This is a genomic window from Catellatospora coxensis, assembly GCF_016862635.1.
GTDB lineage: Bacteria > Actinomycetota > Actinomycetes > Mycobacteriales > Micromonosporaceae > Catellatospora > Catellatospora coxensis.
Genome location: NZ_BONI01000022.1, coordinates 1 through 110,884 on the forward strand (window position 1 = coordinate 1; position 110,884 = coordinate 110,884).

Genomic DNA, 110,884 nt, shown 5'->3' on the forward strand with positions numbered 1-110,884 from the left:
AGCCGGCCGCCGCCTACCCGGCGACCGCGCCGCAGCCCGTCGCCGCCTACCCGGCCGCGACCCCGCAGCCGGCCGCCGCGTACCCGGCCACCGCGCCGCAGCCGGTCGCCGCCGGTTACCCCGCCGCGACCCCGCAGCCCGCCGGCTACCCGGCCGGTTACGCCCCGATCCCGGCGCAGCCGGAGGGCTACCCGGTGTCGGCCGTGCCGGTGTCGGCGTACCCGACCTCGGGCTACGGCTACCCGGCCGCCGCCCCGGCGCCGGTCAAGAAGTCCAAGGCGCCCCTGGTGCTGGGCATCGCCACCGGCCTGCTGGTGCTGGCCACCGGCGTGATGACGACGCTGTTCGTGCTCAAGTCCGGCGAGCTCGCCGACACCAAGACCACGCTGACCCAGCAGGTCGAGGAGCGCGACAAGTCCATCAAGTCCAAGGACAGCGAGATCGCCTCGGGCAAGTCGCAGCTGGAGACCACCAAGGACGAGCTGGCGAAGTCCAAGCAGGACCTCGAGGGCGTGCAGAACGAGAACAAGGCGATGGTGGTCTGCCTCGACAAGCTCGACGCGTTCTTCAGCGCGCCGTCCGAGGCCCGGGCGAAGGCCCTGGACAAGGCCTGCAAGGCCTACCTCTGACGGGACGGTGCGGGTGCGGCGCGTACGCGCGTGAACCGCTGACAGGGGCGGCCGGTGTTCCGGCCGCCCTTCGTCGTCGACGGGGTCAGCGCTGCTCGGCGCGGCGCAGCGGCAGCGCGGACACCCCGACCGGCGGCAGGCCCGCGGTCGAGGCGAGCAGCGCGCACCAGGCCGCCACGTGGCCCTCCAGGTTCAGGTCCAGCGGGGTCCAGGAGGCGCGCAGCTCCAGGTCCGTGGTGGGCGGGCCGTCGGCGGCCAGCGCGCCGAAGCGGCTGGAGATGGTCTGCGTCACCGTGCCGCCGATCGCGGCGTATCCGGAGCTGTGCGCGTCGAGCGCGTCCACCAGCCAGCTCCAGCCCACCTGGGGCAGCAGCGGGTCGGTGGCCAGCTCGGGCTCGAGTTCCGCGGTGACGTACGTGACGAGCCGGGTGTCGCCCTCCCACGCCTCGTGCCCCGCCGGGTCGTGCAGCAGGATGAGCCGCCCGGTGGTGACCTCCTCGCCACGGCGCAGCACGGTCGCGCCGAGGGCGAAGGCGTGCGGGGCGAGCCGGCTCGGAGCCGGCACCTCCTCCAGCGCTATCTCGCTCCGGGGGTGGGCGGCACGCAGCGCGGTGACGGCGCGCGTGAACGTCTCGGGGAGTGCCGTCGTGAGCGCCATAGCCGTACCCTAGGGGGCTTCGGGACCGTTGTCGTGGTTCGGCGCGCCGATACGGCTCACATCCGCGCCACCCGTTCGGAGATCGTTATCTGGCCGGTGGCACGATGGCCGTGATGAGCAGTGCAACTGACACCAGTCCCGCGGACCGCACGGCGGGCTCCGCATTCGTCCGGGCGTGCCGCGGTCAGTCCGTGCCGCATACGCCGGTGTGGTTCATGCGGCAGGCGGGGCGCTCCCTGCCGGAGTACCGCTCGCTGCGGGCCGGGGTCCGCATGCTGGAGTCCTGCCGGCAGCCCGACCTGGTCACCGAGATCACCCTGCAGCCGGTACGCCGCCACGGCGTGGACGCCGCCATCTTCTTCAGCGACATCATGGTGCCGCTCGACGCGGCCGGGGTCGAGCTGGACATCGTGGCCGGCACCGGCCCGGTCGTCGCCGAGCCGGTCCGCACGCTCGCCGACCTGGACCGGGTGCGCCCGCTCGACCCGGCCGCCGTGTCCTACGTGGACGAGGCGGTCCGGATGCTCACGGCGGAGCTGCTCGACAAGCCGCTGATCGGCTTCGCGGGCGCGCCGTTCACGCTCGCCAGCTACCTGGTCGAGGGCGGCCCGTCGCGCAACCACACCCAGACCAAGGCCCTGATGTACGGCGACCCGCAGCTCTGGCACGCGCTGCTGGACCGGCTGGCCGACATCACGCTGACCTTCCTCCAGGTGCAGATCGGCGCGGGCGTCAGCGCCGTGCAGCTGTTCGACTCGTGGGTCGGCGCGCTGTCCGAAGCGGACTACCGCCAGTACGTGCTGCCGCACTCGCGCAAGGTGCTGGACGGGCTGGCCGACGCCGGGCTGCCGCGCATCCACTTCGGCGTCGGCACCGGCCTGCTGCTGCCCGCGATGGCGCAGGCGGGCGCGGACGTGGTCGGCGTCGACTGGCGCACCCCGCTCGACCAGGCCGCCAAGCAGGTGCCGGGGCATCCCGTGCAGGGCAACCTCGACCCGGCGGTGCTGTTCGCGCCATGGGAGGTCGTCGAGCGCGAGGTGCGGCGGGTGCTGGCCGAGGGCCGCGCGGCCCCCGGGCACGTGTTCAACCTCGGGCACGGCGTGCTTCCCGAGACCGACCCCACCGTGCTCACCCGCGTAGTGGAGCTGGTGCACACGCTCAGCGCGCGGTGACGGGCCGGCATGAGTAGGCATACGGTCGTCGTCGGCGGTGGGGTCGCGGGGCTCGCGGCGGCGCTGCGGCTGTCCGGGGCGGGGCACCGGGTCACCGTGGTGGAGCAGTCCGCGCGGCTGGGCGGGCGGATCAGCACCCGCCCCGACGGCGTGGACACCGGGGCCGAGCAGTTCCTGATGCGCGACCAGGCCGGCGGCCCGAGCGGCGCGAAGCGGCTCGTCGACGAGCTGGGCCTGGGGGACCGGCTGGTCCACCCGGCGGTCTCCCGGGCCGGGCTGTGGCTGGGCGGCGAGCTGCGGCCGCTGCCCGGCGGCACCGTCATGGGTGTGCCGGGCCCGCAGGCCGCGCTCGACGGCATCGCCCGCCTCGACGACCACGACGCGGACCGCGGTGTCCCGGTGCTGCCCGCGGGCGAGGACCGCTCGGTCGGCGCGCTGGTGCGCGAGCGGCTCGGCGGCGAGATCGTCACGCACCTGGTCGACCCCCTGCTCGGCGGCGTGTACGCGGGCAGCGCCGACGGCCTCTCGCTGGCGGCCACGGTGCCCGCGCTGCACCGGCTGCTCGGCACGGAGCACACGCTGCGCGGCGCGGTGGCGCTGACCGCGGCCGCGAGCCGGGCGCACCAGCCGGGCAGCCCCGTCTTCGGCACCTTGCGCGGCGGCCTGGGCGGCCTCGTCGACGCCGCCGCCGCGGAACTGGCCCGCCGCGGCGTCGACGTGCTGACCGGCGTGCCGGTGCGGATGCTGGCCCGGCACGGGGACGGCTGGACGCTGTCGGTCGGTGCGGCGGCCCCCGACGCCCCGGACAGCGTGCGCGCTCGGCAGATCGAGTGCGACGCGGTGGTGCTGGCCGTCCCGGCCCGTCCCGCGTCGCGGCTGCTGCGCGACGTGTCGCCGGACGCCGCCGCGCTGGTCGGCGTGCTCGACTACGCCAGCGTCGGGCTGGTGACGCTGGCGCTGGCGGGCGTCGAGCTGCCGCCGCTGACCGGCTTCCTGGTCCCCGCCGACCAGGGCCTGACCATCAAGGCGGCCACCTTCTTCAGCACCAAGTGGGCGCACCACGCCCGCCCGGACGGCCGGGTGCTGCTGCGCGCGAGCGTCGGCCGGTACGGCGAGCAGGCGGTGCTCCAGCGCCCGGACGCGGAGCTGGTGCGGGCGGTGCTCGCCGATCTGGGCACGGTGCTCGGCACGGCGCTGCCCGCGCCTGTCGCGGCGGAGGTGACCCGCTGGGGCGGCGGGCTGCCGCAGTACGCCCCGGGGCACGTCGACCGGGTCGGGCAGGCCCGGACGCTGCTGGCCGGCCTGCCGCTGGCGCTGGCCGGCGCGGCCTTCGACGGGGTCGGCATCCCCGCCTGCGTCGCCTCCGCGGAGCAGGCCGCCGACCGGATTCTGGAAGGATCGAGGACATGACCGAACAGACCAACGCGGCCCGGCTACGGGAGCTGAACGACACCATCCGGTACACGATGTGGTCGGTGTTCCGGGTCAAGGGCCCGCTGCCCTCGATCCGGTCGGAGGTGTCCGGTGAGGTCGACGCGCTGTTCCACCAGCTCGCCGAGAAGGACGTCACCGTGCGCGGCGTCTACGACGTGGCGGGCCTGCGCGCCGACGCGGACGTGATGATCTGGTGGCACTCCGGCTCCTCCGACGCGCTGCAGGACGCGTACGGCCTGTTCCGGCGGACCGCGCTGGGCAAGTGCCTGACCCCGGTCTGGTCGCAGGCGGCGCTGCACCGCCCGGCCGAGTTCAACAAGAGCCACATCCCGGCGTTCCTGGCCGGCGAGGAGGCCCGCGCGTACGTCTGCGTGTACCCGTTCGTGCGGTCGTACGAGTGGTACCTGCTGCCGGACGAGGAGCGCCGGGAGATGCTGGCCGAGCACGGCAAGATGGCGCGCGGCTACCCGGACGTGCGGGCGAACACGGTGGCCTCGTTCGCGCTGGGCGACTACGAGTGGATGCTGGCGTTCGAGGCGGACGAGCTGCACCGGATCGTGGACCTGATGCGCGACCTGCGCGCCTCGTCGGCCCGCCGGCACGTGCGCGAGGAGGTCCCGTTCTACACGGGCCGCCGCCGCTCCGTGGAGGAGATCGTCGCCGCCCTGCCGTAGGGGAGCGCTCCCGGCTCCAGCAGGGCCGGAGAAGGTTTTGCAAACTGTAGGGCAACCCGTGCAACTGATTTGCACGATCGTGCCCTACACTTGCGTACCATGACGCGCAGACTCGCCGAAGTGGCGAAGTACGTGGGAGTGAGCACGGCCACCGTGAGCAGGGTGCTCAACGGTCGCCCCGGCATCTCCGAGGCCACCCGTACGGCCGTGCTCACCGCGCTGGACGTGCTCGGCTACGAGCGCCCCACCAAGCTGCGCGGCGAACGGGCCCGGCTGGTCGGCCTGGTGCTGCCGGAACTCCAGAACCCGATCTTCCCGGCGTTCGCCGAGGTGGTGGCCGGCGCCCTGGCCAAGCGCGGGTTCACCCCCGTGCTGTGCACCCGCACCGCCGACGGCGTCGCCGAGTCCGACTACGTGGACATGCTGCTGGAGCAGCAGGTGTCCGGCGTGATCTTCGCGGGCGGCAACTACGCCCAGGCCGACGCCGACCACGAGCACTACCGCCGGCTGCTCGACCGCGGGCTGCCCGCGATACTGGTCAACGCGGGCATCGACGACCTGGGCTTCCCCCGGGTGTCGGCCGACGACGCGGTGGCCACCGAGCAGGCGTACAACCACCTGGTGTCGCTGGGCCACGACCGGATCGGCCTCATCCTGGGCCCGCCCGACCACATGCCGTCCTCGCGCAAGCGCCAGGCCTTCCCCGGGGCCGACGACATGGTCGAGCGCACCATCTTCTCGATGGAGGGCGGCCACGCCGCGGCGGCGCGGCTGATCGCGCGGGGCGTCACCGGCCTGATCTGCGCCTCCGACGTGCTGGCGCTCGGCGCGGTGCGCGGCGTACGCCGGCTGGGCCTGTCCGTGCCCGGTGACGTGTCCCTGGTCGGGTACGACGACTCGGCCGTGATGACCTGCACCGACCCGCCGCTGACCACGGTGCGCCAGCCGATCGAGGCGATGGGCCAGGCCGCGGTGGCGCTGCTGGTCAGCGAGATCGCCGGCAACGTCGTCCCCGCAGACGAGCTCCTGTTCGAGACCGAACTCGTGGTACGCGGCTCCACCGCCGCCGTCCCCGCCAACGCCCGCCTCGTCCCCGCCCAGTCCCGCCCCACCGACTGACTCTCCTTCCCCGAACGGCTCCGCGCACCCGTGCAAACGGCGTGCACGGAGCCGTTCGTGTTTCCGCCCCGCCCCGCCGCGCGCCCGCCCGCCCGCGGCTAGCGCCGTCGCCCGCTCAAGATCGCCCGACTTGCCAGGCAGATGGGCGAATCCGCGGTCAAGATACGCACAGGTGCCAGGCAAGTCGAGCGATCTTGGGTGGCTGGGCCGGTGGGTGTGGGTGGCCGGCCGTCTCGGGCGCGGTTCCGGGCGACGAAACGTTGCGTAAACGTGACCGCGGTCGGCCGTGGTCGATGTCCCGCGCCTGCCGACGCATCGTGCGGCATGCCCGGCCGCGCCGATCAGCCGACCCGCTGCCAATTTTGCAGGGCTGAGCTGCATGTTTCCTATCCAGCTCTGATCATCGCGCACAAGCGAGCGCAAAGACGTGACCGTATGCAAACCAGATTGCGAAACGGTATCGACACATGTCCTGTGAACCAAGCCACAGGCATTCCTTGCAGCGCAGACGTTGGCCCGCCTGCGACAGCGTTACGTCAAAAAATTGCGTAACTATCTCGACACCTTGCGGACATGAGTCGCCAACGCTACAGTGACTTCACCTAAGCCTGACCTTGGAAAATGCGAGGCAGGTCACACGGAAGTCAGCGCACAACAAGACGCCGCCGCGGCGACCCGTCCTCGCGGCTCCGTAGATCAAGAACTGTTTCCCGAAGGGATGGACAGATGTCCGTACCGCACTTCCGGAAGGTCGCGGCGGTCGCGCTCGCGACCGGCCTGGGACTGGGCCTCGCGGCCTGCTCCACCAAGAGCGACGACTCCACGGATGCTGCCGGCAAGACCATCATCACGGTCGACTGCCAGCCGGTCGGCGCGCAGAAGAACCTGCTGCAGGCGTGGAACGACGACGTCAAGGCGTTCGAGGCGGCCAACCCCACCATCAAGATCAAGAGTGTTTCGGTCGGCACCCAGTGCGCCAACCCGCCGGACTTCACCGCCCGCCTGCAGGGCGGCTCGATGACCGACGTGTTCTACGGCTACATGACCGACGTGCAGCAGGTCATCGACTCCGGCCAGGCGATGGACATCACCGCGTTCGCCACCAAGGAGAACCTCCCGACCTGGGACGACGTGCTCGGCGACGCCAAGAACACGTTCACCCGCGACGGCAAGGTCTGGGGCATCCCGACCAAGAACTACTCGATGGGCCTGGTCTACAACAAGACCCTGTTCACCAAGGCCGGTCTGGACCCGAAGAGCCCGCCGAAGACCTGGGCCGAGGTGCGCGAAGCCGCCAAGAAGATCTCGGCGCTCGGTGACGGCATCGCCGGCTTCGGCGAGTACAGCTCCGGCAACACCGGCGGCTGGCACTTCACCGCCGAGCTGTACTCGCAGGGCGGCGCCCTGGTGACGGCCGACGGCAAGAAGGCCGACTTCAACAACGACATGGGCAAGAAGGTTCTGCAGAACCTCAAGGACATGCGGTACGGCGACAACAGCATGGGCGCCCGCCAGCTGCTCGGCTGGGGCGACCTGCTGACCATCGCGGGCGCGGGCAAGGTCGGCATGTTCGTCGGCGCGCCCGACGCGACCACCGCGATCGTCACCCAGTTCCAGGGCAAGTACGAGGACTGGGCGATGGGCCCGATGCCGGGCCAGGACGGCGCCGCCAAGGGCACCCTGGGTGGCGGTGAGGGCTACTTCTTCAAGAAGGGCCTGACCGACGACCAGGTCAAGGCCGGTCTGAAGTGGCTCGCCTTCGAGAAGCTCACCCCGGGCAAGGGCCAGTTCGACTACGCCCGCGCCAAGGCCCAGGGCGAGCAGGTCGGTCTGCCGCAGCCGCAGCTGTTCACCCCGGCCAGCGCGTCGCAGAAGTCCGAGTTCGACCTGCGCAAGGCGAACGGCAACATCGCGCCGGACGACTTCGCCGCCTTCGAGAACAACCCGGTGGCGATCAAGTTCGAGCCGGCCAACGCGCAGGGCATCTACGCGATCCTCGACGGTGCCATGTCGGCGATCCTGACGAACCCGAACGCGAGCGTCGACGCCGAGCTCAAGAAGGCCGAGGACAAGGTCAACCAGCTCCTCGCTCAGGCCGCCAAGTGATCCAGGGACGGGGAGCCGGGCACCACGCCGGCTCCCCGTCCTCGCGCGGACCTGATCCCGCACCTTCCCTCAGGAGTGATGACATGGCGATCGCCACCGTTCCTGGCGCCGGCATCGACGTCGGCAGCCCAGCGCCAGCACCCGTCGATGCGCGGCGCGCCCGGCGCAACCGCCGGCTCAAGGACAACCTGACCGGCTACGCGTTCCTGATCGGCGCGGTCGTCTGCTTCGCGTTCTTCTCCTGGTACCCGATGATCCGCGGCGTGGTGATGAGCTTCCAGCGCACCCGCGCGGGCGAGACCACCTGGGTCGGCTGGGACAACTACGAGCGGATCATCAACGACCCGAGCTTCTGGACGGCCTGGCAGAACACCCTGTACTTCACGGTGCTCGCCCTGGTCGCCGGCTACGCGGTCCCCTTCTTCCTGGCGGTGCTGCTCAACGAGTTCCGGCACGCCAAGGGTTACCTGCGCATCCTGGTCTACCTGCCGGTGATGCTGCCCCCGGCCTCGGCCCTGTTCCTGTTCAAGTACCTCGCCTACGACCCCAGCGACGCGGGCCTGTTCAACTCGATCCTCAAGGGGCTCGGGCTGCCGACCTCGCAGTGGATGCAGTCGACGGACATGACGATGCCCGCCATGGTGCTCGCCTCGACCTGGATGAACATGGGCGGCGCGGTGCTGATCTACCTGGCCGCGCTGCAGAACATCCCGGGCGAGCTGTACGAGGCCGCCGAGCTCGACGGCGCCGGCCTGTGGCGGCGCATCACCAACGTGACCATCCCGCAGACCAGGCTGATCCTGTCGCTGATGGCCATGCTCCAGGTCGTCGCGACCATGCAGCTGTTCATCGAGCCGCTGATCCTGGCCAACGGCGCGGGCTCGGAGGACTCGGCCACCTCGGTCGTGTACCTCATCTACCAGCACGGCTTCTTCCAGAACGACCTCAACGGCGCGGCGGCGCTCGGCGTGATCATGCTCGTGGCGCTGATCGGCTTCTCCGCCGTCTACGCCCGACTGAACGCGCAACAGGACTAGGGGAACGAGTCATGGCGCAGCAATCCGAGACGCGGTCACTGGTCTCCTTCGCGCAGCTCCAGCGGGGCCGCGGCAAGGTGATCTACTGGACCCTCCTCACCGTCGTGCTCATCCTGTTCACGCTCGTGTTCATCGGGCCGCTGTACTGGATGGTCACCGGCGCGCTGAAGTCCAGCCCCGAGCTGGCGCAGACCCCGCCGACACTGTGGCCGGCGGATCCGCAGCCGGAGAACTACTCCGAGGCGTGGAACCGGCTGGACCTGGCAAAGCTGCTGTTCAACACCTTCTACTACGCGATCGGCGCGCTGGTGTTCCAGCTCGTGCTGGACACCGCGGCGGCGTACGCGCTGTCGAAGCTGCGGCCGAAGCTGGGCAACCTCATCCTCGGCCTGATGCTGGCGACGCTGATGATCCCGGCGATGGTGCTGATCATCCCGCAATACGTGACGGTGATCGACCTGCCGATCCTGAACATCAGCCTGATCGACTCCCCGTTCTCGATCTGGCTGCCGGCGGTGGCCAACGCGTTCAACATCTTCCTGCTGAAGCGGTTCTTCGACTCCATCCCCGAGGACCTGATGTCCGCGGCGACGATGGACGGCGCGGGGCCGATGCGCACACTCTGGTCGATCGTGCTGCCGATCTCCCGGCCCATCCTCGGCGTGGTCTCCATCTTCGCGGTGACCGCGGTGTGGAAGGACTTCCTCTGGCCGAAGCTGGTCATGCCCTCGCCGGAGACCCGCACCATCAGCGTCGGCATCTACGCCTTCTCCGGCGGCACGCCGCAGAACGTGGTCGTCGCCGCGGCCGTCATCGCCGCGATCCCGACCATCGTGTTCTTCCTGATCTTCCAGCGCAGCATCATGTCCGGCCTGACCGCCGGCGGTCTCAAGGAGTAGCCGGCCGCGGGCCCGCAGCGCGGGCCCGCCCGCCGTGCCCCACCGTCCAGTTCGTGTTCCGTAACAGGAAGCAGGTATCTCGTGGTTGACATCGGAGCCCCCGCGCCGCAGGGGGTGCGCTCGGCGACCGACGCCTGGTGGCGCGATGCCGCCATCTACCAGGTGTACGTCCGCAGCTTCGCCGACGGCAACGGCGACGGCGTCGGCGACCTGGCCGGTGTCCGGGCGCATCTGCCGTACCTGAGGGACCTGGGCATCGACGCCATCTGGTTCAACCCCTTCTACGTCTCGCCCCAGGCGGACGGCGGGTACGACGTCAGCGACTACCGCAACATCGACCCGATCTTCGGCGACCTGGCCGAGTGCGAGGAGATGATCCGCGAGGCGCACGCGCTGGGCATCCGCGTCATCGTCGACGTGGTCCCCAACCACTGCTCGGACCAGCACCCCTGGTTCCAGGCGGCGCTGGCGGCGGGCCCCGGCTCGCCCGAGCGGGAGCTGTTCTGGTTCCGCCCCGGCAAGGGCGAGCACGGCGAGCTGCCGCCGACCGACTGGACCTCGAACTTCGGCGGCGGCACCTGGACCCGGGTCGCCGACGGCGAGTGGTACCTGCACCTGTTCGACGGCGCGCAGCCCGACTGGAACTGGGACCACCCGGCGGTGCGCGAGGAGCACGAGAACGTGCTGCGCTTCTGGTTCGACCTCGGCGCCGACGGCATCCGCATCGACTCCGCCGGTCTGCTGATCAAGGACCCGAACCTGCCCGAGGTCGGCACCACCGAGCGGCACCCGTTCGAGGACCTCGACGAGGTGCACGACGTGTACCGGGCCTGGCGGCGCATCGCCGACGAGTACGGCGGCCGCGCGCTGATCGGCGAGGTGTGGATGCCCGACGTGCAGCGCTTCACCAACTACCTGCGCCCGGACGAGATGCACACCGCGTTCAACATGAACTTCCTGTGCTCGGCCTGGGACGCGACGCTGCTGCGCGACGTCATCGACGACACGCTGCGCTCGCACGCGCCCGTCGACGCGCCCGCCACCTGGGTGCTGTCCAACCACGACGTCACCCGCCACGTCAGCCGGTACGGCCGCGCCGACACCTCGTTCAGCTTCAAGGGGCGCACCCACGACACCCCGGTGGACCTGGAGCTGGGCACCCGCCGGGCGCGCGCCGCGATCATGCTGGCGCTGGCGCTGCCCGGTTCGGCGTACCTGTACCAGGGCGAGGAGCTGGGCCTGTGGGAGGTCGAGGACATCCCGGCCGAGCTGATGCAGGACCCGATGTGGCACCGCACCGCCGGCGTCGACCCGGGCCGTGACGGCTGCCGGGTGCCGCTGCCCTGGTCGGGTGCGCAGGCGCCGTTCGGGTTCAGCCCCGACGGCGCGACGGCCAAGCCGTGGCTGCCCCAGCCGGCGGCGTGGAAGGCGTACACCGCCGAGGCGCAGACCGGTGACCCGGGCTCGATGCTGGAGCTGTACCGCCGCTGCCTGAGCCTGCGCCACAGCGAGCCCGCGCTCGGCGACGGCCCGATGTCGTGGCTCGACAGCTCCGCCCAGGTGCTGTCGTTCCGCCGTCCCGCCCCGGACGGCCTCGACCTGATCTGCGTGGTCAACCTCGCCGACCACGCCGTGGACCTGCCCGCGTACGCGCAGGTGCTCGTCGCCAGCGGCCCGCTGGACGGCAACCGCCTGCCCGCCGACACCGCGGTCTGGATCCGCCCCGCCTGACCGAGATCCGCCCAGCGGGTTCGAAAGGAGCCCGACGCTCAGCATCGCCAAGGCCGCGGCGGCGCGGTCCCCCCACCGCGCCGCCCCCTCCGCTCCGGTCACCCCGTCCCACACCGGAAGGCATCACAGGCAATGAACGAGCACAGCAGCCCTCCCACACGCCTGACGAGCCCGGCCTCGCGCCGGCGCGGGCTGGCCGCCGCGGCGGCCGGCGCCATGCTGGCCGGCGTCGCGCTGGTGGCGGTCACCGCCGCCGGCGCCCTCATCCCGTCCGCGGCGCAGGCCGCCCTGTCGCCGCTGGCCGTGCCCGGCCGGGGCGCGACCGTCGCGTTCACCGAGTTCGAGGCCGAGGAGCAGCCGACCAACGGCACGATCCTGGCGCACACCCGCTACTACGGCCAGCTCGCCTCGGAGGCCTCGGGCCGCCAGGCGGTCACCCTGGACGCGGTGGGGGAGTACGTCGAGTTCACCCTCACCAAGCCCGCCGACTCGATCAACTTCCGGTACAGCCTGCCGGACAACGCCGCGGGCACCGGCCGCGACGCCACCATCGACCTGCGGGTCAACGGGAACTTCCTGAAGAGCGTCCCGGTGACCTCGAAGTACGGCTGGTTCTACGGCGGTTACCCGTTCAACAACAACCCGGGTGACACCAACCCGCACCACTTCTACGACGAGCAGCGCAGCCTGCTCGGCGGCACGTACCCGATCGGCACGAAGATCCGGCTGCAGGTGAACTCGACCGCGCAGTCGCCGAGCTTCACCATCGACCTGGCCGACTTCGAGCAGGTCGGCGGCCCGAAGAGCAAGCCCGCCAACGCGATCGACGTGGTGGCCGACTTCGGCGCCGACCCCACCGGCGGCACCGCCGACAACACGGCGAAGTTCCAGGCCGCCGTGGACGCGGGCAGGGCGCAGGGCCGGGTCGTCTGGATCCCCGCGGGCACGTACACCGTCTGGGACCACATCGTGGTCGACGGGGTGACCCTGCAGGGCGCGGGCATGTGGCACAGCGTGCTCACCGGCCGCCACCCCACCAACCGCAACCGCGCGGTCGGCGTCTACGGCAAGTACGTCGCCGGCGGCGGCTACGGCGGCGAGATCCGCGCCCACGAGGCGGGCGGCCCGAGCCGCAACGTCACCCTCAAGGACTTCGCGATCATCGGCGACGTCCGCGAGCGGGTGGACAACGACCAGGTCAACGCCATGGGCGGGGCCATGACCAACTCGGTGGTCGACAGCGTGTGGATGCAGCACACGAAGGTCGGCGCCTGGATGGACGGCCCGATGGACAACTTCACCATCAAGAACAGCGTGATCCTGGACCAGACCGCCGACGGCGTGAACTTCCACACCGGCGTCACCAACTCGACGGTCACCAACACGTTCGTGCGCAACACCGGTGACGACGGCCTGGCCATGTGGCCCGAGCGCATCCCGAACGTCAACAACACGTTCTCGTTCAACACGGTCGGCGTGACGATCCTGGCGAACAACATCGTGTCGTACGGCGGCCGCGACATAAAGATCACCGACAACGTGGTCGCGGACACCATCACCAACGGCGGCGGCATCCACATCGGCAACCGCTACCCGGGGGTCAACTCGGGCCAGGGCACGGCCGTGGCGGGCACCTTCACCGTCGCCCGCAACACCCTGATCCGCACCGGCAACTCCGACTACAACTGGAACTTCGGCGTCGGCGCGATCTGGTTCTCCGGCCTCAACGAGCCGATCAACGGCGCGACCATCAACATCACCGACACCGACATCCTGGACAGCTCGTACGCGGCGCTGCACTGGATCGAGGGCGGGGCGACCGGCATCCACTTCAAGAACGTGCGCATCATCGGCGCGGGCACGTACGCGCTGCAGGTGCAGTCGCAGGGTCAGGCCACGTTCGAGAACGTGACCGCCTCCGGCATCGCGCAGAGCAACCCGATCCACAACTGCGTGGGCCCGTCGTTCCAGATCACCCAGGTGGGCACGAATTCCGGCTGGTACGCCAACCCGCCGGCCTGCACCGGCATCTGGCCGACCCCGGTCTGGACCGGCGGCCCGACCACCCCGCCGAGCAACAGCCCGCCGCCGCCCAGCTCGCCCCCGCCGCCCTCGGCGCAGCTGAGCCTGAGCACGTCGAACCTGGTCTTCGGCACGCAGAACGTGGGCACCACCAGCTCCGCGCAGACGGTCACGGTGAGCAACCCGGGTTCGGTCGCGGTCAGCCTGAGCGGCGTCGCCGTCAGCGGTGACTTCGCCCGGACCACGAACTGCGGCTCGTCGCTGGCCCCCGGCGCGAGCTGCACCGCCTCGGTGACGTTCACGCCGACCGCGACCGGCACCCGCAACGGGCAGCTTTCCGTGGGCAGCAACGCGCAGGGCAACCCGCACGTGGTGAACCTGACCGGCTCGGGCTTCAACCCCAACGGCAACCTGGCCGCGGGCCGCCCGACCACGCAGACCAGCCAGACCCAGTCGTACGGGTCGGGCAACGCGGTCGACGGCGACGTGAACACGTACTGGGAGAGCAGCAACAACGCCTTCCCGCAGTCGATCACCGTGGACCTGGGCGCGAGCGCGACCGTCAACCAGGTGGTGCTGAAGCTGCCCCCGTCGTGGGGCACCCGGACGGAGACCCTGCAGGTGCTGGGCTCGACGGACGGCTCGAACTTCAGCAGCCTGGCGGGTTCGGCCGGCTACACGTTCAACCCGGCCACCGGCAACAGCGCGACGATCAACTTCACCGCCGGGGCACGCCGGTACGTCCGGGTGACGGTCACCGGCAACACCGGCTGGCCGGCCGCGCAGTTCAGCGAGTTCGAGGTGTACGGCAACGGCACCCCGCCCCCGCAGACCCCGGCCGTCGGCCTGTCCGCGTCGAGCCTGTCGTTCGCGAACCAGACCGTCGGCAGCAGCAGCGGCGCGCAGTCGGTGACGGTGACCAACACCGGCACGGCCTCGGCGACGCTGGGCGCGGTCACCGTGACCGGCGACTACGCCCGCACCACCACCTGCGGTTCCTCGCTGGCGGCGGGCGCGTCGTGCACCATCTCGGTGACGTTCACGCCGACCGCGTCCGGGGCCCGCTCCGGCACGGTCAGCTTCACCAGCAACGCGCCCGGCAGCCCGCACACCGTCAACCTGTCCGGCAACGGCGTCACCGCGAACACCAACCTGGCGCTCAACCGCCCGGTGACCGAGAGCGGGCACGCCGACGTGTACGGCGCGGGCAACGCGGTCGACGGCAACGCCAACACGTACTGGGAGTCGCTGAACAACGCCTGGCCGCAGACCATCACGGTGGACCTCGGCGCGACGACCTCGGTCTCCCGCGTGGTGCTCAAGCTCCCGCCCGCCGCGGCGTGGGCCACCCGCACCCAGACCCTGTCGGTCCTCGGCAGCACCAACAACTCCTCGTACACCACGGTCAAGGCCTCGGCCGGCTACGTCTTCAACCCGTCCTCGGCCAACACCGTGACCATCACCTTCCCGGCGACCAGCCAGCGCTACCTGCGCCTGAGCTTCACCGGCAACACGGGCTGGCCCGCCGGCCAGCTCGCGGAGTACGAGGTCTACGCCTCGTAACCCACCCCGATCCCCGGTGGAGAGGGTGAGCGGCCCTCTCCACCGGTCGAGTGAAAGGAAGGGCACCTTCACATCGCTCCGCGATGTAGAAGGTGCCCTTCTTAACGCCGCCAGGACAGTCGCCGCAGGCCGATGCGTGATCCGGTTTACCGGTTCGCCCGGCAACGGTCACGCAGCCGACCGGTTACAGTGACCGGCGTGACGCGCAGACTCGCCGAAGTGGCGAAGTACGTGGGGGTGAGCGAGGCGACGGTGAGCCGCGTGCTCAACGGCAAGCCCGGCATCTCCGAAGCCACCCGCACCGCCGTGCTGACCGCGCTGGACGTGCTCGGCTACGAGCGGCCCACCAAGCTGCGCGGCGAACGCGCCCGCCTGGTCGGCCTGGTGCTGCCCGAACTCCAGAACCCGATCTTCCCGGCGTTCGCCGAGATCGTGGCCGGGGCGCTGGCGCAGCGGGGCTTCACCCCGGTGCTGTGCACCCGCACCGAGGAGGGCGTGGCCGAGTCGGCGTACGTCGACATCATGATGGAGCAGCAGGTCTCCGGCGTGATCTTCGCCGGCGGGCTCTACGCCCAGGCCGACGCCGAGCACGAGCACTACCACCGGCTGCGCCAGCGCGGCCTGCCCGTGGTGCTGGTGAACGCGGCCATAGACGGACTGGGCTTCCCGGTCGTGGCCGCCGACGACGCGGTCGCGGTCGATCAGGCCTACGGGCACCTGTCCTCCCTCGGCCACACGAAGATCGGGCTGCTGCTCGGGCCGGTCGACCACGTGCCGTCGGCGCGCAAGCTCGCCGCGTTCCGCAAGCGCACCGGGCAGAAGAACCCGCCCGTCGCGCGCACCATCTACTCCATGGAGGCGGCGCAGGCCGCGGCGGTACGGCTGATCAAGGAGGGCGTGACCGGGCTGGTCTGCGCCTCCGACGTGTTCGCGCTGGGCGCGGTGCGCGCGGTGCGCCGGATGGGGCTGCGCGTGCCGGAGGACATCTCCGTGGTCGGATACGACGACTCGCTGTTCATGGCGTGCACGGACCCGCCGCTGACCACGGTGCGCCAGCCCATCGGCGCGATGGGCACGGCCGCGGTGGCCATGCTGGTGTCGCAGGTGGACGGCGGCGAGGTCGCCCCGGACGAGTACCTGTTCGACCCCGAGCTGGTCGTACGCGGCTCGACCGCCGTGGTCGCCCCCTCCGCCTGACCCGCCCGCCGCCCAGGCCCCTCGCGTCGCGTGTTGCGAGGGCGTGGTGGACACCATGATCGTTCGACTCGCCTGGCACCTGTGCGTTTCTTGAGGCGCCATTCGCCCGGTTGCCTGGCAATTTCAACGATCATGGGTCGGGCCGTGTCCGGGCCTCGGAGCGGCGCGACCGGCCGGGCTCAGCCTCGGCGCATCGGCACGTGCGGGATGCCGTCCTCCAGGAACTCCGGGCCGCTCACGGCGAAGCCGTACTTGGCGTAGAAGCGCTCCAGGTGCGACTGCGCGTCCAGCACTGCCGGGCGGTCGCCGACCGCGGCCAGCGCGGCCGTGAGCAGCTGCCCGGCCAGGCCGTCGCCGCGTGCCTCGGGGGCGGTCACCACGCGGCCGATGCGGCACACCGGGCCGTCGGGCTCGGCGTCCTCGAGCATGCGCAAGTAGGCCACGGGTCGGCGGTCCACCTCGTACCACAGGTGCCGGGTGCCGGGTTCGGCGTCACGGCCGTCGAGGTCGGGGTAGGGGCAGGACTGCTCGACGACGAACACGTCCACCCGCAGCTTCAGCAGGGCGTAGAGGGTCGCGGCGTCCAGGTCCTGAAAGCTCGCGGTACGGAAGATCATTGGCTCTGCCGAGATCACCTCTGGATCGTAGTCGGTGAGACGGCTCACGCTCACTTCCGCTCTCGTCGCATCGTGAGCCAGTATTTAGACCGACTGGTCAGTTCAAATACTTTGGGGGCGGCGTGGAGGCGGCACTGCTGCGAGCCGAGGGGCTCGGACTGCGTACCCGCCGGGGGTGGGTCTTCCGGGATCTCGACCTCGCCGTCCACCCGGGCGAGCTGGTCGCCCTGACCGGCCCCGCGGGCGGCGGCAGGACCACCGCGCTGCTCGCGCTCGGCGGTCGGTTCCGGACCACGCACGGTGCCCTGACCCGCGGGCGTACGGCGTTCGGCCTGGTCACCGGCGTCAACGAGCCGGAGCCCGCGCTCACCGTCGCCGAGCACGTCGGCGAGCGCCTGCGCCTGCTCGGCCGGGCCCGGCCCTGGCACCGTCGCAGCCGCCACCCCCTGCTCGCCACCGAGTCCGACGCCCTGGTCCGCGACCTGTCCCCGCTCGACCGGCACCGCCTGATGATCAAGCTCGCCCTGCTGGAGGACCCCGACGTGCTGCTCATCGACGACATCGACGTGGGCCTGACCCCCGCCGAGACGCAGACCCTGCTCAGCGAACTCGACGCGACCGGCCGCGCGGTCGTCGCGGTCTGCCGTGACGGCGCGGCCCTGACCGGAGCATCCGCTCGGACCGGCGGTCCCGCCGCGCCCGCAGCCCTGGCCCCCACGGCTGCTCCGCACGGCACCCTGACCAGCACTCCTGCACCGCAGATGTTGGGAAGGGCACCTTCTACATCGCGGAGCGATGTGAAGGTGCCCTTCCTTTCTCAGGTGGGGGTGGGGCGGTGAGTCTGGGCAGGCTGGAGTTGCGGCGGTTCCGGCGGCACCGGATGACGCGGGCCGCGCTGGTGGTGCTGACGCTGGTGCCGCTGCTGTACGGGGCGCTGTACCTGTGGGCGTTCTGGGATCCGTACGGGAACATGCACCGGATTCCGGTGGCGCTGGTGGTCGAGGACCGGACCGCGAGTGATCCGGACGGCGGGCAGGTGCACGCCGGGCGGGACCTGGCCGAGGAGCTGGAGCAGCGGCAGGTCTTCGGGTGGCAGCGGGTGGACGCGGCGCGGGCGGCGGACGGGCTGCGCGACGGGACCTACCAGCTGATGCTGCGCATCCCCGCGGACTTCTCGGCGGCCCTGGTCACCGGGCCGGACCCGGCGGCGACGGCGCGGGCCGGGCAGCTCACCGTGGTCAGCGACGACGGGGTCAACTACATCTCCGGGATGCTGGCCCGCAGCGCGTTCACCGAGATCCGGGCGGCCGCGGCCGAGTCGGCGGCGGCGAGGTACTTCGACGGCATGCTGATCGGCTTCAGCGACGTGAAGTCGGCCCTCGGCGACGCCGCCGACGGCGCGGACGAGCTGGCCGGCGGCGCGACCGACGCCAGTGACGGCGCGGACGCGCTCGCCGACGGCGCGCACGACGCCCGGACGGGGGCGGGCACGCTCGCGGCCGGGCTGGCGCGGGCCGAGTCCGGCTCCCGCGAGCTGGCCGGGGGACTGGCCACCCTGGAGGCGGGCTCGGCGCAGCTCGCCGACGGGGCCGCCCGGGCCGCCGCGGGCGGGGCGAAGCTCGCGTCCACCGTGGACGGGGTCGCCGACCGGGTCGAGCCGGTGCTGCGCGAGCACGCGGACACGATCGAGCAGGGCGCGAACGCCGTCGCGGCGGCCGCCGACACGCTCGCGGCACACCTGGACGCGCTGCCGCAACTCGCCGACCAGGCGGTACGGCGTACCGCCGAGGTCGTCACGGCGCTGGACGCGCTCGCCCAGGCGCACCCCGAACTCGCCGACGACCCGGCCTTCACCGCCGCCCGCCGGGCCGCGTCGGCCGCTGCCGACACCGCGCGGGACCTGGCACACCGGCTCGACAACGCCGGACTGCCGCGGGTCAAGGCGCAGCTGACCGAGGTCGCGAAAGCTGCCCGTGCCGTGGCGCAGGCCGCCCCGCACCTGGCCGACGACGTCGCCGCGGCCCGGCGCAGCGTCGACGAGCTGGCCACCGGCCTGGCCACGCTGTCCACCGGCGCGGACCGGCTGCACGGCGGCATCGCCGACGCCGCCACCGGCGCGAAGTCGCTGCACGGTGGCCTGTACCGGCTGTCCACCGGGGCACGGCAGCTCGACGGGGGCCTGGTCCGGCTCTCCGGCGGCGCGGGCGACCTGGCCGACGGCCTCGCCCGGCTCGACGACGGGGCGCGCAAGCTGGCCGACGGGCTGGCCGACGGGGCGGCGCAGGTGCCCGGCTACGACGCGGACTCCCGCGCGCAGCGGGCCGGGGTGCTGGCCGCGCCGGTGACCCTGGAACGCGACGTGTGGCACGCGGCGGCCGCGTACGGGGCCGGGTTCGCGCCGTACTTCCTGGCGCTGGCGCTGTGGGTGGGCGCGATGCTGACGTACATGCTGCTGCGGCCGGTGACCCGGCGGCACCTGATGACCGGCGCGCCGGCCTGGCGGGTGGCGCTGGCCGGCTGGCGGCCCGCGGTCGCGATCGGCTTCGCCCAGACCACCGTGCTGTACGCCGTGCTGCTCCTCGCGCTCGGCCTGGAGCCCGCGCACCCCTGGGGCATGTACGGCTACCTGCTGGCCACGATGCTCGCCTTCACCGCCGTGCTGCAACTGCTCGGCGCAGCCCTGGGCTCGGCCGGCCGCCTGGTCGCCCTGATCCTGCTGATGCTCCAGCTCACCGGCTCCGGCGGCACCTACCCCGTGGCCACCAGCCCCGGCTTCTTCCAGGCCGTCCACCCGTACCTGCCGATGACGTACGTCGTCGACGGCCTGCGCCGCCTCATCCTCGGCGGCTCCACGACCACCGTCGTCACCGGCACCGCCGTCCTCCTCTCCGTAGCCGCCCTCGCCCTGACCCTCACCACCCTGACCACCGCCCGCGCCCGCCGCCTCACCCCCGACAGACTCCACCCCGCCCTCACCATGTGACCGCCGTCCGGGCGATCATGGAGGCTGCGGTTTCGGGGAAAGTCCACGAATCCGCGCGACGATGGGCGCAGTTCCCCCGAGACTGCGGGCCGAGATGACGAGGAGGCGTGGCGTGGACGGGCGGAGTGCGCGGCGGGACGCCACGCGGCAGAAGTTGTTCGAGGCGACCATGGCGCTCATCGCGGAGCAGGGGTTCTCCGATACGACGGTGGACCAGATCGCGGAGCGGGCCGGGGTGGCCAAGGGCACGGTCTACTACAACTTCGCCTCGAAGAGCGTGCTGTTCGAGGAGCTGCTGCGGTACGGCGTGGGCCTGCTGACGGCCGACTTCGGCGCGGCGGTCGCCGGGCGGTCGCCGGTCGACGCGGTGGCCGCGCTGGTCCGCGCGGAGCTGGCGTTCATCCAGCGATACCGGTCGTTCGCGCAGCTGCTGCTGTCGGAGATGTGGCGTACGCATCGCGACTGGCAGCAGACGCTGCGCCTGCTGCGCGAGGAGGCGATCACCGTCATCGCGGCGACGCTGCGGGCGGGGGTGGACAGCGGGGACTTCGCCGCCGACCTCGACGTACGCCTGTCCGCCTCGGCGCTGTTCGGGGTGTGCCTGGTGGTGGCGCTGGACTGGCTGGTGTTCACCCCGGAGCAGCCGATCGAGCAGGTGGAGGCGGCGGTGCTGGCCATCGTGCGCAGCCGCGCCGCCGCCAACGCTCAGCCCTGACCGGGTTCAGCGGGCGGCCCACGGCGGGCGGCAGCCGTTCACGGTCAGCCTGATCACGTACACCGAGGTCGTCGCGGTCATGAAGAGCATGTTGCGCTTCGGGCCGCCGAAGACCAGGTTGGACACGATCTCGGGGAGCAGGATCCGGCCGAGCCGGGTGCCGTCCGGGTGGTAGCAGTGCACCCCGTCGTGGGCCGCCGCCCAGATCATGCCCCGGTCGTCCACGCGCAGCCCGTCGAACGAGCCCGCGTCGCACTCGGCCAGCACCTCGCCGCCGGTCAGGCCGCCCTCGGCGGTGACGTCGAAGACCCGGATGTGCTTGCGCCGCGTGTCGGCCAGGTAGAGCCGCCGCTCGTCGGGGGAGAAGGCGAGCCCGTTGGGGCGTACGGCGTCCTGCACCACCGCCTCCACCTGCCCGCCGGGCACGACGCGGTAGACGTGGCACGCGCCGATCTCGCTGGTGGCGCGGTTGCCCTCGTAGTCGTTGTCGATGCCGTACGACGGGTCGGTGAACCAGACCGAGCCGTCGGAGCGGACCACCACGTCGTTGGGGCTGTTGAGCCGCTTGCCCTGCCAGTTGTCGGCGAGCACGGTGATGGTGCCGTCGTGCTCGGTGCGGGTGACCCGCCGGTTGCCCTGCTCGCAGCTGACCAGACGGCCCTGCCCGTCCAGGGTGTGCCCGTTGGTGTGGCCGGCGGGCTGCCGGAAGACGCCGACCGTGCCGGTGGTCTCGTCCCAGCGCAACATGCGGTCGTTAGGAATGTCGCTGCAGAGCAGGTAGCGCCCGGCCGGGTGGTAGACCGGGCCCTCCAGCCAGCGGGCGCCGGTGAACAGCCGCTCCACCCGCTCGTCGCCGTTGCACTCGAAGCGCGGGTCCAGGGTCACGAGCTGGGCGGGGATGGTGTCGGTGGCGAGCAGAGCACTCACGATGTGCCTCCCATGCTGAACATCATTCGGCATGAAGCTAACATCGCCTAACGAGGTTCTGTCAAAGACTGTCGGGAGTTGACGTGGACGAGATCGACCGTACGCTGATCGCGCTGCTGCAGGCCGACGCGACCCGGCCGTACGCGGCGCTCGGGCTCGCGGTGGGCCTGTCCGGCGCCGCCGCCCACGACCGGGTCCGCAAGCTGCGGGAACGGGGCGTGATCCGGAGCACCACGATCGACGTCGACCCGCACGCGGCCGGGCGCGGCGTGCTGGCGTTCGTGCTGATCGAGGCGAACGAGTGGATGGGCGACACGACGACCGCCGCCGCCCTGCGCGCGATCCCGCAGATCCAGGAGGCGCACATCACCGCGGGCGCCGCGTCGGTGCTCACGAAGATCCGGACCTCGACGACCGAGGAGCTCCAGGCGGTGCTCAAGCAGATCTTCGCGGTGCCCGGGGTCACCGGCACGCAGACCATCGTGGCGCTGGAGACGTTCTTCGAGCGCCCGGTCTCGGTGCGGCCGTACGACCGCTGACTGGCATACTCGCCGGTTATGAGGTTGTCGCGCGGCTGGTCGCTGTTCCTGATCGGGGTCGGTGTGTGGACCTGGCTGATCTGGCCGCGGTTCGCCGTCGCGATCTGGGACGACCCACGGGCCTGGGTGAGCGGCGTGTCCGGTGACGGCTCGCCGACGAGCTTCCTCTGGGTGCACGCCCTGCTGATCGGGGCGTCGCTGGCGATCGGCACCACCGTCGGCGTGCTCGGCGTCAGGGGAGTGCTGGCGGCCCGCCGCGAGCGCTGATCACCCGGGCAGGTGGCAGACCGCCTCGACGTTGTTGCCGTCCCGGTCGCGCACGAACGCCCCGAAGTAGTTCTCGTGGTACTCCGGCCACACCCGCGGCTCGTGCAGCACCTCGGCCCCGGTCCCGACCGCCGCCTCGAAGAACGCGGTGACGGCCGCGCGGTCGGCGGCGACGAACGCGATGTGCGCCTCCCGCGCGGCGCCCTCGGTCGTGACCGGACCGAGCCAGAACACCGGCCGGTCGACGCCGTAGCCGATGACGTCGCCGAACTCCAGCAGGCGCCGCCCGCCGAGCGGCTCCAGCACGGTGTCGTAGAAGTACGCGGCCGCTTCGACGTCGGCGACCTGGATCGACAGGTGATCGAGCATGCCTGCCACCCTAGCGGCGGCCGCCGACGCCGACTCCCGTCCGGTGCGGGGCACGCCGTCCCCGTCTCACCGGGTGCGGTCCAGGAATCCGGCGATCAGCGGGGCGATCTCGGGCAGGCACTCCTCCAGCGCGAAGTGCCCGGTCGCGAACAGGTGCAGCTCGGCGTCGGGCAGGTCGCGCAGGTAGGCGTGCGCGCCGGGGGTGAGGAAGAACGGGTCGCCGGCGCCCCACAGGATCAGCGCCGGCGGCCGGTGCTCGCGCAGCCACCGCTGCCACAGTGGATACAGCTCGACGTTGGTGTGGTAGTCGAGCGCCAGGTCGATCTGGGCGTCCTTGCGGCCGGGTCGGTCCAGGTAGTGCTGGTCCAGGGTCCAGCCGTCGGGGGCGATCAGCTCGGGATCGGTGGCGCCGCCGACGTACTGGTCCCGGGTCACCGGGAGCACCATGATCCCGGCGACCGCCTCGCGCGCCCCGGGCACGCCCGGCCGGTTCGCCGTCAGGCCGCGGGCCAGGTCGGACAGGCCCTCGTCGTACGCGTTGGCGTTCTGCACGATCAGCCCGGCGATCCACTCCGGACGCCGGGTGGCCAGGCGCATGCCGACCGGGCCGCCGAAATCGAAGGCGTACAGCGTGAACCGGCGCAGCCCGAGCCGCTCGACGAAGCCTTCGACCACGTCGGCCAGCCGCTCGAACGTGTACGTGAACTCCGCCGGGGCCTCGGTCTGCCCGAACCCGGGATAGTCCGGGGCGACGACGTGGTAGCTCCCGCCGAGCGCGTCGATCAGCCGCCGGAACTGCGCCGACGAGCTGGGGAACCCGTGCAGGAGCAGCAGCGTCGGCGCGCCGGGAGCACCGGCCTCGCGATAGAACACGCGCACCCCGTCGACGTCGACGAACCGATGCGCGACCTTCGGAATCTTCACCCCGTGCCTCCGACCATGTGCCAGCCGCTCCGTGACGGTACTCCGGCCGGCAGGCGAAGATCGCCGTTTCCGGTCAGAACCTGGGTTCGTACCGCGGGTTCTGGCCGGAAACGGCGATCTCGGGAAGCCGGGCGGGAGGGTCAGACGGTGGCGCGGCGGGCGGCGACGGCCTGGGCCAGGGTGGCCAGGGCCTGCTCGGTGGTCTCCCAGCTCATGCAGGCGTCGGTGACGCTCTGGCCGTAGGTCAGCGGCTGCCCGGAATCCAGGTCCTGGCGGCCCGCGACGATGAAGCTCTCCAGCATCACGCCCGCGATGCCGGCCTGGCCGCCCGCGATCTGCGCCGCGATCTCGTCGGAGACGACGGCCTGCCGCTCGTGGCTCTTGCCGCTGTTGCCGTGGCTCGCGTCGATGACCAGGCGGTGCTTCATCCCGGCCTTCTCGGTCATGGCCAGCGTCGCGGCCACCGACTCGGGGCCGTAGTTCGGGCCGCTGCGGCCGCCGCGCAGGATCACGTGGCAGTCCTCGTTGCCGGTGGTGGTGACGATCGCGGCCCGGCCGTCGTGGTCCACGCCGAAGAAGACGTGGCTGTTGCGGCCCACCTCGCAGGCGTCGATCGCGCCCTGCACGCCGCCGTCGGTGGTGTTCTTGAAGCCGACCGGCATGGACAGGCCCGAGGCGAGCTGGCGGTGCACCTGGCTCTCGATGGTCCGGGCCCCGATCGCACCCCAGGTCACCGCGTCGGCGATGTACTGCGGGCTGGTCGGGTCGAGGAACTCGCAGCCCACCGGCACCCCCAGGTCGAGGATGTCGAGCAGCAGCGCCCGTGCGGTACGCAGGCCGCGGTGCACGTCGTACGTCCCGTCCAGCCCCGGGTCGTTGATGAGGCCCTTCCAGCCGATCGTGGTGCGCGGCTTCTCGAAGTAGACCCGCATCACCACACACAGCTCGCGGGAGTGCTGCTTCGCGGCCTCGGCCAGCCGGCGGGCGTAGTCCATGGCCGCCTCGGTGTCGTGCACCGAACACGGGCCGACCACCACCAGCAGCCGGTCGTCGCGACCGGTGAGCACCTCCCGCACCTCCTGGCGGGACCGTTCCACCAGCGCCGCGCGATGATCACCGAGCGGCAGCTCCGTGAGCAGCTCGCGCGGCGGGCGCAGCGGCTCGAAGGACAGGACGTGGACGTCGTTGGTCTGGGTCATTCGGAGCGTCTCCCGGTTCCGTGGGGGGACGGGCCCCGCACCTCGGAAAGTCCCAGGCCAGCCCGTCCATGACATGGCAAAGGGCGAAGACGAGACGTCTTCGCCCTGCTGGCTCTGGGTGGAATCGCGGTCAGCGCAATGAACCGCCGGCTCCACCCAGAGCCAGCGTAAAGCGCCAATACATGCGAACCACGCGGACAGCCTACCCCATGTGACGGCATCGATCCAGACCGCTGTCATCCGGAACCGGACTCCGGGGCGGAAAGCTCCCGGCCGGTCGGGCAGGCTGAGCGCGGCTGTGGTGATGGACTCATGGCAGCCGTCGCGTCGATACGTTTACTGTGGGCGCTCGGAAGCGACACGACGAGGGAGGCGGCCAGGTGCCCGCAGCGCAAGACCTGCCCGCCGAACCGATGCACGCCACCCGCACGCTGTCCGACAACGTCTACCGGTGGCTGCGCGACCAGATCGTGCTCGGCAAGATCGGCCCCAACGAGCCGCTGGTCGAGGCGGTGATCGCGGAGAAGCTCCAGGTCAGCCGCACGCCCATCCGGGAGAGCCTGCAGCGGCTGGCCGCCGACGGCCTGATCGTCTCGCACCGCCGCCGCTGGATCGTGCGCCAGCACGGCCGCGACGAGGTCGTGGCCATCTACGAGGTGCGCATGGCGCTGGAGTCGTTCGCGGCCCGCTTCGCCTGCCAGCGCGCCACCGACGCGGAGCTGGCCGCCATCGCGGCCCACTGCGACACCTGGTCCGCCGGCGGCCCGGCCGACGAGTTCGTGCTCTTCAACGACCGCTTCCACCACCTGATCGTCGAGGCCGCGCACAACCCCCGGCTCGCCCGCGTCATCGAGCAGAACCACCTGTACTACTTCAACGAGCAGATCGCCGGGCACTACCGCCCCGACGAGATCATCGCCGCCCAGTCCGAGCACCGGGAACTGGTCGAGGCGCTGCACGGACGCGACGCCGACCGCGCGGCCGAGCTGTCCCGCCGCCACGCCGAGGAAGCCCTCGAACTGATCCTGGCCCGCCTGTTCTGATCCCGCGACGCCGGGCGCGAACCGTGCCCCGGCGATAGTCTGCGGGGGTGCCCTACACCGGAGACGTGAGCCGCGGCGCGGCCGCCGACGTACGCGAACTCGACGACCTCGTCATCAGCAAGGTGTCCGTCGGTCCGCACGACAACAACGCCTACCTGCTGCGCTGCCGGGCCACCGGCGAGCAGCTGCTGATCGACGCCGCCAACGACGCGGACACCCTGCTGGCCCTGGCCGGTGACGCGGGCCTGGCCACCGTGGTCACCACACACCGGCACGGCGACCACTGGCAGGCGCTCGCCGAGGTCGTGGCGGCCACCGGGGCGACGCCGATCGCGCACCCCGACGACGCCGACGAGCTGCCGGTCAAGGCGCAGACCGTCGCGGAAGGACAGACCGTACGCGTCGGCCGGGCCGAGCTGGAGGTCATCCACCTGGTCGGGCACACCCCGGGCTCGATCGCGCTGCTCTACCGCGACCCGCACGGGCACCCGCACCTGTTCACCGGGGACTCGCTGTTCCCGGGCGGGGTCGGCAACACCTGGGGCGACCCGCAGGCGTTCGCCTCGCTGCTGCACGACGTCGAGACGAAGCTGTTCGACCGGCTCCCGGACGACACCTGGTTCTACCCCGGCCACGGCAAGGACAGCACCCTCGGCCACGAGCGCCCCGCCCTGCCGGAATGGCGTGCCCGCGGCTGGTGAGCCGGTGTCAGGACGACTCTGCCCGAGCGATACGCAGCGCGGTCTGCACCACGGTCGGGCTGCAGCCCAACTCCTCGGCGATACGGCGGACCGACATCCCCGCACGATGGGCAGCCAGAATCGCATTGCGCCTGGCCTTGGCGTGCTCCAACATCGCCATTCGGGCCTGCTCGGCCAGACCGCCGTGCCGCCGTGCGTCGACGAGCGCGTGGGCCACCCGGTCGTCCGTCATCGCCCCTGGTCCAGGGCATCGGCATCGCGCAGCATTTCGACGATCTCACCCAGCAGGAACTGCGTCTTCGCCTCGACGGGCCGACCCTGGTAAACGCTCTCGACCAGGTCCAGCCCTTCCTCGACCGTGGTGAAGCCGACCTGCCGATACAGGAACATGATGTCGTCGGCGTCGTTCTCGACACGCGCTGAGAAGAGCTTCATCGCGAGCAGGTAGCGCGCTGACGCCACGTCGACGTTCAGTGACGCGCTCGCGTAGAAACGCTGTGCGTCCGGATCAGGCCCCGGCAGGAAGCCCTTCACGGCGTCGTTGAGCCAGTCGGCGACCAGGCCTCGACGTTCGGCAACGGCTGCGGCGGCGTCCCGGACGACCTCTGTCGGCAGGAAGACCGCGTCGAGATCTCGGGTCGACCGGGCGTCGTCGTACGCCACCGCGATCGCCGCGCCACCCACCAGGAACAGGTCGGCACGAGCACCGCGTGCGGCGAGTTCGGCGCTGAGATCGTCGAGCAACGCGTGGATGTCGTCCCGCCCGAGCCCGACGCTCATGCCCGCTCCAGCGCACCGCGGGTGATGAACACGCCTCGCCGGCGGAAGGAGGAGGGGGACTCGACCAGGGCGCGTGGGCGTAGACCCGGCAGGTCGGTGACGAACCACCACGGCAGTGCCTCGCGCTGTGGTTCGCGGGCCCAGGCCGGGACCGGCCATCCGTCACGCCGTCCGAGATATTCGGCCATCGCGGCCAGAGCGGCGTCGACCCGAGCGTCACCCGTGGGTGAGGGCGGTTGGCGCCACATCTGAGCGGCGGCCTCCCGGCCGTCGTGCCGAAGCACGCTGGTGTAGTCGTCGAGCATCTGGGTCAGGGCAAAACGCCACACGCGGCTCAGCCGCTCGCCGGCCGACAACATGTGCGCGGCCACGGCTGCGGCGTCATCGACCGTACGGAACGACGCTACGAGACCCATGTGCGTATGGTACCCCCGTACGCCCTGGTCGAACGGCGCTCGGCTCGGCGGTTCAGCCGCTGTGATCCAGGCGATGCCGGAGCGCCCCCACCGTGGTGGCGAAAGGTGGCAGGCTGGCGCAGTTCGCGTACTGGATCAGGAGTGCGACACATGCGGCGTCTTCTCGTCTCGGCCGTGCTCGGTGCGGCCCTCCTCGCCACCACCGCCTGCGGCGGCAACCCGACCAGGCCCGGAGCGATGCCCTCCCCGGGAGCGGTCGTCGGCTCGGGGTCGTCCGCCCCCGGCGCGGCCGTGCCGCCGTCGGGGTCGGCGAGCGCCGCCTCGGGCGGGCCGAAGAGCCCGGTCCCGGGCGCGGCCGCCGGGCTCTCCCCGGCCGACCAGGCGATCTGCACCGGTCGCCGGGAGGTCTACCAGAAGGTCACCACGGCGACGCAGCGTTACGCCGGGCTCGTCGACGGCCGGTATGCCGGTGGCGACCAGGCCAAGCGGCAGGTGCTCGCCGAGCTGCAGAAGGCGCTCGCGGACTACCGCGACCACCTGGCCCGCCGGGCGGCGAGCGCGGTGGACCAGCGGCTGGCCGGGGCGATGCGCGCCGACGTCAGCTACGTCAGCAAGCGGCTCACCGACCTCAGGGCGGCCGGAACCGACTACGACGGCAAGGTGTTCCTGGTGGTGGACACGATCGTCAAGGGCGCGAGCAAGGACCAGCGCGTGCCGGCGCTGTGCGGCGGCTGACCGCGGGCGGTCGGCTCGCGTGCCGCGAGGGGTGACGGCTCACGTGCCGAGCGCGTCGTGGCGGTCCTGCAGGAAGGCGCGTTCGGCCGCGTTGCCGGTGGCGGTGATCGCGGCCCGGTAGGCCCGCGCGGCCTCGGCGTCGCGGCCCAGGCGGTGCAGCAGGTCCGCGCGGACGGCGTGATACACGTGGTAGCCGTCCAGGTCCAGCGTGTCCAGCAGGGCCAGGGCCGCGCCGGGACCGTCCACTTCGGCCACCGCGACCGCCCGGTTCAGCGCCACCACGGGGCTGGGCGTCTGGGCGAGCAGCCGGTCGTACAGGGCGAGCACGCGTCGCCAGTCGGTGGCCGCGGCGTCGGGCGCGGTGGCGTGCACCGCGCTGATCGCGGCCTGGAGCTGGTACGGGCCGAGCTGCCGCCGCCGCAGGCACCGGTGGACCAGCGCCAGCCCTTCCGCGACGAGTTCGCGGTCCCAGCGGGCGCGGTCCTGTTCGGGCAGTGGCACGAGCCGCCCGGTCGCGGTGGTGCGCGCCGCCCGGCGTGACTCGGTGAGCAGCATCAGGGCCAGCAGGCCCAGCGCCTCCGGCTCGTCGGGCATCAGCTCGGCGAGCAGGCGGCCGAGGCGGATCGCCTCGTGGCACAGGTCGGCGCGCGCGAGCGTGTTCCCGGAGCTGGCCGTGTAGCCCTCGTTGAAGACGAGGTAGACCACGGCGAGCACGGAGCGCAGGCGGGCGGGCAGGTCGGCGTCGCGCGGCACGCGATACGGGATGCCCGCGCCCTTGATCTTGTTCTTGGCGCGGACCAGCCGCTGCGCCATCGTCGCCTCGGGCACCAGGAACGCGTGCGCGATCTCGGCGGTGCTCAGGCCGCCGAGCAGCCGCAGGGTCAGCGCGACCTGGGCGGTGACCGCGAGCGCCGGGTGGCAGCAGGTGAAGATCAGGCGGAGCCGGTCGTCGGGCACGGGCCCCTCCTCGGCGGGCGGGTCGGCGACGGCCAGCAGCGCGGCCTGCGCGTGCCGGTCGTCGCGGGTCGCCTCGCGGCGCAGCCGGTCCACGGCGCGGTTGCGGGCGGTGGTGATGATCCAGCCGGCCGGGCTGGGCGGCACACCGTGCTCCGGCCAGCGCCGCACCGCCTCGGCGAACGCGTCCTGGACGGACTCCTCGGCGAGCTCGATGTCGCCGAACGCCCGCACCAGCACGGCCACCGCGCGGCCGTACTCGGCGCGGAAGACGCCGGCGACGTCGGTCGGCTCAGGCACCGGAGTGCAGGGGGCGCACCTCGATCGGCAGGGTGACCGCGCGGGCCGCCTTGGCCGCCCAGCCGAGCGCCGCGTCGAGGTCCGGCGCCTCGATGATCCAGAAGCCGCCGACGTGCTCCTTGCCCTCCAGGTAGGGGCCGTCGGTGAGCAGGATGTCGTCGCCCTTGGCGCGGACCACGGTGGCGGTCTCGGGCGGCAGCAGGCCGTTGCGGAAGACGGTCACGCCCGCGGCGTCGAGTTCGGCGTTCAGCGCGGCCAGCGCCCGCATGACCGGGTCCAGCACCTCGGGCGGCGGCGGCCCGCCGTCGGGCTGGTAGATGCTGAGCAGGTACTGCTTCATGGCGGTGCTCCTCGTCCCGGCGGCCGGTGGACGTGGCCGCTCACCCTCCATACGAACAGCATCCGCCGGAATCGACACCACCTGCCGCGAACATCTCCACGAACCTTCCTGACCTGCGCGGATGGGGAGGGCACGTGTGGCGTGGTGCACGTATAGACGAACACCCCTTCCCCCAGGTGGGGGCACGGAGGTAACGTGAGCGCTCCCCGCCCCCTCCGGAGAGTCACATGCTCGTCACTGAACCCGCTGTCGCTGACCGCCTGCTGCTGGTCAGCGTGCTGACCATCGGCGACTACGTGATGGAGCTGTCCGAGACGGTGCTGGTCCGCCCGGGGCAGCGCACCTGGGTGCGCGGGAGCACCTACTTCGTGCAGTCGCCGGACGGCCAGACGCGTACGGTCGAGGGCCGCGTCTACCCGTTCTGCCGCCGCTGAGCGTGATCACAGGCGGGGCCGCCCAGCCGGCTCAGCGTCTCCTCGGGCTCCTCGCCGCCGGCCAGGGACACGTCCTGCACGACCTCGCCGTCGCGCAGCCGGATGAGCCGGTCGCAGGCGGCGGCGACGTGCTGCTCGTGCGTGGCGACCAGCACGGTCATGGCGTGCTCGGCGCGCAGCGCGGCGAGCAGGTCGAGGATCTCGGTGCCGGTGCGCGAGTCGAGGTTGCCGGTAGGCTCGTCGGCCAGCAGCAGGCTGGGCGCGCCGATCAGCGCGCGGGCGATGGCCACGTCGAGAAGGGAGGGTGGTGAGCCATGCCGATCCAGCACGCGGTGCTGGCCCTGCTGCGCGAGGGGCCCAGCCACGGCTACGAGCTGAAGAGCGCGTTCGAGTCCGCCGTCGGACCGCAGTGGGGCGCGCTCAACATCGGGCACCTCTACCAGGTGCTCGACCGCCTCTCCCGGGACGGTCTCGTCGACTCCAGCCGGATGGCGCAGGAGATCAAACCCGACCGCGTGGTGTACCGGATGACCGACGCCGGCGAGCGCGAACTCGACGACTGGATGACCTCGGCCAGCCCGCGTACCGCCGGTTTCCGGGACGACCTGTTCCTGAAGGTGGTCGCCGCGACCCGCACCGGGGACCGCGACACGGTGTCCGCGGTGCTCGCCGCGCAGCGCGCCCACCTGCTGCGCGAGCTGCGCAACCTGGAGACGCTGCGCCGCGACCCCGCCCGCGAGACCGTGGTGCGCCTGCTTCTGGCCGCCGCCGCCCGGCACGTCACCGCCGACCTGACCTTCCTGGAGGACGTGGAGGCCGAACTGCTCGCCTGACGCCGACCGCCCGGGCAGCGCGGTGTGCCCGAGTGGCGCAGCTGTGCCGTCCGCTGTGGACTGTGGCAGCATGGGAGTCCGCATTTACGGAGGTCTACGGGGGGATCGCGATGGCACAGGTGATAGCGCACGTGACGATGTCGCTCGACGGCTACATGGCCGGGCCTGACGTCGGGCCGGAGCACCCGATGGGCCGCGGCGGCGAGCGGCTGCACCGGTGGCTCTTCGACGACGCGGACGAGGTGGACGCCGCTGCGGCGCGGCGGCAGTTCGCGCTGACCGGGGCCGTACTGCTCGGCCGCCGTACGTTCGACGTCGGGGTGGGCGTCTGGGGCGACACCCCGTACCCGGCCCCCTGTTTTGTGCTGACCCACCACCCGGCGCCGGATCGGACCGAGCGCAGCGGCACCTTCACCTTCGTGACCACCGGGCTGGCCGACGCCCTGGACCAGGCCACGGTGGCGGCGGGGGAGCGGGCGGTGACGCTGATGGGCGCGGACGTCGTGCAGCAGGTGCTGCGGGCCGGCCTGCTCGACGAGCTGCACCTGCAGCTCGCACCGGTGATGCTGGGCGGCGGGCGGCGGCTGTTCGAGCACCTCGGGACCGACCACATCGAACTCGAGCGGCTCGCGGTCGAGGAGTCGCCCCACGTCACGCACCTGCGGTTCCGAGTCGTGAAATAGCAACGGTGGTCACTGGCCCCGTTGGCGCGCAGCGGCTACCTTCGGTCGCATGTCTGCCGGTGAGGTCCTGCTGTGGGCGGTGCTCGGCCTGGCCGCGCTGGCGATCCTGGCCTTCGCCGGCATCGTGCTGAAGTTCGTGCTGAAGGCCGCCATGTCGTACGCGCGGCGCAAGCCGCCGCAGGCGGCGGCCTTCTTCACGATCCCGGGCGGGCTCGCCACCTTCGTCGCGACGTTCTTCGGGGCGGGCCTGCCGCTGGCCATGGCGATCGGGGTCACCACCGGTCTGGCCGTATTCCTCCTGGTCGCGATGGAACTGGGTTAGCCAGGACACACCTGCCGGGCACCCTGGCCACCCTCCGGCCGCCGGCCCGGCGTGTAAGGTGGAGAACAGTTGATCACGCAGGGCCCGGTGGGCCGTGCGCCCCCGCCGGAGAATCCCGCCGCGCCGCAGAGCGTGGCATGCGATGCTCTGTCGTCCGGTTCCGCGGCGTTCCCGCCGCTGAGCCGGGTCCAGCACCTCCGTCATCCGGTTCGTTACCTGTCGGACTCTCCCTGGCGTGACCGGGTCGAGAGCCTTCGCGCGGCGTGCCGACAGCGAAAGGCTCCGCTTTGACCACCGCAGTGCCCGGTTCCTCCCAGCACCCCGTCCGCCGCCGCCGTCGCCGCCCGGCGTCCGCCGCCCAGCCGGGCGGCACCAAGGCGTCCGGCACCGCGTCCGGCGCCGCCACCACGGCCGCCGCCAAGGCGTCCGGCTCCAAGCCGTCCGGCGCCAAGACGCCTACGGCCAAGGTGCCCGCCGCCAGGACGGCCGGTGCCCAGCCCGCGGGCAGGGCGACCCGGGCAGCCGGTGCGCCGGCCCCGGCCAGGGCGCAGGCGGCCCCGGAGCCCACCGGCCCGCTGGCGACGAGCTTCGCCGAGCTTCCGCTGCACCCCTCGCTGGCCGCCGTGCTCACCGCCCAGGGCCTCACCGTGCCGTCGCCGATCCAGGCGCGCACCATCGCCGACGGCGTCGCCGGACGCGACGTGCTCGGCCGGGCCCGCACCGGTTCGGGCAAGACCCTCGCCTTCGGGCTGCCGATGCTGACCCGCCTGGCGGGCCGCCGCGCCCGCTCCCGCCAGCCGCTGGCACTGGTGCTGGTCCCCACCCGGGAACTCGCCGCCCAGGTCGCCGCCGCGCTGGCCCCGTACGCCGCCGCGCTGAACCTGCGCACCGTCACCGTCGTCGGCGGCCTGTCCCTGGGCCGCCAGGGCGACCAGCTGCGCGCGGGCGCGGAGATCGTCATCGCCACCCCGGGCCGCCTCAACGACCTGCTGGACCGCGGCGACTGCCGGCTCGACCAGGTCGAGATCACCGTGCTCGACGAGGCCGACCAGATGGCCGACATGGGCTTCCTGCCCCAGGTCAGCTCGCTGCTGACGGCGACCGCGCCGGGCGGGCAGCGGCTGCTGTTCTCGGCGACCCTCGACGGGGACGTCGACCGGCTGGTCCGGCGCTTCCTGAACGACCCGGCCCGGCACTCGGTGGACCCGCCGGCCGGGGCGGTCACCACCATGGAGCACCACCTGCTGCACATCGACGCCGCCGACAAGGACGCCACCACGGCGCACATCGGCGCGCGTGACGGCCGGGTGATCATGTTCGTGAAGACGAAGCACCGCGCCGACCGGGTCGCCCGGCGGCTGCTGGCCAGCGGCGTCACGGCGGCGGCGCTGCACGGCGGCAAGTCGCAGCCGCAGCGCACCCGCATCCTCGACCAGTTCAAGTCGGGCGCGGTCAACGCGCTGATCGCCACCGACCTGGCGGCCCGGGGCATCCACATCGACGACCTCGACCTGGTCGTGAACTACGACCCGCCGAACGACGCCAAGGACTACCTGCACCGCGGCGGCCGCACCGCCCGCGCGGGGCGCACCGGCACCGTCGTCACCCTGGTGGTGGCCGAGGAGCGCCGGGAGACCGCGCGGCTGCTCGCCGCCGCGGGCGTCGACGCCCGCACCACCGCGGTCCGCCCGCACGACCAGGAACTGGCCCGGATCACGGGCGCGCGCACTCCGTCGGGCACCCCGGCCGTGCTGCCCGCCCCGGCCCCGGCTGCGGCACCCACCGCCTCCGGCGGCGACCAGCCCGCACGCCGTTCCAGCCGCTCGCGCCGAGGCCGCCGCTCCCCCCGCTGACCGGGCGGGCGCGTCCCGGACCCGTTCTCCACAGACGTTGGCCTATGTCGTCGACTATTCGTAGATCGAAGTCGATGACATAGGCCAACGTCTGTGCGTGGGGGTGTGGGGGCGGCGTGGGACGGGTGCGGGCGGTTGTGGGGTGGCGACGGTGTGTGGTCGCGTTTGGACAGGCTGACAGTGGCTGCGGCACAATGGCCGCATGACGCGCTGGCAGTACGCACGGCTCGAGTACCGATCGGCAGGCACCCTGGGCGCGGACCGCTTCATGGACTGGGACGCGGTCTTCCACGGGCCGGACGGCGTCGAGCGGTGGGGCACCGACGAGCGCTTCGACGACCTGCGCCACCTGAACCGGGCCGGCGAGTCGGGCTGGCAGGCGTACGACCGGGGCGCCGTGTTCCTGCACACCGAGCCGTACCGCCTGCACGCCGTCACCTACTCGATGCGCCGCCGGGTCGCCTGACCGCTCAGGCGGTGCGGCGGCCCAGGTAGAGCAGGGTCTCCACGGCCAGCGTCACCTTCTCCGGCAGGCGCTGCAGCAGCGCCGTGAACAGCGCCTCGCGGGTCGCCTCCGGCAGGATCCGGTACGTCGGCTGGGTCGACAGGTACGACACGTAGTCGTCGGCCGACAGCGTGCGCTCCCAGGTGTAGAGCCGCTCGGTCAGGTCGCCGAACTCGGGCAGCGCGGCCAGGTCCGGGCCCGGCCAGTACGCCGACAGGTCGGTGCCGTCGGCGGGCTCCTCGTCGATCATCGCGTGCGGGGCGTAGCCGCTGTGCACCTCGCGGACCAGCGCCCGCAGGTCGTCGTCGGCGATCCGGTCGAAGTTCCAGAACAGCGCGATCGTGCCGCCGGGCGTGAGCGCCGCCGCGGCCCGCCGCCAGCGCTGCGAGCCGTCGGTCCACTGCCACGCCTGCGCGCAGAACAGCAGGTCGAAGGCCAGATCGGGCTCGTACTGCTCCCACAGCGCGACGACGATGCGCACCGCGGACTGCCCGGCGAGCCGCTCGGACAGCAGCGCTGCCATCTTCGGGTCCGGCTCGATCGCGGTGATCTGCAGGCCGCGCGCCGCGAACGCGGTGGTCGCCTTGCCGGTGCCCGCACCGACCTCCAGCGCCTGCACCCCGATCCCGGTGTACGCGAGCACGTCGTCGACGAGCCCTTCCGGGTAGCCGGGGCGGATCCGGTCGAACTCCTCGGCGATCTCGCCGAACATGAGGCCCTGGGCGCGCGCGTCACTCATTCGCGAGAGCGTAGTGCCATCGCGGCCGCCGCGACACTCGGGGGAAACGATCGCGCCGTCTCGACCGGCGTACGCCGCCTGCTCCGAAATGGAGCGCTCGGCGCGGGCCCGGCGTTGTTACGCTCCCGGCCATGGTGCAGGCGACCAACAGGATGATTCCCGGCTGCTACGCCGGCGTGCGGGTCACCGTCGAGGTCGAGCGGGCCGCCGAGCGCGGCGTCACCGTCGCCGACGGGTTCGTGCAGGCGCCGGAGCGGTTCCAGGACTGGCTGACCCCCGAGTGGGTGGACGAGCTCACCGGGGCCGCGATCGAGGGCGTCCACCGGACGCTCGACCGGCAGGCGGAGCAGACCGGCCCGCTGCGGGTGGTGCTCGTCAAGCACATGATCCACCCGACCGACACGCATCAGGGCTCGGTGCTGGAGGCCGCGGCGCGGGCCGTGAAGGTGGGCATCGACCTGCTCGGCGAGCAGGCCGCCGAAGGGGAGCCGGCCCCGGTGTCGGTGCGGCACCGCAACACCGCGATGCGGGGGAGCTGCTTCGCGGGCGCCCGGGTCACCGTCGACCTGACCCGGGCCGCCGAGCGCAGCCTCACCATCGCCGACGACTTCATCCAGGTCGCCGATGACATGCGCGACTACCTCGACGACCGGGAGTGGCTGGCGGAACTGGTCGAGGGCGCGCGCCGTGGCGCGCTGAACGCCCTGGACGAGTACGGCTACCGCGTCGGCCCGCTGCGCGCGGTGCTGGTCGAGCACAAGATCCATCCGGTGGACTCGGGATACCTGGCGGTCAAGGCCGCCGCCCACCGGGCCGTCAAGGAGGCGATCGACCTGCTCGGGCCGGCGATGGTGCGGGACTGGGTGACCATCACCCCGACCGGTCCCGTGGTGCGGCTGACCAGCCCGCCGGACACCGTCTTCCCCGAGGGCTCCGGCGTGGTGACGATCGAGGCCGAGCCGGCCGCCGAGCGGGCCGTGCTGGTCGCCGGCGGCTTCGTGCTGGCCGGCGACGCCGAACGGGTGGACACGGCGGAGGTCGAGCGGCTCGCCGTCGCGGCCGCGAACGAATCGCTCGACCTCTACGAGAAGCGGGTCGGGCCGCTGCGGCTGACCCTGCTCAGCCACCCGTACGGCGTCCAGTGGTCCGACCGGTACGGACTCGAGACGGCGTTGCGCAAAGCCGTGCGCATGGCCGTCGAGCAGCTGGAGTTCGCCCTCGCCACGGCCCGTCAGGCCCAGTCGTCGCCCGCGTCGAGGCGGCGCTGCAGCAACGTCTCCAGCGGCATCGACTCGCCGTCGCGGGCACCCCGGCCGACGATCAGCGGCGGGTCGGCGGGCGGCACCTCCGCGCCGAGCAGGCGGGCCCGTAGCGACGCGGGCACGCCGAGCACGTAGTAGCGGCCGTCCTCGGTGATCGCGAGGGTGCGGTTGCGGTGCACGTACCAGCCGCGCAGGTTGGTGCGGTAGCGGCCGCCGCCGTCGTACGCGAAGGCGGTCAGCGCCGTGGCGCGCAGCCCGCGCGCCGCCGCCTCCCGGGCGAACCGGGTCACCAGCTCCATCGCCTGCGCCGTCTCGGCCGCCCGGCGGCGCTCCTCGGCCAGGGCATGCTGGGCCACCGCGTGATCGCGCCGCGCGCGCCAGTCCGACTGCTCCGCCACAGCCCGACCTTAACCCGCCCGCCCGGTGCGCCCGAGGTCAGCCCGCGGGCATCACCGCCAGCCACCAGTCCCCGGTCAGGTGCTCGGGCTCGACGGTGATGGTGAGCTGGTCCGGATACTGGGCGCTCAGGCCGCGCACCTTCGCGTCGTCACCGGCGGGGGCGAACTCCGACTGCCACGTCTGCTGCTCGTAGTCCCACCAGGTCTTCACGTCGACGAGCACCCCGTTGATCCGCAGCCGCAGCACGCCCGGCGTCTGCGAGCGGGCCATGATGCGCACCCCGCCGCTGCGCCAGTCCAGCGTGGCGGTGCGCGGCCCGTCGGCGGTGAGCAGCACGCTGGTGCCGGTCGCGTACGCGGGCCGCTCGAGCGGGGCCAGCGCCGCCGGGCGCTCGGGCAGGTCGACCCGGTCGAACCCGACGGCTTCGCCGACGAGCAGCGCGAGCACGCCGTCCGCGGGGGCCGGCGAGGCCGGTTCCGGGACCGAGCCCGAGGTTTCCGGGTATACGTACGACACGTCCAGGTCGAACCGGACGGTGACCGGTTTGCCCACCTCGACGCCCGCGGCGCGCAGGGTCTCCGCGGCGGGCGTGAGCCGGCTCTCGAAGGACAGCCCGTCCGTCTCGCAGCCCACGGCGCCGAGTTCCCGGCCGCCGACCCACACCTTGATCTCCAACGGCAGCTCGTATCCCGAGTGCGTGCACGCCGGGAAGAAGGCCAGGTCGAGAGTGGACGGGGTGAACGTCAGCTCGCCGGTCCCGTCGGAGAAGCCGGCCTGCGCACGCTCGGTGATGCGGTAGCCCTGGTGGAAGTCGGGCACGCCGGCCAGCCCGTCGGTCTCCCCGCCGGGCGCGACGACGTACCCGGCGAGGCCGGCCAGGATCACGGCGAGCGCCGCCGCGGCGGAGGCCAGGCGGCCGCGGCGCTGCTGCACGATACGACGGCGTACGCCGGCCAGCCGCTCGTTGCCGGCCGGGGCGTCCTCGTCGAGCGCGGGCAGGGCCTGCAGGTCGGGGTCGAGCCGCAGCCGGGCCAGGCCCTTGGCGGCGTAGCTCTTCACCGAGCCCGGCGAGATGTCGAGTGTCTTGGCGATCTCGGCCTCGGTGAGGTCCTCGAAGTAGCGCAGCACCAGCACGACCCGCTGCTGCCGGGACAGCCGGCCGAGCGCCCGCCACACCTCGTCGCGCTCGTCGACGGCCGCCTGCGGCGCGGGCATCGCCTGCTCGGGCAGCGACTCGGCGGGCCGCTCGCCGTTCCACCGGCGTCGCCACCAGGACCGGTACGTGTTGAGCAGCACCTGCCGCACGTACGGCTCCGGGTCGCCGTGGATGCGCCGCCAGGCCGCCCACGACTTGACCAGCGCGGTCTGCAGCAGGTCCTCGGCCAGCGCGTGGTCGCCGGTGAGCAGGTACGCGATGCGCAGCAGGTGCCGCGACCGCGCCATGACGAACTCGTCGAACTCCGCCGTGCCGGCCATGCTCCGCAAGCCTCCTGATCGCCGCCGTCAGCAACACGTACCGGTTGGACGGCGGCGTCGGTGGGGTGGTGTCGCGAGAAAACTTCGCCCGTAGGTTACGTGCCGGGCGGCGCCACGGTCAGCCACCAGTCGCCCGTCATGTGCTCGGGCTCCACGGTGATGACCACGGTCTGCCCGTCGACGAGGGTGAGCCCGAGCCGCTGCGCGTCGGCGGCGTCCAGGAAGCCGGCCCGGTTGCCCTGCTCGTAGTCCCACCACTCGAAGTTCTCGACCGGGATGCCGTTGACGGAGACGAGCAGGCTGCCGGGGGTCTGCGCGCGGGCCCGCAACGTCAGCGAGCCGCGCCACACCCCGGAGACGACCTGGGCCTCGGGGCCGTCCAGCCGGGCCCGCCCCGGTGGCACGTCAGGAGCTTCCAGGGGGGCGAGCTTCGCCGGGCGAGGCGGGAACGGGTACTGCTCGAACGGCACACGCTCGGCGACGGCCACCGCCATCAGCCCGTCGTCGGCAGCCGGCTCGGCGGACAGGGCCACCGTGCCCACGACGGTCAGCGTGATCCGGGCGGGCTGCCCGGCGCGCACGTTCCAGGCCGCCGCGGTCCGCGCGCTCATGGCGCGCGCGACGGCGAACTCCAGGCGGGCGCCACAGGTGATCGTCGTGACGTAGGTGCCGTTGACGCTCAGCTCCACCTCGGCCGGCGGCGCGCCGGTGGCGCAGTCCCCGAACAGGGTCAGGTCGGTGGTGCCGGGTGTCCACACCAGTTCCGCCGAGCGCTGGGCGAAAGACGCCTGCACCCGGGCCACGATGCGTTGGCCCCGGTACAGCTCGGGCAGGTCGGCGACGTCGCCGCGGTCCTGGCCGGGCGCGAGGGCGTACCCGGAGATCCCGGCGATGACGATCAGGCATAGCGCGGCCGCCGCGGACAGCCGGCCGCGCCGGCGCTGGGTGATCCGGCGGTGTACGGCGACCAGCCGCTCGTTGCCGGTCGGCGCGTCCTCGTCGGCCTGCGGCAGCGCGCGCAGCGTCGGGTCCAGCCGCAGGGTCGCCAGCCCTCGGGAGGCGTACGCCTTCACCGCGCCCGGCGAGATGTCCATGGTCCGCGCGATCTCCGCTTCGGTGAGGTCCTCGAAGTAGCGCAGCACCAGCACCACCCGCTGCTGGCGGGGCAGCCGGTCCAGCGCCCGCCACAGCTGGTCGCGCTCGTCGACGGCGTTGTGCTGCGACGGCCCGGCGTGCTCGGGCAGCGTCTCGGTCGGCCGCTCGCCGTGCCAGCGCCGCCGCCACCACGAGTTGTACGTGTTGACCAGCACCCGCCGCACGTACGGCTCCGGGTCGCCGTGGATGCGCCGCCACGCCGTCCACGACTTGGCCAGCGCGGTCTGCAGCAGGTCCTCGGCGAGGATGTGATCGCCCGAGAGCAGGTACGCGATACGCAGCAGGTGGCGCGAGCGCACCGTCACGAACTCGTCGAACGTCGCCGTGTCGGCCATGCTCCCGGTGCCTCCCTGTCCGCGGTGTCGAGATCCTGTACGACCTGGTCCGCCGCCGGGGTTGCGCGCGGCCCGCGAGATTTCTCATGCGTGGTCAGTTCGGCTGCTGCGGGTAGATCGCCACGTACCAGTCGCCGGTCAGGCGTTCGGGCTCGACCGTGATGGTGAGCTGCGAGCCGGGCCGCGGCGCGAAGCGGAAGCCGCTGCCGTAGCGTCTCGCGGGGTCCAGGGCGATGCCGACGCCGCCTTCCAGTGTCATGAACGGTGCGCCGAAGTCCAGATGGGACACCAGGACGCCGTCGACGAGGATGCGCAGGCGGCCGGGTGCCTGCGTGTTCGCCCACACCGTGAGCGGCCCGGTCCAGGTGGGCGTGGCGGTGCGCGCGCCCCCCGACTCCAGCGTGGCGACCGTGGCCGGGTCGACACCGCTGTGCAGGGTGCGGTCCAGCGGCGTGCTGGACGGAGCCGCACCGGGCCACGGCAGCTCCGCGTACGTGGCCGGCTCGCCGACCGCCACCGCGATGGTGCCCTGGGGCAGCGGCTCGTCGCCGTGCCGGCCGAACGTGAGCTCCAGCGTCACGGTCGCCGGGCGGCCCGTGACCAGGTCGAGCGCCACCGGGTCCAGTGTGGTGAAGAAGCCCTCGAAGCCCATTCGCCCCTCGCCGACGCAGAGGTTCAGGCCGGAGCCCGCCGTTCGCCCGTTCACCCGGACGCTGGTGATACGTGTTGGCGAGCACCCGCCGCACGTACGGCTCCGGGTCGCCGTGGATGCGCCGCCACGCCGCCCACGACTTGGCCAGCGCGGTCTGCAGCAGGTCCTCGGCCAGCGCGTGATCGCCCGTGAGCAGGTACGCCACCCGCAGCAGGTGCCGCGACCGCGTCACCACGAACTCGTCGAACGTCGCCGTGTCGGCCATCCCCGTCGCCTCCTGATCGTTCCAGTCAGCAACAGGTACCGGTTGACCTGCGGGCCGGGTTGAACCGATGTTCGCGCAGATCCCGGGATGGGTGAGGATAGCGGGGTGGAGATGTGGAACAACCCCTCGTGCTCGAAGTGCGCCGCCGCCCGGGAGACGTTCGAGCTCAACCAGGTGCCGGTGACGCTGCGGCCGTACCTGGACGCGCCGCCGACCGCCGCGGAGCTGGCCGGCGTGCTGGACCGGCTGGGCGCGCAGCCGTGGGAGATCTGCCGGCTGGGCGAGCCGGCCGCCGCCGACCTGGGCCTGGCCGGCTGGAGCCGGGACGAGGCCGACCGGCCGCGCTGGATCGCCGCGATGGTCGCGTATCCGCAGCTCATCCAGCGCCCGATCCTGCTGCTCGACGACGGCACCGCGATCGTGGGGCGCACCCCCGAGGCCCTGGCGCAGGCCCTGAACGCCGAAGCGCCGGCACCCGCCACTCCGCTCATCGACTGACATGGCACAGGCGATCGTCCCGGCGGAGGCCGCCGGGACCGGGCCGACGCGTGCCCGGACCAGGTTCAGTGGGCTCGACCTGCTCGCGTTCGCGCTGCTCGGCACGGGGCTGCTCGCGGTGGCGACCGGCCTGGTGCCGCCCGCGGGCGCGCTGGCGACCGGCGGCCGCATCCTGCCCATCCTGATCTTCCTGGGCACGGTGATCGTGCTGGCGGAACTGGCCGCGCGAGCCGAGCTGTTCGACGTGATCGCCACCCGGCTGACCGGCTGGGCGCGCGGCCGCAACGTCGCGCTGTTCGGGCTGTGCTTCGCCTTCGCCGCGGCGACCACCGCCCTGCTCAACCTCGACACCACCGCGGTGCTGCTCACCCCGGTCATGCTGGCGACCGCGGCGCGGGCCGGGGTGCCGCCGCTGCCGCTGGCGATGACGACGATCTGGCTGGCCAACGGGGCGAGCCTGCTGCTGCCGGTGTCGAACCTGACGAACCTGCTGGCCGCGGACCGGATCGGCCTGTCGGTGGGCGGGTTCGCCGGGGCGATGGCGCTGCCGCAGGCCGCCGTGCTGGTCGCGGTCGGCGCCTGCCTGTGGGTCTTCTACTGGCGCGGCAACCCGGCCCGCTACCTCCCGCCCGCGCCGGTGCGGCCCCGCGACCGGCGGCTGCTGCTGGCCGCGGCCGCCACCTGCACGGCCTTCCTCGCGGGCGTGCTGTGGGGCGAGCGGCTGGAGCTCGTCTCCGCGGTCTGCGCGCTGGCCCTGGTCGCCGCGTACGCCCGCTGGGACCGGGCCGCGCTGGGCTGGAACCTGCTGCCCTGGCGGCTGCTCGTGCTGGTCACCGGCCTGTTCCTGACCGTCGAGGCGGTCGGGCGGCTCGGCCTGGCCGACCTGATGGCGGCCATGATCGGGGCCGATCCCGGCGCGACGGGGGTGGTGCGGGCCGCGGTGACCAGCGGGCTGCTCGCCAACGCGGTCAACAACCTGCCCGCGTACGTGGCGGGCGAGGCCGTGGTCGCCGCCGGGCACCGCGACCAGCTGCTCGGCCTGCTGCTCGGGGCGAACGTCGCGCCGCTGGTCACCGCGTGGGCGTCGCTGGCCACGCTGCTGTGGGCGCAGCGCTGCCAGGCCGCCGGGGTGCGCATCCGCTGGGGCAGGTTCGCGCTGACGGGGGCGGTCACCGGGGCCGCGGCGCTGGCGGCCGGGACCGTCGCCCTGCTGCTGACACGGTGACCCCGGTCGGCGGCAGGGTGGCGGTCGCCGGGACCGCCACCCTGCCGCCGGCGACTCAGGCCAGCAGGCGGTTCAGCTCGCCGTAGCTCACTGCCCCGGCCAGCGTGTCGTAGGTGCCCTTCGCCAGCAGCTCCTCGGCCGCCCGGCGCATCACCGCGTACGCCGCCTCGGCCACCGAGGAGCCGAGGCTCACCCGGGCCACCCCCAGCGCGGCCAGCTCGGCGACGGTCGGGGAGCCCGGCCCGGCCAGGATGTTCAGCGGTGCGCCCACCCCGGCGGCCAGCTCGGCGATCACGGCCGGGTCGGCCGTGCCGGGCACGAAGACGCCGTCCGCGCCCGCGGCGACGTATGCCCGCGCCCGGGTGAGCGCGTCCGCGACGTCGCCGCCGCGCAGGAAGGTGTCGACCCGGGCGTTGATGAACAGCCCCGCCCCGGCGGCGTCGCGGGCGGCGGCGATCCGCCGGGCGGCCTCGTCGACCGGCAGCAGCGGTGCCGGGCCGACCCGGTCGCTGTCCTCCAGGTTGACCCCGGCCGCGCCGGCCGCGACCACGAGCCGGATCGTCTCGGCGACCCCGGCCGCGTCATCGGCGAACCCGCCCTCGATGTCGGCGGTCACCGGCACGGCCACCGCCCCGACGACCCGGGTCACCAGCGCGACCGCGCGGTCGCGGTCCAGTACGCCGCCGTCGGCCGCGCCCAGGCTCCAGGCCACCCCGGCGCTGGTCGTGGCGACCGCGGCCGAGCCCGCCTGCTCGGCGAGCCGGGCCGTGGCCACGTCCCAGGCGTTGGCGAGCAGGAGCGGGGTGCCCGGCTGGTGCAGGGCGCGGAAGGCGGCGTACTTGTCGATCGTCATGGGCCCAGTCCACCACGGGCCCCGGACGGCGGCTGGCGGGAAAACGACATCAGCGTGGCTCGCGATCATGATGTCGTCTTCTCGCGAGTCGCCCGGCCTCCGCCCTGGCTACGGTGGGGGCATGCACGAGGACTTCGAACGCTGTGTCCGTGCGGTGCACTCCCGCGACGCCCGCTTCGACGGCTGGTTCTTCACCGCGGTGACCAGTACCCGCATCTACTGCCGTCCGAGCTGCCCGGTGCCGCCACCGCAGGTGCGGCACATGACGTTCCTGCCCAGCGCGGCCGCCGCCCAGCAGGCCGGATTCCGGGCCTGCAAGCGCTGCCGCCCCGACGCCAGCCCCGGCTCGCCCCAGTGGAACGCCCGCGCCGACCTCGTCGGCCGCGCCGTCCGGCTCATCGCCGACGGGGTCGTCGACCGGGAGGGCGTGCCCGGCCTGGCCGGCCGGCTCGGCTACAGCACCCGGCAGGTGCAGCGGCACGTGCAGGCCGAACTCGGCGCGGGGCCGCTCGCGGTGGCCCGCGCGCAGCGCGCCCAGGCGGCCCGCACCCTGATCGAGACGAGCACCCTGCCGATGGGCGACATCGCGTTCGCGGCCGGGTTCGGCAGCATCCGCAGCTTCAACGACACGGTCCGCGAGGTGTTCGGCCTGACCCCCGGCGAGCTGCGGGAACGGGTCAGCCGCGGGGCACGGGCCCAGGTCGTGCCGGGCACCGTCACGGTCCGCCTGCCCTACCGGGCCCCGCTCGCCGCCGCCGAGCTGTTCGCGCAGCTCGCCGCCGAGGTGCTGCCCGGGGTCGAGCAGTGGCGCGACGGCACGCTGCGGCGCACCCTGCGCCTGCCGCACGGCACCGGCATCGTCGCGCTGCGCCCCGCCGCCGGGCACGTCGAATGCCGCCTCGCCCTGGCCGACCTGCGCGACCTCGGCAGCGCCGTCAACCGGTGCCGGTGGCTGCTCGACCTCGACGCCGACCCGGTCGCCGTGGACGCCGCGCTGTCCGCCGACCCGGTGCTCGCGCCGCTGGTCGTGGCCGTGCCGGGGCGGCGGGTGCCGCGCGCCGTGGACGGGGTCGAGTTGGCGGTGCGCGCGGTGGTGGGCCCGGCTGCGGCAGCCCGGCTGGCCATGGCGTACGGCGACCCGGTCACCGACCCCGACGGCGCGCTGACGCGGGTGTTCCCCGACGTGGCCGGCCTGGTCCAGGTCGATCCCGCGGAGCTGGGCGTGGCGGAGCGCGTCGGGCGGGCGTACACCGCGCTCGTCGGCGCGGTGGCCGGGGGAACGCTCGATCTCGGCATCGCCGCCGACTGGACCGCCGGCCGGCAGCGGCTGCGGGACCTGCCCGGACTCGACGAGTCCACCGTGGAGCACATCGCCATGCGCGCGCTCGGCGACCCCGACGCCTGGCCCGGCGACGGGCGGCACGGGGAACCGGCCGAACGCTGGCGGCCCTGGCGGGCGTACGCCTTCGGACACCTCGCCGGGTGACGGTCCGGCGGCTTGCCGGGCGGTGCGGCTCGCGTTACCGTGCGCCGATGCGAGAGACGTCGATCAGCCGCGGCACCGCCGGGATGCTCAGCGCCGCACTGCTGGCCCTGGTGCTGGCCTACCTCTACGGCGCCGTCGCCTACCTCGTCACCGACGCGGCGTACTTCCCCGAGCAGTCCCCGCCTGGCTGGTCCTGGCCGGCGGTCTTGGTGACCATGTTCGGGTTCGTGCCCGCCGCGGTCATCCTGCTGTTCGCGTGGCGCGCGTGGCGCTCACCGCAGGTGCAGGCCGACGTGTTCACCCGTCGGCTGCTCGCCGTCGCCGGGGTGGCGGCCGCCCTGATGCTGCTGGTGATGGCCACCCCGCCCGGCTGGGAGCTGTTCGACTGGTACGTCAGCTGACCGGCTGCTGCTCCGGCTCCGAGCGGCGCACCGTGCGCTGCTCGGCCCACTGCGACGTCTCCGCGGCGACCAGGCTCTCGACGTTCTCGACGAGCAGCGTCTCTGCGCGCTCGCCGTCGTAGGGGACCGCGCCCGCGCTCCACACCACGGCCTCACGCTGCATCGCGACCAGCGTCGCGCTGGCCCGGACCCAGCTCTCGCCCGGCCGGATCAACTGCCGCAGCCCCGCCAGCACGGCGACCGCCGCACCGAGCACCGCGGTCAGCGCGGTCGACGCGCCGAGCGCGGCCGCGGCGGGGATGCTCGCGGCCACCACGACGGTCACCCCCTCCAGGGTGTAGTTCGTGATCCGCTGGCGGCTCACCTGCTTCGAGTACCACAGCAGGCGCTCCTGCACGCTCATCGGCAGCTGTGCGCCGCCGGGTGAGGTGAGCCGCTGCCACCAGATCTGCTGCGCCGTGCCGTCCGCCATCGCGTCCCTCCCGGAAGTCCCGATGATGGTGGCACGCAACGCATCCGGGGGCCAGCCGCGATGGAACTACCTGACACACCCGATGGTCACAGGGGCGGCCCGACCGACTGCACCTCGGCGAACCAGTCCCCGGCCAGACGGTCCGGCACGACGGTGACGGTGACCTTGGTGCCGCGCGCGATGCCGAGGTCCGGCTCCCCGTACGCCGGGTGATGCAGGCTCGCGTCGTCCTGTTCGTAGTCCCAGAAGTCCAGCGTGCCCACGGGCCTGCCGTCGACGTGAATGTGCAGCCGTCCCGGGGTCTGAGCCCGGGCGTGCACCGCGAGCGGCCCGAGCCACACCAGCTCGACACTCGCGGCATCGGGGTGGAGCAGCACGGTGTTGGACCGCTGCTCGTAGAACGGCTCCAGGGCGCGCGGCTCGGGCGGCGCGGCGGGCAGCGGATAGCCGTCGAAGGGCACGGGTACGCCGATGCCGACCAGCAGCGTGCCCGAGGTCGGCATGGGGGCACGCGCGCAGTCCTGCTGGACCATCTCGCCACGCCTGGTCTGGCGGTTCAGGCATACGCCGCTGACCCTGGTCGACACGACCGCCGGGCGGCCGGCCACGGTACGCAGGTCGAACCACTCCACCCGCAGATCCTCCCGCCGGGCGTCGTCGCACGAGGCGGAACGGTAGTGCTCGCCGTTCACGATCACCGAGACGCTCACCGAGGAGGTCGGCAAGTCGTGGAAGCACTCGACGAAGATGTCCAGGTCCTGGCCGGACTCCGGAGTCCAGGTCACGGTCACGCTCTCGTCCCGGGTCAGCCCGCCCGCCGTCGCGGCGAGCACCCGGCGGCCGTCGAGGAAGCGCGGCCCCGGCTGCTGCGAGGTGGCGGGGTCGGGCAGGGAGTGGCGGCGCAGGTGCGGCGCGACGGCGTACCCGGCGATGGCCGCCAGGACCACGACGCACGCCGCGGCGACCGCCGCGATCCGGTTGCGACGGCGCTGCGCGATCCTGCTGTGCACGGCGGCCACGCGCTCGTTGCCGGCCGGGGCGTCCTCGGCCTCGGGGCGCGGCAGTTCCCGCAGGCTGGGGTCCAGGCGCAGCCGGGCCAGGCCCTTCGACGCGTGGCTCTTCACCGCGCCCGGGGAGATGTGCAGGAGCTGCGCGATGTCGGCCTCGCTGAGATCCTCGAAGTAGCGCAGCACCAGCACCGTGCGCTGCTGGCGGGACAGCCGCGACAGCGCCCGCCACACCTGGTCGCGCTCGTCCACGGCCGCCTGCGGGGCGGACCCGGCGCGCTCGGGCAGCAGGTCGGTGGGGCGCTCGCCGTTCCAGCGCCGCCGCCACCAGGAGTTGTACGTGTTCAGCAGCACCTGCCGCACGTACGGCTCCGGGTTGCCGTCCAGCCGCCGCCACGCCGACCAGGACCGGGCCAGCGCGGTCTGCAGCAGGTCCTCGGCCAGCCCGTGGTCCCCGGTGAGCAGGTGCGCGACGCGCAGCAGCTGCCGCGACCGCGCCGTCACGAACTCGTCGAATTCCGCCGTCTCGGCCATCCCCGCTCCCGTCGCCGTCGTCAGGAACCTCTACCGGCTGGACCGGGGGACCGGTTGCCCCGACTCGGAACTGGTTGCAACGTCGCGAACGAGAGCGCCATAATTCTGTACATGACGACCACGTTGCCGCTCGCTGATGTACGAGACCGGCTGTCGCCGCTGGTCAACTCCGTCGAGACGACCCACGAGCGGGTCGTGATCACGAAGAACGGGCGACCTGCCGCCGTGCTCATCTCCTATGATGATCTTGAATCCTTGCAGGAGACGCTGGAGATCCTCTCCGAACCCGGCATCGTCGAGGAGATCAGAGACGCACTCGCGGATTCGGAACGGTTCAGCATCGACGACATCCGCCGTGATCTCGAAGCACGCAGTTCACGGTCGGGGACCGGGGAGTGACGTATCAGGTCGAGTTCACCGCCGCGGCGCGGCGAGACATCGCCAAGCTGCCTGAGCGGATCGCCTGGGCCGTGCTCGAGTTCTGCGCCGGCCCACTCGCGGAGAATCCGCACCATGTCGGCAAGCCGCTGATCGCAGAGCTGACCGGACTCCACTCCGCGAGGCGGGGTGAGTATCGGGTCATCTACGCCATCCACGACGAGCGCGTGGTGGTGGAGGTGGCCAACGTGCAGCGTCGATCGACCGTCTACCGCACCCGGTAAACCGACGTGCCCACTTCCCCTGTCCGGGAAGTGGGCACGTCGGTCTCGACGGACTAGCTCGGCTTCGCCTCCAGGTCGAGGCAGATGCTGTTGATGCAGTAGCGGGCGTCCTTGGCGGTGAAGCCCTCACCGTCGAACCGGTGGCCCAGGTGCGAGTCGCAGTTGGCGCAGCGCACCTCCACGCGCACCATGCCCAGCGACCGGTCCTCGATGTAGCGGATGGTCCCCGGGATGGCCTCGTCGAACGACGGCCATCCGCAGTGGCTGTCGAACTTGGTCACGCTGTCGAACAGCGCCGCTTTGCAGGCCCGGCAGCGGTAGGTGCCCGGGGTCTTGGTCTCCACGTACTCGCCGCTCCACGGGGCCTCGGTGCCCGCCTGGCGAAGCACCCGGAACTCCTCGGGGTTGAGGCGCACGCGCCACTCGTCCTCGCTCAGCCGGCTCACGTTCTGCTCCATGCCTCGACCGTACGCGGTAGCGTCGGGCCATGCCCAAGGCCCCAGCGCTCGAGTACGAGGTCGGTAACCGTTCCGTAAGACTCAGCAGCCCGGACAAGATCTATTTCCCGGACCGCGGTTTCACGAAGCGGGACGTCTTCGAGTACTACCTCGCCGTGTCCGAGCCCATGCTGCGGTACATGCGCGACCGGCCCACCATGCTGCAGCGCTTCCCCGACGGGCTCGACGGGGAGATGTTCTTCCAGAAGCGCGTGCCGACCCGCGGCGTGCCCGACTGGATCACCACCGCGGAGATCAAGTTCCCGAGCGGGCGCAAGGCCGACGAGCTGTGCCCGAAGGAGCCCGCCGCCCTGCTCTGGGCCGCGCAGATGGGCACCATCGTGTACCACCCCTGGCCGGTGCGCGCCCCCGCCACCGAGAATCCCGACGAGCTGCGCATCGACCTCGACCCGCAGCCCGGCACCGACTTCGCCGACGCGGTGAAGGTCGCCGGGCTGGCCCGTACGGTGCTCGACGACGCGGGCCTGGTCGGCCACCCGAAGACCTCCGGCGGCCGGGGCATCCACATCTACGTGCGGATCAAGCCGGACTGGTCGTTCGTCGAGGCGCGCCGGGCGGCGATCGCGTTCGCCCGCGAGCTGGAGCGGCGCGACCCGAAGCTGATCACCACGGCGTGGTGGAAGGAGGAGCGCGGCGAGCAGGTGTTCATCGACTACAACCAGATGGCCCGCGACCGCACCATCGCCGCGCCGTACTCGCTGCGCGCCAACCCCCGGGCGACCGTGAGCACGCCGGTGACCTGGGACGAGCTGGGCGAGATCGAGCCGAACGACTTCGACCTGCGCACCGTGCCGGCCCGGCTAGCCGAGGTCGGCGACCTGTACGCGGGCATGGACGAGGTGCGGCACGACCTCGGCACGCTGCTGGAGTGGTGGGACCGCGACGAGCGCGACCGCAAGCTCGGCGAGATGCCGTACCCGCCGGACTACCCGAAGATGCCGGGCGAGCCGATGCGGGTGCAGCCCAGCCGGGCGAAGGACCCCGGCGACCAGGCCGCCGGCTGACCGCGAGCGCGACGCGCCGCGATGCCCATGATCACTCGACTTGCCAGGCACGTGGGCGAAAACGCGTTCAAGATTCGCACGCGTGCCAGGCAAGTCCGACGATCATGGGCACCGCGGCGCGGGCTCAGGCGGGCAGGCCCAGCTCGGCTGCGCGCTTGCCGGCCTGGAACCGGGAGTCGGCCTCCAGTTTGATCATCAGGTCGGCCACGCGTCGGCGGTAGGTGCGCAGCGAGATGCCGAGCCGCCGGGCCGCCGTCTCGTCGGTCAGCCCTGAGCCGAGGGCTTCGAGGACCATCCGGCTGTCGGCGTCGATCCGGCCGACGTCGCCGCGCAGGTAGTCGTCGAGCTCGACGGCGCTGTCCCAGACGGCCCGGAAGAGCGAGTGGACGCCGTCGACGAGGGTCGGCGCGGTCGTCACGGTGAACTCGCGGCCGCCCGGGGTTTCCCGGCCGGCCAGGATCATCACCCGCTGGTCGATGACGATGGTCTCGTGCGGCAGCGGCGAGCGGCTGATCCGGACGAGGGTGCCGTGGCGCTGGACCTCGCGCAGGTGCGCCCGGGCCTGCTCGTCGGCGAGCGCGAGCGGGCTGAGCAGTTTGCGGCAGGTGAAGTCGGCCGCGGCCGCGGTGCGCACACGGTTGCGGATGGCGGCCATGGCCTCCGGCTGCGACCAGGTCCGCAGGTCCCGGGCGGCGCACACGAACTCGGTCCGGGCGGATTCGAACAGGTGACCGGCCCGCGCGATCAGCTCCGCGTCCCCCTGGACCGAGACCACCTGTTCGCTGCGCATCCTGCCAGTGTGGCAGCAAGTGGCCAGGAGCCTGCCGAGGGCCGGGGCGTCGGCCACCATGGCCATCATGACGATCAAGAACTTCTCCCTCGGCGGGGACCTGCCGGTCCGACGGCTCGGCTTCGGCGCGATGCGCCTGGCGATGGGCACCTTCGACGGCCCGCCCAGACCTGCGGAGAGCGGCATCGCGGTGCTCCGGCGGGCCGTGGAGCTGGGGGTGAACCACATCGACACGGCCGGTTTCTACGGCCGGGGCGACGTGCGGGCCAACGAGCTGATCCGCACCGCGCTGACCCCGTACCGCGCCGACCTGGTGATCGCGACGAAGGTCGGCCCGCTGCCAGGGCCGACCGGCGCGCCGAGTGAGCAGGCGACGCCCGAGCAGCTGCGCGGGCTCGTCGAGGCGGACCTGCGCGCACTCGGGCTGGACCGGCTCGACCTGGTCTACCTGCGGGTCGGCGGGATGACCGGGCCGGGTGGCGAGTCGATCGCCGAGCGATTCGCGGTTCTGGCCGGGCTGCGCGCGGAAGGGCTGATCCGGCACCTGGGGGTCAGCAACGTCGACGCCGTGCAGCTCGCGGAGGCGCGGGCCATCGCACCGGTCGCGGCGGTGCAGAACCGGCACACCGGTGAACCGGGGCTGCTGTCCGAGTGCGAGCAGGCAGGCATCGCGTACGTGCCGTACTTCCCGCTCGGCGGCGGGGCCCGCCCGCTCGACGCGGACCGGCTGGACGCCGTCGCGGCCCGGTTGGGCGCGACCACGGCGCAGGTGGGGATCGCGGCGCTGCTGGCCGCCTCGCCGTCGGTGCTGGCGATTCCGGGCACCGGCTCACTCGATCACCTGGCGGAGAACCTCGCGGCGGACCGCCTCGAACTCACCGATCAGGACCTGGCCGACCTGCGGGGCTGACCGGCCGCCGAGGCCCCGCCGTCGACTCGTGGCGGGGCCTCGGCATGCTGCTACGGGCTCACTGCGGTGGGCACACCGTGCCCGGCGGCGGCACCACCAGGTTGATCAGGAAGTCGTTGACGTGCTTGTTGATGCAGCGCGTCTCCGGGTAGGCGGTGTGGCCCTCGCCGTCCCAGGTGAGCACGACGCCCACGCCGAGCATGTCGGCGAGCTTCTGGGTCTGCTCGTACGGCGTGGCCGGGTCGCCCTTGGTGCCCACCACCAGGATCGGCGGCGCCCCTTCGGCCTTGCCGGTCGGATACGGGTCGCGCTTGGCGGGCCAGACCGAGCAGGTCAGCATGCCCACCGCCAGCGGCGCGCCGAACAGCGGATACTTCTGCCGCCACTCCGACTGCAGCCGCCGGATCTCCTCCACGCTGGCCGGTTTGCCGTCGTCGGCGCAGTTGACCGCGGCGTTGGCGTCGAACAGGTTGGTGTACTCGCCGTTGGCGTCGCGGTCGGCGTACGAGTCGGCCAGCGCGAAGATCGCCTCGGACTTGCCGTCCTGCAGGTCGGCCAGGGCCTGGCCCAGGTCGGGCCAGCGGGCCTGGGTGTACAGCGACGACACCACGCCCCAGAAGATCCAGCCGGCGGTGGCCTTGCGGCCGTCGGGGTTGCCGACCGGGTTGGTCTGGGCCTCCTGCATCAGCTTGTCCACGACCGCGCGGGCGTCGCCGTCGATCGGGCACTGGTTCTTGTTCTTCGCGCACCAGGCGGCGAAGTTGTCGAACGCGCGCTCGAAGCCCATCGCCTGGCTCTCCGACGACTCGATCGAGGTCTGCAGCGGGTCGACCGCGCCGTCGAGCACCATGGCCCGGATGTTCTTCGGGTACAGCTGCGCGTACACCGCGCCGAGCAGGGTGCCGTAGGAGTAGCCGAGGTAGTTCATCTTGCCCTCGCCCAGCGACAGGCGGATGGCCTCCATGTCCCGGGCCGCCTGCACGGTGGCGAACAGGCCCAGCCGGTCGCCGTACTTGGCCTTGCAGCCGTCGGCCATGCGTTTGGTCAGCGCCAGCGCATCGGCGAACTCCTCGGGCGTCACCGGGTCGGGCTCGCTGGCGAAGGTCGCGTCCAGGTCGGCGTCGGTGTAGCAGTCGACCGGGGTGGACCGGCCGACGCCGCGCGGGTCGAAGCCGACGATGTCGAAGCGCCGGGTGATCTCCGCGGGCAGGCCCAGGGTCAGGTAGGCCGCGAGGTCCACACCGGACGCGCCGGGCCCGCCGGGGTTGACCATGAGCGCGCCGATGCGGTCGCGCTGGTCGGTGGCCCGGGCCCGCATGACCTCGATGTCGAAGGTCTGACCGTCGTCGGGCTTGTTCCAGTCCTGCGGCACCTTCACCGTCTTGCATTCGAAGGTGTACCCGGACGGGGCCTTGCCCAGCAGGTCCGCGGCGATCTCCGGGCACAGCCGCCAGCCCGGCTCGGGGCTGACGGCGGCGGCCTCCGGGCGGCCGCCGAAGTCGGGCAGCGGCAGTATGCAACCGCTGGTGGTCAGTGCCGATGTCAGCAGCGCGACAGCCGCACCCGCCACCCTCTTATTGAGCCTGAGTCGCACGAGCGTGTTCACTCCCCCCGGAACGGATCCGCCCGAGCCTACGGGGTACGCAGTACCTCGTCGACGTTGAGGCTGATAGGACGGTCGAGCTGGTCATAGGTGCAGGACCGGGGGTCGCGGTCCGGCCGCCAGCGCTTGAACTGGGCGGTATGCCGGAAGCGGTCGCCCTCCATCGCGTCGTAGCCGACCTCGACCACGAGTTCGGGGCGCAGCGGTTCGAAGCCAAGGTCCTTCCCCCCACTCCATCGGCTTGGCGCACCCGGCACCCGCTGACCCTCCGTCGCCGACCCCCACGTGTGCTCGCCGGGGTTGCGGTAGGGCGCCAGCTCGTCCAGCAGTTCGGCCCGGCGTGCCGCGGTGAACGCCGAACTCGCGCCGACGTGGTGCAGGACGCCGTGCTCGTCGTACAGGCCGAGCAGCAGCGAGCCGACCACCGGCCCGGAGGTGTGGTACCGGAAGCCGGCGACCACGACGTCCGCCGTACGCGCATGTTTGATCTTGAACATCAGCCGCTTGCCGGGGGAGTAGGGCATGCCGGCCGGTTTGGCGATGAGCCCGTCGAGTCCCGCGCCTTCGAACTCGGTGAACCACGCGCGGGCGGTGTCCGCGTCGGTGGTGACCGGGGTCAGGTGCACGGGCGGCTCGACGTGGGCCAGGGCCTGCGCGAGCAGTGCCCGGCGCTGGGCGTACGGCTGGTCCATCAGCGACCGGTCGTCCAGCGCCAGCAGGTCGAACGCGATGACGTCGGCGGGGGTCTCCACGGACAGCTTGTTCACCCGGGAGGCCGCCGGGTGGATGCGCTGGTTGAGCATGTCGAAGTCGAGGCGGGGGATGCGGTCGGCGTCGCGGCGGATGCAGACCAGCTCGCAGTCGATCACCGATCGCGCCGGGAACTGCTTGAGCGCCAGGTTCACGACCTCGGGAAAGTATCGGGTCAGTGTCTTTCCGCCCCGGCTGGCCAGCTCCACCTCGTCACCGTCCCGGAAGACGATGCAGCGGTATCCGTCCCACTTGGGCTCGAACGTCATACCCGGCTCATCGGGGATCTTCGACACCGGCTTGGCCAGCATCGGTTCCACAGGGGGGTTAACCGGCAAATCCATACCCACAGTCAACCAGCAAACCGCCCACCCCGCGCCGAACCTCCTGGTTGATCATGAACCTGTGGCACGGCTCGACGGCGTGTCGTGTCCACAACTTCATGATCACCCAACGGGGGCGGGCTGCCGAGCAACCTGCGCGGCCGAAGGCGCCGTTTTGACGGCGACCGAGAGGGGTGAGGCGATGCCGGACGACTCCGACTTCCGCGAGTACGTGACCGGGCGGCTCGACAAGCTGCGCCGGACCGCGTACCTGCTGTGCGGGGACTGGCATGCCGCGGACGACGTCACGTCGACCGCGATCATGAAACTGATGCGGCGCTGGCCGCGCATCCGCGAGCTGGAGAACATCGACTCGTACGCCCGCCAGACGTTGCTGCGCACCTGGCTGGACGAGCGCCGCCGGCCGTGGCGGCGGGAGTGGGCGACCGCGGTCCTGCCCGTGCGGGCCGTCACCGCCGCCGACCGGGTGGTGGACGAGCGCCTCGCCATCCTGGGGCACCTCGCCGCGCTGCCCGCCCGGCGCCGGGCGGTGATCGTGCTGCGCTTCTACGAGGACCTCTCCGTCGAGGACACCGCCGAGGTGCTGGGCTGCAGCACGGGCACGGTCAAGAGCCAGACCGCGCGGGCGCTGGACACGCTTCGCGCGGCCCTGGTCCCGGCACCCGACGACGCCGAGGAGGCGACCCGATGAACCTGCAGGAGATGCTGAAAGCAGCCGTGGCCGATCCGCCACCACCGGACATCGACCTCGACGCGCTGGCACGGCGCGAACGCCACAGGCGCCACGTGGTCCGCTGGGCGTCGTTCGGCGGTGGCACGGCGCTGGTGCTGGCGGTCGCGGTCGCCGCAGTGCCGCTGCTGGGCAGCCGGGCCGGCCTGCCAACGCCCGGCATCGGCCCGGAACTGGTCGTGCCCACCGTGCAGAGCACGCCGCGACTGCGTGCCTCCGAGACTCCGCAGCAGGCCGCGGTGGCCGCCCACCTCACCACGGTGCTGCAATCGCTCGGGCCGGATCTCGGGGTCGGGCCGGAGGTGTCGTTCGTCGTCGAGCAGGGCGAATGGGGTGCAGCGCCGGACGGCCACTGGTACGCGGCCCGATGGAATTTCGACGGCGTGCAGTTGGCGGTCATCGTGCGGCGGGCGATGATTCCGCTGGAGGATGCCTGCGCCAAGAACGGCGCAGGCCTGTCCTGCCGGCGTATCGAGGAGCGCGACGGCTCGGTGAGCTACTTCGCGGAGGACGTCGACGGCGGCACGCGGCAGGCGGAGAACTACCGGCCGGACAACGTCGCGCTGATGGTCACCGCCACCGGCCCGGCCGTCTTCAACGAAGAGACGCTCCTGACGGTGACCCGGCTGGACGGCTGGTCGCTCACCGGTTGAGGGCCCGGTGCCACGGGCGCGCGGGCTGGACCGCTCGGCCGTGGCCGAGGCGGAAGCACGGCGGCAGACGCCCATCGGGCGCACCTGCCGCCGTGCCGCGAACTCGCGGGCCGCCGCGTCCGGTGACCGTCACGACGCCCCCTCCAGGGGCACCGGGCGCAGGCTCGTCTGTTCCTGTTCGAAGCGGAACTCGCGAATGAAGCAGTCCCGGGGCTGGCCCACCGCGAACAGCACGCATTCGGCCACCGAGCGCGCGGTGAGCATAGAGCCGGCGGTACGCGGTCCGTCCTGCACGAAGTCCGGCGGGTACAGCGAGATCACCCGGATGCCTTCCGGGCGCAGCCGGTGCGACAGGATGCCGGCCAGCCCGGCCTGCGCGTGTTTCGCCGCGTAGAAGGCGGGATGGGCGGTCGAGCGGCGGTGGCCCGGCTCGCCGCAGCCGGAGACCAGGTTGACGACGTCGGGGCGGGCCGACGCCCGCAGCAGCGGCAGCAGGTGCTTGACCAGCAGGGTGGTCCCGGTCGCCGCGCCGCTGATCATCGACACGATGACGTCGTCGTCGGCGTCCTCCAGGCCGGGGCCTGACGCGTACGCGGCCCCGTTGTTGACGAGCACGTCGAGATGGCCGGTCCGCGCGGCGAGGGCTGCGGCGAACCCGCGTACCGACTCGGGATCGGCGAGGTCGCACCCGAACGCCTCGGCGCTGCCGGGCCCCTCGCGGTTGATCGGATCGGCGGTTGCCGCTGCGGCCGCGCTGTCCCGGGCGGACGCGTAGACGTGCGCTCCCCTGGCCGCGAACTCGCCCGCGAGCAGCCGTCCGGTGTCACGTCCCGCGCCGGTGATCGCCACCCGCATTCCCTCGAACATCATGCCCAGATCCCACCACCTCCACCGCGCTTGAGGTCAACCCGCCGCCCCCGCCGAGTTGATCATGAAGTTGTGCCGGTGACACGCCGTCGAACCTGCCCATAAGTTCATGATCAACGCGGCGCGGCGCGGCCCACCGCGGTGCGGTGGGTTGCAACAAACCTGCACATGGGAGGGGTTGCGGGGAGGGAAAGCGCTTTCCTATGCTCGCGGGAAACGTTGAGTTGCATCGATGTTTCGATCTCTTGACGTCCCGATCTCGCGGAAGGAAGGCGCATGAAGGTACGTTCCCGGCTCGCCATCGCCGCGGTGGCTGCCACAGTCGCGGCGGCGATGCTCCACGCGGGCACCGCCAACGCGGCCACCCTGTTCCAAGACGACTTCAACGACGGCGACTCGGCCGGCTGGACGACGTCCGGCGGGACCTGGTCCGTCGTCGCCGACGGCACGCCCGTGCTGCGGCAGGCGGGCACGAGTTCCGACGCCCGCGCCCGGTCCGGTTCGGCGGCTTGGGCGAACTACACGGTCACCGCGCGGGTGAAGCTGACCGCGGTCAACGGCGCGAACCGGTTCGCCGCGGTGCTGGCCCGGGCGCAGTCGAACACCAGCTACTACTACCTGGCGCTGCGGACGAACAACACCGTCGAGCTGAAGAAGCTGGCCGGCGGCTCGTCCACGACCCTGGCCAGCGCGGGGGTCACCGTCGCCACCGGGTCCTGGTACACGCTGAGCCTCACCGTCAGCGGGACCAGCCTGCGGGGCAGCGTGAACGGCGGGGCGGCGGTGTCGGCGACGGACGCCCAGTTCGCCACCGGGCAGGTCGGCGTGGCCACCTACAACGCGGCCGCGAACTTCGACGACGTGCTCGTCGCCGACGCGGGCGGGCCGTCACCCAGCCCGAGCGCGTCCGGCAGCCCGAGCGCGAGCCCGGGGCCGAGCAGCGGCCCCAGCGCGAGTCCCAGCCCGAGTCCGAGCGGGCCGCCGCCCAACCCGCCGGGGCCGGGGCAGCCGGACGGGTTCGCCACCGTCGCCGGATACGGCCAGGCCACCACCACGGGAGGGGCGGGCGGGCCGACCGTCACCGTGGACACCACCGAGGAGTTCCTCGACCACATCGCGCGCACCGGGCCGTACACGATCCAGGTGTCGGGCACGATCACGCTGCCGACCGGCACCACCGACGGCATGCACGACGTCAGCTCGGACAAGACGATCGTCGGCCTCGGCTCGACGGCACGCCTGGTCGGCGGCGGCCTGAACATCGGCCTGCCGATCAGCGACGCGGTGACCTCGCCGCCCGCGAACGCCGTGCACAACATCATCATCCGGAACCTGTCGATCAGCGGCGCGTCCGACGACCTGATCAACGTCCAGATGTTCTCGCACCACATCTGGATCGACCACCTCGACCTGTCCGACGGCGGCGACGGCGCGCTCGACATCAAGCGCGGCTCCGACCTGATCACGGTGTCCTGGAACAGGTTCCACGACCACGACAAGACGACCCTGGTCGGCCACGACGACGCCAACGACGCGCAGGACACCGGCCGGTTGCGGGTCACGTACCACCACAACTTCTTCGACCGCTCCGACCAGCGCAACCCGCGGGTGCGCTTCTCGCCGCTGGTGCACGTCTACAACAACTACTACTTCGACAACAGCTACGGCATCGCGTCGACCAACGAGTCCGGCCTGTTCGTGGAGGGCAACTACTTCTTCAGCGTGAACAACCCGGGCCGGGTCGAGTTCAGCGGGCCGCTGGGCCGCATGGTCGAGCGGAACAACATCCTCGTCGAGTGCAACCACCCCATCGAGGTGCGCGGCACCGTCACCGACCCGGCGACCTTCTACCCGTACACCGTGGACGACCCGGCCTCCGTGCCGGCGATCGTCCCGGCGGGCGCGGGCGTCGGAAAGATCTGAGGGGGTACGCCATGAGCGAGAGCGCAGCCCCTCGGGGCATACGGGCCGCGCGCCGGGCGTGGGTGGCCACGGCCGTGCTCGCCGTGACGGTGGCGCTCAGCGCCGTCGCGGTCGGCCGGGCCGACGCGGCCGTCCTGTTCGGCGACGACTTCGCCGACGGCAACGCGAGCGGCTGGTCCACCTCGGGTGGCAGCTGGTCGGTGTCCGGGCAGGCCTACCGCCAGTCGAGCACCGGCGCGGACGCGAAGGCCCAGGCGGGCTCCACGTCCTGGACCGACTACACGGTGCAGGCCCGGGTGCAGCCGACGGCGTTCGGCAACAGCACCCGGGCGGCCGGGGTCGTCGCCCGTGCCCAGAACATGACCAGCTTCTACGCCCTGGTGCTGACCGGCGGCGGCACGGCACAGCTGCGCCGCGTCTCGGGCGGCGGCGTGACCGTGCTGGCCGGCGCGCCGACCGCGGTCGCCACCGGCACCTGGTACACGCTCGCGCTGCGGGTCAGCGGATCGTCGCTGTCGGGCGCGGTCAACGGCGTGCCGCTGGTCAGCGCCATCGACGGCACGTTCGCGAGCGGCCGGGTCGGCCTGACGGCGTCGTACGCGAGCGGGTACTTCGACGACGTGACCGTGGACAGCGGCACCGGTCCGCAGCCGAGCCCCAGCGCCAGCGCGAGCCCGGGGCCGTCGCCCAGCCCGTCGCCGTCGGCCAGCGCGTCACCGAGCCCGAGCCCGAGCGCGTCGCCGTCGCGGCCGCCGAGCCCGTCGCCCAGCACCAGCCCGTCGCCGAGCACCAGCCCCGGGCCGGTGCCGCCGAACCAGGCCGACGGGTTCGCGAGCGTGCACGCGCTCGGCCAGAACGGCACCTACGGCGGGGCGGGCGGGCCGACGGTCGTGGTCGACACGACCGCCGAGCTGCTGGCCGCCATCGACACCATCGGCCCGATGATCATCCAGGTGCAGGGCACGATCACGATCGACAGCAAGCGGGGGGTACGCCCGAACAAGACGATCGTCGGGCTCGGCTCCACCGCGACGATCGACGGGGGCGGGTTCGACTTCTACCGCTCGTACAACGTGATCGTGCGGAATCTGACCTTCACCAATGCCGAGGACGACGCGGTGAACGTGGGCCAGAACTCGCACCACGTCTGGATCGACCACAACCGCTTCGTCGCGCCCGTCGACGGCTCCATCGACATCGTGCGCGGCGCGGAGTACGTCACCGTGTCCTGGAACCACTTCGACCACACCGACAAGTCGATGCTGATCGGCCACTCCGACGGCAGCGCGAGCGAGGACGTCGGCCACCTGAAGGTGACCATCCACCACAACTTCTTCGACCACAGCCGCCAGCGCCACCCCCGGGTGCGCTGGGGCGACCCGGTGCACGTCTACAACAACTACTTCCTGGGCAACGAGCTGTACGGCGTCGCGTCCACCCAGGACGCCGGCGTCCTCCTGGAGGGCAACTACTTCCAGGACGTCCCGTTCCCCTGCTTCTCCGCGAGCGGCTACGCCGACAGCGGCCCCGGCCGCCTGGTCCAGCGCAACAACATCTTCACCGCCTCCGGCCCCTGCGAGGTCGCCGGCACCGTAGCCGACCCAGCCACCTACTACCCGTACACCGTCACCAGCCCCGCCACCATCCCCACCACAGTCCCCGCCGGCGCCGGCCCCGCCTGACCCGCCCCCTCTCTCCGCGTTGATCATGAACTTATGGCACGGCTCGACGGTGTGTCGCTGCCATAAGTTCATGATCGACCGGGTGGGCGGGCCGGTCGGTGGCGGACACGGGAATGCCGCACAGTGCGAGCCATGGGCTCGCGTGTCCGCCACCTCACCTGCCGGCGGTCGGCAGGAGCCTCGCCTTCAGCCGCCGTCGGGGCCGTCGCGCGGCCAGTCGGCGTAGTGCGCCAGCAATCGGGCCCCGTGGACGCGATGGCCGCACGGGTGACTGCGGCCGCAGTGGCAGCAGCAACCGCTCAGGTCGCGCCGGTGCACGGCCAGAAGGTGCGTGCCGTAGGCCGCTTGCGCCTGGGCGTACCGGAGGAAGACCGGCTCGGAGATCGGCGCGTCCACATCACTCCTTCGCTGGATTGACATCGGCGATTCCTTCGTCGGGAATGGACGGTGATGTGTACTAGGTCAATGAGGTTACGGCGTTTGCCGGAGTCTGCCGTCGGCCACGAGGTAGGCCGCCGCCGCGCAGGTAGGCCGGTGCGATTCACGTGAAGGCGGCCCGATGACACTGCCCGACTCGCTCGGCGTGCTGATCGCGCGCCGTCGCCGGCAACTCGGCCGGAGCCAGGAACGGCTCGCCGAACAACTGTGCGCGTTGTCCGGCCAGGCGACGATCACGAAGAATGAGGTCTCCCGGTACGAACGCGGCCGGCGCGTTCCGAACGCGAGGTCGCTGCGACTGCTCGCCTCCGCGCTCGGCCTGCCGCTGGCGGAGCTGGAACGGGCGGCGGCCGGTACGCGCAGCCGCGCAGCGACCGGCGCTGGTCCGGTCGTGACGGCGGACGACGGCGAGGAGGACACCGTGGAGCGGCGGGAGATGCTTCGTCAGCTCGGCGCGGCGAGTCTGGTGGTCGCGGGCTGGCCGGTCGGCGCGGCGTACGGTGTGGAGCCGCCCGTGCGAGTCACCCCCGATCAGGTCGTCGAGCTGCGTGCCGCGACCGGGCTGTACCGCACCTGGGTACGCCGCCATGGTGGTGGCGGGCTGGGCAGGCACGTCGCCGCGCTGCTGGAGCGGGCGAGCCTGATGCACACCGCCGCCCGCGACGAGCGGATGCGCGCCCTGCTCCTGGAGTGCATCGCCGACCTGGCGGGCCTCGGGGCCTACGTCGCCCGCGACGTCGAGGCGCACGATTACGCGGAACGGATGTACCAGCTCGGACTGCAGGCGGCCGGCGCGTCCGGCGACCGGCGCCTCGGCGGCCACCTGATCGTGCGGATGGCCGGGCACAACATCGAACTGCGCCGACCGGACGAGACCCTCGGGCTGCTGGCCTCGGCACGGCAGGCGGCGGCTGCCGTGCTGACTCCAGGGGAGCGGGCCAACCAGCACTGCATCGAGGCTTGGGCCCACGCCCAGCGCGGCGACGTGGCGGCAGTGCGCCGTGCCATCGGCCGAGCCGAGGACGAGTTCGCGAGGGGCGACGGGGCGGCAGCCCCGGAGTGGGGCGGTCAGCACGTGACCGAGGCGGAGCTGTACAGCCTCACCGGGGCGGGATACGTCGAACTCGCGCGTACCGACATCAAGCACTGCACGCGAGCGGTCGAACGGCTGGAGCGCGCGATCTCGCTGCGCGGCGACGCTCACGCCCGCAACCGGACCCTCGATCTGCTGAGCCTCGCCGAGGCCCTGGCCATTGCCGGAGAGCACGACGCGGCGTCGTGCGCGGCCGACCAGGCGCTCAGCCTGCTCGACGGGATCACCTCCGGCCGGTTGCGCCGACGGCTCGTGGAGGTGGCGGCCACTTTCGGCACTCACGGGTCACCTGCGGCGGCCGAGGCGACCCGGTTGCGGTTGCTCGCCGCCGCAGCGAACCGTCAGCCGGCCACGCACCGGGGCGGCCGGCTTTGAATCGATCATGAGCTTGTGGCAGTGACACGCCGTCGAACCCTGCCACAAGTTCATGATCGACGCGTGCAGTCGGGGGTCAGCAGGAGCCGAGGTTGGTGGTGCGGGTGACGCGGAGGGTGGCGAGGGGGGTGACGGGTGGGTTGTCAACGGCGTAGGGGGTGCCGTCGTGTTTGCGGAACTCGACCACGGCCTGCACGGACATCGGCACCAGCACGAGTTCGAACTCTTTGCCGGCGTCGCCGGGCGCGCCGATGACCACCCGGTCGGCCCGCCACGAATCGCCGTCGAACGTGAGGATCTTCTCCCAGTAGTACTTGCTGTCCCCCGGGACCCGGATGAACAGTCCGACCTCCCGGCCCGGCGGTTTGCTGCCGTACCCGGTGATGTCCGCGCACTGCGGCACCGACGTGGCGCTGGTCAGCTGGAAGGCGACCGGTGTCGGGGAAACGGAGGGCGAGGCCGCCGGTGGCGGCGCACTGGCGGTGGCGGCGGGGGCGTCGTCGGGCAGCAACCGGTCCAGGAGCGCGGGGGTCACGCCGATGAGGGCGGCCAGGACGACGCCGAGGAAGGTCCACTGGGCAGCGCCCCAGGGCCGCCGGGGCCGGGTGTTCTCCGGTACAGACATCCTTTGTGGATACCGCACGCGGGCGATGTGCGCCATCGCCCGCGAGCGGTGAACCCGGCCGCTGTCAGCGAAGGACGGCCTCGGCCAGGGTCGTCGGCGTGCCGCCGTCCCATACACCGGTGAGCAGGAGGCCGCCGCCGGTGGCGGAGCCGAGCACGCGATGCACGGTCAGTTCGACGGCGCCGGTGACGATGCGGGTGGGGTCGCCGTCGGTGGTCCGGTCGATCGGGCCGACGACCGGGACGGCCGTGTCCGGGGCGCCGGTGCCGCGCAGGGACATGGCCGGGGCGCGGCGCTCCTGGCGGCCGTCCACCTCGAGGAACTCCTCGGCCTCGCCGCCGCCGGTGAGGATCGCGGTGGCCAGGGCCTGGAGGTACACCGGGTCGCCGGTGGCGTCGTACACCCAGCGCTTGCCGAGCACGGAGTGCTCGGTGGTGCCGACGAGCCACGGCTCGCCGCCGGCCAGCGGCGCGCCCCGGTAGGTGAGCGGGACGTGCAGCACCGGGCCGTCGCCGGCCTGGACCAGGATCGTCTCGACGCCGACCTCGCCGTCGGGGTCGTCGAAGCGGCAGGCGGTCACCCGTCGCACGCCCGGCTCCGCCGGTCCCTGGTACCAGGAACGGGTGGGCAGCCACGAGTCGATCAGTTCGAGCTTGGTCGGTTGGATGTCCGCACGGTACAGAAGCGCCATGTCCGGCATCGTAGACGTGCCCGGCGGGATCGTTCCGCGGCCGCTGTCACACGGGACAGCGCAAACACGGCCCCGGGCGTACCCCCGGCTTGTAGGTTCGATGGGTGGCCACCCTGCTGGCGGTGAGCGTAGGCCTGCCCAAGGACGTCGACTGGCACGGGCGCACGGTGTACACCGGGGTGTGGAAACAGCCTGTGGACGGCCCCGTTCTGCTGCGCCGGCTGAACCTCGACGGCGACGGCCAGGGCGACCTCGGCGGGCACGGCGGCGAGCAGCGCGCGGTGCTGGTCTACCAGCAGGACTCCTACCGCCACTGGGCGCGGGAGCTGGGCCGTGACGACCTGGTGCCCGGCCAGTTCGGCGAGAACTTCACCGTCGACGGGCTGCCCGACGACGAGGTGTGCATCGGGGACCGCTACCGCATCGGCGAGGCCGTGGTGGAGGTGACGCAGCCGCGGGTGACCTGCTACCGGGTCGGGCTGCGGATGAACGAGCCGCGCATGGCGGCGCTGATGGTCGCCCACCACCGGCCGGGCTTCTACCTGCGGGTGCTGGCCGAGGGCCTGGTGCAGGCGGGCGACGAGTTCGTGAAACTGTCCACCGGGCCCGAGGCGATGACGGTGGCCGAGCTGGACGCCCTGCTGTACCTGCCGGGCCGCAAGCGCGACGGCGCCGCGCGGGCGCTGCGGATTCCCGCGCTCAGCCCCGGCTGGCAGGCCTCGATGCGCGGGCTGCTCGACCAGCCCGGCGGGCAGCCCGGCAACGCGGGGCTGGAGACGACCGCGGCCCCGCCGGCGTGGGCCGGGTTCCGGCCGCTGACCGTCACCGCGCTCGACGAGGAGACGCGGGACGTGTTCTCGCTGCGCCTGGCCGCCGCCGACGGCTCGCCGCTGCCCGCGGCGCTGCCGGGCCAGTTCCTGACGCTGCGGCTGCCCGGCCCCGGCGGGCCGCTGGTGCGCAGCTACTCGCTGTCCGGCACGCCCGGCGACGCGGTGTACCGGATCAGCGTCAAGCAGGAGCCGCACGGCGCGGCCGGGGCGTACCTGCGCGCCAACGCCCGGCCCGGCCTGACCGTCGAGGCCGCCGCGCCGCGCGGCACGTTCACCCTGGAACCCGGCGACGGGCCGGTGCTGCTGCTGTCGGCGGGCATCGGGGCCACGCCCGTGCTCGCCATGTTGCACGCCCTGGCCGCGGCGCAGCCGGAGCGCGCGGTGTGGTGGGTGCACGGCGCGCGGGACGGCAGCGAGCACGTGTTCGCGGCGGAGAGCCGTGAGCTGCTCGCCCGGCTGCCGCACGCGCACGTGTACATCTGCTACAGCCGGCCCGCCCCGCAGGACCGGGACTTCACGAGCGCCGGGCGGATCACCGCTGAGGTGCTGCGTGGCCTGGACCTGCCGCCTGACACGTCCGCCTACCTGTGCGGGCCGACGGCGTTCATGCGGGACGTCGCCGCCGAGCTCGGCGCGCTGGGGCTGGACGCCGCCCGGGTGCACAGCGAGCTGTTCGGCGCGCAGGCGGGCCTGACACCCGGCATCGCGGCCGCGCCCGCCCGGCCGCCCCACCCGCCGGAGGGACCACCCGGAACCGGTCCGGCGGTGTCGTTCGTACGCAGCGGGCTGACCGTGCCCTGGAACCCGGCGTATGCGAGCCTGCTCGAATTCGCGGAGGCGTGTGACGTGCCGGTGCGCTGGTCCTGCCGGACCGGGGTGTGCCACACCTGCGTGAGCGGCCTGCTGTCGGGGCAGGTGGCGTACTCGCCCGAGCCCGTCGACGAACCAGGCGACGGCAACCTGCTGATCTGCTGCTCCGAGCCGACCACGGAACTGGCCCTCGACCTGTGACGAGCCGTGACCGGCGGCGGTCGCCCGGCTCAGAACGTCTTGAAGCTGCGGATCGGCATGCGGGGGCCGTACTTCGGCGCGCCGATGCCGGAGGCCTCGATGAGGTGGCAGACCCGGCCGCGCTGCCCGGCGAACGGGGCGAGCAGCTCCAGCATCCGCGCGTCGGTGCCCCGGGGCTCCCCGGCCAGCGCGTAGCAGACGAAGTTGGGCAGGTGGAAGTCGCCGACGCTGACCGCGTCGGGGTCGCCGAACACCACGGCCGCCGTCTCGGCCGCCGTCCACGGGCCGATGCCCCGGATGGTCAGCAGGTGCGCGGTCAGGCTGGCGCTGTCGGGGCGGCGTTCCAGCCGGCCCGCCTGGGCGGCGACCCGCCGCAGCGTGTCGGCCCGGCGCTGCTCCAGGCCCAGCGGGTGGAACTCGTAGTACGGGGTGGCGGCGACGACGTCCGGGTCGGGCGGCAGCCACAGGTTCTCGACCGGGCCGGGGGCCTTCGTGCCGAGCTTGCGCACGATCGCCGAGTACGCGCGGTACGCCTCGGTGCCGGTGACCTTCTGCTCGCAGACCGCGCGCAGCAGCCGGGGGAACGCCAGGCGGGTCGCCGGCAGGCGCAGCCCCGCGTGCTCGCGGGCGAGCCGGGCGACCAGCGGGTGCGCCTTCGACAGCGCGGCGAACCCGGTGACGTCGTCGCGGAGCCCGGCGATGGCGTCGGCCCGCTCGGCGAGCCAGGCCGCGCCCGCGCCGTACGCCTCGACGTGCAGGAACCGCCCGACTGCCCGCAGCGCGAGGCTGCCCGGACCCTCGGGGGTCCGGGCAGCCAGCCAGTAGACGCCGTCGACCCAGCGTGAGCAGGGGTCGTGCCGACCGAGGCTGAGCTGCGCGAGCGTGCCGGCGATGTCGTATCGCTCAGGCAGCTCGTGTCGCTCGGTCACGGCATCGAATCTGCCACGCTCAGCCGGCCAGCCACAGTGCGGGGGTGGTGGCGGGCTCCCAGCCGGTCAGCGAGGTGTGCGCCTGCCGGCAGGTGTACACGACACCCTGGTAGGTCACCTTGGCGCCGGTGGCGTAGCCGGTGTTGGGCGCCCAGGCCGGGTACGAGCCGGTCGGGCTGGTGCTCGGCGATGCCGACGGGGACGCGCTGGGCGACCTGCTCGGCGAGGCCGACGGGCTGGGCGAGGCGCTGGGCGACGTGCTGGGGGACGCGCTCGGCGAGACGGACGGCGACGGGACGGTGCCGCCGATCACCACGTCGGCGCACGAGTAGAACGCCTCCGGGCTGTCCGAACGCTGCCAGATCATGTAGATCAGGTGGCGGCCGGGGTGCCCGGACGGGATCGTGCCGGCCAGGTTGTAGTAGCCGTCGGTCACCGCCGGGTTGGTGACGGTCAGGAACGGGCTGGCCTCCAGGTCGCCCCAGCGCAGCGGGGTCGACGGGTTGTACCCGGGCCGGGTGACGTACAGCTGCCAGGTGCCCAGGTGCGGGGCGGTGGCGCGGATCTTGAAGGTGTACGCCCCGGACGCGGGCAGCGTGGTGGTCGGCCAGTCGCCGCGGCCGAGGTCGAGCCCGGCGTACTTGCTGCGGTTGGCGCTGCACAGCCTGCCGTCGGGGATGATGCTGCGGTGCTGCCCGGCGGCGTTGGCGATGTTCACCTCGTTCCAGTCGTACAGGGGCTGCGTGCCGCCGAGCGCGACGACGGCCTTGCATGCGTCGGTGTCGGGCGACTCGGGGCCTTCCAGGTAACACGTGTAGACGCGGCTGGCGGGCGTGACCATGGTCCCGTGGCTGGCCGCGGGCGTGATCAGGGCGACCACGGCGAGGGTCGGGGCGAGGACCAGGACCGTCGTGGCGAGGGCAGCGCGGGTTGCGGCGCGCATGCGTTCCACCTCTCTGTGGAAGTATTCCAATAAGGAAACTTTACTAAGAGATGAATTTACGCCTCACGTCCATGCTGATCAATGCCTCGTATCCATACCGTTGCCTACTGCGCGGCGGCCCGGCCCCTCATGCGTTGATCATGAAGTTGTGGCCGGGACATGCCGTCGAACCGTGCCATAAGTTCATGATCAACGCGCCCGGCGGGTGGTGGCGGGCGGTCAGGTGGTGGTGCGCTGGGCGGCGAGGGCCAGGGAGCGGTGCAGGAGCTTGCCGTCGCCGAGCAGGTGGCGGAGCTTCTTCTCCAGGCCGGCGATGGGGACCAGGTTCTGCGGGGCGCGGGGGTCCTTGTAGGGCAGGGAGGCGAAGCGCGGGATGGTCGCCGTGGACAGGTCGGCGAGGGTGACGGCCTGGTGCTCGGGGACCTCGGCCGAGCACTCCACGCGCACGATGCCCGCCCACGGGGAGCTGCCGCCGTGCGGCAGGCGCAGATACCAGGTGAGCCGCTCGTACACGCCGGTGATCCGGAAGACCGGGGTGCGCTGCGCGGGCCGGAGCGCGGCGACGACACTGATCAGGCGGTCGGGCAGGTACTGCTTCTGCTGGGTCTTGATGTAGCCGAGCGTGCGCGGCAGCGCGTCGCGGCTGCGCAGCGGCCCGTCCACGATCAGCAGATCGCCGTCCTCGCGCAGCTGCCGGGACACCTCGATCTCCAGCTCGGTCAGCGCCCGCTGCACGCCGTTGGACAGGTCGCCCTCGTCCGCGCCGACGATGGTCTCCGCGCGGTAGCGGGCGGCCTGCCCGGCGTCCACGTCGGCGGGGCGTTCGGCGGCCGTGAACAGGGTGCGCTCGACCTTCACGCCGGTGACGCTGGCCCCGGACGAGCGCTCGCAGCGCACCACGCCGGCCGCGTACGAGCAGGCCAGGCCGGGGCGGGTCACCCCGTCGTGGTCCTCGATCCACAGCCGGGCGTCGGTGCGGCGCACCCCGTCGACGAGCAGCACCACGTCGGGGGCGCGTACGCCCGGCGGGGTCTCCAGGGGTTGCCAGTCCGCCGCCGGCAGCTCGATCTCGGCGTCGAGCTTGGCGCTGCTGGCCTCGGCGGGCCCGCGCTCCGCGCCGTCGAGACTGGCGCCGAAGCCGGGATCCCAGGCGTCCACATGGAACTTCATGAGATCTGTCTACCAGCTCTCGTCTATCCGACCCGCTCCACGCGGGCCGTACGGGCGTCCTTGCTGATCTCGAAGCGGACCGGGATGCGCTCGGCCAGCGCCTGCACGTGCGTCACCACACCGACCATGCGATCGCCGGTGGCGGCGAGGTTCTCCAGCGTCGCGGCCACCGTGTCCAGGGTGGACGCGTCCAATGTGCCGAAACCCTCGTCGAGCATGATGGACTCCAGGCTCGCCGTCGGCGACAGGCCGCCGAGCTGGTCCGCCAGCGCGAGCGCCAGCGCCAGCGAGGCCTGGAACGTCTCGCCGCCCGACAGCGTGCGCACCGTCCGGCGCAGCCCGGCGTCGTGGTGGTCGACCACGAAGAACTCGCGGTCCTCGTGGATCAGGTCGTACTGCCCGCCGGACAGCTCGCGCAGGATCGCCGACGCCCCGTCCACGAGGGCGTCCAGCGCCTCCTGCAGCAGCCAGGCCTCGAAGTTGTTGGCCCGCAGGTGATTGGCCAGCGCCGTGGCCACCTGCCGGTCGGTCTCGACCACGGCCCGCTGCGCCCGCAGCGCCTCGGCCTGGGCACGCCGCTCCAGCAGCGTGTCCCGGGCGGCGGCCATGCGCTCCACGGTCACCGCGGCGGCCCGCTGGTGCTCCCCGGCGCCCGGCCGGGGCAGCTCCGCCGCGGCGAACAGCTCGTCCAGCCGGTGCACCAGCCCGGCCGCGTGCTCGCGGGCCTGGGCGAGCCGGCCCCGCTCGCCGTCGCGCGCGGTCTGGGCGGCGGCGGCCTGCTCCCGGGCCCAGCCGTCCAGGGCGCGCCACGCGGCAGCGAGGTCGTCGCGGTCGGCAGCGGGCGGGACCAGCGCGGTCACCGTGTCACGGGCCGCGTCGAACGAGCGCCAGCCCGCCGACAGCCGGTCCTGGGCCTGCTGGGCGAATCCGGCGGACCGCCGCTGCGCCTCCCGCGCGGTCCGCAGCGCCGTGGTCGCCATGGCCAGCTCACGGCGCAGCGCCTCCGCAGCGGTCAGCTGCTCGCGCAGCTTCGGCACCGGCGCGGCGCCCTGCAGCACCCGGGCCACCTCCGCAGCGCGCACCCCGAGCTGCTCGCGCTGCGCGGACGCCTTCGCGTGCCGCACACTCGCCTCGTTGACCTTGCGGTCGAGCTGCTCCCGGCCGGCACGGGCGGTGGCCACCGCCTGCTCGGCCTGCTCGACGACCTTTTTCGCGGCGGTCATCGCGGGCTGGTCGGGCATCGCGGGCACGGTCGCCACGTGCTGGGTGCAGACGGGGCAGGCGTGCCCCGCCTTCAGGTCCCGGCGCAGCCAGGCGGCCCGGTCGGAGGTTTGCGCGGCCTGCAGCGCCTGCTGCGCCTCGGCGAGCGCCCGCTCGGCCTGCGCCTGGCGGGCCACCGCGGTCTGCTGCGCGCCGAGCGCGGAATCATGCAGCTGCTGGGCCTGCGAGGCGGCGGCGTCGAGTTCGGACAGCTGGGTGGCCAGGCGCGAGTTCTCGGCATGCGCCTCCAGCAGGCCGCGCAGCACCGTCGGGTCGGCGGCGGCCTCCAGCTGGGCGCGCACCTTCTCCTCGGACTCCTCGGCGGTGCCGACCGCGATCGCGGCGTCCTGCGCGGCGGCCGCGGCGTCGCGGGCGGTCTGCGCCAGCGTGGTCACCCCGGCGGGCGCGGCGACCGCGGTGAGCAGGCGCAGCCGCTGCTCGGCGGCGGTCGCCTCGGCGCTGACCTGCTCGACCCGGCGCTGCGCCTCGACCAGCTCCGGCAGCGCGGCGTCGACGTCGGCGGCGAGCGTGCGGGCCTGCTCCACGCGCCGCTCGGCGGCCTCGATCGCCTCGTCCGATGCGGCGGCGGTCAGCTCGTTCAGCACCGGCTCGGTCGCGGCCAGCTTGGCGTTGGCCTCGGCGACCAGCCCGGCGGCCCGCTCCCGGATCTTCTCGTAGACGTCCAGGCCGAGCAGGCGGACCAGGATCTCCTGCCGCTCCGCGGGCCGGGCGTGCAGGAACGCGGCGAACTCGCCCTGCGGCAGCACCACACACTTGATGAACTGGTCGTACGGCAGCCCGACCACGTCCGCGACGGCGTGGTCCAGCTCGCTCGGCGTGCCCGCGAGGGCCTCACCCAGCTCGTCGAGCAGGTCCTCCCCGTCCAGGCTGGACGCGTCGAAGCCCGGGGTGAGCGCCTGCAGCCCGGCGGCCCGGGTCGCGGTCCGGCCCTTGCCGTCCCGGCGCACCACCCGCGTCGCCGCGTACCGGGTGCCGCCGGCCTCGAAGATGAGCCGCACCGCGGCCTCGGTCGCCGACGGCGCGAGGGCGTGCGCGACGCTGCGGCCGCCGCCCCAGCGCGGGGCGGTGCCGTAGAGGGCGAAGCAGATCGCGTCGAGCAGCGTCGACTTGCCCGAGCCGGTCGGGCCGACCAGGGCGAAGAAGTCGCAGTCGGTCAGGTCGACGGTGGTCGGCTCCCGGAACACGGTGAACCCGCGCAGATCGAGCCGCAACGGCCTCATGCCCTGACCTCCCTGGTCGTGTCCGCGCCCGGCCCGCTCATCCGGCGACCTCCGTGTACAGGCGGTCGAACAGCTTCTTGGTCGCGGTGTCCTCGTGCCCGCGGTGGGTCAGGTAGTCCGAGAACAGCTCCGGCGCGCTGCGGCCCGAGCGCTGCGGCCGGGCGGCGCGGGTCGCCGCGTCGGGCAGCATCGACGGGTCGACGCGGATCTCCAGCGCCCGCGGGTACAGCTCCTGCACCTGCTCACGCAGCCCGGCCCGGGGCGGCTCGGCGACGTACACCCGCAGCCAGGCGTCGTCCTCGGCCTGCGTCTCCGCCTGCGCGGCCAGCTCCTCGAGGGTGCCGCGCAGGGTGCGCAGCGGCGTGACGCTGGGCAGCGCCACCGTGCGGGCCTGCGCCGACGTCTGCGCGGTCACCTCGACGATGGTCACGCTGGGGCGGTTCTCCTCCTCGCCGAAGTCCACGGCGATGGGGGAGCCGCTGTAGCGGACCGGGCACGCCCCCGGCAGCAGCTGCGCGCGGTGCAGGTGGCCCAGCGCCACATAGTGCGCGTTGCTCGGGAACACCGACGACGGCACGGCGTAGCCGAGGATGCAGTGCGCGTCGCGCTCGCCGCCGCCCATCGTCCCGCCGACCACGGTCAGGTGCGCGGTGAGCAGGTTGACCGTGTTCGGGTCGCCGAACGCCTGCTCGGCCAGCCGCGACATCAGCCGCGCCAGGTGATCGGCGTACGTCGCCTGCGCCTCCGCCTCGGTCAGGTCGAACATCTCCAGCGCGCGCACCGCGTACCGCTGGGACAGGAACGGCAGCGCGACGCAGCGCCACGCCTCGCCGCTCTTCGTCGTGCCGGAGACGATGTGGTCGGCCGGGTTCTCGCTGATCCGGCCGCGCAGGATGATGCCCGCCGCGTCGGCCCAGGAGCGCAGCGCGTCCAGCGCCGCACCGTTGTCGTGGTTGCCGGCGATCGCGAGCACCTCGGCCCCGGTGGCGCGCAGCGCGCTCAGCGCCCGGGTCACGATCTTCGTGGCCTCCGGCGACGGCGCGGCCACGTCGAACAGATCACCCGCGACGATGACCAGGTCGGGCTGCTCGGCCTGGGCGATCTGGACCACCGCGTGCAGCGCCGCGATCTGCTCCCCGGTCCGGGAGCGGCCCTTGAGCACCTTGCCGACATGCCAGTCGGAGGTGTGCAGAATCCGCATCGTCAGTCCTCGCCTCAGAAGGGGATCTCGTCGTCGGCCATGCCGTTGCGCGCCCCCGAGCCGACCACGGCGAACGGGTCGGTGGCGCTGACCATGCTGGCCAGCGTCGCCCGCGGCGCCGGACCCGCCTCGCCGGGCCGGGTCGCCCAGGCCGGGAACGGGAACTCCACCGCCAGCGGCACCGGGATCTCCGGCTGCCCCACGAACATGGTGCCCGGCTTGGCCAGCAGCACCCGCTGGCGCTGCGCGGGCGGCAGGAAGCCGTACTCCGGGCGGCCGGCCTCGGCCGGGTCGAGCCGGCCGACGACGCGGATCGCCGAGTTCGCGACGATGCGCCGCTCCACCTCCGAGGCGGTCTGCTGCGCACCGATCAGCACCACGCCCAGCGAGCGGCCGCGCTCGGCGATGTCGAGCAGCACGTCCTTGATCGGGCTGGAGCCGTCGCGCGGCGCGTACTTGTTCAGCTCGTCGAGCACCACGAACAGCAGCGGCTTGGCCGTGCCCGCCTTCTCCTTGCGCTCGAACTCGGTCTTCAGCGTCACGCCGACCACGAAACGCTGCGCCCGGTCCGGCAGGTTGTGCAAGTCGACCACGGTGACCTGGGAGCTCTCCGCGGTGGAGATGCTGTGCGCGCGGCGCTCGGGCAGGTCGCCGCGGATCAGCCGGCCCAGGTCGCGCTTGCTGTTGATCAGCCGCCGGGCGAACGCGTTGACCGTGGCCACGCCGATGGAGCTGCCCGCCCACTGGCCCCGGGTGTCCTCGTCGTTGAGCTGCTCGACCAGGTGGTCGACGAACTGCTCGTAGCTGTTGATCCGGAAGCCGTCGAGGGTGATGCCGCCGTCGCTGGGCACCGCGTGCTTGGCCAGGTGCGCGGTGACCGAGTGCACCACCATCGTGTACTGCTGCCGCTCGTCGTCGGCGTCGGCGAACACGTACGGCAGCAGCCGGTCGGCGCAGAACTGCGCCAGCGTCCAGTAGAACGGGTCCACGCCGGTCAGCCGGCTGGCCACGTCAGGGCTGCCGGTCGGGTCCCCGGCGCGGGCCGGGGCGAACACGCTGACCTGTGGGAACGGCGCGGCCTCCAGGCCGAGCTTGTGGTACTGCGCGCGGGTGCGCTCGTCCAGGCGGGTGTTCTGGTGGTCGAGGAACAGCAGGTCCTCGCCCTTGACGTTGAAGATGAGCGCCTTGGTGTTGACCGCGTCGCCACCGAAGACGCCCGAGCGGAACACCGAGTAGAGCAGGAACGTCGCGAAGCTGGTCTTCGTCGCCACGCCCGAGATGCCCGAGATGGACACGTGCGCGCCCCGGCTGCCGTCGAGGAAGTCGGCGTTGAGGTAGACCGGCTGGCCGTCGCGGCCGGTGCCGATGGGCAGGCGGCGGTGCATGCGGTCGAACGACAGCGCGCTGTCGCGGGACTCGCCCTGGGCCCGGAACGCGACCGCGCCGGGCAGCGGGGGCACGTACACCTCGGGCTCGACCCGGGTGACCGTGACCTCGGCCGCCTCCTGCACCTGCGCGGGCAGCATGCCCTCGGCGATGGCGAACACGTCGGAGTCGAAGCTCGCGCCCTCGTGGCGGGCCCGCACGCTGGTCACCACCCCGGCGATGGTGACCATGCCGATGTCGGGCAGTGGCCGCTGGGTCACCACCACGTCGTCCAGCTGCAGGTATGACCCCTCGGCGACCGCGACCCAGAAGGTCAGCGGACTCGCGTCCTCGGTGCCCAGCACCCGCCCGACCGGCGTTCCCGGCTGCTCCTCGCTCACCCGAGGAACCCTAGCGGCCACCAACGACAAAGCCATCGTTCTCGCGCTCCGACAGTGACCAGCACCCCTCCCCGTGTCGCGACCCCGACACCTGCCCACGCCGTCTCCGCGTGCGCGGCGCAGGCCGGCCATGATCGCCGTCTCAGGTCAGAAAGTCAGGTCAGACCTCGCTTTTCGTCCAGGGACGGCGATCATGGCCGCGGCTGATCGCTGTCAGCCGGGACAGTCATGGCCTGGTCAGGCACCTTCCTTGCCCGGGATGACCTCCACCACCCAGGCGCCGGTGACGTTGCGCGGCGTGACCGTGATGGTGACCAGGGAGCCGGGGGCGGGCGGGACGTAGCCGACGGGCTCCGGCCTGGGTTCGTAGGTCGCCGTCTGCCAGTAGAAGCCGGACTCCCCGGCGTCGTAGTCCCACCAGGTCGGCGAGTTCACCTCGAAGCCGTTGATCAGGATGCCGAGCGTTCCCGGGGTCTGCGAACGCAGACGCAGGTCGAAGCGGTCCCGCCAGACGACGGTGACGCTCACCGGGTGAAGCGGGGCGTCGGCGTTGCCGCGCAGCCACAGGTGATCGTCAGGCGGTGCGTGCTCGACCCCGCCCATCATCAGCACGCTGTCGAACTCGACCGGCCGGAGCGTGGCCGGCCGAGCGGGTAGCGGATAGTCGGCGTACGCCATGTTCTCGCCGACCGCCACGCTCATCCATGCGGTCGGTGGCACCGGGACGTGCTCCGACTTCTCCTCCTGCGAGTGCCAGAGCATCACGCCCGTGGCGGTCATCGTGACGGTGGCGGGGGTGCCCACGCGCAGGCCGAGGTTCGCCGCCGCGCGCTCGTGGTCCGGCCAGGTGACGCTGCTGGTCCCGCCGCCGCAGGTGCCGCTGTGGGTTTCGTGGCCGTTGATCGACATCTGGAATTCCAGGGTCCCGTCCGACACGCCCGTGCCGCAGCGGCGGAACAGCCGCAGATCGGTGGTCGTCGGGGTCCACGTGACGGTCACCGATGTCGCGCCCGGTGCGGTCGTCGCGGCGGCCACCACGCGGGCCCCGCTCGCGTACTCGGGGAAGCCCTCGATGAGGCGGGGCAGCGGGCTCGGGGTGACCGCGGGCTGGGGGGCGCCGCGCAGCGCGGGCGTCACGCCGTACCCGATGAGGACCAGCGCGACCACCGCGGCGAGCGTGCCGCCGACGGTCATCCGGCGGCGACGGCGCGTGGCGATCCTGTTCTGCACCTCGTCGAGCCGCATGTGCTGGCTGAACTCGGCGGGCGGGGTCGAGCGGTCGTCCAGCAGCTCCTTCAGGTCGATCATGCGAAGGCCCCCTCGATCGTGAGCGTCTCGTCCAGTCGCAGCCGCGCCAGCGCCTTGGCGGCCTGGCTCTTCACGGTGCCGACGGACACCCCCATCACCTCGGCGATCTGCGCCTCGCTGAGGTCCTCGAAGTAGCGCAGCACCAGGACGGCCCGCTGGCGGCGGGGCAGCCTGCCCAGCGCCCGCCACACCTCGTCACGGGCGTCGACGTGCAGGTGCGGCTCGCTGCCGACCGGTTCGGGCAGCTCCGCGGTGGGCTGCTCGCCTCGCCAGCGCCGTCGCCACCAGGTGGCGTACGTGTTGACGAGGATGCGGCGCACGTACGGTTCGGGGTCGGCGTCGATGCGCCGCCACGCGCCCCATGCCTTGACCAGGCTGGTCTGCAGCAGGTCCTCGGCCTGCCCCCAGTCGTGGGTCAGCAGGTAGGCGGTGCGGAGCAGCCGTGGCGAGCGGGTGGCCACGAACTCCGCGAAGGTGTCGCTGTGCGTCACCGGTCCTCCAGGGTGTCGGTCGCCGGTACTACCACTCGGCCGACCGGAGGGGTTGCCTGCGCCCCGGAGCTGCTCGCAGGTCCCGCGAACCTACCCGACCGGCTCTTTTCGCGCAGGTCAGGGCAGGTGCTGCGTCGAGAAGGCGCCGTTCCTCCATCTATGGCGATGTGCGGAACTGCTGCTCGTCTCGCTGACGCGAGCCGACGATGCCCTTCCTTGCTTACGACGTGGCGCTTTCCTTCTTCACGTGACGCGTCAGGAGGAAGCCTTCGTCGGTGGTGAGGACGTGGGTGGTGGTCATGGGGCGGGGCGGGTGGGGCGGGCCGGCGGTGATGCGGCCGGAGCCGGCCCCGGCGAGTAGTGGCGACAGGGTCAGGCACAGCTCGCTCACCAGGTCCTGCTCACCGAGGGAGCCGAGCAACCGTGGGCCGCCTTCGCAGAGGAGCTGGGTGAGGCCCTGGGTGTGGAGCAGGTGCAGGCCGGTGGCGAGGTCGGGGATGTCGGCGACGTCGGCGACCGGGGCGAGGGCGCGGCGGGCGGCGGGGTCTGCGGTGGGGGAGGTGAGGATCAGGGGGCGCACCGGGGCGTCGGCCAGGGCGGGGGTGGCCGGGTCCAGGCGCAGGGTGGCCGAGACCACGACCAGCCGGGGGTACGCGGGCAGCCCGTGCTCGCCACGCCAGGCCCGGCGGGCGGGGTCCAGGGTGAGCGGGCGGTAGCGCTCGTCGCGCAGCGTGCCCGCGCCGACGAGCAGCCCGTCGCAGAGCATGCGCAGCAGCCGGAACACGCGTTTGTCGTCCGCGCCGGACAGCCCGGCGGACAGCCCGTCGACGGCGACCGCGCCGTCGAGGCTGGACACGAAGTTGACCCGCAGCCAGGGGACGCCGGCACGGGGGTAGAGCCGGGCCAGCTCGTCGTCGTCGAGCACGGCCAGGTGTGCGGCGATCACTCGCCTGCCGCCCCGGTGGCCGGGGGAGTCGGCTGCGGCGGCCGGTGCTGGCAGTCGCACCAGGTCCGGCCCCGGCACTCGCGGTGCCGGCGCTCCCGGCACGCCTGGCAGATCATGCCGCCCACTTTATCGGCCGCGGGCGCGACGCGGGCCCGGAGCGGTGTGCGCGGTCAGGGGGTGCCGATGACCGAGGCGACCTCGCCGTTGCGGCCGCGCGGGCGGCAGGCGACCACGACGAGGCAGTCGGCCGGCTCGATGGCGGTGACCTCCTGCCACGGCAGGGCACGTCCGTCGCGCAGCACGGCGACGACCGGCTCCAGGCATTCACGCGGTGTGCGGCCGACCTCCTCGGGCCGCGCCTGGCGTTCCAGCAGTTCCAGCCCGTCACCGCGGACCAGCAGGTCCGAGAAGACCTCGCTGACCAGCGGGGACTTGGCGGCGACGCCCAGCAGGCGGCCGGCCGCCGCGGAGGAGGTGATGACCGCGTCGGCGCCGGAGCGCAGCAGCAGCGGCTCGTTCTCGGCCTCGCGGATCGCGACGGCGACCAGGCACTTGGGGTTCAGCTGCCGGACGGTGAGGGTGGCCAGCACGGCGGTGTCGTCGCGGTTGGTGGCCACGATGACGCGGGCCGCGGTGTGCACGGACGCCTGGCGCAGCACCACCGCGCGGGTGGCGTCGCCGAGCACGGCCGCGAAGCCGTCCCGGTTGGCCTCGTCGACGTACTCCTGCCGGTTGTCGACCACCACCACCTGCTCCGCGGCGGTCCCGGAGGCCTGCAGCTGGCGGATGGCGTTGGCGCCCTTGGTGCCGTATCCGATGACGACGGTGTGCCCTCGCAAGGTCTTCCTCCAGCGGTCGCGCCGCACTTGGTCACGGTAGTGCTTGGTGAGCACCTGGAACGCGGTGCCGACGAGGATGGCCAGGAAGGCGATCCGCAGCGGCGTGATGACCAGGACGTTGACCAGCCGCGCGGTCGGGCTGACCGGCACGATGTCGCCGTAGCCGGTGGTCGACAGCGTCACGGTGGCGTAGTAGAGCGCGTCGAGCCAGCTCATGTCCCCGTCGGAGCCGTCCTTGTACCCGGTGTGGTCGGCCATCACCACGCACACGACGGCGGCCAGGATGCCCAGGCCGTACACGACGCGCAGGGTGATCTGGCGGACCGGGTCGACCTCGCGCACGGGCAGCTTGATCTGCCCCCGCTCGATCGCGGAGGCGTTCGTCGTCTTCAGCCCGGCCATGCTCGGAGAGTATCCGACGATCAGTCGACCCAACCTGACCGTACGAACGAATTAGTAACCGTCGAACGGCCAACAACCTTGCCGTCGTTCCTGGCCAGGCTCTCTCGATCATGCAGTGACGTAGGTAACAGAATGGGAACGCTCCCATCAGCGCCCTTGACACCCACGTAACCTCACGGCAATCTCATGGGAGCGCTCCCGACCATGTGGTCCACGCCACAGGGAGTTCGATCCCTACGTTTCACCCCCACCGCACATCGACGACCTGAGAGGGGTCAGGATGAGCACGAACCTGCGGCGCCGTTCCTTCGCGGCGATCGCACTCGCTGCCGCCGTCACGCTCGGCGCAGCGGCCTGCTCGTCGGAGGAGCCGGGCAACGGCACCACCGAGCAGATCACCCTGAATGTGGATGTCTTCGGCAACTTCGGTTACGAAGAGCTTTACAAGCAGTACATGGCGGAGCACCCCAACATCAAGATCGTTGAGCGGGGCACCGGCTCGCAGCTGGACGCGCACAACCAGCAGCTGACCCAGCGGCTCGCCGCGGGCGCCGGCGCGGGTGACATCGTCGCTCTCGAAGAGGGCGTGATCATCTCCTACCTGGACAAGGCCAACCTGTTCACCGACCTGGGTGAGTTCGGCGCCAAGGACCTCGCGGGCAACTTCATCCCGTGGAAGTTCCAGCAGGGCACCACCGCCGACGGCAAGATCCTCGGCCTCGGCACCGACGTCGGCTCGATGGCCATGTGCTACCGCACCGACCTGTTCAAGAAGGCCGGTCTGCCGACCGACCGCGCGGCCGTCTCGGCCCTGTGGCCGACCTGGGACGACTACATCAAGACCGGTCAGACCTTCAAGAGCAAGGTCAAGGACGCGGGCTTCATCGACGCGGTGACCAACACGTACAACACGATCCTGATGCAGAAGGCCGGTCAGGGCGCGGGCTACACCTACTTCGACAAGTCCGGTGCGATGACGATCGACACCAACCCGGCTGTCAAGGACTCCTACGACCTCGCGGTCAAGATCCTGGACGCGGGCCTGTCGGCCAAGCTGCAGGCCTGGACCCAGGAGTGGAACAACGGCTTCAAGCAGGCCCAGTTCGCCACCATCGCCTGCCCGGCGTGGATGACCGGTTACATCACCGAGCAGAACGGCGCCGACGGCAAGGGCAAGTGGGACATCGCTGCCGCGCCCGGTGGCGGCGGCAACTGGGGCGGCTCGTTCCTGGCCGTGCCGAAGCAGTCCAAGCACGCCAAGGAGGCTGCTGAGCTGGTCAAGTTCCTGACCAACCCGGCCGGCCAGACCGCCGCCTTCAAGTCGAAGGGCAACCTGCCCTCGTCGCCGCAGGCGCTGGGTGACGCGGCCGTCAAGGCCGCCGTGAACGAGTACTTCAGCAACGCCCCGACCGGCGACATCTTCGCCAAGGGCGCGCTGGACCTCAAGCCGGTCTACCTGGGCGCGAAGAACGCCCCGGTGCGCACCGCGGTCGAGAACGCGCTCCGCACGGTGGAGCAGGGCACCAAGTCGTCTGCCGACGCCTGGACCGCCGCCGTCACCGACGGCAAGAAGGCCGCCCAGTAAGTAACGCCCGATGAAGCCGGGGTGCGCGGTCGAGTCCGACCGCGCACCCCGGCCATGGCAGTCACACGGTCGGCCGGCAACGCACAGGAGTGGTCATGGCAGTGCAATCCTCCACGCGACCTGAGGTCGCGCCGGGGCAGCGCAGGGGCGGCTCGCAGCTGCCCATGGAACCGCAGCGGAGCAAGGGAGTGCTCGGGCGGCTCGACATCAAATACTCCCCGTACCTGTACATCGCGCCGTTCTTCGTGGTCTTCGGGATCTTCGGCCTCTGGCCGCTGATCTACACGCTGCGGATGTCGCTGTACGACTGGGATCTCGGTTCCACCATCGAGACCGCGAAGTTCGTCGGCTTCGACAACTTCGCGATGTTCCTCGGCGACGAGGACTTCTGGAACTCGGTCGTCAACACGCTGGCGATGTTCCTGATGTCCACGATCCCCCAGCTGATCCTGGCGCTGATCCTGGCGAACGCGCTCAACAAGCGACTGCGCGGCCGCACGCTGCTGCGCATGGGCGTGCTGATCCCGAACATCACCTCGGTCGCCGCGGTCGCCATCGTCTTCACCCAGCTCTACAACCGCGACTTCGGTCTGATCAACTGGTTCCTCGGCTTCTTCGGCGTCGATCCGATCGACTGGACGGCGCACAGCTGGTCGTCGTGGGTGGCCATCTCCTCGATGGTGGACTGGCGCTGGACCGGCTACAACGCCCTGATCTTCCTGGCCGCGATGCAGTCGATCCCGCGCGACATCTACGAGTCCGCGTCGATCGACGGCGCGTCGGCCTGGCGGCAGTTCTGGACCATGACGGTGCCCATGCTGCGGCCCACCATCATCTTCGTGACCATCATCTCGACCATCGGCGGCCTGCAGCTCTACGGCGAGCCGCTGCTGTTCACCGGCGGCGGCAACCCGCTGCTGGGCGGCTCCGACCGGCAGTCGCAGACGGTGACCATGTTCCTGATGGAGCAGTTCTACATGAAGTTCGAGCTGGGCCGGGCCGCGACGGTCGCCTGGCTGCTCTTCATCATGATCCTGATATTCAGCGTCATCAACTTCCTGTTCACCCGGAGCCTCCGGTCGGCGGACGGGAAGGCCAAGCAGAGGAAGGTCGCACGATGACCGCCACCGCAGTGCGGCCCGGTACGGCCGCCCCGGCCCCGACCCGCCGTCGCCGCAAGGGTGGCGGGGCCGCCGAGCGGCTCTGGCAGGCCAGCCCGCTCACGTACGTCACCCTGCTGGCCGCGGTGGCGCTGTCGATCTTCCCGCTGTACTACATGTTCGTCATCGCGACGCGCACCAACGACGCGATCGGGCAGACCCCGCCCCCGGTGACCCCCGGCGGCGAGATCGGCGGCAACATCGACCGGCTGCTCGGCAACGAGAGCGCCGCGTTCATGACCGGTCTGGTGAACTCCGCGATCGTCGCGACGGTCATCACCGTGTTCGTGGTGTTCTTCTCGTCGCTGGCCGGCTTCGCGTTCGCCAAGCTGCGGTTCAAGGGCCGCAACGGCCTCATGCTCGGCATCCTCATCACGATGATGGTGCCGACGCAGCTGGGCATCGTGCCGCTCTACCAGATGATGTACGAGTGGGACCTGCACAACAAGCTGCCCTCGATCATCCTGCCGTTCCTGGTCAGCGGCTTCGGCGTGTTCATGATGCGCCAGTACGCGAGCCAGGCCGTGCCGGACGAGCTGATCGAGGCCGCTCGCATGGACGGCTGCAGCACGTTCCGGACCTACTGGAACGTGGTGCTGCCGGGACTGCGCCCCGCCATCGCTGTGCTGGGCCTGTTCACCTTCATGGAGCAGTGGAACTCGTTCCTCTGGCCGCAGATCGCGCTGGGCGACCCGACGAACCCGACCGTTCAGCTCTCCCTGCAGCGCCTTTCGCAGGGTTACTACAACGACTACTCCCAGGTGTTCGCGGGTACGCTGCTCAGTGTCGTGCCGTTGCTCGTGATCTTCATTATCTTCGGTCGTCAGATCATCGGCGGCATCATGGAAGGTGCAGTAAAAGCGTGACCACTCAGCAAGACCCTCAGCTCGCCACGCCGACCGTGTCCTTCCCCCAGGACTTCCTCTGGGGTGCGGCCACTGCCTCCTACCAGATCGAGGGCGGCGCGTTCGAGGACGGGCGCACCCCGTCCATCTGGGACACCTTCAGCCGTACCCCTGGCAAGGTGCTCAACGCGGACTCCGGCGACGTCGCCTGCGACCACTACCACCGCAGGGCCGACGACGTCCGCCTCATGGCAGAGCTCGGGCTCCGGTCCTACCGCTTCTCCGTCGCGTGGCCCCGGGTGCAGCCCGGCGGCCGCGGCCCGGCCAATCAGAAGGGCCTCGACTTCTACCGCGGCCTGGTGGACGACCTGCTCAGCAAGGGCATCGAGCCCTGGCTGACGCTGTACCACTGGGACCTGCCGCAGGAGCTCGAGGACGCCGGCGGCTGGCCCGCGCGGGACACCGCCTACCGGTTCGCCGAGTACGCGGGCCTCGTCCACGACGCGCTCGGTGACCGGGTGAAGTTCTGGACCACCCACAACGAGCCCTGGTGCAGCGCGTTCCTCGGCTACGGCTCGGGCGTGCACGCGCCCGGCGTGACCGACGGCGCGAAGGCCCTCGCGGCCGCGCACCACCTCAACCTGGGCCACGGTCTGGCCGTCCAGGCCATCCGGGCGTCGGTGCCGGACCGGCAGATGGGCATCACGCTCAACCTGCACTCGCTCAAGGCCGCCACGGACGCGCCCGAGGACCTCGACGCGGTGCGCCGCATCGACGGCGTCGGCAACCGGATCTTCCTGGACCCGGTGCTGCGCGGCGAGTACCCGGCCGACCTGCTCGCCGACACCGCCGAGCTGACCGACTGGTCGTTCGTGCAGGACGGCGACCTGGCGATCATCAACCAGCCGCTGGACATGCTCGGGGTGAACTACTACACCCGGCAGGTCGTGGCCGGCCCGTCCGACGACGGCGCGCCGGAGTCGCACTGGCGGGCCCCGTCGGCGTGGCCGGGCAGCGGACACGTCCGCTTCCTGACCCGGGAGCTGCCGGTGACCGAGATGGGCTGGGAGATCGACCCCGACGGCCTGGTGGACCTGCTCCAGCGCACGCACGAGAACTACGGCCCGATCCCGATGTACATCACCGAGAACGGCGCGGCGTTCGACGACAAGGTCGCCCCCGACGGCTCGGTGCCGGACCCGGACCGCGTCGCCTACCTGGACGCCCACCTGAAGGCGTGCCACCAGGCGATGGCGTCCGGGGTGCCTTTGCGGGGATACTTCGCGTGGTCGCTGCTGGACAACTTCGAGTGGGCCTGGGGCTACTCGCGGCGGTTCGGCATCGTCCATGTCGACTATGACACCCAGGTACGCACGCCCAAGACCAGTGCACACTGGTACGCGGACGTGATCCGGCGCGGCGGGCTCGCCGCCTGACGGCACAGCAACCCGGGGCCGGCCACCGGCCGGCCCCGGACCTGCCCAGAACGAGGAGCATCGATGACGACGCAGCGCACCAGGTCTGCGGGGCGGCCCACACTGGATGAGGTGGCCGCGCTCGCCGGCGTGGGCCGGGGCACCGTGTCGCGTGTCGTCAACGGCTCGCCCCAGGTCAGCCCGGAGGCCCGGTCGGCCGTCCAGGAGGCGATCAAGGAGCTGGGCTACGTGCCCAACCGCGCCGCCCGCGCCCTGGTCACCCAGCGCACCGACTCCGTCGCGCTGGTCGTGTCCGAGTCGCAGGAGCGCGTCTTCACCGAGCCGTTCTTCGCCGGCATCGTGCGCGGCATCAGCTCCGCCCTGGCCGACACGTCCCTGCAGCTGTGGCTCGCCATGGCGCAGACCCAGGGCGAGCGCCAGCGCATCGAGAACCACCTGACCAGCCAGCACGTCGACGGCGTGCTGCTGGTCATGCTGCACGAGTCCGACCCGCTGCCGCAGCTGCTGCGGCAGCGCGGCCTGCCGACCGTGCTCGGTGGCCGCCCCGTCAACGTCGACCCGCAGATCTCGTACGTCGACATGGACAACGTCAACGGGGCCCGCGCCGCCGTCGAATACCTGCTGGCCTCCGGCCGCAAGCGGGTCGCCACCATCGCCGGCCCGCAGGACCTCGGCGTGGGCGTCGACCGGCTCGTCGGCTACCGCGCCGCCGTGCAGAACGCCGCCGTCGAGCCGCTGATCGAGTTCGGCGACTTCAGCGAGTACAGCGGCGTCGACGCGATGCGCCGCCTGCTGGCCCGCCGCCCCGACCTCGACGCCGTGTTCGTCGCCTCCGACCTGATGGCCGCCGGCGCCGTGCGCGCCCTGCGCGACAACGGCCGCCGCATCCCCGAGGACGTCGCCGTGATCGGCTTCGAGGACTCGCCCGTCGCCCGGCAGACCGACCCGCCGCTGACCACGGTCTACCAGCCGGTCGAGGACATGGGCCGGCACATGGTGCGCCTGCTCCTCAGCCGCATCCGCGGCGAGGACCAGCCCACCCACGTCCTCCTCGACACCCACCTGGTCCACCGCAACTCTGCGTAGGGTCGTCGGCGACCGAGGTTTCCCGCGGCGCGTCAACCGCCCGCGGCGGGCTTCGGCGCGCTCCGCGCGCCTCCGACTTTCATATACGTTGGCCTATCTCATCGAACCTGGTGGCCGGATTTTCGATGAGATAGGCCAACGTATATCCAGGTCGGGCCGGGGCCGACGCCTGTGCGGAGCTGAGGGCGAGGTTGGCGGGGCGGGTGAGTATTCATTCGTCGTCCGCGTGGTGGACACGCGTTGACGGGGGTCCGGGCGGGCGTGGAGGATATGAGTCCGCCCCATGTCGGGCGGTGCATCTCATTCGAGATGATCGTTGTATGCCGGGTGATGGCGTGGTGTTACCGCACCATTTGCCGGTGATCGGCGATCATGGGTGGGTCCCGGGTGGCGGCAATGGCGGCGCTGAACCGGTGTAGACGGCGCTGACCTGCGGGTGTGCGGTGGAGATTGTCTCCCGCGGATACGGCGCTGCAATGCGTACGAAACGGTAATAGGGCAAGGTCGGGCAGAGTTCCGGCACCAGCCCGCGTGCCGTCGTGGAGAGGAGCCGCCATGCTGCTGAGGGTCAGAGTCGCCCTGCCCGATCGTCCCGGATCGCTGGGGCAGGTGGCCCGGACTCTGGGCGTGGCCGGCGCGGACATCGTCCAGGTCGTGGTGCTCGAACGGCTCGGTGGCCGGGCGATTGACGACTTCACCGTGGTGTGGCCCGGCGGAGCCGGAGTGGAGCGGCTGCGCGCGGGGCTGAGCGCGATGCCCGGCGTGCGGGTGGACGGGATCTGGCGGGCGATCGGCGCGCCCGTCGCCGGGGCCTTCGACGCTGAGTTGCTCACGCAGGTCGCGTCGAACCCGAACGAGGGCCTCGCCACGCTGGTGGACACGGTGCCGGCGCTGCTGGCGGCGGACTGGGCGCTGGCGCTGCGGGTGCCCGCCGACTGGGCCGCCCGCGGATCCGTGGGCATCGACGTGCGCCACGGGGCCGACGACATGGCCGTGCTGGGCGCGATGCGCAAGCGCCCGGAGCCCCCGGTGGTGTACGCGAGCTGGCGCGCACCGGAGCAGCTCCAGCTGCCCGAGGTCACGCCGTTGCGGGCGCGCGCGGTCACCGGCGCCGACGGCACCCGGTACGCGCTCGCGCCGTTCGGGCGGGCGGGGCTGGTGCTGGTGGTGGCGCGTTCGGCGGACGCCGAACTGCCGGTGGCGGCGTTCCACGCGACCGAGGTCGACCGGGTGGCGCAGCTGGTGCGGGCCGCCGCGGCGATCGTCGGCGACCGGCTCGACGCGGTCAAGACACCCGCCCAGCGGGCGGCTGAGCTCGCCTCGGGGGAGCCCGCGTCGGCGGTCTGAGCTGCGCGAGCGTGCGTGCCGTGTGACCTCGGGCATAGCAAGATCTTGACAAGGTCGCGTAACCGCCGCGAAACACGCCAGGCGCACGCTGAGTCCTGTCGGTGGCCGCCCCCATCATGGAGGAGCGTCCACCGGCAGGCAGCACTGCCGCAAGAATCGGAGCAGGTCATGGCGTTGTGGCGAGTGAGGGCGACCGTCGACGATCGTCCCGGGTTCCTGGCGGTGCTCACGGCGAGCCTCGCCCTGCGATCGGTCAACATCCTCGCGGTGCAGGTGCACACCACCGAGGCCGGAGCCGTCGACGACTTCCTGGTCGACGCGCCCGACGCGCTCTCCGAGGACGAGCTGGTCGCCGCCATCGAACGCGGCCGCGGCCGTGACGCCTGGGTCAGCCGCACCGACGTGTACGGCCTGATCGACCCGCCCACGCAGGCGCTGAGCCTGGCCGCCCGGCTGGCGGCCGACCCCGACGGCCTGCACGGCGCGCTGTCCGGCCTGCTCGGGGGCAGTCTGGTGCGCCGGGAGCAGGGCGGCGCGACCGTCACCGGGCACGCCGACACCACGATGCGGCTGGCGGACCCGTTCACCGACAACGGCGTGCTGGTGGTGACCCGGCTCGCCCCGGCCTTCACCCCGGCCGAGTTCGCCCGCGCGCAGGCGCTGGTCGAGGTCGCCCGGGCGGCGCTGACCCGGCGGCTGGCCAGCGCGGTCGCGCTGCTGCCCGACGGCACCGAGGTCGCGTTCCGCCCGGCCGGTTCGGCGGACGTGTCGGCCGTCGACGACATGCACACCCGCTGCGGCGACCGCAGCCTGTTCATGCGCTACCTGGCCGGGACGCGCGGCCCGAGCCGCGGCCGGTTGTCGCGGCTGCTGACCCCGGCCCGCGGCTGCACCCTGGTCGCGGAGACGACCGTCGCGGGCACCGCGGGCAGCCGCGTCGTGGCGGTGGCCAACCTGATCGGCGAGGGGGAGACCGCCGAGGTGGCGCTGCTGGTGGAGGACGGCTGGCAGCGGCGGGGCATCGGCACGGCGCTGCTGCGGCGGCTGCTGACGCTGGCGGGCCCGGCCGGCTTCCGTTCGGTCACCCTGCACACGCACTGCGACAACGACGCGATGCTGCGCACCATGAAGCGGCTGCCGCAGCCGGCCCGGACGGACCGCGACGGCACCCTCATCAGCGCCACCATCGCGGTGTCGGAGCTGCGCGCACCCGTGTGACCAGGGGAGTGACGCGGCTCCACCGTTGGTAGGCGGTCGCACACATTGTGCGATGGCCATGGTGACGGCCGGTCAACCATTTCACTCATGACGTCCTCTCACATACCGCCGGCGGGATACCGTGACGCTCCGTTGACCGACTGGGACCCGGATCGGCCGGTCGACTTCGCCGAGGCTGAGGAGTTCCTGCGCGCCTGCTACGCCGAGCTGCCCAAGCTCGGCCCGGTGGAGCCGCGGCTGGCCGTGGTGCGCGAGCAGATCGCCGCGCTGGGGACGTACACCCACACCCACGCCGAGCTGGTGCACGGAGCCCGGATGGCGTGGCGCAACGCCAGCCGGTGCATCGGCCGGGTGTACTGGCGCAGCCTGACCGTGCTCGATCGGCGGCAGCACCGCGCCCCCGACCAGATCTTCGACGACCTCGTCAGTCACCTGCACACGGCGACGGGCGAGGGGCACAACCGCGGCAAGCTGCGCGGGGTCATCTCGATCTTCGGGCAGGCGGTGCCGGGCCGCCCGGTCACCCGGCTCTGGAACGACCAGCTCATCCGGTACGCCGGCTACCGCACCGACGACGGCATGACCGGCGACCCGCAGTACGAGCAGTTCACCTCGGCGGTCACCCGGCTCGGCTGGACCGGCAAGGGCAGCGCGTTCGACCTGCTGCCGCTGGTGCTGCAGACCGGCGACGGCGAGCCCCGGCTCTACGAGCTGCCCGAGTCGGCGGTCATGGAGGTGCCGCTGGCCCACCCGGAGTACAGCTGGTTCGCCGAGCTCGGCCTGCGCTGGCACGCGGTGCCCGCGATCGCCAACATGCGGCTGTCCATCGGCGGGGTGGACTACCCGCTCGCGCCGTTCTCCGGCTGGTACATGGGCACCGAGATCGGCGCCCGCAACCTCGCCGACGAGCACCGCTACCACCAGATCCCGGTGGTCGCGGCGCGGCTGGGCCTGGACACCAGCAGCGAGTCCACGCTGTGGCGGGACCGGGCCCTGGTCGAGCTGAACCGCGCCGTGCTGTGGTCCTTCGAGCGCGCCGGGGTCCGCGTCACCGACCACCACAGCGAGTCGCGCCTGTTTCTGACCCACGTCGAGCGCGAGCGCCGGGCGGGCCGGGACACCCCGACGGACTGGACCTGGATCGTGCCGCCCCTCTCGGGCGGGCTGACCCCGGTGTTCCACCGCTACTACACCGAGGCCGACCAGCGGCCCAACTTCTACCTCGACCGGTCCGCGCGGCAGCTGTCGCTGACCGGGCTGCCGCAGGTGACCGTGCCGGCCCAGCGCACCTCGCCGGAGCGCCGCACCGCCACCGACCCGGCGGCCGCGGTCTGCCCGATCACCGGCCAGACCGGACCCAGGACGCGCCTGGAACCGGAGCCGCTGCCCGCCGACCAGGACTTCGCTCCGGACGACGACCCGCTCGCGGCGGACGCGGCCGATCCGGAGGCGACCGTAGCCATCCCGGCCGGACCCGCGTCCGCGCCGATCACCGCCGAGCCGGTGCCCGCACGCAAGCGAGGACTCCGCCGCCTCCTCGGCTGAACTGCCTCCTGAACTGCTGTTTCTCACGGCGGGCGTGATGAACCTCGCTGGCGGGACGGGCGCGGATCGGCTACCGCACGTGCCGGTGGCCTCCCGGCGCACGATGTCCGGATATCGATCTTGAGGAAGGCTGCATTCGGGGCGGGGATTGGACTATCGTCGGGGCACGCTGAACCCCCGCCCCCTCAGGAGTTCGCATGCAACGACGCATCGCGGTCGCCGCTGTGCTCGTCACGATGGCGCTCGCGGCCTGCGGCTCCCCCTCGGAACCCTCGGCCAACGGCACCATCCCGGTCCCGACGCCCGCCCCCGCGGTGACGCCGACGGCGGCGCCGACGCCGACCTTCGCGGAACCGAGCAGCTCACCGACGCCGACGCCGGTCCAGCCGACCGCGAGCCCCGCCAAGCCGAAGCCGCCGTCGGGCAAGCCGATCAGCTGCACCGGCAAGGTCACCCAGACCAAGCCCGCGGCCAGCGGCACCGGACCCGGCGGCTCGCTGGTGAAGACCGGCACGCCCGCGGTCGCGCTGACCTTTGACGACGGGCCGGACCCGATCAACACCCCCAAGATCCTCGACGCGCTGCAGCAGTGCGGGGTGAAGGCCACCTTCTGCGTCGTCGGGTTCCGGGCCCGGGACAACCCGGGGCTGATCGCCCGGATCGCGGCCGAGGGCCACACCCTGTGCAACCACTCCTGGCAGCACCTGTTCGACCTGGCCAAGCGGGATGACGCGTACATCCGCAAGGACCTGGAGAACACCAACAAGATGATCCTGCGGGCGGCCCCGCCCGGCGCCCGGGTCGCCTACTTCCGCGCCCCCGGCGGCAACTTCACCACCAAACTGGTGAAGATCGCGTCCGACCTGGGCATGAAGTCGATCTACTGGCACGTGGACCCCCGGGACTGGGAGAGCGCCAAGTTCGGCAAGGGCACGGCGATGGTGAACCACATCATCGCGGCGGTGGAGCGCGACGTGCGGCCCGGCTCGATCGTGCTGTCGCACGACAACGGCAAACCCGACACCATCGTCGCGTACCGGACGCTGCTGCCCTGGCTGAAGGCCCGGTTCACGCTCATCGCGCTGCCGGACACCCCGACCCCGCCGTCCCCGGCGCCGGCGACGCCCCTGCCCTGACCCGCGCACGGACCTCCTACGACGACGTCCCGCCCGGAACCCGGGGCGGGACGTCGTTCGTCGTGCAGGTGCTCAGTGGCCGGTCAGCGTGCCGTGCTCGACGCAGGTCGCGGTCCAGCCGGCGGGCACGACCTGCACCTTCATCCGGCGGCGGCAGTGCGCGCAGAAGCGCGGCGGCTCCAGCTCCCGGGCCGCCCGGCAGCCGTCGTGCGCGGCGCCGCCGCCGGGTTCACCGCAGCGGTCGCAGTACGTCGTCTCCACGGCCGGCCTCACAGCGTCGCGGACAGCGCCTTGACCGGCATCTTGAGCTCGGCCAGCAGCTCAAGGTCCGAGGTCGCGGGCCGGCCCAGGGTGGTCAGGTAGTTGCCGACGATCACCGCGTTGATGCCGCCCAGCAGGCCCTCGCGGGTGCCCAGGTCGCCCAGGGTGATCTCGCGGCCGCCCGCGTACCGCAGGATGGTGCGCGGCAGCGCCAGCCGGAACGCGGCGATGGCCCGCAGCGCGTCCTTGGGGTCCATCACCGGCTGGTCGCCCAGCGGGGTGCCCGGCCGCGGGTTGAGGAAGTTCAGCGGGACCTCGTCCGGCTCCAGCTCGGCGAGCTGCGCCGCGAACTCGGCGCGCTGCTCCAGGGTCTCGCCGAGGCCGATGATGCCGCCGCAGCACACCTCCATGCCGGAGTCGCGCACCATCTTCAGGGTGCTCCAGCGCTCCTCCCACGAGTGCGTGGTGACCACGTTCGGGAAGTACGACCGGCAGGTCTCCAGGTTGTGGTTGTAGCGGTGCACGCCCATGTCCACCAGGTCGTCGACCTGCTCCTGGCTCAGCATGCCCAGGCTCGCCGCCACGTTGATGTCGACGGCCTCCTTGATCGCCTTCACGCCGTCGCGCATCTGCTGCATGAGCTTGGCGTCCGGGCCGCGTACGGCGGCGACGATGCAGAACTCGCTCGCGCCGGTGGCCGCGGTCTGCTCGGCGGCCTTGACCAGCGACGGGATGTCCAGCCACACCGAGCGCACCGGCGAGGAGAACAGCCCGGACTGGGAGCAGAAGTGGCAGTCCTCGGGGCAGCCGCCGGTCTTCAGCGACACGATGCCCTCGACCTCGACCTCAGGGCCGCACCAGCGCATCCGGACCTCGTGGGCCAGCTGGAGCGCGGCGGGGATGTCCTCGTCGGGCAGCCGGAGCACCTCGAGGATGTCGGCCTGATCGAGGCCTTGTCCCTCGGCGAGGACACGGGTGCGGGCGCGGTCGAGTACCGATACTGAGCTGGTCGACATGGGCGTACCCTACAACGCGGCCTGTTCGGGTCGGCCAAAGGCCGAGTGACTGAGACATGGATGGGTTGAATCATGGGCGACTGGCTGGCGACGCTACGGCGCAAGGCCGACCTGCGCGAACGCGCCGGGTTGCGCCGCGAGCTGCGTCCGCGCGCCGGTGACGACGCGCTCGTGGACCTCGCCGGCAACGACTACCTCGGGCTGGCCCGCCACCCGCGGGTGCGGGCCGCGGCGGCGGACGCGCTGGACGCGTACGGCCTCGGCGCGACCGGCTCCCGCCTGGTGCGCGGCAGCACCGACGCGCACACCGGGCTGGAGGCCGCGCTCGCCTCGTGGCTGGAGGCCGAGCAGGCGCTGGTCTACTCCAGCGGCTATCTGGCCAACCTGGGCGCGATCCGGGCCCTGTGCGGGCCGAACACGCTGCTGGTCGCCGACGCCCACAACCACGCCTCGCTGATCGACGGCTGCCGGCTGGCCGGCGCGGAGACCGCGGTGTTCGCCCACGGCGACCCGGCCGACGCGGCCCGGCTGCTCGCGGCGCACCCCGGCCGGCCCGCGGTGGTGCTCACCGAGTCGGTGTTCTCCGTCGACGGAGATCTCGCCCCGCTGGCCGAGCTGCACGCGACCGCCCGCGCGCACGGGGCGTTGCTGCTGGTCGACGACGCGCACGGGCTCGGCGTGGTCGGCCCGGCCGGGGCCGGCGGCGTGGTCGCGGCCGGGATCGCCGGGCAGCCCGACGTGATCGTCACCGCGACCCTGTCCAAGGCGCTCGGTGGCGCGGGCGGCGTGGTCGCCGGGTCCGCGGCGCTGATCCGGCACCTGGTCGACACCGGCCGCACCTTCATCTTCGACACCGCGCTGCCGCCCGCGATCGCCGCCGGGGTGGCCGCGGCGCTGGACCTGGCCCGCGACGGCGAGCCGCTGCGGGCGGTGCTGCACGAGCGCGCGGCCGCGATCCGGGACACGTTCCGGGCGGCCGGGCTCGCGGTCACCGATCCGGCCGGCGGCGTGGTGTCGGTCGGGGCGCCGTCGGCCGAGCAGGCCTGGGCCTGGGCCGGGGCGTGCCGCGACAAGGGCGTGGCGGTAGGGTGCTTCCGCCCACCGTCCACCCCGGACAGCCGGTCCCGGCTGCGGTTGACGGTCAACGCAGGCGTGCTCGCGGACGACTTCGCGCGGGCTTTGGAGATCATCATGGAGGTGCGGCCGTGACGGCGCTGACGGGGATCGTGCTGGTCACGGGCACGGACACCGGGGTCGGCAAGACCATCACCACGGCCGCGATCGCGGCTGCGGCAACCGCCTCGGGGGTACGCACCGCGGTGGTCAAACCGGCCCAGACCGGCATCGACCCCTCCTACGGCGAGGTGCCCGACATGGCGGTCGTGGCCCGGCTGGCCGCCCCCGCCACCACGGTCACCCTCGCCGAGTACCCCGACCCGCTTGCGCCGACCGCCGCCGCCCGGGTCGCCGGCCTGCCGCCGCTGGACATGTTCACGATCATCGACCAGGTCAAGGGCATCGCGGCCGAGCACGAGCTGACCCTGGTCGAGGGTGCGGGCGGGCTGCTGGTGCCGATGGGCCTGCACCCCGGCGGCGCGACCTGGTCGCTGGCCGACGTCGCGGTGGCACTGTCCGCGCCCGCGGTCGTGGTAGCCCGGGCCGGCCTCGGCACCCTCAACCACACCGCGCTGACCCTGGAGGCGATGGCCCGCCGCAACATCGCCGGCCGCGTCGTCATCGGCTCCTGGCCCAGCCGCCCCGAACTGGTCCACTTCGCCAACCTGTCCGACCTGCCCGAAGACCTCGACGGCCTGCTCCCCGAGGGCGCCGGCAACATCGAACCGGGCGTCTTCCGCCGCAGCGCCCCCGGCTGGCTCAGCCCCGCCCTGTACGGCGACTGCGACGACCCCCGCACCCTCACCGACCTCGACGAAGACTGACCCGCCGCCCGCCCGGCGGCGCCCGCATGGCGCAACTCTTAACGAGTTGCGGCTACCCGGGCAGTCCATGGCGCCAAGTCTTTAAGAGTTGCGCCAGGTGGGGGGCAGGGGCGGTGGATGGTGAAGGTGTCGGGCATGCGGAAGCTGAGGTTGTCGGGGCACCAGGGGGCGCGGAGGACCTCGGCGTCGCGGAGCAGGGGGGCGGTTTCGGCGACGACGACGGCGGCTTCCATGCGGGACAGTTGGGCGCCGACGCAGCGGTGCGCGCCCGCGCCGAAGGCCAGGTGGCGGCGGGAGCCGCGCTGGCCGGGTACGAAATCGTGCGGGTTCTCGGCGGCCGCGAGCCCGGCGCGGGCGAGCCAGAGCACGATGCTCGCGCCTCGGCGCACCGGGAAGCCGTCGAGCTCGGTGTCCCGGGCCGCCACCCGCCGCCAGGTCGGGATCGGTGGCACGAGCCGCAGGCCCTCCTCGACGACGTCGTCCACCTCGACGGTGCCCCGGGCCAGCCCGTCCAGCACCGCGGACTCTCCGGTCAGCCGGTGCAGCAGCAGCGTGAGGAACTGCGACGTGGTCTCCTGACCGGCCACGAGCAGGAAGAACAGCGCCCCGACCGGGGTGTCCTTCGGCAGGCCCGCGGCGGCGGTATGGGCACGCAGCTCACCGACCATGCCGCCGGCCGTGGCCGCGAAGTCGCGCAGCACCGTGTGGAACCGGCCGACGGTCTCGGCCAGGACGAGCTGCCGGGGCGCGTCCAGCGGTGCCCAGAACAGCTCCAGCGCGGCCCGGGAGAACTCCTTGACCACGGCCGCCTCGGCCTCGGGCAGCTCGACGAGTTTCGCCAGCACCAGCAGGGGCAGGTCGGCGGCGAGGTCGGCGTACAGGTCGACGGCCTCCCCGGCGCGCAGCCGTGCGGCCAGGACCGCGACCCGGCGGCGGACCACGCCGGTCAGCCAGGGCCGCAGCGCCTCGACCCGGTCCGGGTGCAGGGCCCGCGCGGTGATCTCGCGGATCGCCGGATGGGAGGCGCCGCCGTTGTTGGCCAGCGTGGCGGGCAGCTTGAAGCCGTACGAGGCGAGCAGGCGCAGCGCGCTTACCGGCATCGGGCTGACCGCGTCGAGGGCGTTGTCGGGCCGGAAGGTGTCCGGGTCGGCCAGCACCCGTTTGACGAGCCGGTGCTCGCTGACGACGACGTGGGGGACCCCGACGGGGTCGGTCACCTCGACGGTCGCTCCGGACCGCCCGTCGTTGTCGAAAGGCTGGTCCCAGGTACGGAACAGCACTCGGACACCGTACAAGGCGAAGTGAGGCAGCGTTCAGGCAAGGGCTTGCGGGGTGATGACGGTGATACCCGTCGGGGGAGCGTCGCCCATCGCGGTCAGCGCGGCGGGCACCGCGTCGAGCCCGATGGTGCGGGTGACCAGCGCGTCGGGGCGCAGCCGCTCGGACACCACGAGGTCGAGCATCGGCGGGTAGTCGGCGGCGGCCATACCGTGGCTGCCCAGGATCTCCAGCTCCCAGCCGATGACCCGGCCCATCGGCAGCTCGGGCGCGCCGTGCGGGAGCAGCCCGACCTGCACGTGGCGGCCGCTGCGGCGCAGGCTCAGGATGGCCGCGTCGCAGGTCGCCGGGCTGCCCAGGGCGTCGAGGGTGAGGTGTGCCCCGCCGCCGGTCAGCTCGCGCACCGCCGCGACCGGGTCGGTCTCCCGGCTGTTCACGCAGGCCACAGCCCCGTGCTCGCGGGCCAGGTCGAGCGCGCCGGGGGAGACGTCGACGGCGACGACCCGCGCGCCGTACGCGGCGGCGATCATCACGGCCGACAGCCCCACGCCGCCGCAGCCGTACACGGCGACCCACTGCCCGGCGGCGACCCGCCCCTGCGCCACGACCGCGCGGTACGCGGTGGCGAACCGGCAGCCCAGCGCGGCCGCGGCGGCGTACGACAGCTGCTCGGGCAGGCCGACCAGGTTGAGGTCGGCGTGGTCGATCGCGACGTACTCGGCGAACGAGCCGCGGTGGGTGAACCCGGGCTGGGTCTGGTGCTCGCAGACCTGCGGCGCGCCCCGGCGGCACGGCTCGCAGCCGCCGCAGCCGCAGACGAACGGCACGGTCACCCGGTCGCCGACCCGCCAGCCGGTGACGTCCGCGCCGACGGCGTGCACGGTCCCGGCCAGCTCGTGGCCCGGCACGTGCGGGAACGCGGCGATGTCGGGGTCGTGGCCCATCCAGCCGTGCCAGTCGCTGCGGCACAGCCCGGTCGCCTCGACCTTGATCACGCAGCCGTGCGGCGGCGCGACCGGTTCGGGCAGCTCACGTACGTCGGGCTGCTGTCCGAAACCGTCGTAGGCCACCGCGCGCACAGGTTCCCCTCCCACCGGGCCGCGGCCGGTGCTCCGGCCACGGTGCCCAGCACACTACGTCGCGTCCCGGGCGACGGGTAGGTCCCGAGGGTGCGTCGCGACAGCGGCGGGCACGGCGACCGGGCACCGCCCTTCGACATGCCTCGCCTGCGGGCACCTCGCGCACCGGTGGACCGTGTCCGCGCCGCCGGTGCCGTCCGCTATTCGCCCGCCGAGTAGGGCTCCGGGCGGCGGTACGCGACGCCGAGCGCGTCGAAGCGGCGCAGCATCACGTCGAGCCGCTGCCGGAAGTCGCCCAGCTCGGTCCGGGTGCCCCAGCCGGCTTCAGCGACCGCGGACAAACGCGGCAGCAGGTTGTACGCGGCCCGCCCGACCGTCGGCAGGTACTCGCCCCACAGGTTGCCCTGCACGCCGAGCACCCGGTTGTCCCCGGCCGGCTCGCCGGGTTCGGGCTGGTAGGCGTACACCTTCTCCAGCGGCAGCAGCCCGCCGATGCTCACCGGCTCGCCGGGCGCGTCGGACTCGTAGTAGTCGAGGTAGACGTGCTCGCACGGGGTGGCGACGACGTCATGCCCGGCCCGCAGCGCCTCGATGACCTTGTCCTGGTGCCGCCACGCCATGACCACGGCCTCGGCGGGCGCGCCCCGGCCGACCAGCTCGTCCCAGACCACGACCCGGCGGCCGTGCTCGCGGAGGTGCGCGGACAGTTCGGAGATCCACCAGCCGAGCAGGTCCTCCGGATCGGTCAGCCCGAGCTCCTTCATGCGCGCCTGCGCGCCCGGGTTCGCCGACCACTCCGCGGGCGGCACCTCGTCGCCGCCGAGGTGGATCAGCGGGGACGGGAACACGTCGACCAGCTCGTCGAGCACGTCCTTCATGACGCGTACGGTGGCGTCGTCGCAGTTGAGCACCGTGTCGTAGATGCCCCAGCGGGTGCCGGTGGCCAGCTGCGTCCCGGGGTTGTTGCCCAGCTCGGGGTAGGCGGCGATGGCGGCGGTGGTGTGCCCCGGCAGGTCGATCTCGGGCACGATCGTCACCCCGCGCCGGGCCGCGTACGCGACCAGCTCGCGCAGCTCGTCCTGGGTGTAGTGGCCGCCGTGCGGGGTGCGGTCGGCCTGCTTGATGTTCTCGTGGCCGATCGGCGACTCGTGCCGCCACGCGCCGACCTCGGTCAGCCGCGGGTGGCTCCTCACCTCGAACCGCCAGCCCTGGTCCTCGGTCAGGTGCAGGTGCAGCGTGTTCATGCGGTGCAGGGCGAGCAGGTCGACCACGGTACGCAGCCACGACACCGGCTGGTACCAGCGGCCGACGTCGATCATGATGCCGCGCCACGGGTAGCGGGGCCGGTCCTCGATCTCGATGTACGGCAGGGTCCAGTCGATCCCGGTGACCGGCGTGGCGGCGTACGCCTGCGGGGGCAGCAGCTGGCGTAGCGCCTGCACGGCCCAGCGCAGCCCGGTGAGCGTGCCCGCGACGGCCCGCGCGCCCGTGCCGTCGACGGTGAGCCGGTAGCCCTCCTCGCCGAGGCCGGTCGTGTCGTCCAGGGCGAAGGCCAGCTCGGCGTCCTCGCCGCCGTCGGCCAGCGGCAGGCCGGTGGCCGGGCCGAGCAGTTCCCGGAGCAGGGCGGCGATCTCGGCCGGGGCGCTGACCGCGGTCTGCGGGGTGAGCGTCAGCCGTCCCTCGGCCGGTGCGTACGAGACGGGTTGCGGGATCAGCACGGCGGCTCCTCCGGACGGCGGCGCGGTCACTGCCTTAGAAAACGATTTCTGGAACAACCCTTCGACCGTAGTACAGCTTCTTAACAGTAGTCAAGATCCACAACGGACAGGTCGCCGCTGTCGGGCAATGGTCAGCGATGGTTTGCCCGGCAGTGGTGGATAACGTTTTCCGACTTCTCTTGTGTGGCCGAGAGTGCATGCCCTATCTTCTGCGTCATCAATCGGGGAAACGGTTACGTAGGTCCGCTGTAGTACTGACGTAAAGAGGATGGCCCATGCACCTGTCCCGCCGTCACCTGCTCCAGGCCGGCAGCGCCTCCGCCCTCGGCGCGCTGACCCTGCCCCTGCTCCCGGCCGGCCCGGTGTACGCCGCGGACGAGTTCGACACCCTGCGGCTGCGGTATCGCGACAGCATCACCGGCACCGGGTTCAACCCGGCCGTCGAGCCCTACGCCTCACGCCTGGCCGTGATCGGCGAGCTGGCGACCCAGCGCCGGGCCACGATGACCCCGGGAGGCGCGGCGCTGTGGCCGGACCTGCCGCTCGACGTGTCCTCGTCGGTCACCGGCAGCTACTCCCGCCTGCGCGCCATGGCCCTGGCCTGGGCACAGCCGGGCACCGGGCTCACCGGCGACGCGACCTTGCTCGGCGAGGTCATCAACGGGCTCGACTACCTGCACACCAAGGTCTTCAAGCCGTCGACCGCCTGGTTCGGCAACTGGTGGGACTGGAACATCGGCACGCCGCAGACGCTGCTGGACATCATGGCGCTGGTCTACGACCATCTGACCGCGACCCGGATCACCGACTGGCTGGCCGCCGTCGACACCTTCACCCCGGCGGTGGCGCCGCTGCTCAACGGCGGGGCGAGCACCGGCGCGAACCGCTCCGACGTGTGCCTCGTGGTGGTGCGGCGCGGCATCCTCGGCAAGAACGCCGCGAAGATCGCCGCCGGGCGGGACGGCCTCTCCCCGATCTTCGGGTACGTGCGCACCGGCGACGGCTACTACGAGGACGGCTCCTTCATCCAGCACAGCGTGGTGCCGTACCAGGGCACCTACGGCGCGGCGCTGCTGTCCGGGCTGGCGGGCCTGTTCGGGCTGCTGGCCGGCTCGACCTGGGCGGTGAGCGACCCGAACCGGCAGCTCGCGTTCGACGCGATGACCCGCTCCTGGGCCCCGTTCCTCTACAACGGGCTGGTCATGGACTGCGTCAGCGGGCGGGGCGTCAGCCGCGGCCTGTCCGTGCAGGACCCGCTCGGCATCCAGGGCGACGACCACGTGCGCGGCCACGGCATCGTCGCGAGCTTCGTGCGGATGGCCGACGCCGCGTCCCCGGCCGAGGCGGCCCTGTGGCGGGGCATGGTCAAGGGCTGGATCCAGCGCGAGTACTGGGGCAACCTCGCCGACGACCAGACGCTGGGCGTGCCCACGCTGGCCGCCTGCCTGGCGATCCGCGACAGCGCCGCGGTCGCCGCGGTGGCCGAGCCGGTGAACCACCGCCTGCTCGCCGCCCAGGACCAGGCTGTGCACCGCCGCGCGGGCTGGGCCGCCTCGATCGCCATGTGCTCCCAGCGCACCACCTACTACGAGACCGGCAACGGCGAGCACCTCAAGGGCTGGCACACCAACAACGGCATGCTGTCGTACTGGGGCTCGACCTGGGGCAACGGGCAGTACTCGGACGCGTTCTGGCCGACCGTCGACCCGTACCGGCTGCCCGGCACGACGGTGTCGAAGAAGGCCCTCGCCGACGGCGCGGGCGGCACGTGGGGCGCGCCCGACCCCGGCACCACCTGGGTCGGCGGCGCGACCGACGGCGTCTTCGCCGCGCTCGGCCAGGACACCCGCGGGCTGGAGTCCACGCTGCAGGCCAGGAAGTCCTGGTTCTGCCTCGACGACGGCATCGTCTGCCTCGGCGCGGGCATCAGCAGCTCCGACGGCGTCGCGGTCGAGACGATCGTGGACAACCGCAACCTCGGCGGCGGCACCGGCAGCCAGCAGCTGCACATCAACGGGACCGCGCAGCTCGCGTCGCCCGGCGCGGCCACCTTCACCGGCGTGAACTGGGCGCACAACTCCTTCGCCGGGATCGTCTTCCCCGGCGGCGCGACGGTCAAGGCGCTGCGCGAGTCCCGCTCCGGCAGCTGGTCGCAGATCAACACCGGCGGCACCACCGAGGTGCTGACCCGCAAGTACCTCACGCTGTACGTCGACCACGGCGTCAACCCGGCGGCCGCTTCGTACGCCTACCACCTGCTGCCGGGCGCGGACACCACGACGACCGCGAACCGGGCCGCCACCCCGACCGTGACCGTGCTCGCGAACACCTCGACCGTGCAGGCGATCGCCGACAGCGCGACGGGCGTGACGGCCGCGAACTTCTTCGCCGCGGGCACGGCCGGGCCGATCACCGTCAGCGCCCCCTGCTCCGTGCTGCTGCGCGAGTCCGGCGGGCAGCTCAAGGTGAGCGTCGCCGACCCCACCCGCACCGCCACCACGGTCACCGTCACCATCGCCCGCAGCGGTTACGGCACCGCCTCCGGCGACGGGCGGATCAGCGTCACCGGCCTCAACCCGATCAAGCTGGTCGTCGAGGTCGGCGGCGCGCTCGGCGGCTCGCGGACCATCACCTTCGGCACCGGCGCGACCGTCACCGGCGGGCAGCACCTGAGCCTGCCGCCCACCGCCGACGCGCACGTCCGCGACGGCGGCTACGCGACCACCAACTACAACGGCACCACGCTGGAAGTGAAGAACGACGGCGTCGGGTACGCCCGCAAGGCCTTCCTCAAGTTCGACCTCACCACGCTGCCCGCCGCGCCGAAGCGGGCCGTGCTCTGGGTCAGCGGCTACACCGCCGACTCCGTCGGCACCCACACCGGCATCAGCGCGTACGCCGTCGCCGCCGACGGCTGGACCGAGAGCGGGGTCACCTGGAACACCGCGCCCGCGCTGGGCGCACACCTGTCCACGTCCCCGCTGTGCCAGGTCGCCGACTGGATCCCGCTGGACGTCACCTCGTTCGTGCAGGCGCAGTACGCGGGCGACAAGACCGCGACCGTCGGGCTGTGGCAGGCGGCGACCGGCCGCGCGACGGTGCTCAACAGCCGGACGAACGCCACCCGGCCCGCTTTCCTGCAGGTGGTCACCGGCCCGTGACCCGGCGTGGACAGAAGGGATGAGGACGCGTAGGGTAAACGCTTTCTAGAATCGTTTCCCCTGCTCGTCCTCATCCTTCTGGGGTTCCTATGAACAAGCGGCCCACCATTCGCGACGTCGCGGCGATGGCCGGGGTGTCGGTGGCGACCGTGTCCCGGGTGCTCTCCGGCGACTACCCCGTCGCCAACGCCACCCGCACCAAGGTCCAGCGCGCCGTCCGGGAGCTGGACTACGTCGTCAACGCCCACGCGCGGGCGCTGTCCGGTGCCACCTCCAACGTGGTCGCCCTGGTCATGTACGACGTGGTGACCCCGTTCTTCGCGTTCATCGCCTCGGGGGTGGAATACCAGGCCACCGAGTCCGACCGGCTCTGCCTGGTGTGCACCACGCACGGCGACCCGGACCGCGAGCTGGAGATCGTCAAACTGATGCGCGAGCAGCACGCCGACGCGGTCATCCTGGTCGGCGGCGTGAACATGACCGACGACTACCGCGAGCGCATGTACCGCTACGCCAAGGGCCTGGAGGACGCGGGCAGCCGCCTGGTGCTCTGCGGCCGCCCGTCGCTCGGCCCGGACTTCCCGGCCATCACCGTCGAGTACGACAACGCCGGCGGCGCCTTCTCGGCCACCAGCCACCTGCTCTCCTCCGGCCACCGCCGCATCGCCATGCTGGGCGGCCCGATCGGCAACACCACCTTCGACGCCCGCCTCGACGGCTACCGCCGCGCCCTGGAGGCGTTCCGGGTCCCCGTCGACCCGGCGCTGATCACCCACGGCGACATGAGCCAGGACTCCGGCTTCCGCCAGGTCCAGCGCCTGCTGGCCGACGGCGTCGAGTTCACCGCCGTCTTCGCCGCCAACGACTTCGTCGCCGCGGGTGCGATGCGGGCGCTACGCGCGGCGGGCAAGTCGGTCCCGGACGACGTCTCCGTCATCGGCTACGACGACACCCCGTTCGCCCCCGAACTCACCCCGGCCCTGACCAGCGTCCACCTCCCGCACGAGGAACTCGGCCGCACCGCCGTCAAGCTCGCCCTGCAGCGCGGCGAAGGCTCCGCCCGCCAGCACGTCATGCTCGGCACCCACATCGCCATGCGCGACTCCGTCCGCCCCCTCATCTGAGGAGCAAGGAAGGGCACCTTCACAACGCTCCGCGTTGTAGAAGGTGCCCTTCTTAACTCTTCAGGGGCTGTGAGCTCCTACTTCACCGCCCCGGCCGTGAGGCCGGCCTTCCAGTAGCGCTGGAGGCTGAAGAACGCCACGATCAGCGGCAGGATCGCGACCAGCGAACCCGTCATCAGCAGCGGGTAGTACAGGTCCTGGTCGGTGTTGATCAGCTGACGCCACATGAACAGGCCCAGCCCCACCGGGTACAGCTGGTGGTCGGACAGCATCAGCAGCGGCATGAAGAAGGCGTTCCAGCCGCCGGTGAAGCCGAACAGGAACAGCGTCGCGAACGCCGGGCGCAGCAGCGGGAACGCGATCTGCCAGAACGTGCGCAGCTCGCCCGCGCCGTCGACCCGGGTGGCCTCCAGCAGCTCGTCCGGCACGTACGCCGAGCTGAACACCCGGCCCAGGTAGACCCCGAACGGGCTGGCCAGGCCGGGCAGGAACACGCCCCAGAAGCTGTTGGTCAGCCCCAGGTCCGAGGCCATCAGGTACAGCGGCACCGTGGTCACCGCCGCGGGCACCAGCACACCGAGCAGCACCAGCCCGAACCAGCGCTCCTTGCCCGGGAACCGGAACTTGTCGAAGGCGTACCCGGCCAGGACCGAGATCAGCGAGCTGGCCAGCGCGCCGACCCCGGCGTACAGGAAGCTGTTGAGCAGCCAGCGCAGGAACAGCCCGTCGCCGAACGTGAACAGCTCGACCAGGTTCTCCCACAGCCGCACCCGGGCGAACTCGAACCCGCCGGTGGAGTACAGGTCGGCGTAGCCCTTCGTCGCGGCGATGACCAGCCAGGTCAGCGGCAGGACGGTCCACAGCATGGCGGCGACCAGCACACCGTTGACGACGCCCTTCGACAGCAGCGGCGAGGCCGGGCGGGTGCGCCGGGGCGGGGCGGCCCGGCCGGCGGCGGCCGCGGGCTCGGGCCGGGTCAGGGTCTGCGCGGTGCTCACAGCGCCGCCCCCTTCTTCGAGAACCGGGTGACCAGGAACGACGCCACGGCCAGCACCACGGTCAGGATCAGCGAGGCCGCGGCCGCGCCGCCCATGTCGTACGCCTTGGTCAGCTGGTAGATGTACAGGCTCGGGGTCCACGCCTGGTCGATCGTGGTGGCCGCGTCGCGCACGATGAACGGCTCGGTGAACAGCTGCATCGCGCCGATCACGGTGAACAGGACCGCCAGCACCACCGCGCCGCGGATCATCGGGGCCTTCACCGACCACGCGATGCGGATCTGCCCCGCGCCGTCGACGGTGGACGCCTCGATGACCTCCCGCGGCACGGCCTGTAGCGCGGCGAAGAAGATGATGACGTTGTAGCCGGTGTGCATCCAGATGGTCAGGTTCGCCACCGCGCCGACGGCCCCGGCGTCCGAGCCGAGGTTGAACGGGACGCCGACCTTCGCCAGCGCGTCGATGATCGGGGACAGGCCCGGGGTGTAGAGGTAGGTCCAGATCATCGCGGCGATCAGGCCGGGCACGATGTTCGGCAGGTACAGCGCGAGCTGGAAGAAGCGCTTGGCGCGGGCGTACACCGAGTCCAGCAGCAGGGCCAGCAGGAGCGCGATGCCGATCATGATGGGGATGTAGACCAGGCAGTACACGCCGACCGTCGCGAAGCTGCCGAGGAAGCGGCCGTCGGTCAGCGCCCTGGTGAAGTTGTCCAGGCCGACGAAGACCTGCTCGGGCTCCCCGCCGAGGCCGAGGCCCGAGGTCTGCTCGCGGTGCAGGCTCAGCCAGGCGCCGTACCCGATCGGCGCGAGCGTGAAGGCGAAGAACAGCAGGAAGAACGGGGCGGTGAAGAGCGCGGCGACGCCGTACTGGCGGCGGGCCAGGCCGGAGCGGGTGGGGGGCATGGGCGCACCTCTTTTCAGCAGCGAGGGAGGGCGGGCGGCGCTGCCCCGAAACAGCGCCGCCCGCCCCGTGGTCGTCAGGACGCGTTGATGCCGCGGCCCTTCAGGTCCTCGATCGTCTTGGTCTGCACCGGCGCGTACACCGCCGGGAGCTGCTGCTTGCCCGTCTGCACGAGCTTGAACTGCTCGCCGATGCCGTCGAACACGCCGCGCATGCCCGGACCCCACACCCAGCCGGTCTTGATGGTCGGCAGGGCCGCCTTGGCGACGGCGTAGATGTCCTGGCCGCCGAAGAACTTCGTGTCGAAGTTCTTCGCCGCCACGTCGGCCAGCTCGGGGATGGCGGGCAGCGTCGAGCTGGCGCCGCTGGCCAGGCGGGCCTGGATGCCCTCCGGGGTGGTGGTCATCCAGGTGATGAACGTGAGCGCGGCGTCCTTCTTCTTGCTGGTCTTGCTCACACCGAACGAGGAGCCGCCGACCATGGCCGACGCCGGGTTCGCGTCCCACGAGGGCAGCGGGGCCGAGGCCCACTTGCCGGCCTGGTCCGGCAGGCCGGCCTTGAGGCCGCCCGCGGCCCACGCGCCGCCGAGCTGGGTCCACACCTGGTTCGCGGCCTTGCGCTTCTGCACTTCCTCCGCCGGTACGTTCGTCACCAGGTCCTTGGTGATCAGGTCCTGCCAGTAGCCGGCGACCTTCTGCGACTCGGGGGAGTCCAGGGTGACCTTCCAGGAGTCGCCCTCGATGCCGAACCACTTCGCGCCGGCCTGCCAGTTCAGCGACACGAAGTTCGCCGAGTCGGTCTGGTTCCAGTCGGTGATGCGCGACTTCGGGTCGGCCTTCTTCACGGCCTCGGCCGCGGTCTTGAACTCGTCCCAGGTCTTCGGCACCGCGATCTTGTGCTGCTCGAACAGGTCCTTGCGGTAGAACATGACCATCGCGCCCGCGTCCAGCGGCACGGTCCAGGTCTTGCCCCCGAGCGTCACCAGCTCCTGGATCGGGGCCGGGTACTTCGACTTCACCAGGTCGGTGATGTCGCCGGAGACGTCGGCCAGGTTCCCCTGCGCCAGCATGTCGGGCAGCATCGCGTACTCAACCGTGGCCACGTCCGGCGCGTTGCCCGCCTTGACCGCGTTGGTGAGCTTGCCGTAGCCCTCGGCGCCGCCCGGGATCTGCTCGAACTTGACCTGCACGTCGGTGTGGGTCTTGTTGAACGCGTCGGTGACCTCCTGCGAGGCGCGCAGCCAGGACCAGAAGGTGATCTCGGTGACGGCGGGCTTGTCGGCGGGTGTGTCGGCGCCCTTGCTGCAACCGGTCGCCACCAGAGCCACGGAAACCATGGCACCGGCGAGCGCCGCGGCTGCCTTCGTCGATCGGGTCTTCATGACCGCTCCTTTGCGGGGGGAATCGGATCGTAGCGGAAAGTTTTCGCAGTTCAGAGCCCCGGCCCTGGGGCCCGGACGGGATGCCGGGAGAGTGGTTCAGATCACCGTGCCCGGCGGAGACAGAAACTAAACCGTTTTCTAACACGGCGTCAAGCTGCTGACTCCATCTCGTTGCATTCCGCGCTCGATACGGGTGTTGACCACGCAAACGGATGCGGCTACGGTCCTGAATCCGTACAGCAAACGTTTACTGACGATCGCCTTGGGAGATGCCGTGAGCCACCCGGACCGCCCTGCCGGGCTCATCGTGATGTCGCCGCCCGCGGCGGACGCGGTGTTCCCTGAGGAACTGCTGACCCGGCTCGGTGGATCGTTACGCCTGCTCGCGCCAGGTGCGGTGGGCGACTTCGCGGCCGCCGCCGGGGTGCTGTCCGAGGTGGAGGTCCTGCTGACCGGGTGGGGCTGCCCGCCGCTCGACGAGCCCGTGCTCGACGCGATGCCCCGGCTGCGCGCGGTCGTGCACGCCGCGGGCTCGGTGAAGCTGCACGTCGGCCCGGAGGTGTTCGCCCGCGGCATCGCGGTGTCCTCGGCCGCCGACGCCAACGCCGAGCCGGTCGTGGACTTCACGCTGGCCGTGCTGCTGCTCGCGGGCAAGCGCGCCTTCGCCTTCGCCCGCCGGTACGCCGAGGGCCGCCAGCCGACGTTCGCCGTCAACGAGCGCGCGGGCAACGACGGCCGGGTCGTCGGGGTGGTCGGCGCGTCCCGCATCGGCCGGCGCGTCATCGTGCGGCTGCGCGCGGCCGGGTTTCGGGTGCTGGTCAGCGATCCGTACCTGGACCCGCTGGACGCCGCCGCGCTGGGCGCGGAACCGGTCGGGCTCGACGAGCTGTGCCGGCGCAGCGACGTGCTCACCCTGCACGCGCCGGAGCTGCCGGAGACGGTACACATGATCGACGAGCGGCGGCTGGCCATGCTGCCCGACGGCGCCATCGTGATCAACACAGCGCGCGGGGCGCTCATCGACACCGACGCGCTGACTCGCGCGTGCGCCGACGGCCGCATCGACGCGCTGCTCGACGTCACCGACCCCGAACCGCTGCCCGCCGGGCACCCGCTGTTCGCCCTGCCCAACGTCTGGATCACCCCGCACCTCGCCGGGGTCCAGGGCACCGAGGCCCGCCGCCTGGGCGCGTACGCCGTCACCGACGTGGAGCACCTCCTCGCCGGCCGCCCGATGCCCGGCGAGATCCACGCCGCCCAACTCGCCGTCCTCGCCTGACGACGCCGCCCACCTCCTGCCGCAACTCTTAAAGACTTGCGGCCTCAGGGGCGATGGGAGGCCGCAAGGCCTTCAGAGTTGCGCCAGGTCAGGGGTGGAGGTGGGACAGGAGGAAGGCGGTTATCTCGGCTTCGTAGTGGGCGTGGGCGTAGCGGCCGGCGGGGCCGGTGTGGGCGCCGGAGCCGAGTTCGGCGCGGAGGTAGAGGGGGCCGTCGCCGGGGCGGGCGGTGGCGCGCAGGCGGGCGATCCACTTGGCGGGTTCGTGGACCATGACCCGGGGGTCGTGCAGGGCGCCGGTGGCCAGCAGCGCCGGGCGGGGGCCGGACGGCAGGTGGTTGTACGGGGAGTACGCCCACATCCAGGCGAACTCGTCGGGCCTGCGGGGGTCGCCCCACTCGTCCCACTCGTTGACCGTCAGCGGGATGTCGGGGTCGAGCATGGTCGTGACGACGTCCACGAACGGGACCTCCGCGACGACGGCCGCCCAGCGTCCGGGCCGCTGCGTGTAGACCGCGCCCTGGAGCAGCCCCCCGGCCGACAGCCCGCGGGTGGCCAGGCGCGACCCGTCGGCGATGCCGTCGGCCAGCCAGTCGGCGACGGCGAGGTGGTCGGTGAAGGTGTTGGCCTTCGCGGCGAGCCGGCCGCCGAGCCACCAGCCGCGGCCGTTCTCGCCGCCGCCGCGCGGGTGGGTCAGCGCGTACACCACACCCCGGTCCAGCAGGCTCGGCAGCACCGGATCGAACTCGGGGTCCAGCACGGACTCGTAGGCGCCGTACCCGTAGAGCAGGGCGGGGGCGGTGCCGTCGAGCGGGGTGTCCGCGTGCCAGGCCAGCGTCACCGGCACTCCGATGCCGTCCGGGGCGGTCGCGTGCCGCCGCGCGGTCCGGTACGCCGCCGGGTCGTATCCCGGGACCTCGCGGCGTTTGCGCAGCTCGCGTACGCCGGTGCGCAGGTCGGTGGTGAACCAGGACGGCGGTTCGATCAGAGATTCGACGACGACCGTGACAGCGGTGTCGTCGTACTCCACCGGAGCGGCCAGGCGGACGTGTCCCGCGTCGATGCCCGCGCCGATCTCGACCTCCGCGCCGGTCGTCCGGTCCACGGCGCGCAGCAGCGGGAAGCCGTCGCGGCGCAGCTCGACCAGCCAGTGCCCGCGCAGCGCGTGGCAGGCGGTGACGCGCTCACCCGGCCGCGGCGCGAGCAGTTCGGTCCAGTGCTCGGGGCCGGGCGTCTCCACCGGCGCGGACATCACCCGGAACTCGGGCGCGCCGTCGTCGGTGACGATGACCAGCCGCCCGTCGGCGTGGTCGACGGTGTAGTCGACGCCCTTGCGCCGCGGCGCGACGAGTAGCGGCTCAGCGTCCGGGGCGTCGGCGGGGATCAGCCGCCACTCGGCGGTGTCCCGGCTACGCGCCTCGATCATGATCCAGCACAGGTCTCGGGTGGCGTGCACGGTGAGCTCGAAGCGGGCGTCGTCCTCCTGCAGGACCAGCACGTCGGCCTCGGCGGGGGTGCCGATGACGTGCTGCCAGACCTGGTGGGGGCGGAACAGCTCGTCGTGCACGGTGTAGAAGAACGTGCCCGAGTCGGCGCTCCACGCCCCGGTGTAGTACGTACGCGGCAGCTCCTCCGAAAGGTCAGTCAACGTCGCCGTATGGCGGAACTTCAATCGATAGACCTCATCGCCGGTGGTATCCACTGAGTACGCCAGGAGCGTGTTGTCGGGGCTCAGCTCGCGCAATCCGATCTCGGCGAACCCGTCGGGACCGGCCAGCCGGGCCCCGTCGAGCAGCACCCGGTCCGGTTCCCCGTCATGTCCGGCTTGTAAGAACTGCTCGTACTCACTTCCCGCGACGGTCCGGGTGTAGTAGAAACGTGAACCACGTCTCCAACTGACTGAGCTATCAGTCGGAAGAAGGCGTCGCTCCACCTCGTGAAAGACCTCGGTCTGGAGGCCCTCCAGCCGGCTGGCGGCGGCATCGTAGTACCCGCGCTCGGCGCGCAGGTAGGCGAGAAACCGCGGGTCGGAGTGGTCGCGCATCCACCCGTAATCGTCGGTCCACCGGCGGCCGTGCAGCTCCCGCTCGCACGGCTCGCGCGGGGCGGCCGGCGGGACGTCGATGTTGTCGAGATCGTGCGGCATGAACGGGCACCCTACCCGCCACGCCCCCGGGCACCAAGGAGTAAACCGATGAGCAGCACCTCTCCTGCTCCCAGATCCTGGTTGACCAATCAGTCAGCGCAACGCGTGCGGGCGCGGGTGGCGATCGCGGTGGCCGCCGCCGTCGTCGCGCTCAGTGCGCTCGCGACGCCCGCCGCCGCGGACGGGACGCCGACGCCCGGGACGGAGCGCAGCAAGACCAGCTTCGTCATCGGCATGAAGCAGGACATCGACTCGCTCAACCCGTACGTCGGTGTCGTGTCGGCGGCGTACGAGTCCTACCGGCTCATGTACGACTACCTGATCGGCAACAGCGCAAAGGACTTCTCCCCGACGCCGGAGCTGGCCGAGAGCTGGGAGACCTCGGCCGACGGCAAGACCTGGACCTACCACCTGCGCAAGGGCGTCAAGTTCTCCGACGGCATCGAGCTGACCTCGAAGGACGTGGCGTACAGCTTCCAGCGGGCCAAGGACGACGAGACCGCCAACAGCCAGTACGGCAGCTACGTCGACAACATCTCGAAGATCACCGCGCCGGACGCGTACACCGTGGTCATGGAGACGGCGCAGCCGTCGCCGATCATGCTGAGCCTGGCCGTGCCGATCCTGCCCGAGCACGTCTGGTCGAAGATCGACGCGACCGCGGTGGCCAACTACGCCAACGACAGCAACCCGGTCGGGTCCGGACCGTTCCGCCTGGCCGAGGCCAAGAAGGGCCAGTTCTACCGGTTCACCGCCAACAAGGACTACTACCTGGGCGCGGCGAAGATCGACGAGCTGGTGCTGCGGATCTTCACCGACGACGAGGCGCTCTCGCAGGCCGTGCAGAACGGTGAGATCGACATGGCGCAGGACCTGCCCGCGGCCGTGTTCGAGCCGCTGGTGGGCAAGCCCGGCATCACCGTCAACGACGCCAGGTACTACGGCTTCAGCGAGCTCGCCTACAACATCGGCGCGGCCACCACCGACGGCAAGCCGATCGGCGACGGCCACCCGGCGCTGAAGGACAAGCAGGTCCGGCTCGCCATCGACCACGCCATCGACCGCAAGACGCTGGTCGACAAGGTGATCCGCAATCACGGCACCGCCGCCACCGGCGTCATCCCGCCGATCTACGCCGACCTGCACTGGAACCCCGGTGCCAACGAGCGCGCGTTCGACCTGGCCAAGGCCAACGCGATCCTCGACGCGGCCGGCTACGCCAAGGGCGCCGACGGCATCCGGGCCAAGGACGGCAAGGCGCTGAACTTCCGCATGTTCGCCCGCAGCGAGTCGGAGTCGTCGCAGAAGGACGCCGAGTACATCCGGGACTGGCTCAAGGAGATCGGCATCGCGGTCACCGTGTCGGTGATGAGCGAGGACAACCTGACCGCCGTACTCGGCAAGGGTGAGTTCGACCTGTTCCACTGGGGCTGGGTCGTCGAGCCGGACCCCGACTTCCAGCTGTCGGTGATGACCTGCGGTCAGCGCTCGACCGAGGAGGACGGCGAGATCTCGGCCGGCTGGTCGGACAGCTTCTACTGCGACGCCGACTACGACGCGCTCTACGCCAAGCAGCAGACCATCATCGACCGCGCCGCGCGGGCCGAGGTCGTCAAGCAGGCGCAGGCCAAGCTGTACGACGACGTCGCCTACTCGATGCTCTACTACTACAACCAGGCCGACGTGTACCGCAACGACCGGTTCACCGGGTTCGTCGCCCAGCCCAGCGACGGCGGCATCCTGGCGCTGCAGTACGGCACCTACTCGTACCGCAACATCGAGCCGGTGACCGAGAAGGCCGCGACCGACGACGGCGGGCTGCCGACCGCCGTGATCGTGTCGATCGTGGTCGGCGTCGTCGTGCTCATCGCCGTCGCGGTCATCGTGGTCGTGCTGCGCCGCCGGTCGACCGCGGACGACCGGGAGTGACCCGCTGATGGGCAACGCCAACGGGGGCGGCGCACCGCGCCGCCCCCGTCCCCTCTCCCTCTCGCTGGTGCTGCGGCGCTGCGCCGCGGCGCTGGCCACGCTCGTCTTCGTGGTGCTGGCCAACTTCTTCCTGTTCCGGATCCTGCCCGGCAACCCCGAGAAGACCTTCGCCCCGCGCGGGCGCAACGCCGACCCCGAGACGCTCCGGCAACTGCGCGAGACGCTGGGTATCAACGATCCGCTGAACGTGCAGTTCGGCAAGTACCTGCAGCAGCTCGCCCACCTCGATCTCGGCTGGTCCTGGAGCAAGAAGGAGCCGGTGCTCGACCTGATCCTCCGCGGGCTGTGGCCGACCGTGCTGCTGTCGGGCACCGCGCTGGTGCTGGCCAGTGGCATCGGCGTCTGGCTGGGTTCCCGGGCGGGCTGGCGCTACGGCAGCCGCTTCGACCGCTGGTCGTCCAACCTCGCGGTCACCTTCTACAGCACCCCCGAGTGGCTGCTCGGCCTCGTCGTGCTGGTGGTGCTCAGCCGCTTCGGGCTCGGCGCGGGCGGCATGACCGATCCGCGCTCCGACCTGCCGGTATGGCTGGACGTGCTGCGGCACATGCTGGTGCCGGTCCTGGTGCTCGCCGTCGTCTACGTCGCCGAGTACTCGCTGATCATGCGATCCTCGATCCTCGACGAGCGGCGGGCGGACTACCTGACCACCGCACGGGCCAAGGGCCTGCGTGACGACCTGGTGCTACGCCGGCACGCGATGCCCAACGCGCTGCTGCCGACCGTGTCGCTGCTGTTCCTGAGCCTCGGCTTCGTCGTCGCGGGCGCGATCACGGTGGAGATGGTGTTCTCGTGGCCCGGCCTGGGCCGGCTCACCTACGAGGCGACCCGCGGCCCCGATGTCCCGCTGCTGCAGGGACTGTTCCTGTTCTTCAGCGCTGCGGTGATCTTCATGAACCTGCTGGCCGACCTGCTGATGCCGGTGCTCGACCCGAGAGTGAGGCAGCCGTGAGCGCGGGTTCCCTGGCACGCCGGTCCGGCCGGAGCGGGTGGCGCAGGCTGCTGCGCGACGGCGAGTTCCGGTCCGGCGCGATCGTGCTGGTCCTGTTCGGCCTGGTCGCGATCTTCGCGGACCTGCTGGCCGACCCGGACGGGCTCAGCGTCGTCAAGGCGACCGGCGGGGCCCTGGAGCCGCCGTCCTGGCAGTACCTGCTGGGCACCGACGCCGACGGCCGCTCCGTGCTCACCCTGGTCGTGCACGGCACCCAGATCACGCTGCTGGTCGGCCTGGCCGCCACGCTGATCTCGATGGTGCTCGGCACCGTCGTCGGCGTCATGTCCGGGCACTTCACCGGCGTCGGCGGCGGCCTGCTGAACAGGTTCACCGAGTGGTTCCTGGTGATCCCGTACCTGCCGCTGGCGATCGTGCTGGCCACGGTGTTCCCACCGCAGGTGCCCAAACTGCTCGCGGTGATCATCGTGATCGGCGTGACGTCCTGGTCGAGCACCGCCCGGCTGGTGCGGGCGCAGACCATGGCCGTGGAGGCGCGGCCCTACCTGGAGCGGGCGCGGGCGCTCGGCGGCGGGCACTGGCACCAGATGTCGCGCCACGTGCTGCCCAACGTCATGCCGCTGGTGCTCGCCAACACCACGCTGACCGTGTCCATCGCGATCATCGCGGAGACCTCGCTGTCGTTCCTCGGGCTCGGCGATCCGCTGCGCATCTCGTGGGGGCGCGTCCTCGACATGGCGTACAGCGGCGGTGTGATCAGCCAGGGGGCGTGGTGGTGGGTGCTCGGCCCCGGCGTCGCGGTGGTGCTGGTGGTGCGGGCCTTCAACATGTGCGGACGGGCGCTGGAGCGCGTCCTCGACCCGAGGCTGGGGGACC

At 72.2% G+C, this 110,884-nt stretch carries 102 protein-coding genes and 2 pseudogenes; 56 read left to right on the plus strand and 48 right to left on the minus strand.

Features of this window, described 5'->3' with window-relative positions; translation table 11 throughout:
- Positions 1-629, plus strand: a pseudogene (locus Cco03nite_RS14845) (hypothetical protein); the annotation flags it as partial.
- 85 nt (positions 630-714) lie between these two features.
- Here Cco03nite_RS14845 and Cco03nite_RS14850 read toward each other — a convergent pair.
- Positions 715-1,287, minus strand: a complete 573-nt coding sequence (locus Cco03nite_RS14850) for a DUF3000 domain-containing protein (RefSeq protein ID WP_203692665.1) — start codon at positions 1,285-1,287, stop codon at positions 715-717.
- Between the two features lie 104 nt (positions 1,288-1,391).
- On the opposite strand from Cco03nite_RS14850, the gene hemE reads away from it, so the two are divergent.
- The 10 genes from hemE to Cco03nite_RS14900 all read left to right on the plus strand — a co-directional run bounded on the left by hemE (position 1,392) and on the right by Cco03nite_RS14900 (position 16,241).
- Positions 1,392-2,459 carry a uroporphyrinogen decarboxylase gene (gene hemE, locus Cco03nite_RS14855; RefSeq protein ID WP_203692666.1) on the plus strand — a complete coding sequence of 356 codons (1,068 nt, stop codon included), beginning with the start codon at positions 1,392-1,394 and terminating at the stop codon, positions 2,457-2,459.
- Positions 2,460-2,468: 9 nt separating this feature from the next.
- Positions 2,469-3,869 carry a protoporphyrinogen oxidase gene (gene hemG, locus Cco03nite_RS14860; protein WP_203692667.1) on the plus strand — a complete coding sequence of 467 codons (1,401 nt, stop codon included), beginning with the start codon at positions 2,469-2,471 and terminating at the stop codon, positions 3,867-3,869.
- Positions 3,866-4,567: a hydrogen peroxide-dependent heme synthase gene (gene hemQ / locus Cco03nite_RS14865; RefSeq protein WP_203692668.1), complete on the plus strand. Its 702-nt coding sequence runs from the start codon at positions 3,866-3,868 to the stop codon at positions 4,565-4,567. The genes hemG and hemQ overlap by 4 nt, the downstream gene beginning before the upstream one ends.
- Before the next feature lie 99 nt (positions 4,568-4,666).
- On the plus strand, positions 4,667-5,686 hold the full coding sequence (locus tag Cco03nite_RS14870; RefSeq protein ID WP_203692669.1) for a LacI family DNA-binding transcriptional regulator: 1,020 nt from the start codon (positions 4,667-4,669) through the stop codon (positions 5,684-5,686).
- Between the two features lie 726 nt (positions 5,687-6,412).
- On the plus strand, positions 6,413-7,792 hold the full coding sequence (locus tag Cco03nite_RS14875; protein WP_203692670.1) for an ABC transporter substrate-binding protein: 1,380 nt from the start codon (positions 6,413-6,415) through the stop codon (positions 7,790-7,792).
- Between the two features lie 83 nt (positions 7,793-7,875).
- Positions 7,876-8,829: a carbohydrate ABC transporter permease gene (locus Cco03nite_RS14880; RefSeq protein ID WP_203692671.1), complete on the plus strand. Its 954-nt coding sequence runs from the start codon at positions 7,876-7,878 to the stop codon at positions 8,827-8,829.
- A gap of 11 nt (positions 8,830-8,840) precedes the next feature.
- Positions 8,841-9,728, plus strand: coding sequence for a carbohydrate ABC transporter permease (locus Cco03nite_RS14885; RefSeq protein WP_203692672.1), 888 nt, complete (start codon positions 8,841-8,843; stop codon positions 9,726-9,728).
- A gap of 81 nt (positions 9,729-9,809) precedes the next feature.
- The gene (locus Cco03nite_RS14890) at positions 9,810-11,459 is read left to right on the plus strand and encodes a glycoside hydrolase family 13 protein (RefSeq protein WP_239167380.1); all 1,650 of its coding nucleotides are present in this window, start codon (positions 9,810-9,812) and stop codon (positions 11,457-11,459) included.
- A gap of 132 nt (positions 11,460-11,591) precedes the next feature.
- A complete protein-coding gene (locus tag Cco03nite_RS42375; RefSeq protein ID WP_239167381.1) occupies positions 11,592-15,044 on the plus strand; it encodes a galactose-binding domain-containing protein in 3,453 nt (1,150 codons plus the stop codon).
- Positions 15,045-15,242: 198 nt separating this feature from the next.
- Positions 15,243-16,241 (plus strand): LacI family DNA-binding transcriptional regulator, encoded by a 999-nt coding sequence (locus tag Cco03nite_RS14900; RefSeq protein WP_203692673.1) that lies wholly within the window; start codon positions 15,243-15,245, stop codon positions 16,239-16,241.
- A 179-nt stretch (positions 16,242-16,420) separates the two neighbouring features.
- Here Cco03nite_RS14900 and Cco03nite_RS14905 read toward each other — a convergent pair whose 3' ends face one another.
- The gene (locus Cco03nite_RS14905; RefSeq protein WP_203692755.1) at positions 16,421-16,858 is read right to left on the minus strand and encodes a GNAT family N-acetyltransferase; all 438 of its coding nucleotides are present in this window, start codon (positions 16,856-16,858) and stop codon (positions 16,421-16,423) included.
- 122 nt (positions 16,859-16,980) lie between these two features.
- Here Cco03nite_RS14905 and Cco03nite_RS14910 point away from each other — a divergent pair, with 122 nt between their 5' ends.
- From Cco03nite_RS14910 to Cco03nite_RS14920, 3 genes are all read left to right on the plus strand, one after another.
- Positions 16,981-17,697 carry an ATP-binding cassette domain-containing protein gene (locus tag Cco03nite_RS14910; RefSeq protein ID WP_203692674.1) on the plus strand — a complete coding sequence of 239 codons (717 nt, stop codon included), beginning with the start codon at positions 16,981-16,983 and terminating at the stop codon, positions 17,695-17,697.
- Complete coding sequence (locus Cco03nite_RS14915) at positions 17,694-19,841, plus strand: YhgE/Pip domain-containing protein (protein ID WP_239167382.1); 2,148 nt, start codon at positions 17,694-17,696, stop codon at positions 19,839-19,841. The genes Cco03nite_RS14910 and Cco03nite_RS14915 overlap by 4 nt, the downstream gene beginning before the upstream one ends.
- A gap of 112 nt (positions 19,842-19,953) precedes the next feature.
- A complete protein-coding gene (locus Cco03nite_RS14920) occupies positions 19,954-20,556 on the plus strand; it encodes a TetR/AcrR family transcriptional regulator (protein WP_239167383.1) in 603 nt (200 codons plus the stop codon).
- Positions 20,557-20,562: 6 nt separating this feature from the next.
- On the opposite strand, the gene Cco03nite_RS14925 is transcribed toward Cco03nite_RS14920, so the two are convergent.
- Positions 20,563-21,474: an SMP-30/gluconolactonase/LRE family protein gene (locus Cco03nite_RS14925; protein ID WP_239167392.1), complete on the minus strand. Its 912-nt coding sequence runs from the start codon at positions 21,472-21,474 to the stop codon at positions 20,563-20,565.
- A 92-nt stretch (positions 21,475-21,566) separates the two neighbouring features.
- On the opposite strand from Cco03nite_RS14925, the gene Cco03nite_RS14930 reads away from it, so the two are divergent.
- Both Cco03nite_RS14930 and Cco03nite_RS14935 read left to right on the plus strand, forming a co-directional pair.
- On the plus strand, positions 21,567-22,022 hold the full coding sequence (locus Cco03nite_RS14930; protein WP_203692677.1) for an Lrp/AsnC family transcriptional regulator: 456 nt from the start codon (positions 21,567-21,569) through the stop codon (positions 22,020-22,022).
- An 18-nt stretch (positions 22,023-22,040) separates the two neighbouring features.
- Positions 22,041-22,289: an SCO4848 family membrane protein gene (locus tag Cco03nite_RS14935; protein WP_203692678.1), complete on the plus strand. Its 249-nt coding sequence runs from the start codon at positions 22,041-22,043 to the stop codon at positions 22,287-22,289.
- Here Cco03nite_RS14935 and Cco03nite_RS14940 read toward each other — a convergent pair whose 3' ends face one another.
- From Cco03nite_RS14940 to Cco03nite_RS14950, 3 genes are all read right to left on the minus strand, one after another.
- Complete coding sequence (locus Cco03nite_RS14940) at positions 22,290-22,658, minus strand: VOC family protein (RefSeq protein WP_203692679.1); 369 nt, start codon at positions 22,656-22,658, stop codon at positions 22,290-22,292. It abuts the gene before it with no gap.
- A gap of 66 nt (positions 22,659-22,724) precedes the next feature.
- Positions 22,725-23,582, minus strand: coding sequence for an alpha/beta fold hydrolase (locus tag Cco03nite_RS14945; protein ID WP_239167384.1), 858 nt, complete (start codon positions 23,580-23,582; stop codon positions 22,725-22,727).
- Positions 23,583-23,722: 140 nt separating this feature from the next.
- A complete protein-coding gene (locus tag Cco03nite_RS14950; protein WP_203692680.1) occupies positions 23,723-24,781 on the minus strand; it encodes a 3-deoxy-7-phosphoheptulonate synthase in 1,059 nt (352 codons plus the stop codon).
- 380 nt (positions 24,782-25,161) lie between these two features.
- Between Cco03nite_RS14950 and Cco03nite_RS14955 the strand changes: the two genes are divergently transcribed.
- Complete coding sequence (locus Cco03nite_RS14955; RefSeq protein WP_203692681.1) at positions 25,162-25,824, plus strand: GntR family transcriptional regulator; 663 nt, start codon at positions 25,162-25,164, stop codon at positions 25,822-25,824.
- A gap of 47 nt (positions 25,825-25,871) precedes the next feature.
- Positions 25,872-26,525 carry an MBL fold metallo-hydrolase gene (locus tag Cco03nite_RS14960; protein ID WP_203692682.1) on the plus strand — a complete coding sequence of 218 codons (654 nt, stop codon included), beginning with the start codon at positions 25,872-25,874 and terminating at the stop codon, positions 26,523-26,525.
- 7 nt (positions 26,526-26,532) lie between these two features.
- Here the strand turns inward: Cco03nite_RS14960 and Cco03nite_RS14965 are convergent, their stop codons facing one another.
- The 3 genes from Cco03nite_RS14965 to Cco03nite_RS14975 are packed head-to-tail and all read right to left on the minus strand — an operon-like array spanning position 26,533 to position 27,721.
- Positions 26,533-26,757, minus strand: a complete 225-nt coding sequence (locus Cco03nite_RS14965) for a helix-turn-helix domain-containing protein (RefSeq protein WP_203692683.1) — start codon at positions 26,755-26,757, stop codon at positions 26,533-26,535.
- Positions 26,754-27,305 carry a DUF6036 family nucleotidyltransferase gene (locus Cco03nite_RS14970; protein WP_203692684.1) on the minus strand — a complete coding sequence of 184 codons (552 nt, stop codon included), beginning with the start codon at positions 27,303-27,305 and terminating at the stop codon, positions 26,754-26,756. The genes Cco03nite_RS14965 and Cco03nite_RS14970 overlap by 4 nt, the downstream gene beginning before the upstream one ends.
- On the minus strand, positions 27,302-27,721 hold the full coding sequence (locus Cco03nite_RS14975; protein WP_203692685.1) for a hypothetical protein: 420 nt from the start codon (positions 27,719-27,721) through the stop codon (positions 27,302-27,304). The genes Cco03nite_RS14970 and Cco03nite_RS14975 overlap by 4 nt, the downstream gene beginning before the upstream one ends.
- A 150-nt stretch (positions 27,722-27,871) precedes the next feature.
- Between Cco03nite_RS14975 and Cco03nite_RS14980 the strand changes: the two genes are divergently transcribed.
- On the plus strand, positions 27,872-28,456 hold the full coding sequence (locus tag Cco03nite_RS14980; protein WP_203692686.1) for a hypothetical protein: 585 nt from the start codon (positions 27,872-27,874) through the stop codon (positions 28,454-28,456).
- A 39-nt stretch (positions 28,457-28,495) separates the two neighbouring features.
- Here Cco03nite_RS14980 and Cco03nite_RS14985 read toward each other — a convergent pair whose 3' ends face one another.
- On the minus strand, positions 28,496-29,710 hold the full coding sequence (locus tag Cco03nite_RS14985) for an RNA polymerase sigma factor (protein ID WP_203692687.1): 1,215 nt from the start codon (positions 29,708-29,710) through the stop codon (positions 28,496-28,498).
- Positions 29,703-30,050: a YciI family protein gene (locus Cco03nite_RS14990; protein WP_203692688.1), complete on the minus strand. Its 348-nt coding sequence runs from the start codon at positions 30,048-30,050 to the stop codon at positions 29,703-29,705. The genes Cco03nite_RS14985 and Cco03nite_RS14990 overlap by 8 nt, the downstream gene beginning before the upstream one ends.
- A gap of 227 nt (positions 30,051-30,277) precedes the next feature.
- On the opposite strand from Cco03nite_RS14990, the gene Cco03nite_RS14995 reads away from it, so the two are divergent.
- Positions 30,278-30,484: a hypothetical protein gene (locus Cco03nite_RS14995; RefSeq protein WP_203692689.1), complete on the plus strand. Its 207-nt coding sequence runs from the start codon at positions 30,278-30,280 to the stop codon at positions 30,482-30,484.
- On the opposite strand, the gene Cco03nite_RS15000 is transcribed toward Cco03nite_RS14995, so the two are convergent.
- The gene (locus Cco03nite_RS15000) at positions 30,463-30,774 is read right to left on the minus strand and encodes an ATP-binding cassette domain-containing protein (protein WP_203692690.1); all 312 of its coding nucleotides are present in this window, start codon (positions 30,772-30,774) and stop codon (positions 30,463-30,465) included. The two genes, Cco03nite_RS14995 and Cco03nite_RS15000, sit on opposite strands and share 22 nt — an antisense overlap.
- 24 nt (positions 30,775-30,798) lie before the next feature.
- On the opposite strand from Cco03nite_RS15000, the gene Cco03nite_RS15005 reads away from it, so the two are divergent.
- The 5 genes from Cco03nite_RS15005 to Cco03nite_RS15025 all read left to right on the plus strand — a co-directional run bounded on the left by Cco03nite_RS15005 (position 30,799) and on the right by Cco03nite_RS15025 (position 34,641).
- Positions 30,799-31,317 carry a PadR family transcriptional regulator gene (locus tag Cco03nite_RS15005; protein WP_203692691.1) on the plus strand — a complete coding sequence of 173 codons (519 nt, stop codon included), beginning with the start codon at positions 30,799-30,801 and terminating at the stop codon, positions 31,315-31,317.
- A 110-nt stretch (positions 31,318-31,427) separates the two neighbouring features.
- On the plus strand, positions 31,428-32,000 hold the full coding sequence (locus Cco03nite_RS15010) for a dihydrofolate reductase family protein (RefSeq protein WP_203692692.1): 573 nt from the start codon (positions 31,428-31,430) through the stop codon (positions 31,998-32,000).
- A gap of 49 nt (positions 32,001-32,049) precedes the next feature.
- Positions 32,050-32,322 carry a hypothetical protein gene (locus tag Cco03nite_RS15015; RefSeq protein ID WP_203692693.1) on the plus strand — a complete coding sequence of 91 codons (273 nt, stop codon included), beginning with the start codon at positions 32,050-32,052 and terminating at the stop codon, positions 32,320-32,322.
- A gap of 287 nt (positions 32,323-32,609) precedes the next feature.
- Positions 32,610-34,175 (plus strand): DEAD/DEAH box helicase, encoded by a 1,566-nt coding sequence (locus Cco03nite_RS15020; protein ID WP_239167385.1) that lies wholly within the window; start codon positions 32,610-32,612, stop codon positions 34,173-34,175.
- A gap of 202 nt (positions 34,176-34,377) precedes the next feature.
- Entirely contained in the window at positions 34,378-34,641 is a 264-nt protein-coding gene (locus Cco03nite_RS15025) for a hypothetical protein (RefSeq protein WP_203692694.1), read from the plus strand.
- A 4-nt stretch (positions 34,642-34,645) separates the two neighbouring features.
- Here the strand turns inward: Cco03nite_RS15025 and Cco03nite_RS15030 are convergent, their stop codons facing one another.
- The 6 genes and pseudogenes from Cco03nite_RS15030 to Cco03nite_RS42380 all read right to left on the minus strand — a co-directional run.
- Complete coding sequence (locus Cco03nite_RS15030; protein ID WP_203692695.1) at positions 34,646-35,419, minus strand: class I SAM-dependent methyltransferase; 774 nt, start codon at positions 35,417-35,419, stop codon at positions 34,646-34,648.
- Between the two features lie 1,231 nt (positions 35,420-36,650).
- The gene (locus Cco03nite_RS15035) at positions 36,651-37,079 is read right to left on the minus strand and encodes a hypothetical protein (RefSeq protein ID WP_203692696.1); all 429 of its coding nucleotides are present in this window, start codon (positions 37,077-37,079) and stop codon (positions 36,651-36,653) included.
- A gap of 37 nt (positions 37,080-37,116) precedes the next feature.
- Positions 37,117-38,556, minus strand: a complete 1,440-nt coding sequence (locus Cco03nite_RS15040; RefSeq protein ID WP_203692697.1) for a SigE family RNA polymerase sigma factor — start codon at positions 38,554-38,556, stop codon at positions 37,117-37,119.
- A 95-nt stretch (positions 38,557-38,651) separates the two neighbouring features.
- Positions 38,652-40,046 carry a SigE family RNA polymerase sigma factor gene (locus Cco03nite_RS15045; RefSeq protein ID WP_203692698.1) on the minus strand — a complete coding sequence of 465 codons (1,395 nt, stop codon included), beginning with the start codon at positions 40,044-40,046 and terminating at the stop codon, positions 38,652-38,654.
- Between the two features lie 94 nt (positions 40,047-40,140).
- Positions 40,141-40,752: a hypothetical protein gene (locus Cco03nite_RS15050; RefSeq protein ID WP_203692699.1), complete on the minus strand. Its 612-nt coding sequence runs from the start codon at positions 40,750-40,752 to the stop codon at positions 40,141-40,143.
- Positions 40,753-40,825: 73 nt separating this feature from the next.
- Positions 40,826-40,930 (minus strand): annotated as a pseudogene (locus tag Cco03nite_RS42380) (sigma factor); the annotation flags it as partial.
- A 144-nt stretch (positions 40,931-41,074) separates the two neighbouring features.
- Between Cco03nite_RS42380 and Cco03nite_RS15060 the strand changes: the two are divergent.
- Both Cco03nite_RS15060 and Cco03nite_RS15065 read left to right on the plus strand, forming a co-directional pair.
- Positions 41,075-41,461: an ArsC/Spx/MgsR family protein gene (locus Cco03nite_RS15060; protein ID WP_239167393.1), complete on the plus strand. Its 387-nt coding sequence runs from the start codon at positions 41,075-41,077 to the stop codon at positions 41,459-41,461.
- 1 nt (position 41,462) lies between these two features.
- Positions 41,463-42,686, plus strand: a complete 1,224-nt coding sequence (locus Cco03nite_RS15065; protein WP_203692701.1) for an SLC13 family permease — start codon at positions 41,463-41,465, stop codon at positions 42,684-42,686.
- 55 nt (positions 42,687-42,741) lie between these two features.
- On the opposite strand, the gene Cco03nite_RS15070 is transcribed toward Cco03nite_RS15065, so the two are convergent.
- The gene (locus Cco03nite_RS15070) at positions 42,742-43,539 is read right to left on the minus strand and encodes an isocitrate lyase/PEP mutase family protein (protein WP_203692702.1); all 798 of its coding nucleotides are present in this window, start codon (positions 43,537-43,539) and stop codon (positions 42,742-42,744) included.
- A 121-nt stretch (positions 43,540-43,660) separates the two neighbouring features.
- Here Cco03nite_RS15070 and Cco03nite_RS15075 point away from each other — a divergent pair, with 121 nt between their 5' ends.
- Together Cco03nite_RS15075 and Cco03nite_RS15080 are read left to right on the plus strand one after the other, a co-directional pair.
- Positions 43,661-45,025 (plus strand): DNA-3-methyladenine glycosylase 2 family protein, encoded by a 1,365-nt coding sequence (locus Cco03nite_RS15075; RefSeq protein WP_203692703.1) that lies wholly within the window; start codon positions 43,661-43,663, stop codon positions 45,023-45,025.
- Positions 45,026-45,072: 47 nt separating this feature from the next.
- Complete coding sequence (locus Cco03nite_RS15080) at positions 45,073-45,426, plus strand: hypothetical protein (RefSeq protein ID WP_203692704.1); 354 nt, start codon at positions 45,073-45,075, stop codon at positions 45,424-45,426.
- Here Cco03nite_RS15080 and Cco03nite_RS15085 read toward each other — a convergent pair.
- Both Cco03nite_RS15085 and Cco03nite_RS15090 read right to left on the minus strand, forming a co-directional pair.
- Positions 45,419-45,898, minus strand: a complete 480-nt coding sequence (locus Cco03nite_RS15085; RefSeq protein ID WP_203692705.1) for a DUF4231 domain-containing protein — start codon at positions 45,896-45,898, stop codon at positions 45,419-45,421. The genes Cco03nite_RS15080 and Cco03nite_RS15085 overlap by 8 nt on opposite strands.
- Before the next feature lie 86 nt (positions 45,899-45,984).
- A complete protein-coding gene (locus Cco03nite_RS15090) occupies positions 45,985-47,439 on the minus strand; it encodes a SigE family RNA polymerase sigma factor (protein WP_203692706.1) in 1,455 nt (484 codons plus the stop codon).
- A 111-nt stretch (positions 47,440-47,550) separates the two neighbouring features.
- Between Cco03nite_RS15090 and Cco03nite_RS15095 the strand changes: the two genes are divergently transcribed.
- Positions 47,551-47,838, plus strand: a complete 288-nt coding sequence (locus Cco03nite_RS15095; RefSeq protein WP_203692707.1) for a type II toxin-antitoxin system Phd/YefM family antitoxin — start codon at positions 47,551-47,553, stop codon at positions 47,836-47,838.
- A complete protein-coding gene (locus Cco03nite_RS15100; RefSeq protein WP_203692708.1) occupies positions 47,835-48,101 on the plus strand; it encodes a type II toxin-antitoxin system RelE family toxin in 267 nt (88 codons plus the stop codon). The genes Cco03nite_RS15095 and Cco03nite_RS15100 overlap by 4 nt, the downstream gene beginning before the upstream one ends.
- Before the next feature lie 53 nt (positions 48,102-48,154).
- On the opposite strand, the gene msrB is transcribed toward Cco03nite_RS15100, so the two are convergent.
- Positions 48,155-48,559 carry a peptide-methionine (R)-S-oxide reductase MsrB gene (gene msrB, locus Cco03nite_RS15105; protein WP_203692709.1) on the minus strand — a complete coding sequence of 135 codons (405 nt, stop codon included), beginning with the start codon at positions 48,557-48,559 and terminating at the stop codon, positions 48,155-48,157.
- A 29-nt stretch (positions 48,560-48,588) separates the two neighbouring features.
- On the opposite strand from msrB, the gene ligD reads away from it, so the two are divergent.
- Complete coding sequence (ligD, locus tag Cco03nite_RS15110; RefSeq protein WP_203692710.1) at positions 48,589-49,623, plus strand: non-homologous end-joining DNA ligase; 1,035 nt, start codon at positions 48,589-48,591, stop codon at positions 49,621-49,623.
- 124 nt (positions 49,624-49,747) lie between these two features.
- On the opposite strand, the gene Cco03nite_RS15115 is transcribed toward ligD, so the two are convergent.
- Positions 49,748-50,413, minus strand: a complete 666-nt coding sequence (locus Cco03nite_RS15115; RefSeq protein ID WP_203692711.1) for a helix-turn-helix domain-containing protein — start codon at positions 50,411-50,413, stop codon at positions 49,748-49,750.
- A 67-nt stretch (positions 50,414-50,480) separates the two neighbouring features.
- Here Cco03nite_RS15115 and Cco03nite_RS15120 point away from each other — a divergent pair, with 67 nt between their 5' ends.
- Complete coding sequence (locus Cco03nite_RS15120; protein WP_203692712.1) at positions 50,481-51,323, plus strand: oxidoreductase; 843 nt, start codon at positions 50,481-50,483, stop codon at positions 51,321-51,323.
- Positions 51,324-51,381: 58 nt separating this feature from the next.
- On the opposite strand, the gene Cco03nite_RS15125 is transcribed toward Cco03nite_RS15120, so the two are convergent.
- Both Cco03nite_RS15125 and Cco03nite_RS15130 read right to left on the minus strand, forming a co-directional pair.
- Positions 51,382-52,893 carry an alpha/beta hydrolase gene (locus Cco03nite_RS15125; protein ID WP_203692713.1) on the minus strand — a complete coding sequence of 504 codons (1,512 nt, stop codon included), beginning with the start codon at positions 52,891-52,893 and terminating at the stop codon, positions 51,382-51,384.
- Positions 52,894-52,955: 62 nt separating this feature from the next.
- Positions 52,956-54,020 carry an ATP-dependent DNA ligase gene (locus tag Cco03nite_RS15130; protein WP_203692714.1) on the minus strand — a complete coding sequence of 355 codons (1,065 nt, stop codon included), beginning with the start codon at positions 54,018-54,020 and terminating at the stop codon, positions 52,956-52,958.
- A gap of 181 nt (positions 54,021-54,201) precedes the next feature.
- Here Cco03nite_RS15130 and Cco03nite_RS15135 point away from each other — a divergent pair, with 181 nt between their 5' ends.
- Entirely contained in the window at positions 54,202-54,711 is a 510-nt protein-coding gene (locus Cco03nite_RS15135; RefSeq protein ID WP_203692715.1) for a SigE family RNA polymerase sigma factor, read from the plus strand.
- Entirely contained in the window at positions 54,708-55,403 is a 696-nt protein-coding gene (locus Cco03nite_RS15140; RefSeq protein WP_203692716.1) for a hypothetical protein, read from the plus strand. Before Cco03nite_RS15135 ends, Cco03nite_RS15140 begins: the two co-directional genes overlap by 4 nt.
- A 129-nt stretch (positions 55,404-55,532) precedes the next feature.
- Here Cco03nite_RS15140 and Cco03nite_RS15145 read toward each other — a convergent pair whose 3' ends face one another.
- Entirely contained in the window at positions 55,533-56,273 is a 741-nt protein-coding gene (locus Cco03nite_RS15145; RefSeq protein WP_203692717.1) for an SDR family oxidoreductase, read from the minus strand.
- A 273-nt stretch (positions 56,274-56,546) separates the two neighbouring features.
- Between Cco03nite_RS15145 and Cco03nite_RS15150 the strand changes: the two genes are divergently transcribed.
- Positions 56,547-58,193 (plus strand): pectate lyase family protein, encoded by a 1,647-nt coding sequence (locus Cco03nite_RS15150; RefSeq protein ID WP_203692718.1) that lies wholly within the window; start codon positions 56,547-56,549, stop codon positions 58,191-58,193.
- 11 nt (positions 58,194-58,204) lie between these two features.
- Positions 58,205-59,875 (plus strand): pectate lyase family protein, encoded by a 1,671-nt coding sequence (locus Cco03nite_RS15155; RefSeq protein WP_203692719.1) that lies wholly within the window; start codon positions 58,205-58,207, stop codon positions 59,873-59,875.
- A 186-nt stretch (positions 59,876-60,061) separates the two neighbouring features.
- Here Cco03nite_RS15155 and Cco03nite_RS15160 read toward each other — a convergent pair whose 3' ends face one another.
- Positions 60,062-60,295 carry a hypothetical protein gene (locus Cco03nite_RS15160; RefSeq protein WP_203692720.1) on the minus strand — a complete coding sequence of 78 codons (234 nt, stop codon included), beginning with the start codon at positions 60,293-60,295 and terminating at the stop codon, positions 60,062-60,064.
- 139 nt (positions 60,296-60,434) lie between these two features.
- Between Cco03nite_RS15160 and Cco03nite_RS15165 the strand changes: the two genes are divergently transcribed.
- The gene (locus tag Cco03nite_RS15165; protein ID WP_203692721.1) at positions 60,435-61,781 is read left to right on the plus strand and encodes a helix-turn-helix domain-containing protein; all 1,347 of its coding nucleotides are present in this window, start codon (positions 60,435-60,437) and stop codon (positions 61,779-61,781) included.
- Positions 61,782-61,857: 76 nt separating this feature from the next.
- Here Cco03nite_RS15165 and Cco03nite_RS15170 read toward each other — a convergent pair whose 3' ends face one another.
- Positions 61,858-62,406 carry a hypothetical protein gene (locus tag Cco03nite_RS15170; protein ID WP_203692722.1) on the minus strand — a complete coding sequence of 183 codons (549 nt, stop codon included), beginning with the start codon at positions 62,404-62,406 and terminating at the stop codon, positions 61,858-61,860.
- Between the two features lie 64 nt (positions 62,407-62,470).
- Complete coding sequence (locus Cco03nite_RS15175) at positions 62,471-63,097, minus strand: CG0192-related protein (RefSeq protein ID WP_203692723.1); 627 nt, start codon at positions 63,095-63,097, stop codon at positions 62,471-62,473.
- 104 nt (positions 63,098-63,201) lie between these two features.
- Between Cco03nite_RS15175 and Cco03nite_RS15180 the strand changes: the two genes are divergently transcribed.
- On the plus strand, positions 63,202-64,938 hold the full coding sequence (locus tag Cco03nite_RS15180; protein ID WP_203692724.1) for an MOSC and FAD-binding oxidoreductase domain-containing protein: 1,737 nt from the start codon (positions 63,202-63,204) through the stop codon (positions 64,936-64,938).
- Positions 64,939-64,967: 29 nt separating this feature from the next.
- On the opposite strand, the gene Cco03nite_RS15185 is transcribed toward Cco03nite_RS15180, so the two are convergent.
- The 10 genes from Cco03nite_RS15185 to Cco03nite_RS15230 all read right to left on the minus strand — a co-directional run bounded on the left by Cco03nite_RS15185 (position 64,968) and on the right by Cco03nite_RS15230 (position 77,434).
- A complete protein-coding gene (locus tag Cco03nite_RS15185; RefSeq protein ID WP_203692725.1) occupies positions 64,968-65,867 on the minus strand; it encodes a DNA-3-methyladenine glycosylase family protein in 900 nt (299 codons plus the stop codon).
- Positions 65,868-65,886: 19 nt separating this feature from the next.
- The gene (locus tag Cco03nite_RS15190; protein WP_239167386.1) at positions 65,887-66,810 is read right to left on the minus strand and encodes a lytic polysaccharide monooxygenase auxiliary activity family 9 protein; all 924 of its coding nucleotides are present in this window, start codon (positions 66,808-66,810) and stop codon (positions 65,887-65,889) included.
- 219 nt (positions 66,811-67,029) lie between these two features.
- Entirely contained in the window at positions 67,030-67,980 is a 951-nt protein-coding gene (locus Cco03nite_RS15195) for a hypothetical protein (RefSeq protein ID WP_203692726.1), read from the minus strand.
- A 23-nt stretch (positions 67,981-68,003) separates the two neighbouring features.
- Positions 68,004-70,481: an AAA family ATPase gene (locus tag Cco03nite_RS15200; RefSeq protein ID WP_203692727.1), complete on the minus strand. Its 2,478-nt coding sequence runs from the start codon at positions 70,479-70,481 to the stop codon at positions 68,004-68,006.
- A 37-nt stretch (positions 70,482-70,518) separates the two neighbouring features.
- Positions 70,519-71,682, minus strand: coding sequence for an exonuclease SbcCD subunit D (locus Cco03nite_RS15205; RefSeq protein WP_203692728.1), 1,164 nt, complete (start codon positions 71,680-71,682; stop codon positions 70,519-70,521).
- 14 nt (positions 71,683-71,696) lie between these two features.
- Positions 71,697-73,448 carry an ATP-binding protein gene (locus Cco03nite_RS15210; RefSeq protein WP_373314241.1) on the minus strand — a complete coding sequence of 584 codons (1,752 nt, stop codon included), beginning with the start codon at positions 73,446-73,448 and terminating at the stop codon, positions 71,697-71,699.
- Positions 73,449-73,685: 237 nt separating this feature from the next.
- Positions 73,686-74,756 (minus strand): hypothetical protein, encoded by a 1,071-nt coding sequence (locus Cco03nite_RS15215; protein ID WP_203692730.1) that lies wholly within the window; start codon positions 74,754-74,756, stop codon positions 73,686-73,688.
- Positions 74,753-75,247 (minus strand): SigE family RNA polymerase sigma factor, encoded by a 495-nt coding sequence (locus Cco03nite_RS15220; protein ID WP_203692731.1) that lies wholly within the window; start codon positions 75,245-75,247, stop codon positions 74,753-74,755. Before Cco03nite_RS15220 ends, Cco03nite_RS15215 begins: the two co-directional genes overlap by 4 nt.
- Before the next feature lie 220 nt (positions 75,248-75,467).
- Positions 75,468-76,193, minus strand: coding sequence for a pyrimidine reductase family protein (locus Cco03nite_RS15225; protein ID WP_373314243.1), 726 nt, complete (start codon positions 76,191-76,193; stop codon positions 75,468-75,470).
- Positions 76,194-76,363: 170 nt separating this feature from the next.
- Positions 76,364-77,434 carry a potassium channel family protein gene (locus Cco03nite_RS15230; RefSeq protein ID WP_203692732.1) on the minus strand — a complete coding sequence of 357 codons (1,071 nt, stop codon included), beginning with the start codon at positions 77,432-77,434 and terminating at the stop codon, positions 76,364-76,366.
- Positions 77,435-77,714: 280 nt separating this feature from the next.
- Between Cco03nite_RS15230 and Cco03nite_RS15235 the strand changes: the two genes are divergently transcribed.
- The 9 genes from Cco03nite_RS15235 to Cco03nite_RS15275 all read left to right on the plus strand — a co-directional run bounded on the left by Cco03nite_RS15235 (position 77,715) and on the right by Cco03nite_RS15275 (position 88,792).
- Entirely contained in the window at positions 77,715-79,019 is a 1,305-nt protein-coding gene (locus tag Cco03nite_RS15235) for an ABC transporter substrate-binding protein (protein ID WP_203692733.1), read from the plus strand.
- Between the two features lie 95 nt (positions 79,020-79,114).
- Positions 79,115-80,140 (plus strand): carbohydrate ABC transporter permease, encoded by a 1,026-nt coding sequence (locus tag Cco03nite_RS15240; protein WP_203692734.1) that lies wholly within the window; start codon positions 79,115-79,117, stop codon positions 80,138-80,140.
- Positions 80,137-81,045, plus strand: a complete 909-nt coding sequence (locus Cco03nite_RS15245) for a carbohydrate ABC transporter permease (RefSeq protein ID WP_203692735.1) — start codon at positions 80,137-80,139, stop codon at positions 81,043-81,045. The genes Cco03nite_RS15240 and Cco03nite_RS15245 overlap by 4 nt, the downstream gene beginning before the upstream one ends.
- On the plus strand, positions 81,042-82,460 hold the full coding sequence (locus Cco03nite_RS15250) for a GH1 family beta-glucosidase (RefSeq protein ID WP_239167387.1): 1,419 nt from the start codon (positions 81,042-81,044) through the stop codon (positions 82,458-82,460). Before Cco03nite_RS15245 ends, Cco03nite_RS15250 begins: the two co-directional genes overlap by 4 nt.
- 63 nt (positions 82,461-82,523) lie before the next feature.
- Positions 82,524-83,546: a LacI family DNA-binding transcriptional regulator gene (locus tag Cco03nite_RS15255; protein WP_120318735.1), complete on the plus strand. Its 1,023-nt coding sequence runs from the start codon at positions 82,524-82,526 to the stop codon at positions 83,544-83,546.
- A gap of 555 nt (positions 83,547-84,101) precedes the next feature.
- On the plus strand, positions 84,102-84,893 hold the full coding sequence (locus Cco03nite_RS15260; RefSeq protein WP_203692736.1) for an ACT domain-containing protein: 792 nt from the start codon (positions 84,102-84,104) through the stop codon (positions 84,891-84,893).
- A 168-nt stretch (positions 84,894-85,061) separates the two neighbouring features.
- Entirely contained in the window at positions 85,062-86,111 is a 1,050-nt protein-coding gene (locus Cco03nite_RS15265; protein ID WP_203692737.1) for a GNAT family N-acetyltransferase, read from the plus strand.
- A gap of 132 nt (positions 86,112-86,243) precedes the next feature.
- Positions 86,244-87,656 carry a nitric oxide synthase oxygenase gene (locus tag Cco03nite_RS15270; protein WP_239167388.1) on the plus strand — a complete coding sequence of 471 codons (1,413 nt, stop codon included), beginning with the start codon at positions 86,244-86,246 and terminating at the stop codon, positions 87,654-87,656.
- A gap of 197 nt (positions 87,657-87,853) precedes the next feature.
- Positions 87,854-88,792 carry a polysaccharide deacetylase family protein gene (locus tag Cco03nite_RS15275; protein ID WP_275412040.1) on the plus strand — a complete coding sequence of 313 codons (939 nt, stop codon included), beginning with the start codon at positions 87,854-87,856 and terminating at the stop codon, positions 88,790-88,792.
- A 72-nt stretch (positions 88,793-88,864) separates the two neighbouring features.
- Here Cco03nite_RS15275 and bsaP read toward each other — a convergent pair whose 3' ends face one another.
- On the minus strand, positions 88,865-89,065 hold the full coding sequence (gene bsaP / locus Cco03nite_RS15280; protein ID WP_203692739.1) for a biotin synthase auxiliary protein BsaP: 201 nt from the start codon (positions 89,063-89,065) through the stop codon (positions 88,865-88,867).
- On the minus strand, positions 89,062-90,069 hold the full coding sequence (gene bioB, locus Cco03nite_RS15285; RefSeq protein ID WP_203692740.1) for a biotin synthase BioB: 1,008 nt from the start codon (positions 90,067-90,069) through the stop codon (positions 89,062-89,064). Before bioB ends, bsaP begins: the two co-directional genes overlap by 4 nt.
- A 72-nt stretch (positions 90,070-90,141) precedes the next feature.
- On the opposite strand from bioB, the gene Cco03nite_RS15290 reads away from it, so the two are divergent.
- Together Cco03nite_RS15290 and bioD are read left to right on the plus strand one after the other, a co-directional pair.
- A complete protein-coding gene (locus Cco03nite_RS15290; RefSeq protein WP_203692741.1) occupies positions 90,142-91,278 on the plus strand; it encodes an 8-amino-7-oxononanoate synthase in 1,137 nt (378 codons plus the stop codon).
- Between the two features lie 17 nt (positions 91,279-91,295).
- Complete coding sequence (gene bioD / locus Cco03nite_RS15295; protein WP_203692763.1) at positions 91,296-92,009, plus strand: dethiobiotin synthase; 714 nt, start codon at positions 91,296-91,298, stop codon at positions 92,007-92,009.
- Between the two features lie 38 nt (positions 92,010-92,047).
- Here the strand turns inward: bioD and Cco03nite_RS15300 are convergent, their stop codons facing one another.
- From Cco03nite_RS15300 to Cco03nite_RS15310, 3 genes are all read right to left on the minus strand, one after another.
- The gene (locus tag Cco03nite_RS15300) at positions 92,048-93,289 is read right to left on the minus strand and encodes a cytochrome P450 (protein WP_203692742.1); all 1,242 of its coding nucleotides are present in this window, start codon (positions 93,287-93,289) and stop codon (positions 92,048-92,050) included.
- A gap of 33 nt (positions 93,290-93,322) precedes the next feature.
- A complete protein-coding gene (locus Cco03nite_RS15305) occupies positions 93,323-94,366 on the minus strand; it encodes a zinc-dependent alcohol dehydrogenase family protein (protein WP_203692743.1) in 1,044 nt (347 codons plus the stop codon).
- A 200-nt stretch (positions 94,367-94,566) separates the two neighbouring features.
- Positions 94,567-96,084 (minus strand): beta-N-acetylhexosaminidase, encoded by a 1,518-nt coding sequence (locus tag Cco03nite_RS15310; RefSeq protein ID WP_203692744.1) that lies wholly within the window; start codon positions 96,082-96,084, stop codon positions 94,567-94,569.
- Between the two features lie 275 nt (positions 96,085-96,359).
- Between Cco03nite_RS15310 and Cco03nite_RS15315 the strand changes: the two genes are divergently transcribed.
- A complete protein-coding gene (locus tag Cco03nite_RS15315) occupies positions 96,360-99,245 on the plus strand; it encodes a polysaccharide lyase family 8 super-sandwich domain-containing protein (RefSeq protein WP_203692745.1) in 2,886 nt (961 codons plus the stop codon).
- A gap of 89 nt (positions 99,246-99,334) precedes the next feature.
- Positions 99,335-100,369, plus strand: coding sequence for a LacI family DNA-binding transcriptional regulator (locus Cco03nite_RS15320; RefSeq protein ID WP_203692746.1), 1,035 nt, complete (start codon positions 99,335-99,337; stop codon positions 100,367-100,369).
- 77 nt (positions 100,370-100,446) lie between these two features.
- Here Cco03nite_RS15320 and Cco03nite_RS15325 read toward each other — a convergent pair whose 3' ends face one another.
- From Cco03nite_RS15325 to Cco03nite_RS15335, 3 genes are all read right to left on the minus strand, one after another.
- Positions 100,447-101,367 (minus strand): carbohydrate ABC transporter permease, encoded by a 921-nt coding sequence (locus Cco03nite_RS15325; protein ID WP_239167390.1) that lies wholly within the window; start codon positions 101,365-101,367, stop codon positions 100,447-100,449.
- On the minus strand, positions 101,364-102,269 hold the full coding sequence (locus Cco03nite_RS15330; protein WP_203692747.1) for a carbohydrate ABC transporter permease: 906 nt from the start codon (positions 102,267-102,269) through the stop codon (positions 101,364-101,366). Before Cco03nite_RS15330 ends, Cco03nite_RS15325 begins: the two co-directional genes overlap by 4 nt.
- 74 nt (positions 102,270-102,343) lie before the next feature.
- Positions 102,344-103,648 (minus strand): ABC transporter substrate-binding protein, encoded by a 1,305-nt coding sequence (locus Cco03nite_RS15335; RefSeq protein WP_203692748.1) that lies wholly within the window; start codon positions 103,646-103,648, stop codon positions 102,344-102,346.
- Between the two features lie 274 nt (positions 103,649-103,922).
- Between Cco03nite_RS15335 and Cco03nite_RS15340 the strand changes: the two genes are divergently transcribed.
- Positions 103,923-104,927 (plus strand): hydroxyacid dehydrogenase, encoded by a 1,005-nt coding sequence (locus Cco03nite_RS15340; RefSeq protein ID WP_239167391.1) that lies wholly within the window; start codon positions 103,923-103,925, stop codon positions 104,925-104,927.
- 88 nt (positions 104,928-105,015) lie between these two features.
- Here Cco03nite_RS15340 and Cco03nite_RS15345 read toward each other — a convergent pair whose 3' ends face one another.
- Positions 105,016-107,070: a S9 family peptidase gene (locus tag Cco03nite_RS15345; RefSeq protein ID WP_203692749.1), complete on the minus strand. Its 2,055-nt coding sequence runs from the start codon at positions 107,068-107,070 to the stop codon at positions 105,016-105,018.
- A 48-nt stretch (positions 107,071-107,118) separates the two neighbouring features.
- On the opposite strand from Cco03nite_RS15345, the gene Cco03nite_RS15350 reads away from it, so the two are divergent.
- The 3 genes from Cco03nite_RS15350 to Cco03nite_RS15360 form a co-directional block, all read left to right on the plus strand.
- A complete protein-coding gene (locus Cco03nite_RS15350) occupies positions 107,119-108,999 on the plus strand; it encodes an ABC transporter substrate-binding protein (RefSeq protein ID WP_203692750.1) in 1,881 nt (626 codons plus the stop codon).
- A 7-nt stretch (positions 109,000-109,006) separates the two neighbouring features.
- Positions 109,007-110,008, plus strand: coding sequence for an ABC transporter permease (locus tag Cco03nite_RS15355; RefSeq protein ID WP_203692751.1), 1,002 nt, complete (start codon positions 109,007-109,009; stop codon positions 110,006-110,008).
- On the plus strand, positions 110,005-110,884 hold an 880-nt coding region (locus tag Cco03nite_RS15360), incomplete at its 3' end, for an ABC transporter permease (protein ID WP_203692752.1). The genes Cco03nite_RS15355 and Cco03nite_RS15360, both read left to right, overlap by 4 nt.

Bases quoted from the DNA above. Each gene is read 5' to 3' on its own strand.
- Cco03nite_RS14850 (WP_203692665.1), bottom strand. From the start codon at position 1,287: ATGGCGCTCACGACGGCACTCCCCGAGACGTTCACGCGCGCCGTCACC.
- hemE (WP_203692666.1), top strand. From the start codon at position 1,392: ATGGCCGTGATGAGCAGTGCAACTGACACCAGTCCCGCGGACCGCACG.
- hemG (WP_203692667.1), top strand. From the start codon at position 2,469: ATGAGTAGGCATACGGTCGTCGTCGGCGGTGGGGTCGCGGGGCTCGCG.
- hemQ (WP_203692668.1), top strand. From the start codon at position 3,866: ATGACCGAACAGACCAACGCGGCCCGGCTACGGGAGCTGAACGACACC.
- Cco03nite_RS14870 (WP_203692669.1), top strand. From the start codon at position 4,667: ATGACGCGCAGACTCGCCGAAGTGGCGAAGTACGTGGGAGTGAGCACG.
- Cco03nite_RS14875 (WP_203692670.1), top strand. From the start codon at position 6,413: ATGTCCGTACCGCACTTCCGGAAGGTCGCGGCGGTCGCGCTCGCGACC.
- Cco03nite_RS14880 (WP_203692671.1), top strand. From the start codon at position 7,876: ATGGCGATCGCCACCGTTCCTGGCGCCGGCATCGACGTCGGCAGCCCA.
- Cco03nite_RS14885 (WP_203692672.1), top strand. From the start codon at position 8,841: ATGGCGCAGCAATCCGAGACGCGGTCACTGGTCTCCTTCGCGCAGCTC.
- Cco03nite_RS42375 (WP_239167381.1), top strand. From the start codon at position 11,592: ATGAACGAGCACAGCAGCCCTCCCACACGCCTGACGAGCCCGGCCTCG.
- Cco03nite_RS14905 (WP_203692755.1), bottom strand. From the start codon at position 16,858: ATGATCTTCCGTACCGCGAGCTTTCAGGACCTGGACGCCGCGACCCTC.
- Cco03nite_RS14935 (WP_203692678.1), top strand. From the start codon at position 22,041: ATGAGGTTGTCGCGCGGCTGGTCGCTGTTCCTGATCGGGGTCGGTGTG.
- Cco03nite_RS14940 (WP_203692679.1), bottom strand. From the start codon at position 22,658: ATGCTCGATCACCTGTCGATCCAGGTCGCCGACGTCGAAGCGGCCGCG.
- Cco03nite_RS14950 (WP_203692680.1), bottom strand. From the start codon at position 24,781: ATGACCCAGACCAACGACGTCCACGTCCTGTCCTTCGAGCCGCTGCGC.
- Cco03nite_RS14965 (WP_203692683.1), bottom strand. From the start codon at position 26,757: ATGACGGACGACCGGGTGGCCCACGCGCTCGTCGACGCACGGCGGCAC.
- Cco03nite_RS14970 (WP_203692684.1), bottom strand. From the start codon at position 27,305: ATGAGCGTCGGGCTCGGGCGGGACGACATCCACGCGTTGCTCGACGAT.
- Cco03nite_RS14975 (WP_203692685.1), bottom strand. From the start codon at position 27,721: ATGGGTCTCGTAGCGTCGTTCCGTACGGTCGATGACGCCGCAGCCGTG.
- Cco03nite_RS14980 (WP_203692686.1), top strand. From the start codon at position 27,872: ATGCGGCGTCTTCTCGTCTCGGCCGTGCTCGGTGCGGCCCTCCTCGCC.
- Cco03nite_RS14990 (WP_203692688.1), bottom strand. From the start codon at position 30,050: ATGAAGCAGTACCTGCTCAGCATCTACCAGCCCGACGGCGGGCCGCCG.
- Cco03nite_RS14995 (WP_203692689.1), top strand. From the start codon at position 30,278: ATGCTCGTCACTGAACCCGCTGTCGCTGACCGCCTGCTGCTGGTCAGC.
- Cco03nite_RS15005 (WP_203692691.1), top strand. From the start codon at position 30,799: ATGCCGATCCAGCACGCGGTGCTGGCCCTGCTGCGCGAGGGGCCCAGC.
- Cco03nite_RS15010 (WP_203692692.1), top strand. From the start codon at position 31,428: ATGGCACAGGTGATAGCGCACGTGACGATGTCGCTCGACGGCTACATG.
- Cco03nite_RS15015 (WP_203692693.1), top strand. From the start codon at position 32,050: ATGTCTGCCGGTGAGGTCCTGCTGTGGGCGGTGCTCGGCCTGGCCGCG.
- Cco03nite_RS15025 (WP_203692694.1), top strand. From the start codon at position 34,378: ATGACGCGCTGGCAGTACGCACGGCTCGAGTACCGATCGGCAGGCACC.
- Cco03nite_RS15030 (WP_203692695.1), bottom strand. From the start codon at position 35,419: ATGAGTGACGCGCGCGCCCAGGGCCTCATGTTCGGCGAGATCGCCGAG.
- Cco03nite_RS15040 (WP_203692697.1), bottom strand. From the start codon at position 38,556: ATGGCCGGCACGGCGGAGTTCGACGAGTTCGTCATGGCGCGGTCGCGG.
- Cco03nite_RS15045 (WP_203692698.1), bottom strand. From the start codon at position 40,046: ATGGCCGACACGGCGACGTTCGACGAGTTCGTGACGGTGCGCTCGCGC.
- Cco03nite_RS15060 (WP_239167393.1), top strand. From the start codon at position 41,075: ATGTGGAACAACCCCTCGTGCTCGAAGTGCGCCGCCGCCCGGGAGACG.
- Cco03nite_RS15065 (WP_203692701.1), top strand. From the start codon at position 41,463: ATGGCACAGGCGATCGTCCCGGCGGAGGCCGCCGGGACCGGGCCGACG.
- Cco03nite_RS15070 (WP_203692702.1), bottom strand. From the start codon at position 43,539: ATGACGATCGACAAGTACGCCGCCTTCCGCGCCCTGCACCAGCCGGGC.
- Cco03nite_RS15075 (WP_203692703.1), top strand. From the start codon at position 43,661: ATGCACGAGGACTTCGAACGCTGTGTCCGTGCGGTGCACTCCCGCGAC.
- Cco03nite_RS15080 (WP_203692704.1), top strand. From the start codon at position 45,073: ATGCGAGAGACGTCGATCAGCCGCGGCACCGCCGGGATGCTCAGCGCC.
- Cco03nite_RS15085 (WP_203692705.1), bottom strand. From the start codon at position 45,898: ATGGCGGACGGCACGGCGCAGCAGATCTGGTGGCAGCGGCTCACCTCA.
- Cco03nite_RS15090 (WP_203692706.1), bottom strand. From the start codon at position 47,439: ATGGCCGAGACGGCGGAATTCGACGAGTTCGTGACGGCGCGGTCGCGG.
- Cco03nite_RS15095 (WP_203692707.1), top strand. From the start codon at position 47,551: ATGACGACCACGTTGCCGCTCGCTGATGTACGAGACCGGCTGTCGCCG.
- msrB (WP_203692709.1), bottom strand. From the start codon at position 48,559: ATGGAGCAGAACGTGAGCCGGCTGAGCGAGGACGAGTGGCGCGTGCGC.
- ligD (WP_203692710.1), top strand. From the start codon at position 48,589: ATGCCCAAGGCCCCAGCGCTCGAGTACGAGGTCGGTAACCGTTCCGTA.
- Cco03nite_RS15115 (WP_203692711.1), bottom strand. From the start codon at position 50,413: ATGCGCAGCGAACAGGTGGTCTCGGTCCAGGGGGACGCGGAGCTGATC.
- Cco03nite_RS15120 (WP_203692712.1), top strand. From the start codon at position 50,481: ATGACGATCAAGAACTTCTCCCTCGGCGGGGACCTGCCGGTCCGACGG.
- Cco03nite_RS15130 (WP_203692714.1), bottom strand. From the start codon at position 54,020: ATGGATTTGCCGGTTAACCCCCCTGTGGAACCGATGCTGGCCAAGCCG.
- Cco03nite_RS15135 (WP_203692715.1), top strand. From the start codon at position 54,202: ATGCCGGACGACTCCGACTTCCGCGAGTACGTGACCGGGCGGCTCGAC.
- Cco03nite_RS15140 (WP_203692716.1), top strand. From the start codon at position 54,708: ATGAACCTGCAGGAGATGCTGAAAGCAGCCGTGGCCGATCCGCCACCA.
- Cco03nite_RS15145 (WP_203692717.1), bottom strand. From the start codon at position 56,273: ATGATGTTCGAGGGAATGCGGGTGGCGATCACCGGCGCGGGACGTGAC.
- Cco03nite_RS15150 (WP_203692718.1), top strand. From the start codon at position 56,547: ATGAAGGTACGTTCCCGGCTCGCCATCGCCGCGGTGGCTGCCACAGTC.
- Cco03nite_RS15155 (WP_203692719.1), top strand. From the start codon at position 58,205: ATGAGCGAGAGCGCAGCCCCTCGGGGCATACGGGCCGCGCGCCGGGCG.
- Cco03nite_RS15160 (WP_203692720.1), bottom strand. From the start codon at position 60,295: ATGTCAATCCAGCGAAGGAGTGATGTGGACGCGCCGATCTCCGAGCCG.
- Cco03nite_RS15165 (WP_203692721.1), top strand. From the start codon at position 60,435: ATGACACTGCCCGACTCGCTCGGCGTGCTGATCGCGCGCCGTCGCCGG.
- Cco03nite_RS15170 (WP_203692722.1), bottom strand. From the start codon at position 62,406: ATGTCTGTACCGGAGAACACCCGGCCCCGGCGGCCCTGGGGCGCTGCC.
- Cco03nite_RS15175 (WP_203692723.1), bottom strand. From the start codon at position 63,097: ATGGCGCTTCTGTACCGTGCGGACATCCAACCGACCAAGCTCGAACTG.
- Cco03nite_RS15190 (WP_239167386.1), bottom strand. From the start codon at position 66,810: ATGCGCGCCGCAACCCGCGCTGCCCTCGCCACGACGGTCCTGGTCCTC.
- Cco03nite_RS15195 (WP_203692726.1), bottom strand. From the start codon at position 67,980: ATGAAGTTCCATGTGGACGCCTGGGATCCCGGCTTCGGCGCCAGTCTC.
- Cco03nite_RS15200 (WP_203692727.1), bottom strand. From the start codon at position 70,481: ATGAGGCCGTTGCGGCTCGATCTGCGCGGGTTCACCGTGTTCCGGGAG.
- Cco03nite_RS15205 (WP_203692728.1), bottom strand. From the start codon at position 71,682: ATGCGGATTCTGCACACCTCCGACTGGCATGTCGGCAAGGTGCTCAAG.
- Cco03nite_RS15215 (WP_203692730.1), bottom strand. From the start codon at position 74,756: ATGATCGACCTGAAGGAGCTGCTGGACGACCGCTCGACCCCGCCCGCC.
- Cco03nite_RS15230 (WP_203692732.1), bottom strand. From the start codon at position 77,434: ATGGCCGGGCTGAAGACGACGAACGCCTCCGCGATCGAGCGGGGGCAG.
- Cco03nite_RS15235 (WP_203692733.1), top strand. From the start codon at position 77,715: ATGAGCACGAACCTGCGGCGCCGTTCCTTCGCGGCGATCGCACTCGCT.
- Cco03nite_RS15240 (WP_203692734.1), top strand. From the start codon at position 79,115: ATGGCAGTGCAATCCTCCACGCGACCTGAGGTCGCGCCGGGGCAGCGC.
- Cco03nite_RS15245 (WP_203692735.1), top strand. From the start codon at position 80,137: ATGACCGCCACCGCAGTGCGGCCCGGTACGGCCGCCCCGGCCCCGACC.
- Cco03nite_RS15255 (WP_120318735.1), top strand. From the start codon at position 82,524: ATGACGACGCAGCGCACCAGGTCTGCGGGGCGGCCCACACTGGATGAG.
- Cco03nite_RS15260 (WP_203692736.1), top strand. From the start codon at position 84,102: ATGCTGCTGAGGGTCAGAGTCGCCCTGCCCGATCGTCCCGGATCGCTG.
- Cco03nite_RS15265 (WP_203692737.1), top strand. From the start codon at position 85,062: ATGGCGTTGTGGCGAGTGAGGGCGACCGTCGACGATCGTCCCGGGTTC.
- Cco03nite_RS15275 (WP_275412040.1), top strand. From the start codon at position 87,854: ATGCAACGACGCATCGCGGTCGCCGCTGTGCTCGTCACGATGGCGCTC.
- bioB (WP_203692740.1), bottom strand. From the start codon at position 90,069: ATGTCGACCAGCTCAGTATCGGTACTCGACCGCGCCCGCACCCGTGTC.
- Cco03nite_RS15290 (WP_203692741.1), top strand. From the start codon at position 90,142: ATGGGCGACTGGCTGGCGACGCTACGGCGCAAGGCCGACCTGCGCGAA.
- Cco03nite_RS15315 (WP_203692745.1), top strand. From the start codon at position 96,360: ATGCACCTGTCCCGCCGTCACCTGCTCCAGGCCGGCAGCGCCTCCGCC.
- Cco03nite_RS15320 (WP_203692746.1), top strand. From the start codon at position 99,335: ATGAACAAGCGGCCCACCATTCGCGACGTCGCGGCGATGGCCGGGGTG.
- Cco03nite_RS15330 (WP_203692747.1), bottom strand. From the start codon at position 102,269: ATGCCCCCCACCCGCTCCGGCCTGGCCCGCCGCCAGTACGGCGTCGCC.
- Cco03nite_RS15335 (WP_203692748.1), bottom strand. From the start codon at position 103,648: ATGAAGACCCGATCGACGAAGGCAGCCGCGGCGCTCGCCGGTGCCATG.
- Cco03nite_RS15345 (WP_203692749.1), bottom strand. From the start codon at position 107,070: ATGCCGCACGATCTCGACAACATCGACGTCCCGCCGGCCGCCCCGCGC.
- Cco03nite_RS15350 (WP_203692750.1), top strand. From the start codon at position 107,119: ATGAGCAGCACCTCTCCTGCTCCCAGATCCTGGTTGACCAATCAGTCA.
- Cco03nite_RS15355 (WP_203692751.1), top strand. From the start codon at position 109,007: ATGGGCAACGCCAACGGGGGCGGCGCACCGCGCCGCCCCCGTCCCCTC.